The 115,343-nt window shown below is 62.2% G+C and carries 97 protein-coding genes and 4 pseudogenes (2 of these 101 only partly in view); 49 read left to right on the forward strand and 52 right to left on the reverse strand.

Going from position 1 to position 115,343, the window contains the following annotated elements; all coding sequences use genetic code 11:
- The 8 genes from PQR27_RS27485 to PQR27_RS27520 all read right to left on the reverse strand — a co-directional run.
- Positions 1 to 1,049: the 5' portion of a class I SAM-dependent methyltransferase gene (locus PQR27_RS27485; protein WP_408526750.1), read on the reverse strand. The gene continues 43 nt to the left of window position 1, outside the view; 1,049 of the gene's 1,092 nt are visible here — the first part of the coding sequence; it begins with the start codon at positions 1,047 to 1,049; the stop codon falls past the left edge of the window.
- Positions 1,050 to 1,453: 404 nt separating this feature from the next.
- On the reverse strand, positions 1,454 to 2,323 hold the full coding sequence (locus PQR27_RS27490; RefSeq protein WP_408526751.1) for an alpha/beta fold hydrolase: 870 nt from the start codon (positions 2,321 to 2,323) through the stop codon (positions 1,454 to 1,456).
- 82 nt (positions 2,324 to 2,405) lie between these two features.
- A complete protein-coding gene (gene mhpT, locus PQR27_RS27495; RefSeq protein ID WP_408526752.1) occupies positions 2,406 to 3,641 on the reverse strand; it encodes a 3-(3-hydroxy-phenyl)propionate transporter MhpT in 1,236 nt (411 codons plus the stop codon).
- 69 nt (positions 3,642 to 3,710) lie between these two features.
- On the reverse strand, positions 3,711 to 4,733 hold the full coding sequence (gene dmpG, locus PQR27_RS27500; protein ID WP_408526753.1) for a 4-hydroxy-2-oxovalerate aldolase: 1,023 nt from the start codon (positions 4,731 to 4,733) through the stop codon (positions 3,711 to 3,713).
- A gap of 12 nt (positions 4,734 to 4,745) precedes the next feature.
- A complete protein-coding gene (locus PQR27_RS27505; RefSeq protein WP_408526754.1) occupies positions 4,746 to 5,687 on the reverse strand; it encodes an acetaldehyde dehydrogenase (acetylating) in 942 nt (313 codons plus the stop codon).
- An 8-nt stretch (positions 5,688 to 5,695) separates the two neighbouring features.
- Complete coding sequence (gene mhpD, locus PQR27_RS27510) at positions 5,696 to 6,484, reverse strand: 2-keto-4-pentenoate hydratase (protein WP_408526755.1); 789 nt, start codon at positions 6,482 to 6,484, stop codon at positions 5,696 to 5,698.
- Positions 6,474 to 7,436, reverse strand: coding sequence for a 3-carboxyethylcatechol 2,3-dioxygenase (locus tag PQR27_RS27515; protein ID WP_408526756.1), 963 nt, complete (start codon positions 7,434 to 7,436; stop codon positions 6,474 to 6,476). The genes mhpD and PQR27_RS27515 overlap by 11 nt, the downstream gene beginning before the upstream one ends.
- A gap of 1 nt (position 7,437) precedes the next feature.
- On the reverse strand, positions 7,438 to 9,276 hold the full coding sequence (locus PQR27_RS27520) for a bifunctional 3-(3-hydroxy-phenyl)propionate/3-hydroxycinnamic acid hydroxylase (protein ID WP_408526757.1): 1,839 nt from the start codon (positions 9,274 to 9,276) through the stop codon (positions 7,438 to 7,440).
- 213 nt (positions 9,277 to 9,489) lie between these two features.
- Between PQR27_RS27520 and PQR27_RS27525 the strand changes: the two genes are divergently transcribed.
- A complete protein-coding gene (locus PQR27_RS27525) occupies positions 9,490 to 10,308 on the forward strand; it encodes a DNA-binding transcriptional regulator (RefSeq protein ID WP_408528318.1) in 819 nt (272 codons plus the stop codon).
- 1,344 nt (positions 10,309 to 11,652) lie between these two features.
- On the opposite strand, the gene phaC is transcribed toward PQR27_RS27525, so the two are convergent.
- Positions 11,653 to 13,383, reverse strand: coding sequence for a class I poly(R)-hydroxyalkanoic acid synthase (phaC, locus tag PQR27_RS27530; RefSeq protein WP_408526758.1), 1,731 nt, complete (start codon positions 13,381 to 13,383; stop codon positions 11,653 to 11,655).
- A gap of 86 nt (positions 13,384 to 13,469) precedes the next feature.
- Positions 13,470 to 13,871, reverse strand: coding sequence for a phasin family protein (locus tag PQR27_RS27535; RefSeq protein ID WP_408526759.1), 402 nt, complete (start codon positions 13,869 to 13,871; stop codon positions 13,470 to 13,472).
- A 938-nt stretch (positions 13,872 to 14,809) separates the two neighbouring features.
- Here PQR27_RS27535 and PQR27_RS27540 point away from each other — a divergent pair.
- From PQR27_RS27540 to PQR27_RS27550, 3 genes are all read left to right on the forward strand, one after another.
- Positions 14,810 to 16,522: a thiamine pyrophosphate-dependent enzyme gene (locus PQR27_RS27540; RefSeq protein WP_408526760.1), complete on the forward strand. Its 1,713-nt coding sequence runs from the start codon at positions 14,810 to 14,812 to the stop codon at positions 16,520 to 16,522.
- Between the two features lie 175 nt (positions 16,523 to 16,697).
- Positions 16,698 to 17,123 (forward strand): organic hydroperoxide resistance protein, encoded by a 426-nt coding sequence (locus PQR27_RS27545; RefSeq protein ID WP_408526761.1) that lies wholly within the window; start codon positions 16,698 to 16,700, stop codon positions 17,121 to 17,123.
- Positions 17,124 to 17,921: 798 nt separating this feature from the next.
- On the forward strand, positions 17,922 to 18,071 hold the full coding sequence (locus tag PQR27_RS27550) for a hypothetical protein (protein WP_408526762.1): 150 nt from the start codon (positions 17,922 to 17,924) through the stop codon (positions 18,069 to 18,071).
- A gap of 96 nt (positions 18,072 to 18,167) precedes the next feature.
- On the opposite strand, the pseudogene PQR27_RS27555 reads toward PQR27_RS27550, so the two are convergent.
- Together PQR27_RS27555 and PQR27_RS27560 are read right to left on the reverse strand one after the other, a co-directional pair.
- A pseudogene (locus tag PQR27_RS27555) lies at positions 18,168 to 18,422 on the reverse strand (molybdopterin cofactor-binding domain-containing protein); the annotation flags it as partial.
- Between the two features lie 238 nt (positions 18,423 to 18,660).
- A complete protein-coding gene (locus PQR27_RS27560) occupies positions 18,661 to 19,416 on the reverse strand; it encodes a DeoR/GlpR family DNA-binding transcription regulator (protein ID WP_408526763.1) in 756 nt (251 codons plus the stop codon).
- A gap of 139 nt (positions 19,417 to 19,555) precedes the next feature.
- Between PQR27_RS27560 and PQR27_RS27565 the strand changes: the two genes are divergently transcribed.
- Positions 19,556 to 20,143 (forward strand): NUDIX domain-containing protein, encoded by a 588-nt coding sequence (locus PQR27_RS27565; RefSeq protein ID WP_408526764.1) that lies wholly within the window; start codon positions 19,556 to 19,558, stop codon positions 20,141 to 20,143.
- 290 nt (positions 20,144 to 20,433) lie between these two features.
- Positions 20,434 to 20,733 carry a hypothetical protein gene (locus PQR27_RS27570; RefSeq protein ID WP_408526765.1) on the forward strand — a complete coding sequence of 100 codons (300 nt, stop codon included), beginning with the start codon at positions 20,434 to 20,436 and terminating at the stop codon, positions 20,731 to 20,733.
- Positions 20,734 to 20,755: 22 nt separating this feature from the next.
- On the opposite strand, the gene PQR27_RS27575 is transcribed toward PQR27_RS27570, so the two are convergent.
- The gene (locus PQR27_RS27575; RefSeq protein ID WP_408526766.1) at positions 20,756 to 21,916 is read right to left on the reverse strand and encodes a porin; all 1,161 of its coding nucleotides are present in this window, start codon (positions 21,914 to 21,916) and stop codon (positions 20,756 to 20,758) included.
- A 562-nt stretch (positions 21,917 to 22,478) separates the two neighbouring features.
- Here PQR27_RS27575 and PQR27_RS27580 point away from each other — a divergent pair.
- Entirely contained in the window at positions 22,479 to 23,588 is a 1,110-nt protein-coding gene (locus tag PQR27_RS27580; protein WP_408526767.1) for an OpgC domain-containing protein, read from the forward strand.
- 135 nt (positions 23,589 to 23,723) lie between these two features.
- The gene (locus PQR27_RS27585) at positions 23,724 to 24,584 is read left to right on the forward strand and encodes an alpha/beta hydrolase (protein ID WP_408526768.1); all 861 of its coding nucleotides are present in this window, start codon (positions 23,724 to 23,726) and stop codon (positions 24,582 to 24,584) included.
- A 75-nt stretch (positions 24,585 to 24,659) separates the two neighbouring features.
- On the opposite strand, the gene PQR27_RS27590 is transcribed toward PQR27_RS27585, so the two are convergent.
- Positions 24,660 to 25,739, reverse strand: coding sequence for an AI-2E family transporter (locus tag PQR27_RS27590; RefSeq protein WP_408526769.1), 1,080 nt, complete (start codon positions 25,737 to 25,739; stop codon positions 24,660 to 24,662).
- A 338-nt stretch (positions 25,740 to 26,077) separates the two neighbouring features.
- On the opposite strand from PQR27_RS27590, the gene PQR27_RS27595 reads away from it, so the two are divergent.
- Positions 26,078 to 26,362: a DUF3331 domain-containing protein gene (locus tag PQR27_RS27595; protein ID WP_408528319.1), complete on the forward strand. Its 285-nt coding sequence runs from the start codon at positions 26,078 to 26,080 to the stop codon at positions 26,360 to 26,362.
- Between the two features lie 909 nt (positions 26,363 to 27,271).
- Complete coding sequence (locus PQR27_RS27600) at positions 27,272 to 29,830, forward strand: adenosylcobalamin-dependent ribonucleoside-diphosphate reductase (protein ID WP_408526770.1); 2,559 nt, start codon at positions 27,272 to 27,274, stop codon at positions 29,828 to 29,830.
- A gap of 71 nt (positions 29,831 to 29,901) precedes the next feature.
- On the opposite strand, the gene PQR27_RS27605 is transcribed toward PQR27_RS27600, so the two are convergent.
- The gene (locus PQR27_RS27605; protein ID WP_408526771.1) at positions 29,902 to 30,834 is read right to left on the reverse strand and encodes a 2-hydroxyacid dehydrogenase; all 933 of its coding nucleotides are present in this window, start codon (positions 30,832 to 30,834) and stop codon (positions 29,902 to 29,904) included.
- Positions 30,835 to 31,133: 299 nt separating this feature from the next.
- On the opposite strand from PQR27_RS27605, the gene PQR27_RS27610 reads away from it, so the two are divergent.
- Positions 31,134 to 32,636 (forward strand): sensor domain-containing diguanylate cyclase, encoded by a 1,503-nt coding sequence (locus tag PQR27_RS27610; RefSeq protein WP_408526772.1) that lies wholly within the window; start codon positions 31,134 to 31,136, stop codon positions 32,634 to 32,636.
- A gap of 58 nt (positions 32,637 to 32,694) precedes the next feature.
- On the opposite strand, the gene PQR27_RS27615 is transcribed toward PQR27_RS27610, so the two are convergent.
- The 5 genes from PQR27_RS27615 to PQR27_RS27635 all read right to left on the reverse strand — a co-directional run bounded on the left by PQR27_RS27615 (position 32,695) and on the right by PQR27_RS27635 (position 37,626).
- Entirely contained in the window at positions 32,695 to 32,997 is a 303-nt protein-coding gene (locus PQR27_RS27615; protein WP_408526773.1) for a putative quinol monooxygenase, read from the reverse strand.
- Between the two features lie 170 nt (positions 32,998 to 33,167).
- A complete protein-coding gene (locus PQR27_RS27620; RefSeq protein ID WP_408528320.1) occupies positions 33,168 to 33,491 on the reverse strand; it encodes a VOC family protein in 324 nt (107 codons plus the stop codon).
- 167 nt (positions 33,492 to 33,658) lie between these two features.
- Entirely contained in the window at positions 33,659 to 34,999 is a 1,341-nt protein-coding gene (locus tag PQR27_RS27625; protein WP_408526774.1) for a hypothetical protein, read from the reverse strand.
- A gap of 94 nt (positions 35,000 to 35,093) precedes the next feature.
- Complete coding sequence (locus PQR27_RS27630) at positions 35,094 to 36,413, reverse strand: DUF3326 domain-containing protein (RefSeq protein ID WP_408528321.1); 1,320 nt, start codon at positions 36,411 to 36,413, stop codon at positions 35,094 to 35,096.
- A complete protein-coding gene (locus PQR27_RS27635; protein ID WP_408526775.1) occupies positions 36,400 to 37,626 on the reverse strand; it encodes a type III PLP-dependent enzyme domain-containing protein in 1,227 nt (408 codons plus the stop codon). The genes PQR27_RS27630 and PQR27_RS27635 overlap by 14 nt, the downstream gene beginning before the upstream one ends.
- 248 nt (positions 37,627 to 37,874) lie before the next feature.
- On the opposite strand from PQR27_RS27635, the gene PQR27_RS27640 reads away from it, so the two are divergent.
- The gene (locus tag PQR27_RS27640) at positions 37,875 to 38,597 is read left to right on the forward strand and encodes an autoinducer binding domain-containing protein (RefSeq protein WP_408526776.1); all 723 of its coding nucleotides are present in this window, start codon (positions 37,875 to 37,877) and stop codon (positions 38,595 to 38,597) included.
- A gap of 15 nt (positions 38,598 to 38,612) precedes the next feature.
- Positions 38,613 to 39,212 carry an acyl-homoserine-lactone synthase gene (locus PQR27_RS27645; protein ID WP_408526777.1) on the forward strand — a complete coding sequence of 200 codons (600 nt, stop codon included), beginning with the start codon at positions 38,613 to 38,615 and terminating at the stop codon, positions 39,210 to 39,212.
- Here PQR27_RS27645 and PQR27_RS27650 read toward each other — a convergent pair.
- Together PQR27_RS27650 and PQR27_RS27655 are read right to left on the reverse strand one after the other, a co-directional pair.
- A complete protein-coding gene (locus PQR27_RS27650) occupies positions 39,203 to 40,603 on the reverse strand; it encodes a heavy metal sensor histidine kinase (RefSeq protein ID WP_408526778.1) in 1,401 nt (466 codons plus the stop codon). The two genes, PQR27_RS27645 and PQR27_RS27650, sit on opposite strands and share 10 nt — an antisense overlap.
- Positions 40,600 to 41,271 carry a heavy metal response regulator transcription factor gene (locus tag PQR27_RS27655; RefSeq protein WP_408526779.1) on the reverse strand — a complete coding sequence of 224 codons (672 nt, stop codon included), beginning with the start codon at positions 41,269 to 41,271 and terminating at the stop codon, positions 40,600 to 40,602. Before PQR27_RS27655 ends, PQR27_RS27650 begins: the two co-directional genes overlap by 4 nt.
- 163 nt (positions 41,272 to 41,434) lie before the next feature.
- On the opposite strand from PQR27_RS27655, the gene PQR27_RS27660 reads away from it, so the two are divergent.
- From PQR27_RS27660 to PQR27_RS27670, 3 genes are all read left to right on the forward strand, one after another.
- Positions 41,435 to 42,067: a hypothetical protein gene (locus tag PQR27_RS27660; protein WP_408526780.1), complete on the forward strand. Its 633-nt coding sequence runs from the start codon at positions 41,435 to 41,437 to the stop codon at positions 42,065 to 42,067.
- Between the two features lie 81 nt (positions 42,068 to 42,148).
- A complete protein-coding gene (locus tag PQR27_RS27665; RefSeq protein WP_408526781.1) occupies positions 42,149 to 42,781 on the forward strand; it encodes a cytochrome b/b6 domain-containing protein in 633 nt (210 codons plus the stop codon).
- Positions 42,778 to 43,560 carry a molybdopterin-dependent oxidoreductase gene (locus PQR27_RS27670; RefSeq protein WP_408526782.1) on the forward strand — a complete coding sequence of 261 codons (783 nt, stop codon included), beginning with the start codon at positions 42,778 to 42,780 and terminating at the stop codon, positions 43,558 to 43,560. Before PQR27_RS27665 ends, PQR27_RS27670 begins: the two co-directional genes overlap by 4 nt.
- Before the next feature lie 40 nt (positions 43,561 to 43,600).
- Here the strand turns inward: PQR27_RS27670 and PQR27_RS27675 are convergent, their stop codons facing one another.
- The gene (locus tag PQR27_RS27675) at positions 43,601 to 44,569 is read right to left on the reverse strand and encodes an AraC family transcriptional regulator (RefSeq protein ID WP_408526783.1); all 969 of its coding nucleotides are present in this window, start codon (positions 44,567 to 44,569) and stop codon (positions 43,601 to 43,603) included.
- 328 nt (positions 44,570 to 44,897) lie between these two features.
- Between PQR27_RS27675 and PQR27_RS27680 the strand changes: the two genes are divergently transcribed.
- Positions 44,898 to 45,950: an NAD(P)-dependent alcohol dehydrogenase gene (locus tag PQR27_RS27680; RefSeq protein WP_408526784.1), complete on the forward strand. Its 1,053-nt coding sequence runs from the start codon at positions 44,898 to 44,900 to the stop codon at positions 45,948 to 45,950.
- A gap of 718 nt (positions 45,951 to 46,668) precedes the next feature.
- Positions 46,669 to 47,625 (forward strand): LysR family transcriptional regulator, encoded by a 957-nt coding sequence (locus tag PQR27_RS27685; protein WP_408526785.1) that lies wholly within the window; start codon positions 46,669 to 46,671, stop codon positions 47,623 to 47,625.
- Between the two features lie 96 nt (positions 47,626 to 47,721).
- Here the strand turns inward: PQR27_RS27685 and PQR27_RS27690 are convergent, their stop codons facing one another.
- Positions 47,722 to 48,780 carry an SDR family oxidoreductase gene (locus tag PQR27_RS27690; RefSeq protein ID WP_408526786.1) on the reverse strand — a complete coding sequence of 353 codons (1,059 nt, stop codon included), beginning with the start codon at positions 48,778 to 48,780 and terminating at the stop codon, positions 47,722 to 47,724.
- 123 nt (positions 48,781 to 48,903) lie between these two features.
- Here PQR27_RS27690 and PQR27_RS27695 point away from each other — a divergent pair, with 123 nt between their 5' ends.
- A complete protein-coding gene (locus PQR27_RS27695) occupies positions 48,904 to 49,812 on the forward strand; it encodes a LysR family transcriptional regulator (RefSeq protein WP_408526787.1) in 909 nt (302 codons plus the stop codon).
- Positions 49,813 to 49,834: 22 nt separating this feature from the next.
- On the opposite strand, the gene zwf is transcribed toward PQR27_RS27695, so the two are convergent.
- The 5 genes from zwf to PQR27_RS27720 form a co-directional block, all read right to left on the reverse strand.
- Positions 49,835 to 51,316 (reverse strand): glucose-6-phosphate dehydrogenase, encoded by a 1,482-nt coding sequence (gene zwf / locus PQR27_RS27700; protein ID WP_408526788.1) that lies wholly within the window; start codon positions 51,314 to 51,316, stop codon positions 49,835 to 49,837.
- A gap of 213 nt (positions 51,317 to 51,529) precedes the next feature.
- Entirely contained in the window at positions 51,530 to 52,459 is a 930-nt protein-coding gene (gene lhpI / locus PQR27_RS27705; RefSeq protein WP_408526789.1) for a bifunctional Delta(1)-pyrroline-2-carboxylate/Delta(1)-piperideine-2-carboxylate reductase, read from the reverse strand.
- A 49-nt stretch (positions 52,460 to 52,508) separates the two neighbouring features.
- Positions 52,509 to 53,516: a trans-3-hydroxy-L-proline dehydratase gene (gene lhpH / locus PQR27_RS27710; RefSeq protein ID WP_408526790.1), complete on the reverse strand. Its 1,008-nt coding sequence runs from the start codon at positions 53,514 to 53,516 to the stop codon at positions 52,509 to 52,511.
- 72 nt (positions 53,517 to 53,588) lie between these two features.
- Complete coding sequence (locus PQR27_RS27715) at positions 53,589 to 54,692, reverse strand: potassium channel family protein (protein WP_408526791.1); 1,104 nt, start codon at positions 54,690 to 54,692, stop codon at positions 53,589 to 53,591.
- A gap of 95 nt (positions 54,693 to 54,787) precedes the next feature.
- Positions 54,788 to 55,075, reverse strand: a complete 288-nt coding sequence (locus tag PQR27_RS27720; protein WP_408526792.1) for a hypothetical protein — start codon at positions 55,073 to 55,075, stop codon at positions 54,788 to 54,790.
- A 351-nt stretch (positions 55,076 to 55,426) separates the two neighbouring features.
- Between PQR27_RS27720 and relB the strand changes: the two genes are divergently transcribed.
- The 3 genes and pseudogenes from relB to PQR27_RS27735 all read left to right on the forward strand — a co-directional run bounded on the left by relB (position 55,427) and on the right by PQR27_RS27735 (position 57,260).
- The gene (gene relB, locus PQR27_RS27725) at positions 55,427 to 55,681 is read left to right on the forward strand and encodes a type II toxin-antitoxin system RelB family anti-toxin (RefSeq protein ID WP_408526793.1); all 255 of its coding nucleotides are present in this window, start codon (positions 55,427 to 55,429) and stop codon (positions 55,679 to 55,681) included.
- 6 nt (positions 55,682 to 55,687) lie between these two features.
- Positions 55,688 to 56,032 (forward strand): annotated as a pseudogene (locus tag PQR27_RS27730) (HipA domain-containing protein); the annotation flags it as partial.
- Positions 56,033 to 56,405: 373 nt separating this feature from the next.
- Entirely contained in the window at positions 56,406 to 57,260 is an 855-nt protein-coding gene (locus tag PQR27_RS27735) for a helix-turn-helix domain-containing protein (protein WP_408526794.1), read from the forward strand.
- 87 nt (positions 57,261 to 57,347) lie between these two features.
- On the opposite strand, the gene PQR27_RS27740 is transcribed toward PQR27_RS27735, so the two are convergent.
- The gene (locus PQR27_RS27740; protein WP_408526795.1) at positions 57,348 to 59,195 is read right to left on the reverse strand and encodes an ATP-binding response regulator; all 1,848 of its coding nucleotides are present in this window, start codon (positions 59,193 to 59,195) and stop codon (positions 57,348 to 57,350) included.
- Positions 59,165 to 59,701 (reverse strand): putative pterin-binding protein, encoded by a 537-nt coding sequence (locus PQR27_RS27745; RefSeq protein ID WP_408526796.1) that lies wholly within the window; start codon positions 59,699 to 59,701, stop codon positions 59,165 to 59,167. The genes PQR27_RS27740 and PQR27_RS27745 overlap by 31 nt, the downstream gene beginning before the upstream one ends.
- A 293-nt stretch (positions 59,702 to 59,994) precedes the next feature.
- Here PQR27_RS27745 and PQR27_RS27750 point away from each other — a divergent pair, with 293 nt between their 5' ends.
- Positions 59,995 to 60,975 (forward strand): phosphoribosyltransferase, encoded by a 981-nt coding sequence (locus PQR27_RS27750; protein ID WP_408526797.1) that lies wholly within the window; start codon positions 59,995 to 59,997, stop codon positions 60,973 to 60,975.
- On the opposite strand, the gene PQR27_RS27755 is transcribed toward PQR27_RS27750, so the two are convergent.
- Positions 60,972 to 62,657 (reverse strand): ATP-binding domain-containing protein, encoded by a 1,686-nt coding sequence (locus tag PQR27_RS27755; protein WP_408526798.1) that lies wholly within the window; start codon positions 62,655 to 62,657, stop codon positions 60,972 to 60,974. The two genes, PQR27_RS27750 and PQR27_RS27755, sit on opposite strands and share 4 nt — an antisense overlap.
- Positions 62,658 to 62,861: 204 nt before the next feature.
- Between PQR27_RS27755 and PQR27_RS27760 the strand changes: the two genes are divergently transcribed.
- Together PQR27_RS27760 and PQR27_RS27765 are read left to right on the forward strand one after the other, a co-directional pair.
- Positions 62,862 to 63,488, forward strand: a complete 627-nt coding sequence (locus PQR27_RS27760) for a glutathione S-transferase family protein (protein WP_408526799.1) — start codon at positions 62,862 to 62,864, stop codon at positions 63,486 to 63,488.
- 87 nt (positions 63,489 to 63,575) lie between these two features.
- Positions 63,576 to 64,151: a Fur family transcriptional regulator gene (locus tag PQR27_RS27765; RefSeq protein WP_408526800.1), complete on the forward strand. Its 576-nt coding sequence runs from the start codon at positions 63,576 to 63,578 to the stop codon at positions 64,149 to 64,151.
- Positions 64,152 to 64,288: 137 nt separating this feature from the next.
- Here PQR27_RS27765 and PQR27_RS27770 read toward each other — a convergent pair whose 3' ends face one another.
- Both PQR27_RS27770 and PQR27_RS27775 read right to left on the reverse strand, forming a co-directional pair.
- Positions 64,289 to 64,801: a response regulator gene (locus PQR27_RS27770; protein ID WP_408526801.1), complete on the reverse strand. Its 513-nt coding sequence runs from the start codon at positions 64,799 to 64,801 to the stop codon at positions 64,289 to 64,291.
- A gap of 315 nt (positions 64,802 to 65,116) precedes the next feature.
- On the reverse strand, positions 65,117 to 65,899 hold the full coding sequence (locus PQR27_RS27775) for a TetR/AcrR family transcriptional regulator (protein ID WP_408526802.1): 783 nt from the start codon (positions 65,897 to 65,899) through the stop codon (positions 65,117 to 65,119).
- A gap of 75 nt (positions 65,900 to 65,974) precedes the next feature.
- Here PQR27_RS27775 and PQR27_RS27780 point away from each other — a divergent pair, with 75 nt between their 5' ends.
- The 3 genes from PQR27_RS27780 (at position 65,975) to PQR27_RS27790 (ending at position 70,439) form a co-directional block, all read left to right on the forward strand.
- Positions 65,975 to 67,498, forward strand: a complete 1,524-nt coding sequence (locus tag PQR27_RS27780; RefSeq protein ID WP_408526803.1) for an MDR family MFS transporter — start codon at positions 65,975 to 65,977, stop codon at positions 67,496 to 67,498.
- Between the two features lie 392 nt (positions 67,499 to 67,890).
- Entirely contained in the window at positions 67,891 to 69,168 is a 1,278-nt protein-coding gene (locus tag PQR27_RS27785) for a hypothetical protein (RefSeq protein WP_408526804.1), read from the forward strand.
- Positions 69,169 to 69,359: 191 nt separating this feature from the next.
- Positions 69,360 to 70,439, forward strand: a complete 1,080-nt coding sequence (locus PQR27_RS27790) for a TAXI family TRAP transporter solute-binding subunit (protein WP_408526805.1) — start codon at positions 69,360 to 69,362, stop codon at positions 70,437 to 70,439.
- Between the two features lie 27 nt (positions 70,440 to 70,466).
- Here PQR27_RS27790 and PQR27_RS27795 read toward each other — a convergent pair whose 3' ends face one another.
- Complete coding sequence (locus PQR27_RS27795; protein WP_408526806.1) at positions 70,467 to 71,894, reverse strand: aminotransferase-like domain-containing protein; 1,428 nt, start codon at positions 71,892 to 71,894, stop codon at positions 70,467 to 70,469.
- A gap of 112 nt (positions 71,895 to 72,006) precedes the next feature.
- Between PQR27_RS27795 and PQR27_RS27800 the strand changes: the two genes are divergently transcribed.
- The 3 genes from PQR27_RS27800 to PQR27_RS27810 all read left to right on the forward strand — a co-directional run bounded on the left by PQR27_RS27800 (position 72,007) and on the right by PQR27_RS27810 (position 74,847).
- Complete coding sequence (locus PQR27_RS27800; protein ID WP_408526807.1) at positions 72,007 to 72,894, forward strand: DMT family transporter; 888 nt, start codon at positions 72,007 to 72,009, stop codon at positions 72,892 to 72,894.
- 196 nt (positions 72,895 to 73,090) lie between these two features.
- Positions 73,091 to 73,669, forward strand: a complete 579-nt coding sequence (locus PQR27_RS27805) for a GNAT family N-acetyltransferase (protein ID WP_408526808.1) — start codon at positions 73,091 to 73,093, stop codon at positions 73,667 to 73,669.
- A gap of 188 nt (positions 73,670 to 73,857) precedes the next feature.
- The gene (locus PQR27_RS27810; RefSeq protein ID WP_408526809.1) at positions 73,858 to 74,847 is read left to right on the forward strand and encodes a sulfonate ABC transporter substrate-binding protein; all 990 of its coding nucleotides are present in this window, start codon (positions 73,858 to 73,860) and stop codon (positions 74,845 to 74,847) included.
- Positions 74,848 to 74,870: 23 nt separating this feature from the next.
- Here PQR27_RS27810 and PQR27_RS27815 read toward each other — a convergent pair whose 3' ends face one another.
- A complete protein-coding gene (locus PQR27_RS27815) occupies positions 74,871 to 75,425 on the reverse strand; it encodes a putative glycolipid-binding domain-containing protein (protein WP_408526810.1) in 555 nt (184 codons plus the stop codon).
- A 250-nt stretch (positions 75,426 to 75,675) separates the two neighbouring features.
- Here PQR27_RS27815 and PQR27_RS27820 point away from each other — a divergent pair, with 250 nt between their 5' ends.
- The 3 genes from PQR27_RS27820 to PQR27_RS27830 are packed head-to-tail and all read left to right on the forward strand — an operon-like array spanning position 75,676 to position 77,669.
- Positions 75,676 to 76,620, forward strand: a complete 945-nt coding sequence (locus tag PQR27_RS27820; protein ID WP_408526811.1) for an urea transporter — start codon at positions 75,676 to 75,678, stop codon at positions 76,618 to 76,620.
- 52 nt (positions 76,621 to 76,672) lie between these two features.
- Positions 76,673 to 77,449 (forward strand): class II aldolase/adducin family protein, encoded by a 777-nt coding sequence (locus PQR27_RS27825; protein ID WP_408526812.1) that lies wholly within the window; start codon positions 76,673 to 76,675, stop codon positions 77,447 to 77,449.
- Positions 77,450 to 77,486: 37 nt separating this feature from the next.
- Positions 77,487 to 77,669, forward strand: coding sequence for a 4-oxalocrotonate tautomerase (locus PQR27_RS27830; RefSeq protein WP_408526813.1), 183 nt, complete (start codon positions 77,487 to 77,489; stop codon positions 77,667 to 77,669).
- Between the two features lie 152 nt (positions 77,670 to 77,821).
- Here the strand turns inward: PQR27_RS27830 and PQR27_RS27835 are convergent, their stop codons facing one another.
- From PQR27_RS27835 to PQR27_RS27845, 3 genes are read right to left on the reverse strand one after another with little or no spacing between them, the layout of a single operon-like run.
- The gene (locus PQR27_RS27835; protein ID WP_408526814.1) at positions 77,822 to 79,021 is read right to left on the reverse strand and encodes a porin; all 1,200 of its coding nucleotides are present in this window, start codon (positions 79,019 to 79,021) and stop codon (positions 77,822 to 77,824) included.
- Between the two features lie 49 nt (positions 79,022 to 79,070).
- Positions 79,071 to 80,423 carry a TRAP transporter large permease gene (locus tag PQR27_RS27840; RefSeq protein WP_408526815.1) on the reverse strand — a complete coding sequence of 451 codons (1,353 nt, stop codon included), beginning with the start codon at positions 80,421 to 80,423 and terminating at the stop codon, positions 79,071 to 79,073.
- A gap of 7 nt (positions 80,424 to 80,430) precedes the next feature.
- On the reverse strand, positions 80,431 to 80,910 hold the full coding sequence (locus PQR27_RS27845; RefSeq protein ID WP_408526816.1) for a TRAP transporter small permease: 480 nt from the start codon (positions 80,908 to 80,910) through the stop codon (positions 80,431 to 80,433).
- On the opposite strand from PQR27_RS27845, the gene PQR27_RS27850 reads away from it, so the two are divergent.
- Positions 80,900 to 81,058, forward strand: coding sequence for a hypothetical protein (locus PQR27_RS27850; protein ID WP_408526817.1), 159 nt, complete (start codon positions 80,900 to 80,902; stop codon positions 81,056 to 81,058). The genes PQR27_RS27845 and PQR27_RS27850 overlap by 11 nt on opposite strands.
- Here the strand turns inward: PQR27_RS27850 and PQR27_RS27855 are convergent.
- The 4 genes from PQR27_RS27855 to garD form a co-directional block, all read right to left on the reverse strand.
- Complete coding sequence (locus PQR27_RS27855) at positions 81,051 to 82,043, reverse strand: TRAP transporter substrate-binding protein (protein WP_408526818.1); 993 nt, start codon at positions 82,041 to 82,043, stop codon at positions 81,051 to 81,053. The two genes, PQR27_RS27850 and PQR27_RS27855, sit on opposite strands and share 8 nt — an antisense overlap.
- Before the next feature lie 640 nt (positions 82,044 to 82,683).
- Positions 82,684 to 83,607, reverse strand: coding sequence for an SMP-30/gluconolactonase/LRE family protein (locus PQR27_RS27860; protein ID WP_408526819.1), 924 nt, complete (start codon positions 83,605 to 83,607; stop codon positions 82,684 to 82,686).
- A complete protein-coding gene (locus tag PQR27_RS27865; RefSeq protein ID WP_408526820.1) occupies positions 83,604 to 84,446 on the reverse strand; it encodes an NAD-dependent epimerase/dehydratase family protein in 843 nt (280 codons plus the stop codon). The genes PQR27_RS27860 and PQR27_RS27865 overlap by 4 nt, the downstream gene beginning before the upstream one ends.
- Before the next feature lie 129 nt (positions 84,447 to 84,575).
- The gene (gene garD, locus PQR27_RS27870; protein WP_408526821.1) at positions 84,576 to 86,165 is read right to left on the reverse strand and encodes a galactarate dehydratase; all 1,590 of its coding nucleotides are present in this window, start codon (positions 86,163 to 86,165) and stop codon (positions 84,576 to 84,578) included.
- A 206-nt stretch (positions 86,166 to 86,371) separates the two neighbouring features.
- Here garD and kdgD point away from each other — a divergent pair, with 206 nt between their 5' ends.
- From kdgD to PQR27_RS27885, 3 genes are all read left to right on the forward strand, one after another.
- Positions 86,372 to 87,289, forward strand: a complete 918-nt coding sequence (gene kdgD / locus PQR27_RS27875) for a 5-dehydro-4-deoxyglucarate dehydratase (protein ID WP_408526822.1) — start codon at positions 86,372 to 86,374, stop codon at positions 87,287 to 87,289.
- A gap of 222 nt (positions 87,290 to 87,511) precedes the next feature.
- Positions 87,512 to 88,861, forward strand: a complete 1,350-nt coding sequence (locus tag PQR27_RS27880) for an MFS transporter (RefSeq protein ID WP_408526823.1) — start codon at positions 87,512 to 87,514, stop codon at positions 88,859 to 88,861.
- Between the two features lie 209 nt (positions 88,862 to 89,070).
- Positions 89,071 to 89,814 carry a FadR/GntR family transcriptional regulator gene (locus PQR27_RS27885; RefSeq protein WP_408526824.1) on the forward strand — a complete coding sequence of 248 codons (744 nt, stop codon included), beginning with the start codon at positions 89,071 to 89,073 and terminating at the stop codon, positions 89,812 to 89,814.
- 89 nt (positions 89,815 to 89,903) lie between these two features.
- On the opposite strand, the gene PQR27_RS27890 is transcribed toward PQR27_RS27885, so the two are convergent.
- The gene (locus tag PQR27_RS27890; RefSeq protein WP_408526825.1) at positions 89,904 to 91,487 is read right to left on the reverse strand and encodes an aldehyde dehydrogenase (NADP(+)); all 1,584 of its coding nucleotides are present in this window, start codon (positions 91,485 to 91,487) and stop codon (positions 89,904 to 89,906) included.
- Between the two features lie 225 nt (positions 91,488 to 91,712).
- Between PQR27_RS27890 and garL the strand changes: the two genes are divergently transcribed.
- The 3 genes from garL to PQR27_RS27905 all read left to right on the forward strand — a co-directional run bounded on the left by garL (position 91,713) and on the right by PQR27_RS27905 (position 95,905).
- Entirely contained in the window at positions 91,713 to 92,498 is a 786-nt protein-coding gene (gene garL / locus PQR27_RS27895) for a 2-dehydro-3-deoxyglucarate aldolase (RefSeq protein WP_408526826.1), read from the forward strand.
- Positions 92,499 to 92,524: 26 nt separating this feature from the next.
- Positions 92,525 to 93,439 carry a 2-hydroxy-3-oxopropionate reductase gene (locus PQR27_RS27900; protein ID WP_408526827.1) on the forward strand — a complete coding sequence of 305 codons (915 nt, stop codon included), beginning with the start codon at positions 92,525 to 92,527 and terminating at the stop codon, positions 93,437 to 93,439.
- A gap of 372 nt (positions 93,440 to 93,811) precedes the next feature.
- A complete protein-coding gene (locus tag PQR27_RS27905; protein WP_408526828.1) occupies positions 93,812 to 95,905 on the forward strand; it encodes a glycoside hydrolase family 28 protein in 2,094 nt (697 codons plus the stop codon).
- Positions 95,906 to 96,075: 170 nt separating this feature from the next.
- Here the strand turns inward: PQR27_RS27905 and PQR27_RS27910 are convergent, their stop codons facing one another.
- From PQR27_RS27910 to PQR27_RS27930, 5 genes and pseudogenes are all read right to left on the reverse strand, one after another.
- Positions 96,076 to 97,368, reverse strand: a complete 1,293-nt coding sequence (locus PQR27_RS27910) for an MFS transporter (RefSeq protein WP_408526829.1) — start codon at positions 97,366 to 97,368, stop codon at positions 96,076 to 96,078.
- Between the two features lie 29 nt (positions 97,369 to 97,397).
- A complete protein-coding gene (locus tag PQR27_RS27915) occupies positions 97,398 to 98,234 on the reverse strand; it encodes an NAD-dependent epimerase/dehydratase family protein (RefSeq protein ID WP_408526830.1) in 837 nt (278 codons plus the stop codon).
- A 457-nt stretch (positions 98,235 to 98,691) separates the two neighbouring features.
- Positions 98,692 to 99,513, reverse strand: coding sequence for an alpha/beta fold hydrolase (locus PQR27_RS27920; protein ID WP_408526831.1), 822 nt, complete (start codon positions 99,511 to 99,513; stop codon positions 98,692 to 98,694).
- A gap of 631 nt (positions 99,514 to 100,144) precedes the next feature.
- A pseudogene (locus PQR27_RS27925) lies at positions 100,145 to 100,276 on the reverse strand (IclR family transcriptional regulator); the annotation flags it as partial.
- A 16-nt stretch (positions 100,277 to 100,292) separates the two neighbouring features.
- Positions 100,293 to 100,433, reverse strand: a pseudogene (locus PQR27_RS27930) (citrate transporter); the annotation flags it as partial.
- A 503-nt stretch (positions 100,434 to 100,936) separates the two neighbouring features.
- Here PQR27_RS27930 and PQR27_RS27935 point away from each other — a divergent pair.
- From PQR27_RS27935 to PQR27_RS27955, 5 genes are all read left to right on the forward strand, one after another.
- On the forward strand, positions 100,937 to 102,259 hold the full coding sequence (locus PQR27_RS27935) for a S41 family peptidase (protein WP_408526832.1): 1,323 nt from the start codon (positions 100,937 to 100,939) through the stop codon (positions 102,257 to 102,259).
- Positions 102,260 to 102,736: 477 nt separating this feature from the next.
- The gene (locus PQR27_RS27940; protein ID WP_408526833.1) at positions 102,737 to 104,149 is read left to right on the forward strand and encodes a cytochrome ubiquinol oxidase subunit I; all 1,413 of its coding nucleotides are present in this window, start codon (positions 102,737 to 102,739) and stop codon (positions 104,147 to 104,149) included.
- Positions 104,150 to 104,186: 37 nt separating this feature from the next.
- On the forward strand, positions 104,187 to 105,191 hold the full coding sequence (cydB, locus tag PQR27_RS27945) for a cytochrome d ubiquinol oxidase subunit II (RefSeq protein WP_408526834.1): 1,005 nt from the start codon (positions 104,187 to 104,189) through the stop codon (positions 105,189 to 105,191).
- Positions 105,166 to 105,345, forward strand: a complete 180-nt coding sequence (locus tag PQR27_RS27950) for a hypothetical protein (protein ID WP_408526835.1) — start codon at positions 105,166 to 105,168, stop codon at positions 105,343 to 105,345. Before cydB ends, PQR27_RS27950 begins: the two co-directional genes overlap by 26 nt.
- 295 nt (positions 105,346 to 105,640) lie before the next feature.
- A complete protein-coding gene (locus PQR27_RS27955) occupies positions 105,641 to 106,387 on the forward strand; it encodes a response regulator transcription factor (RefSeq protein ID WP_408526836.1) in 747 nt (248 codons plus the stop codon).
- 36 nt (positions 106,388 to 106,423) lie between these two features.
- Here PQR27_RS27955 and PQR27_RS27960 read toward each other — a convergent pair whose 3' ends face one another.
- A complete protein-coding gene (locus tag PQR27_RS27960; RefSeq protein WP_408526837.1) occupies positions 106,424 to 108,286 on the reverse strand; it encodes an ATP-binding response regulator in 1,863 nt (620 codons plus the stop codon).
- Positions 108,287 to 108,559: 273 nt separating this feature from the next.
- On the opposite strand from PQR27_RS27960, the gene PQR27_RS27965 reads away from it, so the two are divergent.
- From PQR27_RS27965 to PQR27_RS27975, 3 genes are all read left to right on the forward strand, one after another.
- Positions 108,560 to 109,351, forward strand: a complete 792-nt coding sequence (locus PQR27_RS27965) for a hypothetical protein (RefSeq protein ID WP_408526838.1) — start codon at positions 108,560 to 108,562, stop codon at positions 109,349 to 109,351.
- Positions 109,352 to 109,562: 211 nt separating this feature from the next.
- Complete coding sequence (locus PQR27_RS27970) at positions 109,563 to 112,976, forward strand: alpha/beta fold hydrolase (protein ID WP_408526839.1); 3,414 nt, start codon at positions 109,563 to 109,565, stop codon at positions 112,974 to 112,976.
- Between the two features lie 85 nt (positions 112,977 to 113,061).
- The gene (locus tag PQR27_RS27975) at positions 113,062 to 113,847 is read left to right on the forward strand and encodes a hypothetical protein (protein ID WP_408526840.1); all 786 of its coding nucleotides are present in this window, start codon (positions 113,062 to 113,064) and stop codon (positions 113,845 to 113,847) included.
- 19 nt (positions 113,848 to 113,866) lie between these two features.
- Here the strand turns inward: PQR27_RS27975 and PQR27_RS27980 are convergent, their stop codons facing one another.
- Together PQR27_RS27980 and PQR27_RS27985 are read right to left on the reverse strand one after the other, a co-directional pair.
- On the reverse strand, positions 113,867 to 115,279 hold the full coding sequence (locus tag PQR27_RS27980; protein ID WP_408526841.1) for an FAD-binding oxidoreductase: 1,413 nt from the start codon (positions 115,277 to 115,279) through the stop codon (positions 113,867 to 113,869).
- Positions 115,276 to 115,343, reverse strand: partial view of an isopenicillin N synthase family dioxygenase gene (locus tag PQR27_RS27985; protein ID WP_408526842.1) — the final stretch only. It continues 910 nt past the right edge of the window; 68 of the gene's 978 nt are visible here — the last part of the coding sequence; its start codon lies beyond the right edge, outside the window — the gene reads right to left on this strand; it ends in the stop codon at positions 115,276 to 115,278. The genes PQR27_RS27980 and PQR27_RS27985 overlap by 4 nt, the downstream gene beginning before the upstream one ends.

Here is a 115,343-nt window from a genome sequence, read left to right on the forward strand (position 1 = left end):
ATCTGGACCTGCGAACGGATTGGCTCCCTGCGAGCTCCGAGCCGTTCCTTCAGCAGATGCTCGAACCGGTCACTCAGTTCGCCTTTCCTTTGCGCGTCGTCCGGTTGCGCAAGCGCGAGGAACAACGACGGCACAAAAGTGCAGCGAAAAAACGAAGCATACCGGCTCACCATCCGCTCGCCGTCCCCATCTTGCAGAAAATCGTCCCAGACGGCGTCGGGCAAGGGAAGCCGCTCACAATGCTCGACGGATAACGCGCAAAACCGGCCGCCTATCGCGAATGCAGTGAGCAGTTCGTGCAAAGGTCGACCGAACGTGGCCAGCACCATATGCGCCCGTTCATCTTCTGTAAGGGCACCCTCGTCTGCCATCTGCGTCAACACATCGTTCGCGTCGTTCATGAGCGGTTCAAAACCCGTGCGCCCGTCGTCGTCCGCTCCTGGGAGCACAACGACGAGACGTCCGCCTGGCCGCAACTCGGCGGCGCGCAACGACAGGAACTTCTGCCAGTCTCTTTTGCCCTGTTCGCGGAACGCAACGCTCGCGGCCCCCTTCATACAGGGCACGTAGATATGGTCGGCGACTGGCGTAGGGATGCGGCTTAACCACATCGCTGCGTACGAACTCCATCCGAGATGCACGTAGGCCGGCGGAAGAACGCTCTCGTAAAACGACCGGCCGATCGCGCAAGGGTACACGTGCGGGTCGTCGCGGACATATCGGTCCGGGTCCGAGTCCAGCACCTCGAAAAGCGAGCCGAAATCGTTGATTGGCAGATCTTCGTGATAGACAAGAATAGGACGATCCGGGCCGACCCTGGAACGCAACCCGGTAATCGCAACGCGCATCGGAAGTTGCGAATTTCTGCCCTGCGACGCTCCGTATTCGGCAATGACGATCGGCTGGTCCGCCGTCTCCAGCACGACGCTTGCAGCCGCCTGCTTTAAAGCGTTCAACGCGAGCGCGCCGCCGGCAGCCTGTAACCCCGCATGGCGGTTGTATGCGCCACGACCCTCCATGGCGCCTGACCTGGTCTTTGCCTCGGGCATGATGGCATCCTCCAGCCGGAAACGGTGGCAACGCACTGAAGACCGCCTGCGTTGTCGAATTGTCGGGATAGCGCTGCATCATGGCGCCGCCACTCGCGCAGTCTCGGACAGCGCCCGTGTCGTCACCACGAGGAGCGTACGCATTGAGATACGCTGGAATATGGACGACTACACAGAATCGGCAGAAGCGTAATTCAGTATAGGACCTGGTGAATTGCAGTTAGCCGCTTAAAGCGATCTGGACGACCGCTGCCGAACGCTCCTTTGCTCCTTTCCGACCCCTTGCGGCCCCTCAAATACCGTTCGTGACGGTCCGTTGTCTGAGGAGCCGACGATCGCCGCACGGCTGCGCTTCGTCCTTTGATCTTGCACCGACCTCACGCGCCTCCTTATCGTGAAGCTTCTCACCGCCCCAGGAACTCAAGCACCATTTGATTGAACTTAGCGGCATGCTCCCACTGCACCCAGTGGCCGCATCTGCCGAAGACGTGGAGGTCTGCGTTGGGCATGCCCCAGACGAGACGCAGACCGACATCCATCGGCACAAAGCGGTCGTCGCGACCCCAGATGACAAGTGCTGGAGCTGCAATCTCAGAAAGACGATGACCAACGTCCGGGAACTGCTTCGGGTTTGCCGCAAGGCTCTTCACGAAGTTCTCGAGGTGATCGCGCCGCGCCAGCATGTTCGCGAGACGCGTCTGCATCAGTTCCTCGGTCAGTGTGCTGGTATCAAACACGAAGACGTTCAGCATCCGCTTCAGGTTATCGAGCGTCGGCTCGCGATAGAGCGCCTGAAGCAGCTTGATGCCCTCCGTGGGCATCGGCACGAACTGGCTGGGGCCGCCCGTGCCGCCGCCCATCAGCACCAGCTTGCCGACACGCTCGGGATTCGCCAGAGCAAAGGCGACCGCGCTATGCCCGCCCATCGAATTGCCGACGATATGCACGCGTGCAACGCCGATCGCGTCCAGCAATCCCTTGAGCATGCGCGCATTCAGATCGGAACGCGAGCCGCTGCATACGACGGAGTCGCTCTTGCCCCAGCCGGGGCAGTCCAGCAAAATCACCCGGTAGCCGGCATCGACGAACGCGTCGACGTTGCGGTTGAAGTTCGCCCATCCGCTCGCGCCCGGGCCCGACCCGTGGAGCATCACGACCGTCTCATCACCGTGGCCGGCATCGTTGTAATGCAGGCGCAGTTCGGCATCGCCTTCGCCGATGCTTACGAATTTGCTGGTTGCCGTTTCGCTTTGAAGCTTCGTCGCTGCTGTCATTTCAGGTTACCTCGTTTCAGTGTTCGTACCGGGAGCGGGCGCTAGGTGACGAAGGCCCGCGTGTGTGTCTAGCAGGCGCGCGCTAGTGCGCGACAGCCATGAATTGCCCGCGCGGAAACCGGGCCACTACGAGCAGCGCCGCGACGGCCGCCACCGCGATCAGCGGAATGCTCGCGGCCACCAGCACCGACGCACTCTGCCCGATCGCGAGCAACTGGCCCGCGATCAATGGCCCGAGGATCGAGCCCATGCGGCCCGCCGCGACGGCGGCACCCACGCCCGTGCCGCGAACCTGCGTCGGATAGATGCTGCTGGCAAGCGCATACAGCACCGACTGCCCGCCGACGAGGAAGAGACCCGCCAGCAGCCCGCCGAACGCCATCGTGGCGCCGGTGCTCGCGCTGGCGAGCACCGCAAGCGCCCCGGCTATACCCACGTACATACCCATGACCGTGGGCCGCCGGCCGATTCTGTCCATCAGACCCGCGATGACGATCGCGCCGATACCGCCGCCGACGTTGAACATCATCTGCACGACGCCCGACTGCGTACGCGTGAGCCCCCGGCTTAGCACCATCGACGGAAGCCAGTTGATCAGGAAGTACAACACGATCAGCGTGCCGAGAAAGCTGACCCACAGCGCGAGCGTCGTGCCGGCGCGACCTTCCTTCCACAGCGCCTGCGTGACCCCCGGTGCCGCCTCATGATGCGCAGCTTCGCCGGACCTGGTCGCGATGAATTGCGCGGATTCCTTCAGGAAGAGCGCGAGCAACGGCAGGGTCAGTAACGGTCCGATGCCGCCGACGTAGAAGATATGCCGCCATCCTTCATCGCCCGGGCTCACGATGCCGATCACCGCCGCGATTGCCGCGCCGAACGGCATGCCGCAATACATCGCGCCCACCGCCGTGCTGCGCTGCTGCGGCGGCACGGCCTCCGAACAGAGCGCGATCAGATTGGGCATCGCGGCGCCGAGCCCGAGACCCGTCATGAAGCGGGCGGCGAGCAGACTCTCGAAGTTCCAGACCTGCGTCGTCGCGATGGAGAAGAGGCCGAAGAGCGCAACCGACAAAATCAGCACGCGCTTGCGGCCCATCCGGTCGGCGAGGCGTCCTCCGATCGCGGCCCCCGGCAGGAGCCCCAGCGCACCGATGCTGAAGGCCCAGCCCATCTGCGCGACGGCAAGGTGAAATTCGCGTGCCATGCGCGGGGCGGCGACGCCGGTCGATTGAAGATCGAGTCCTTCGAGCAGCGCGACCACGAGGCACAGTCCGATGGTGATGGCGCCGCTTGCGCGGCGCGGTGCTGAGGTGTTCATAAAAAGTCTCCGATGTAGGTTCGGCATCGCTCTTGGTGGCGATCCTGCAGTGGGTATGGCTGTGTTCGTTCAGACGCGCGTTTCGAGTTCGCGCTTCAGGTCCAGTGCGACATCGACGATCATGTCCTCCTGCCCGCCCACCATGCGGCGACGGCCAAGCTCGACGAGAATGTCGACAGTCTTCAGGCCGTACTTCTCCGCCGCGACTTCCGAATGGCGCAGGAAGCTCGAATAGACCCCCGCGTAACCAAGCGCCAGCGTCTCGCGATCCACGCGAACCGCGCGATCCTGCAACGGCCGCACGAGATCGTCTGCGGCGTCGAGCAGCGTGTAGAGATCGGTGCCATGATTCCAGCCGAGGCGCTCGGCTGCCGCGATGAAGACTTCAAGCGGCGCGTTGCCCGCTCCCGCGCCCATGCCCGCCAAGCTCGCGTCGATGCGGTCGCACCCTTCCTCCACCGCGACAATCGAATTTGCGACGCCGAGGCTCAGGTTGTGATGCGCGTGCATGCCCGTTTGCGTGGCGGGATCGAGCACGTCCTTGAATGCGCGAAAGCGTGCGCGGATGTCGTTCATGTTCATTGCGCCGCCCGAGTCGACCACATAGATGCACGTCGCGCCGTAGGTCTCCATCTTCTTCGCTTCAGCGGCGAGCTTCTCGGGCGTCGTCATGTGGCTCATCATCAGGAAGCCGACGGTGTCCATGCCGAGTTCGCGCGCGTATTCGATATGCTGCTTCGAGATGTCGGCTTCGGTGCAATGGGTCGCGACGCGCACGACGCGCGCGCCCGCGTCGTAAGCCGCCTTGAGATCGTGAATGGTGCCAATGCCCGGCAAAAGCAGCGTCGCAATTTTTGCGTGGCTCACGACATCCGCCGCTGCTTCGATCCATTCGAGATCGCTGTGCGCGCCGAAGCCATAGTTGAAGCTGGAGCCTTGCAGACCGTCGCCGTGCGCGACCTCGATGCTGTCGACTTTCGCCCGGTCCAGTGCGCGGGCGATGTCCTGCACGTTCGCGATCGAATACTGATGACGGATCGCGTGCATGCCGTCGCGCAGCGTGACGTCCGAGATGTAGAGTTTCTTGCTCATGTTGATGCTCCCTTATGCGTTCGCGAGAGATTGCGCCATGCGTTCCGCAGTGGCGAGCGCGGCCGATGTCATGATGTCGAGATTGCCGGCGTACGCTGGCAGATAGTGCGCAGCGCCTTCCACTTCGACGAACACGGAAGTTTTCAAGCCGCTAAAGCGGCCAAGGCCCGGAAGGTTGAGTGGCGCATCGGCGGTGATCTCGTCGAACTGCACCTTCTGCTTGAGGCGATAGCCCGGCACGTAGGCCTGCACTGCTGCGGCCATGGCCTCAATCGATGCCTCGATCTTCGCGCGGTCCGCGAGTTCGGAGAGAACATAGACGGTGTCGCGCATCATGAGCGGCGGCTCGGCCGGGTTGAGCACGATGATGGCCTTGCCCTTCGCCGCACCGCCCACGGCTTCGATCGCCTTGGAGGTGGTCTCGGTGAACTCGTCGATGTTGGCGCGCGTGCCCGGCCCCGCAGACTTGCTGCTGATCGACGCGACGATTTCCGCGTAGTGCACTTTCGCCACGCGCGACACGGCCGCTACCATCGGAATGGTCGCCTGGCCGCCGCAGGTCACCATGTTGACGTTGCGGCTCTCGATATGCGCCTCGAGGTTGACGACCGGCACGCAGTACGGGCCGATGGCCGCAGGCGTGAGGTCGATCAAACGGATGCCGGGCTTGAGCGCGCGCAGGAACGCGTCGTTCTTTACGTGAGCGCCCGCGGAGGTCGCATCGAAGACGAATTCGATCTCGTCGAATACGGGCAGGCGCGCGAGTCCCTGGACGCCTTCGTGGGTCGTCGCGACGCCGAGGCGCGTGGCGCGTGCGAGGCCGTCGGATGCCGCGTCGATGCCCACCATCGCGGCGACTTCCAGATGCTTGCTGTGGCGCATGATCTTGATCATCAGATCGGTGCCGATGTTGCCGGAGCCGATGATCGCGGCCTTGAGTTTGTCGGTGGTCATGGAGGTTCCTAGTCGGTGAAAGTGGCGCGGACGCTGCCCAGTCCGTCGATTTGCGCGGTGAACGTGCCGGGTCCGGTGACAGCCACCATCGGGCCGAGCGCACCCGTCAGCACGATGTCGCCGGCACGAAGCGGCGTGCCGAGTTGCGCCATGCGATCGGCGAGCCACACGGCTGCGTTGAGGGGATTGCCGAGGCATGCCGAGCCGTTGCCGCGAGAAAGCACCTCGCCGTCCTGCGAGAGCGTCATCGCGCAGGCTGCGAGATCGAGTTCCGCGAGCGGCACGGGACGGCTACCGAGCACGAACATTGCGCTCGATGCGTTGTCGGCGACCGTGTCCACGAAACGGATGTCCCAGTCCCGGATCCTGCTGTCGACCACTTCGATCGCGGCAAGCGCGTAAGCGATCGCGTCGATCAGGTCGGCGAACGTGTGCTTCTCCAGCACGAGGTCGCGCTGCAGCACGAGCGCGATCTCCGCTTCGACCTTCGGCTGGATCAGGCGCGGGAGCGGCATCGGGGCGTTGTCGCCGTAGGCCATCGATGCGAAGAGCGTGCCGAAGTCCGGCTGGTCCACGCCAAGCTGGCGTTGCACCGCGACCGACGTGAGACCGATCTTGCGGCCGACCACGCGCTCGCCCTCGGCGCATCGCGCACCGACGCGGGCGTGCTGCACGGCATACGCGAGCGTGGCATCGCCGGTGGGAATCTCGTCGCGTACGGGTGCGACGGGTTGTCTTGCGTATTCGGCATCGCGAAGGCGCGCGGCCAGTGCAAGCACGGTTTGCTCATTGGACATGAAAGTCTCCTTGGGTCTCGGGTTGTGCATGCATCGCGCCGAAGCCCGCAATCCATTCGGGAATAGGCCGGTAGTAATCGAGCGACGCCCGATAAGAGCCGTACGCGGCAAGCGCGCCAAACGCGGCGATCCAGGTGCGAATCTCGTGAGCGGACTTGCCGCCGTCGCGGGTGATCGCCGAGTTGGTCATGCCATCGACGGCGGTGATGTCGCCGGCGGCGAGCAGATCCAGAAATGCGCGGTCCCAATCAGGATTGAGTGGATGCAGATGGCTGTCGCCAGCGGTAAAAGACTTCGCCGCCGCCACCGTGCGCGCCTGCCGCGCCTCGCGCGATTCGGCAGACGGATTGCGCCCGGCGATCAGCCGCTCGGCGACCTCGGCGTTCGCACCGGCGATCTCCGGCACGGGAGGTTCGTGCGAGATGCCACCGGAACCGATCACGAGCACACGCTTGGCAGTGCGCGAGAGAAAGCGGCCGATCGCATCGCCGAGCAGGCGCGAGCGGCGGGACGATGCCATCGGCGATGCCACCGAATTGATGAACACCGGCACGACCGGGTAGCGATCAAGACCGCCGGTCAGCACGTCCAGGGCTTGCGCGCAACCGTGATCCACCTGCATGCGGTACGACACGGACACATCGACTTCGCTCGCAAGCACGGCCTCCGCGAGCGCGAGCGCGGTCTGCTCAGGCACGTTGAGCGGGCCGGCAAGACTGTTGAAGTCGCCGATGGCCGTCGCCGCAATACCGATGCAGAACTGCGGCATCACGTCGTAGAAGAATCCGTTGTAGTGGTCGGGTGCGAATGCGATGACCAACTCGGGTTCGAAGGCTTCGACGCGCGCACGCGCTTCGTGCTGCACGCGTTCCACTTCCGCCACAATCTCGGGCGCGGGATCGTGGTAACCGTGCAACGGGGTATGAGACAGGCATTCGAGAAGGATCGGCATATCAGGCTCCTGCTTCGATCGCGACGGCCGCTTCGCATGCAACGTCAACGGGATGCATGCTTGGCGAAGCGAGCGTTTGCGGACCCAGCTTGCCGGCGAGTTTCTCGATGCCTGATGACACTTGCTGAGGCGAGCACGTGCCCGCGACAAAGCGGTCCGGGCGCAGCAGCACGACCGATTCCGGCACGCGCGTAAACCAGTCCTTCAGCCGGCCGCTCACGTCGCCGATGGCGATCACGCCTGCGGGCACGTCATCGCGATAGATCAACTGCGTATCGGGCTTGGCTATCACGAAGCATCCGCCGATTCGCTTCCACGTTTCGCGTGCCTCCGGCGTCAGTCCGAAGGTCGGGTCCGAACCCCATCCGATGATCGCGAAGCGGTTGCCGATTACATCGTCGAGGCGCAAGTCGGCGCCATCGATTGAACGCACGCGCGGCTGGATGAACATACGGCCTACGGGTGACTGGGCCGCGGATTCGCGCCCGTGCACGAGACGTCCGAGCAACGACTCCCGTTTCTCGCTCATCAGCCCGAGCATCCGGCCAAGCGCCGTATGACCGGAACGTTCGAGCAGGCGCGCGAGGAAGCCGTCGCGCTGCTCGCGTTCGGGCGACAGCACCACGCCCGATTCATAACGCGGCATCGGCTTGAAACGCATCTCGACGAAATAGCGCTTGAGCGAAGGAACCATGCCGAGCGACCGGACGAAGCCGTCACGGCATTTCGTGCCGAGCCTGCTCGTCGGCGCGAAGATGTCGCCTGCCACCTCCGACAAGTGGATCATCGAACGCGCGTGCGCGCGCCGCTCCGTCGTGTACGTATCGAGCAGGCTGTCGCCGGCCAGACCCTTGACCACCATCGCCAGCTTCCAGCCGAGATTGTTCGCGTCGCGGATACCGCTGTTGTAGCCTTGTCCCTGCCACACCGGCATGATGTGTGCGGCATCGCCCGCGAGCAGCACGCGCTTCACGCGGAACGTGCTGGCAAGACGCGCGTTGTGCGTGTATACGCGCTTCCTGATGTAATCGACCTTGTCCGGATCGGCGACCACCTTGCGGATCAGCGCCGCCATGTTCTCCGGCTTCGAGAGTTCTTCTTCCGTTTCCCCCGGCATGACCATGAATTCGAAGCGCCGGATGCCGTGCGGCAACGCCGCCGACACATAGGGCCGCGCCGGGTCGCAATGCATGTAGACATGCGGTGAGCCGATTGGATCGTTGCGCACGTCGACGACAATCCACTGGTTCGGCTTGGTGCGCCCTTCGAACGGTACGTCGAGCACGCGGCGCACAAAGCTGTTGCCGCCGTCCGCGCCGACCATGTAGGCAGCGCGGATCGACTTGATAGCGCCGCTCGCATCCTGCGCGTCGATCGTCACGCCGGTGTCATCCTGTGCAAAGCCCGATACGGTATGTCCGAACAGCACCTGTACGTGCGGGAAGCGTTGCAGCCCCTGAAACAGGATGCGGTCGGCAAGCGGCTGAATGAACGCGTTGCGGCGCGACCAGCCGAATTCGTCAGTGCGTGGCTCGATTGAGGCGAAGCAGCGGCCCGTGCGCGTGACGAAGCGCATCCAGTGGTCCGGCGTCGTATGGGGCAGCAGTTCCTCCGCAAGACCGACCGACTGGAACACACGCAAGGCTTCATCGTCGAGGCCGATAGCGCGCGGGTAGTCGATGATCTGGTCGAGCTTTTCGATCAGCACGACGCGTACACCCTGCAGTCCCAGATAGTTGGCGATCATCAAGCCGACCGGTCCAGCGCCGATGATGGCGATGTCGGTTGACACAATCTCGGGGCGGCCGCTGACGGTCGCCGTGTCGATGGCGGGATGCATGTCTGTCTCCTAAGTTCGCAACCGGATGGGGTCCGTGGTCGCGTCCGATACTGTTTTGGTTCAGTCCAAGTCCGGAGCGCATGCGTGACATGCGTCACGCGTCTCCTTGAATAGTTGGTTTTAATGCAGTCTATGGAGCACGCCTGAACCGCTCAACAAAATTTGGAAAATGTGCATAGAATGCACATGACTGATTTAAAAGGATATTTCTGCGTGACGAAGTACACGAACGTTCGGGGGCTGGCGCGCGGCCTGCAGGTCCTGCGTGCACTGAATGCCATGGAGAGCGGCCGCGCCACCAGTCAGCAGCTCAGCGACGCAATTGGCTTGCACCGCACGACGGTGCGTCGTTTGCTGGAGACGTTGGTGGAAGAAGGGTTCGTTCGGCGTAGTGGGTCGGACGACAGCTTTCGCCTGACGCTCGACGTCCGTTCACTAAGCGAAGGCTTCACGGACGACGAACGCATCGCGACCATCGCACCGCCGATCATGGGTCGGTTGCTGCAGCGAGTCGCGTGGCCATCCGACCTGACGACGCCCGACGGCGACGCCATGATCATCCGCGAGACGACTCACCGGTTCAGTCAGCTATCGTTTCATCGGTCGATGGTCGGCCGGCGCTTGCCCATTCTGCTGACGGCTTCCGGCCGAGCCTATTTCGCGCTGTGCCCCGACGGCGAGCGAGAGGACATTCTCGATTTACTGCGTTCGGGTGCCGGCGGCGATGAACAAAAGGCGCTGGCCTCCAGCGATGCGCTCGTTCGCAATCTCGTTCGACGCGTGCGCGCTGATGGATTCGGTTCGAATCACGGGGATTGGACGGCTCAGAGCAAGATCGGCGCCGTTGCGGTTCCAATCGTGTCGTGCGAGCGCGTGCTCGCGAGCCTGAACGTGGTCTTTCTGTCGCGCGCAGTAACGCTTGCGGAAGCGAAGCGCCGGTATGTGCCCGAACTCAAACGGGCCGCGGACGAGATGGTGACGGCACTCGAAGCCGAGGAAGATGCATCCCGGTCCGGGAAAAAAACTTCGTGAGATAAGCGCGTTGGATGGCTACTTCGGGAGGCATTGCGGCCGTCGGTGGACGGTCGCGGAACGTCCGAAAGCGGCCGACCTCTCCCTGACGCGGTCGGCTCAGTACGACCCCGGAAGGGCCTGTCAGCATTCTCGAAAGGCGACGTTCGCAGCAAGCAGAGGCGGAATCCGGAACCGCCTCGCCTTCAGTCGGATAATCTACTGTGTAACGGTGACTAGTGCATGAGCCATTGAGTTGCAGGCGACTCGCCAAAGGAGCGCAGGAATCTTTTCACGCAAAGCGCACGCGGCGCGTGCCTTCTCGAAGCGAACGCAGGAGGGTTTGTGTTCACGTACTGGCAAGCGCGAGCGTGAATTCATTGGATGCTCGACACGCGTGTTGCGCCCTGCGGTCAAACCGCGTGTCCTTACTTGCCGTCGACGTCGAAATTGAAGTACGTCTTCCCGCGCGTAACGCGGCCGTCCGCGTTGCGCCGAGTCGAGTTCATTCAGCCGTAACGCGCTTGCCGCGTGGATCATCGACGGCGCACCCCCAATAGACCTGACGCCTCTTTTGGTCAGCAGATTTGGCACCGGGCCATGGCCAGACGACGAGTTGAAGAAGCAGGCATCGTGGCAGTACCGTCATTTCTACGGCGCGAGATAACCCCGTCATCGACGTATTCCCCAGCGCCGTTTCGCAGGCGAGCGATTGTATGAGCTCGAGCCGGATGGCCATTCCAGGCGACGACGCGACTGACATGATCCGCGCACGAAGGTCCGCGATCTGGCGCGGAGCCGACGTTCGAACGTCCGGGGTAAGGCGTGTGCCAACGTCCGTAGCTGGCCCGGTTTCTGCCTGATGCGGAACCAGCCGGAAGCGAACGTCATCGGCGAGACCAGGCAGCAACGAACGTCGAAAGCTCGCGATATTGCCGATTGCCAGGTCTGTAAGCGGCGCAGTCCCCCTGCCGCACAATCGGCGATGATGGTTAAGTATCGGCTTTGAGACCTGCAACTCCCACAACCTTCACAACGACTACTGCCCCGACATCGAAGCGCGACATCGGTCTGCTCCTGTTGAAACGTGTCGCGCGGTGTACACGTCGACGTCTGTCATGTCTGTCGTGTCGAAACTTCGCTGACTTTAATTGTGTAAAGTCAACTTCGCGGCGTCTTTCCGTTCGTGCGGCGTTTCCGACTGCGGCCGGCTCGCCCTAGGCGATGAGATGCTTTCGCAGCCACGTCGAGCGCAAAGCCATCAAAAGCCACGATCACGGGCCTGCACACTAGCCGTCGGCGTCAGTGCGCGAAGAGTTGCACTTTTAGACGTCCGTCGTCGAGGTTTGAAGCGCTCAGCGCCGCTCAGGCGCCCATGACTTCCGGGGGATGTTTTTTCACATAACGCCCAGGCGCAGGCTCGATCGGCTTGTACTTCGCGTTGCCCGGCTTCTTCGGCGCTGCGACCTGCTTGCCCGCATGCGCCTGCAGCCAGTTGTTCCAGTGTGTCCACCAGCTTCCGGGCTGCGATTTCGCCGACTCCAGCCACGCCTGCGGATCGTCGCCGAGCGTGCCGTCGCTCCAGTAGCTGCGCTTGTTCTTCGACGCCGGATTGATCACGCCCGCGATATGGCCGCTCGCGCCGAGCACGAATTGCGTGTCGCCGCCGACGAGTTGCGTCGATTGATAAGCGCCCTTCCACGGCACGATGTGATCTTCCTGCGTGCCGAAGATATAGCTCGGCATGTCGATCTTGCCAAGGTCGACCGGCGTGCCGCACATCGAAAGCCGGCCCACCTTGCAGAGGTTGTTCTCCAGATACATGTTGCGCAGATACCAGGCGTACATCGGCCCGGGCAAGTTGGTGCCGTCGGCGTTCCAGTAGAGCAGGTCGAACGCCTGCGGTGCGCCGCCCTTGAGATAGTTGTTCACCACATACGGCCAGATCAGGTCGTTCGCGCGCAGCGTCTGGAATACGAAACCGAGTTCGCCGCCGGAATAGATGCCGCCCTGCCCGATCGTCTGTTCGCGCTGCGACACGCCCTGCTCGTCGATGAACACGCCGAGATCACCGGGATCGCTGAAGTCGAGCATCGTGGTGAGCAGGGTCAAGCTCGCCACCGATTCATCGCCGCGCGCGCGCAGCACCGCGAGCGCCGACGACAGGATCGTGCCGCCCACGCACCAGCCGACCGCGTTGATTTTGTCTGCACCGCTGATCGTGCGGCCGACTTCGATCGCCTTGATCGCGCCGTTTTCCACATAGTCGTCCCATGTGATATGGCCGAGTTCCGCATCGGGGTTGCGCCATGACACGAGGAACACGGTCAGCCCCTGCTCGGCCGCGTAGCGCACGAACGAGTTCTCGGGCTGCAGATCGAGGATGTAGAACTTGTTGATGCAGGGCGGCACAATCACAAGCGGCCGCTCGGCGACTTTATCCGTGAGCGGCGCATACTGGATCAACTGGAAAAGCTCGTTCTCGAAGACCACAGATCCCTTCGATACCGCCACATTGCGCCCAACTTCGAACGCGCTTTCATCGGTGATGGAGATGCGTCCGCGCTTCAGGTCTCCGAGCAGGTTCGCAAAGCCCGCGCGCATGCTTTCGCCCTGCGTCTCGATCGCGGTCTTCATCGCTTCGGGATTGGTCGCGGCGAAGTTGGCGGGGCTCATCGAATCGATGAACTGGCGGGCGTAGAAACGCAGCTTGTGCTTGTCATTCTCGCCGACGCCCGCAGCCTCGACCATGTCGTTGAGCAGACGCGAGTTGAGCAGGTAAGTCTGCTTGAGCACGCTGTACCACGGATTCTCGCGCCAGGCATCGGCACTGAAGCGGCGGTCGCCGCGTTCGGGTTCGACGGCGGGCGTGGGCTTTTGCCCCATCGCGCTCGTCACCATGCCCATGTACAGCGCCATCTGCTGCTGCCAGTAATGCGCCTGTGCTTCTGCCAGTGCGAGCGCCGGCATCCTGGCGGGGGTCGAAGGCACTTCGCCGATCTTGCTAGCTACGCCGGTGTAGGCTTGCAGCAGCGTCTGCCCCGATTTAAAGAAGCCTTGGACGAACTCGTCCGGCATGTTGAATGGTGCGGCCATGCTGCCTCCTGAGAGTGATGATTAAACGTTGCTGCCCGTCCCGCGATGACAACGTACCAGTCGCGCGACGGGCCAAGGCGCGCCGGCTATTTGCGCTGCAGCATCTGCTTGATCTCTTCCGCATGTTCATTCGCGCGTTTGGTGAGGCTCGCCGTTGCCGCCAGTTGCGACTTGCGCGCGATTTCTGCCAGATCCTTTACATCTTCGACTGCCTTCAGCCACGCATTACGCGCCACCTCAGCGTGTTTGCCCGGGTCCGCCGCGCCCGCACTGGTGGCTGCCTGAATGTCCTGCATCGCCTGGGTCAACATCTCGGTCTGCTTGCGGGCAAACGCCTGCATCGCGTCGTAAGCGGACTTGTTCGCTTCCACGATCGCCTCAATGTCCTTCTTGCGCGACGCGACCAACGCGGACATATCGACGCCCGGCACCTTGAACTGTTCGAGCATCTTCGTCAGATCACCAAAGGGATTTGTTTGATCAGCCATGACTGTCTTCTCCTGGATTGTTCGGTAAGCTACGTATGGAGTTAGTTACCTACACTCACTCCGGGCGGGCACTCCCTGACGTGGGATCACGAGCGCATCGTCATCGATTGCCATCTTTTTTGCACTGCGCATACGGTCGTCGACACGCTGCCCGCTTTTGCGAATCAGTTCCTTCAGTGTCACCAAGGTGTGCATAGCATCGCCCCGTCGAACCTAGCGCTCTAGATATCGACGCAAACCTCCAAGGCGTACGGACCCCAGTATCCAGAGATGGTCATACCGCCATCAAGATAAGAATACCTATTGTGAGCCCTTCGTTGGGATCGTAAATGGTCGCTGCCGGGTAGGCGCGACCGCCTCTTGTCGCCCCTCTTCGGCCAGTGGGACTAGCCAGGTCTCAACGGCGCTTCCAGAGGTCAGGCGGTCGTTCGCGCTGACGCTACGGCGGGAAAGTGTCGGCCAAACCCGCCGGACGCGTGAGCTCGACCAGCTCCTCGTACACGGGGCGGACTACAGCTTCATGTAATAGCGGCCCTTCCCGCTGCTCACTATCATCGGGGCAAGATCGGCTTCTGAAGCAAACCCCAGTTCGGTGAGCGTTCAATGCTCCGGCCTGTTCGCGCGCTGTTGCCCGCGCATCGCGCGGCCGACACACGGCGGAGCCGGTTCGTGCCGCTTTCACGGACACGTCCGGTCGATTCCCTCGTTCGCAGTCGACGCGCCGGGACATGTGTCGCCACGCTGTTTACGCACGTTGATGCCGTCTGCTTCGAAGCTTCTTAAATGCGCGGCGCTCGCGTTCGATCATGCCGGACGCAGGCTCGCGCACGGTCGCCTGACGGCAGCCGCGGTGCAGGTAACCGTCCGCGGCGTGCCGACCAAAGCTGCTATCCCCAGGGCTTTTTCTCTCCCTATTACCTCACATCTCGGAGACGTACATGGGCATGAAAGTTGCAGAAATCATTGTCGAAGTTCTCGAACAGGCGGGAGTCAAGCGTTGCTACGGCATCGTGGGCGACACGTTAAATCTGTTTGCTGAGAACCTGGAGCGCAGCTCCATCGATTGGGTCAGCGTTCGCCACGAAGAAGCGGGTGCCTTTGCGGCGGGCACGGAGGCGCTGTACACGAACAACCTGACGGCATGTGCGGGTAGCTGCGGTCCAGGCAGCTTGCATTTCATCAACGGATTGTATGAAGCCAATCGCAATCGCGCTCCTGTCGTCCTGATCGCAAGTCAGGTGGCGATGAGGGAGATGGGGTTTGAGTTCATCCAGGAGGTGGACTTCAAGTCGATCTTCAAGGAATGCTCGGTATTCTGCGAAATGATCCTGACGCCCGAACAGGCCAGGAAAAAAGCGGTGATGGCTTGCCAGGCCGCCTTGGCCAGGCGAGGCGTCGCAGTGCTGATCGTGCCGGTCGACGTGTCGCATGGCGAAGTGAAAGAAGATTTTCCTTATCGTGTTCATCATAGTCGCCCGATCATCCGGCCGAGCGATGCGGAGATCGACGAGATCGCGCGAACTCTCAACGCCGGCAAAAAGATCGCAATTTATGCGGGGTCCGGCTGCGAGGGGGCACTCGACGAAATCATGGCGGTGGCTGACCGGCTCAAGGCACCAGTCGCCCACACCTCTCGGGGAAAGTGCTTTCTCGAGCCGGACAATCCCTACAACATTGGCATGACGGGCATCCTGGGGAACGAAGCCGGCTACAACGCCCTGCTCGAATGCGACACGCTGTTGCTGCTGGGCGCCGATTTTGCATGGCGTCAGTTCTACCCCGACGAGGCCAGGATTATTCAGATCGATATCGACCCGACGCATTTGGGGCGGCGACATCATGTCACCCTGGGTGCAGTCGGCGACATTCAACCTACGCTGCAGGCGTTGCTGCCGCACCTGGAGCAGAAGGACGACGCTTCGTTCCAGGAGAAATACGTCAAGCGATACGCCGAGACCATGGCATCGGCAAGAAAGCAACTCGTGCCCGGACACAACGACACCATCCCCGGCTCATATCTGGCGTCGGTGATCAACCAATATGCCGCCGACGATGCGCTCTTTTGCGCGGACGATGGCACGCCGGTGGTGTGGGCAATTCGCCTGCTTGAGGTCAATGGCAAACGCCAGATCTTCGGTAGCCTTCTGCACGGCACCATGGCGACCGCCCTCCCGAGTGCATTGGGACTACAAAAGGCGTGTCCCGAGCGTCAGGTGATCGCCATGTGCGGAGACGGTGGCCTTTCCATGCTCTTCGGCGAACTCCTCACCACGATCCAGGAAGACTTGCCGATCAAGATCGTCGTATTCGACAACAGCAAGCTGGGCTTTGTGGAAATCGAACAGAAGTCGGAGGGCATGCTCGACACTTTCACGCGCCTGAAGAATCCGGACTTCGGCAAAGTGGCTGCTGCGATTGGCCTTTGGGGGAAAACGGTTCGAAACGCCTCTGAGCTTCCAACGGCCGTGCAAGAGTGGCTGTCCCAACCCGGCCCCGCGCTTCTTAATGTCGTTGTCAACCCGCTGGAACTGGTCAAACCGCCTTTCTTTGAAGCAAAGCCCGCGATCGGCATGGCGCTGTACTCCGTTCGCGCGATACTCAACGGCCGTGGGGCGGATGTGCTGGAAATGGTGCGGGAAAACTTCGTTTGAACTGGCGCGATTTGCCTACGGAAAGTAAGCGTTGCGCCGACGCTGTCTTGACGGCGGGGCTGCTTTCCGCCCTGCCAATTTGATCCCATGCGTGGGGGAGTTGAGTTGCCACCCGGCAAATGCATGGATTAAAACGACTTCCCCGCGACCACCCTGATACGCGAAGGAATCCAGAATGACAATTGAAAAAGTCTTATACCGTGCGCATGCGCACGTCACCGGCGGGCGCGACGGACGTGCGACGGATCCCGCGAGCAACCTTGATCTCAAACTAACCATACCGAAGGAACTCGGCGGCGGAGGCGGCGACGGCACGAACCCCGAACAACTCTTCGCTGCGGGGTATAGCGCGTGCTTCATCGGTGCGCTGAAGACCGTCAGCTCTCGCGACAAGATCGCCTTGCCGAAGGATGTGGCCATCGCCGGAAGTGTTGGGATCGGACGGATCCCCAATGGGTTCGGCATTGAAGTCGAACTGAAAATCTCGCTGCCGGGCATGGACCGATCGCAGGCGCAAGCTCTGATCGACAAGGCGCATGTCGTCTGTCCTTACTCGAACGCGACGCGCAACAACATCGACGTCAAGCTAACGCTGGTCTGATCCGCGCGTCATCACACGCTGTTCAAGTGCAAGCAGCGGATGCAGTGTCGCCCGAAGCTGCGCATATCCGCCGCAATCCTTCTGTTTGCTGGCCTTTTGCAGGGATTGGCGGCGCAATGGTCGCGTTTCTCCCAAGTGGTTTGGTAACTAATATTGCCGGCTCCGGCGGCGTCCAGTCGGCAATACGACTCAATGCAGTTGCCCGAGCAGTGGAGTTTGCAATGGCCGGTTCGAAGGCGTTAGCGGACCATCAAACCGCATGCTCAACGTGGTGACGAACGGCCGCAACTGGCCGAAACCGAAAGTCACCGTCGATTCAACACGTCACATCGCACGTGGCCGAGCAACGACAAAAAAAGTACACGATCGCGCGATCGTTCGACGTTTTTTGGTCGCCCATGAGCCCGCGTGGCTTATCTCTGCGCCAGAAAATGAGCGCAAACCTGGGCGGATGTCACACAGGGTCGGCGAGCGGTAGTCAACATCCAGTTATCGAGGAACAGCGGCACCCGTGACCGCTACGTGTCGAGCTTGAATGCCGCGAGAACACCCGGGCCCAGTTGAGCCGCAGCACCCGCGATCGCGAGACGATCCCAGTCACACCGAGTTCCGTCTGCCCTCAGCCAGATCCGCGAAGATTCGACGAGGTGATCAGTACGCAGCCATCCACTGCTTCGTGCCATCGCGACGAGCTTGGCGATGACGAAGATAGCCTCGCGACCCGGCGCACAGGTGGCACTGCAACATAAAAAGAGAATTATTAGGGTATTCCCTTAGTCAATTACTCGGATGCCCGCTATGAAAACCATCGCTCAAACCTCAGTTATTGCCTCTTTTGGTTCGTGGCTGCGCAACGCAACGGTGGTCGCGCGTCGAGAATGGAATCGGGCGTTGGAACTGCACCTCCAGAACTGCGAGATCGTCGTCGAAGCTTATCGTCGCAAGTAATCAGCGATCTGTTTCGCCTATCTTCGACAATCAAGATCCGGCGCTCACGGCAAATACGGGACGTTATTCGCCATCGGTAACAATACCGGCAGGGGGCGCCGAACCGGCGTCGATCGCGCGCAACGCCACCGCCACGGCGGACAGATCGTTCTTTGGAAAGTAGTAGATCGACTGCGCAGCCGTTGCGCCGACCATCGCCACCGAGGGCGAGACGTTGCAGCGGCCGCCGCCGTTCGCTTCCATCTCGGCCTTGAACGACTGCAGCAGACCCGTGTTCTTATCCACCGCGATGCGGTAGTTCATTCTGAATGCGTGGCGTTTCAGCGAGGTCTGGAACTGTTCGTAGCGGGAGGTGTTCGGACCACGGGCGCCTGCGCCCGGGCATACCGGCGACGTGCGGCCATACCGGCTCTGCCGCAGTCGATCTGATTGACCTTGAACTACCGTGAGTTGCCCTTTTCCCTGCCCTACAGAGGGCAAGGGCCGCGATTGTCGCGCCGATTAAACGCAGGGTGCGTCAATTCTTGTCCACTATCTCGCGAATAACGGCTCGCATATGAAAGGCTATTGCGGCGTTTCATATACCGCGCTACGCGCGCAGGATGACGATGCCCAACGCCTCGAACGGTGCGGCGAGCGCCTCTGGGGTGTTACGTTCAACGACGAGCGTGCTCGCCGCCGTCACGTCCGCGATCCTGTATGCCGAGGCCGCATTGAGTTTTTCCGCCGACGCTAGCACCACGGTTTCCGCCGCGCGCTCAGCGAACGCGCGCTTCATGTAGGCCTCCTCCATATCGCCGGTGCTCAGGCCGGCTTGCGGATGCACGCCGGTCACGCCCATGAAATACAGATCGGCGCGAATGTGACTGAGTGCTTCGATCGCCGCTGCGCCGACGTTCACCATGGAATGCCTGAACAGGCGCCCGCCGATCATGATCACCTCGAGTTCCGTATGCCCCGCAAGTTCGACGACGACGCTCGGACTATGCGTGACGATCGTCGCCCGCAGATCGCGCGGCAGATGGCGCGCCAGTTGCACCGCGGTCGTGCCGCCGTCGACGAATACGATCTGACCAGGCGCGATCAAGCCCGCCGCCGCACGGCCGACCGCCACTTTCGACACCGATTCGATGCGCTCGCGCCCCGCAAAATCCACTGCCGCCGGCGACGACGGCAAGGCGCCGCCATGCACGCGCTGAAGCTGGCCTTCTGCGGCCAGTTCGCGCAGATCCCGGCGAATGGTGTCCTCCGACACCTCGAATTCGACGCTCAAAGTCCTGGCGATCACCTGCCCGTCACGTTCGAGTGCTTCGAGGATCAGCTGTTTTCTTTGCGAGGTGAGCACGGTCAAGGTCCCTGATGCGGCTTCACGATTGATTTAGCCGATTGCACGAAATTACTTGTTTTTGCACGATACTGCACGATACCATGAATCAAACGCGAGTCGGACCGCCTTTTTCAGTTTTAGCCACAGGACGCGAGCCATGAACGGAACCATCGAGCGGGTGCGAATTGTCGACGTACAGGTGCTGTCGGACGACTGGTATGTGCTGAAAAAAACCACCTTCGACTACCGTCGCGCGGACGGCAGCTGGCAACGCCAAAGCCGCGAGACCTACGACCGCGGCAATGGCGCGACGCTTCTGCTGTACGACCCGCGTCGGCGCACGGTCGTGCTGACACGGCAATTCCGTCTGCCGGCGTTCGTCAACGGCCATCACGGCATGCTGATCGAAGCGCCGGCCGGCCTGCTGGAAATGGCGTCGCCCGAGGCGAGGATTCGCGCCGAAGTCGAAGAGGAAACCGGCTATCGCGTGCACGACGTGCGTAAAGTCTTCGAAGCGTTCATGAGCCCCGGGTCGGTGACGGAAAAGCTGCATTTCTTTGTCGCGCAATACGATGCGGTGGCGAAAGTGGGCGCAGGCGGCGGCATCGCCGAAGAAGGCGAAGATATCGAGGTGCTGGAACTGCCGGTGGACGACGCGCTGGCGATGGTCGAGCGCGGCGAGATCGTCGACGGCAAGACGATCATGTTGTTGCAGTACGCCGCGCTGAAACTGTTTCGTGGGTAATCGCCAACCAGGCCATGGCTGTCTGAGACAAGCGGCTATCTGATATCTGCCGGCCGCGCTTCAGACTCATCCCACACGGCGTTCAGAAAAAGACGATATGTCGGCAAGCGCAAAAAAACTATGCTTGGCGCGGTCCATTTGAGGTCCGCCTGCATCGACATAATCGCACCGCTGGCCTTCACATGGAGAACGGATATCGATCGATATATTTATTACTTCGTTTAGCCCGATCCGGCTGACGAATGAAGTTGAGGTTTTAAGTGGATTCTCTTAATTCAGCGAACCGATTCATGAGTGGTTTTTTCTTTGGCACCCTGGTCGCTGCCGTCGTGATGCTGGGGCTGTGCAATGCAGGGCAATTCTCATCGTTTATGGCGACGCTTCACGCGCTGGAACAGGTGATCGCCACTGTCCTGATTTCCATCGTTATCGTGGATGCGAAACCATTGGCATATAAAACCATCTGGCGTGATCGCCGTGACAGCTTTTTACTCGACGAAGATCTGAACGCGACCCTTCGCGGCAGAACCTTCGGCATTCCAGCCGGCATAATCGCGGGCATTCTGGTTCAGAACTTTGTCATGAACTGAGATTAACAACGCGGCCACGCTGCTAGAACTTATGCCGGATCGCGGCGCGCACCACCACCTGCTTTGACGTCGATGAGGGCGCCTGCGTGCCTGGGATGAAAGCCTCGTCCAGAATCGAATAGGTCGGGTCGCCGGTCACCTGCTGATACTCGCCCTGAATATAGACGTCGGTGCGCTTGGAAAAGTTGTAATCCGCCATCAGGCCGAACGAGTGGATTTTCGGCTTCACGCCGCCACCCGACACGTCGTAGGTTTCCATCGTGTATACGTACTGCGCGCCGACGAACAGCATGGGCGAAATCTGATACTTGCCGTTCAGTTCGAAGTTCTGGTACTTCAGCGAGTTCAGCAATACGCCCGGTGGCACGAGCGGCGTCACGCCGAGATAGCCGTTGCCGGTCGGGTTCAGGTAGTTCGAGTTGGTGTACGTGAAGCCGGCGGTGGCCGGGCCGAAGGTATAGGTAATGCCGCCACCGAATACGCGCATGCGCGCGGCGACGAAGCTGGCGTCATTCGCGGTGATCGCCCCGTTCGCGCCGTTGCCGGGATTGTCGGCCTGCAGGTACGCGGCCGCCACGAGCAAGCCGCCGTAGGCATACTGGCCGCCGAAACTGTAAGCGCGGTTGTTGGCGAAGTTAGTGTCGTTGCTGAAGCTGTAGACGCCGCCGAACTGGAAGCCGGAGATCCACGGGCTCGTGTACTTGACCGCGTTGTCAAGGCGAAAGGTATTGTCGGTGTTGTCGTTATCGTAGGGGTGCGAGAACAGGGCGCCGGCCCAGGCGCCGTTCGCCGTGGTCTGTGCCAGATAGTCGACCACCGAGTCGTACTGCCGGCCGAAGGTCAGTGAACCATATTGATCCGCGCTCAGTCCGACGAACGCCTGGCGGCCGAACATCCGGCCGCCCTGGTTGAGCCGGCCGGTGTTGACGTCGAAGCCGTTTTCCAGCTGGAAGATCGCCTTCAGCCCGCCGCCCAGTTCCTCCGAGCCCTTCAGGCCCCAGCGGCTGCCTTGCGCATCGCCGCTCGCCAGTTCATAAACGTGGCCGCGGCCGACATTGTTGGTGTAGTTGATGCCTTCGTCGATGACGCCGTACAGCGTCACACTCGTCTGGGCGAAAGCAGGCGCGGCAAAAGTGGCACACAAGGCGGCGGATGCAGCCAGCGCGAACACTTGCTTGTCCATGAAGATCTCCCAGAACTCGAGTAATGGGACAACCCGAACCGACCGCTTTCCGATGACGCTCTAACAACGTTTTCATCAACCTCGATGCGCTCGAAGAAATCGTCACACGCCTTGGGCTGGCCGTCCATCGGGTCTAACTTCGATATCTCAAAACGTTGCGAAATCTCCACTGCGTGCGGCGCCCACTGTTTTCCCGGCGCGTAATCAGGTAAACGGCCCCGCGCAGGACGGACTTAAGGCCGATGCTGCTTGCGGCTGGCTTTTGCGGTCTTGCTTTGCGCCGCCGCAAGCGGATCTGTGACGTAAAGAAATATAATCGGACGCTTTCGCGGCGCTGCAGCGGAACTTCGCGCCGTCAAACTGGTCATTTTTTACTGCCGCCTGCGGCCGTGCATCGTCTGCCACGGTTCGTGGAGCTCCAGCGGAACGGCCCCTCGCGGGGCGGCCGTCCGCGGGGCGGCCAACCGCCGCATCACCTAATCCAATTTCAAAAGCCTTGTGAGACGCCTGCCGCGCTGGACTAGCGCGCGCCGTCGCACGGGGCTGCCTTTGGCACCACACAATGCACAAGTCGCCGTCACGCCTGATTGAGCTAGATTTTTTTCGCGGGCTGGTTCTTCTGATCATCGTCGTCGATCACATCGGCGGCAGCATCCTGTCGCGGGTGACGCTGCACGCCTACGCGTTGTGCGATGCCGCCGAGGTCTTCGTATTCCTCGGCGGCTTCGCCACCGCGACCGCTTACGCCGCGCTGGCCGAACGCCGCAACGAGGCGATTGCGCGCAGCCGCTTCCTGCGGCGCTCGCTCGAAATCTATCGCGCGTTCCTCGTCACCGCCGGCCTGATGCTACTGGTCAGCGCGGTGCTCAGCGCGTTCAGTATCGACGGGCCGAATCTCGCCACCACCGATCTCGACGATCTGATCGACACCCCCGTGGCCGCCCTGCGCGACATCCTGCTGTTTCGACGCCAGCCCTACCTCGCCTCGGTGTTGCCGATGTACGCCTTCTTCGCCTTACTGGTGCCGATGATTCTGCCGCTCGCGCGCAGCAAGCCCTGGTTGCTGCTGGCCGCCAGTGTCGCCCTGTGGGCAGGCGCGCCGGCTATCAACGCCTATCTGCCTGCCGCGCCGGACATGCATTGGGATTTCAACCCGTTCGCCTGGCAACTGCTGTTCGTGCTCGGCGTGCTGGCGCGTTGCCAGCCGGTCTATCAACGGGTCAGCGCGCATCGTCTCGGCTGGCTCGTCAGCCTGGCGGCACTCGCGGTGGTCGCGGCCGCCGCCTACTACAAGCTCTTTATCGAGCATGAACCGCTCGATGCCAGCCTCAAGCAAAACCTCTCGTACCTGCGCGCGGTGAATTTCCTCGCGATTGCCTGGCTCGTCGCCAATCTGATTCAGCTTGGCTGGGCGAAAAAGCTCGCGCAATGGCTACCGTGGGTCGGCATGATTGGCCGCAAGGGCCTGCTGTGCTTTATCGCCGGCGCCGTGATTTCACTGGTCGTCGATTCGGTGCTGTATGCGGCTACCGACGGTTATCTGAATTATCCCCTCGGCCTCGTCGCGGATGCCGTCGCGGTCGGCGCACTGTTCGCCGTGGCGCGCGCGTCGGAGCCGCTCAAGCGCTTCGCGGTGCGCGTCTGGGACTGGCGGCTCAGAACCTCGCCCTGAGCGGCGCGCGACCCGAGTGCCGGCTACGCTGTCGGCGTCGCGCGTCCGCCTGCTCCTTGATGCTCACGAATTCCGCTGTCGATACTGATAGCATGACGGCCGCGCGCAAACTGCGCGGCGCTCTCCTACCCTGACATGCGTCCATTCCTACTTTCCGTACTGCTTGCGCTGTGCGCCGCGATCGGCGTGCCGGCGCTCGCCAGCACTGTCCTCAGCCGAAGTTTCCATTCCGAAGCGCTCGGCCGCGACTGGGCTTACACGATCTACCTGCCGACCGGCTATCGTCACGATGCCGCGCGCATTCCCGTGCTCTATCTCCTGCACGGCAACAACGGCGACGCCAACGACTGGCTCACCCAGGGCCATCTGCAAACCACTGCGGACGCGCTGATCGAGCGCAAGGAAATGCCGCCCGTCGCGATCGTGATGCCGCAAGGCGGCACGGACTGGTATGTCGATCGCAAGGAGAAGATGGAGACCGCGTTCTTCGCCGATCTGCTGCCCGAGATCGAAACACGCTACGCGGTCGCGACGCAGCGCGGCGGCCGCATGATCGGCGGGGTATCGATGGGCGGCTTCGGCGCGCTGCGCTATGCGATGACGCAATCCGAGCTCTTTTGCGGCGCGCTGCTGCTGAGCCCTGCGATCTACACAAACGAACCGCCGCTCGCTTCGGCGGCACGGCGCGTGGGCGTGTTTGGCGACCGGCAATTCGATGCGCGTATCTGGCATGCGCTCAACTATCCGGCGCAGTGGGAGCACTATATGAGCCGGCCGTATCGCCTGCCGATGTTCATCGGCGCGGGCGACGACGACCTTGCGATTCAGGCCGATGCGTCGTCGCTCTACACGCACCTTCGGCTGGCGGGCAATCCGGCGGCGCTGCGCATCATCGACGGTGGTCACACGTGGGAGGTCTGGAGCGCGTTGCTGCCCGCCGCGCTGAAATACACGCTGGGCTGCGTGAAACAGACATCGCACGATCAGGAGAAGTAAGCGCGCGGAGCAGCGGTGCCGATTACGCCAATTGCGCCGATTACGCCGGTCACCCGCGCCGCAATGCTCGTGCGACTATCGCACGAGATCCGTCCACAGCACCATCAACACGGTCATGAGCGCGGGGCCGACAAAGAGCCCAAGCAGACCGAAGGTTTCGGCGCCGCCGAGAATCCCGAACAGGACCAGCAGGAACGGCAGACGCGTCGAGTTGCCGATCAGCAGCGGGCGCACGAAATGTTCGGCGATGAACACCACGACCGAACCGAAGACGGCGAGCCCAACGGCCGCGGCCACCGATCCCTGTGAGAACAGCCACAAGGCGGCGAGACCAAACGTGATCGGCGCACAGAACGGCAGCATGGCGGCGATTGCGGTGACGAGCGCGAGCAGCGCGACATGCGGCAAGCCCGTCACCAGATACGCCACGCCCATCAATGCGCCCTCGCCGATCCCCACCACCACGAGCCCCGATACTGTGCCGCGCACCGCGGCTGCCATGCGTTCGACGAGCTGCGCACCGTCGTCACCGAAGCTGCGCCGCACCCCTTTGATTATCGAGCCCGACAAACGCGGCCCTGCCTGAAAGATCACGAAGAGCGTCACCAGCATGAACGCAAACGTCATGACAGCGTGTACCGCGCGCGCCCCGAAATGGCGGCCGAACGTCATGAGCGTATTGCTGTGCAGTCCTTTCATCGCGGGCGACTCGCGCAACGGCTGAGCGAGATTGGCCTGCCACCAGGCAGAAACCTGCTGCACGCCGAACGGCAAATGCTCGATGAAGTCCGGCATGGCAATGCCGTTTTCCTGCACGCCCTTGAACCACTCGTTCAGGTCATGCGCCTCGCGCAGCGCTTGCGCAATGCCGATACCGACTGGCAACACCACCAGCAAGGCGATCGCCAGTGTCAAGGCTGCGGCGATCAGCGTCGTGCGGCCATTGAACGGACGGTTCCTCTCGACCCTGCGAAACAGCGGCCACAGCGCGATGGCGATCACACCGGCCCAGGCCACGACCGCGATGAAATCGCGCACGACCCACAGCGCCAGCAGCACGAGTCCGATGTAGAGCACGAGCGAAGCCGCTTTCTGTTTTTTCAGACGGTCGGACGTGGGCGGTTCGGGCGGAGCAGCCGGGGGGCGTGAAATCATGTGACCTCGTGAGATATGTGCACGAGCCGACCGGAAAAACGCAGACCCGCTACACTTGCGTTACCCGGTCGCTCATCAATAGCCACATCTTAAAGGAAGCGCCGGCGGCCCTTACAGACGACGCACGTTTGTCGCACGGGGTACAACACTGTGTTGCAAAAACCCGCCCTATCGCAAAATCGCATTCGACACGCCACGCGAAGCCCCGCCGCTGCGGATGGGCTCAAATGTCAAGTTTCATTGTTGCTATTTCGGGAACACTGTTTCAACCGCGGCACAATAGCTATCCGTCGCGCTCGGGACTACATTCGGCAGTCCACAATACGGAGCCGACGATGATGACCATCGAGTCCATCCCCCTTGACGGAGCCAATGGCTTGCGCGTCGAGATTCTTGAGCGCTCCGACACGACGCTGGTGATTCGCTGGGTCGAGCCGGGGCGATGTCACTATGGCGAGCAGCGGTGGCGGCGGAGGTCGGCACATACGTCGGGGACATGCGCGGTGTCGCGGCGTAAGATCCGCCGCGGAGATGCGGTGTTCAAGCCGGCTGAGCGGCCGGCGCCTTTGAATGCCTCGGCGATGATTTGTGCTGATTTGTTGGGTGTTATTGACGAGGGTTAGCGTTTTCTTTTTTGCCTTTGGCGGCGGCATTTCCTTGTGCCTGCGGCGTTGGCCTTTCCTTGTTTTGTTTCTGGTTTTATTAGCGTTCCCCCTGTGCGGGGCGGCACCTACTTTTCTTTGCCGCCGCAAAGAAAAGTAGGCAAAAGAAAGCGGCTCAAACCGCCAATTTTTAAGCGGATCCCCTGGCTTGGAGGGGATCGTGGCCCCGTAGAGATTGGGCCTGCGCACCTCCCCGCGTGAGTGACCAGGCCGTCATTCCTCCGGCGGCGCTGCGCGCGCCGGGGCGGTACTTCATCAAACCATCGGTTCTCTTCTGCGCCTCGCCGAGGCGAAGCCCCTCCCCGACTTTCTGGCGCCGGTGAATCGCTATGCGCGCCTTCAAATCGCTTCGTGCCGCTGTTCGCGCTTCTACGCGCTTCTCGGTTCAATCCGCAGATTGGCTTTCCCAATCCGTAAGCAGCCTCCCGAGTCACGAATCGTTTCCGGCGCTTCGCCGAAGCGAGGCAAAGCCGACGCCACCACGCGCACAAACGAAGCCACCGGTGTAGGGCAGACCGCCCTGGCGAGCACGTAGTGCGAGACGGGAGGTATGACAGCCTTGTCACTCATGCCAGAAGGTGCGGAGAGCCAATCTCTACGGAGCCACGATCCCCTCCAAGCCAGGGGACCCGCTTAGATGTTGGCGGTTTGAGCCGCTTTCTTTTGCCTACTTTTCTTTGCGGCGGCAAAGAAAAGTAGGTGCCCCGCCGCACAGGGGGAACGCTAATAAACCAATAAGCAAACAAGGAAAGGCCAAAGCAGCCAGAATCAGGAAAATGCCGCCGCCAAAGGCAAAAAAAACCCAACCCATCGCGCTATAGTGACCCTTCCCCCACCGCACTGCGGTTCCGCAACCGCAAGAGGCAGACCATGGCAGAAGACACCCGGGACCCCCGTGCCGCGGCAACGGCGGCAGAACAAATCGCACCGCAACAATTCTCCCTCGATGTCCTCGTCGAGAAATACGCAAAGGGCGACGAGCAATCCGCCGACGACATTTTCAAACGCGTCGCCCGCGGCGTGGCTCAAGCTGAGCCAGAAGCACTACGCGAATCCGTAGAAGCGCGCTTCATCGACAATCTGCGTCACGGTGCGCTCGGCGCGGGCCGCATCATGAGCGCGGCAGGCACAGGCATCGCCGCCACACTCATCAATTGCTTCGTCCAGCCAGTCGGCGATTCGATTCAGGACGTCGACGAACAAGGCCTCCCAGGCATCTACGTGGCCCTGCTGCAAGCGGCCGAGACCATGCGCCGCGGTGGCGGCGTCGGGTACAACTTCTCCGCGATCAGGCCCAAAGGCGCGCGCGTTCACACCACCAGTTCGGCCGCGTCGGGACCATGCAGTTATATGGACGTCTTCGACGCATCATGTCGCACGGTCGAAAGCGCCGGCTCCCGGCGGGGCGCGCAAATGGCGGTGCTCGACTGCAACCACCCCGACCTGCTCGAATTCATCGAGGCCAAACACTCGAAAGGCCGTTGGAATAACTTCAATGTGTCAGTCGCGGTCACCGACGAATTCATGCGCGCGGTCGAAGAAGATCAGCCCTGGCAACTGGTCCATCGCGCGGAGCCCTCGCCCGCATTGCGCGCGGCGGGCGACGTGCGGCAACGCGAAGACGGTCAGTGGGTCTATGGCGAACGTCCGGCACGCGAGATCTGGAATCGCATCATGCGCTCCACCTACGACGTCGCCGAACCCGGCATCGTGTTCATGTCGCGCATGAACGAGGACAACAATCTGCGCGCGCTCGAAACCATCCGCGCCACGAATCCGTGTGGCGAACAGCCGTTGCCGGCCTATGGCTGCTGCAACCTCGGGCCGCTAAATCTCACGCGCTTCGTGATCGATCCGTTCGCGCAGATGAAAGGCCGCAAGCCGTCGTTCGACTGGGACGGGCTCGCTCAACGCACCCGCACGCAAGTGCGCTTTCTTGACAACGTGCTCGACGTCACGCTGTGGCCGTTGCCGCAGCAATACGACGAGTCGCGCGCCAAGCGGCGCATCGGCGTGGGCTTCACGGGTCTCGGCAATACGCTGGTGATGCTCGGCTTGCGCTACAACTCGCCGGAAGGCCGCGACTTCGCGGTGCGGATCGCGCGGCTGATGCGCGACGAGGCGTATCGGGCCTCGGTGGAACTGGCGCGTGAACGCGGCGCGTTCCGGCTATTCGACGCCGCACGTTATCTGGAACCCGGCACATTCGCCTCACGCCTGCCAGACGACATCAAGGACGAAATCCGTCGCGACGGCATCCGCAATAGTCATCTGCTGTCCATCGCGCCGACCGGCACGGTCAGTCTTGCATTCGCCGACAACGCGTCCAACGGCATCGAACCGGCCTTCTCGTGGACCTACACACGCATGAAGGTCATGGCCGACGGCAGCCGCGAATCGTTCGATGTCGAAGACTACGCGTACCGCCTCTATCGCGAGTTCGGCGGCGACGTCAATCATCTGCCGGACTATTTCGTCAGCGCGCTGCAGATGTCGGCGCGCGACCATCTCGACATGATGGCCGCCGTCCAGCCCTACGTGGATACATCGATCTCGAAGACGGTGAACGTGCCGGCCGACTATCCGTTCGAAGCGTTCGAAAGCCTCTATTTCGACGCGTGGAAAGGCGGCCTCAAGGGCCTCGCCACGTACCGCCCCAATGAAACGCTCGGCGCGGTACTCAGCGTGAGTCCGCCGCAAGCGGACGACACGCTCTCCGAAGCCGATCTCGATCCGCTGCGTATCGCAATCGACCATCGTCCGAAAGGCGAATTGCCCGCGATCATCGAAAAGGTCGAGTATCTGACCCAGGCCGGCAAGAAGTCGCTTTACGTGGCGGCGTCGTTTATCGAGGTGACGGGACGCCTGGGCGGCGAAGACGTCACCATCGAACGCCCTATCGAGTTCTTCATTCCCACCGGTCAGCGCGACGAATCGCAGCAATGGATCACGGCGACCATGCGTTCGCTGTCACTCGCGGCACGCGGCGGCTTTGTCGCGCGCAACCTGCAGGACATGCGCAAGGTGTCATGGGACCGGGGGCAGGTCCGGCTCGGCGATGTTCAACGTATGGACGGGCATCGCGCGCCGCGCTGGCACGATTCGGAAGTGGCGGCGCTCGCCTTTGCGATCCAGCAGATTCTGCATCGGCGCGGCTTTCTCGATGCCGAAGGCAATCAGGTGCCCTCGCGCATGCTGGCGCGTTTGCCGCGTGGGCAGATGAAGGCCGAGACCGCGCTATCGGCGGATTTCGGCCTGCGTCCGCATCCAGGCGAGTCAGACGAGTCCTCCTTGGCGCAACCGGGCGGCATGCAAGGACTGCACACCATGCTGGGACGCAAGTGCGGCTCCTGCGGTGCAAACGCAGTGATCCGCAAGGACGGCTGCGATTTCTGTACCGCGTGCGGCGAAGTCGGCGCCTGCGGGTGAGGATTCAGGCAGGCGTTCCGGCAGGCATGTGCGTACGTGAGTTGGGGGCGCGGGCTCACATCCTCGCGCCGTCAGATCGGCGTCAATACCGCATCGCCTGCAAAGTGCCGGCTCGCGTTGGCCAGGAAATTATCGACCGAAGCCGTAATCGCCTCTGGCGAGCGTCCGCCCACATGCGGCGTCAACACGACGTTGCGCAACGCCAGCAAGGCCTCGGGCGGATGCGGCTCGCTCTCGTAGACATCGAGGGCCGCGCCGGCAATCACACCGGCGGCGAGCGCCTCGGCCAACGCGGCGGTATCCACCACGCTGCCGCGCGACACGTTGACCACGAAACCATCCGCCCCGAGCGCCTCCAGCACCGTCTTGCCGATCAGGTGACGGGTACCCGCCCCGCCCGGTGTCGCCACCACCAGAAAATCACACCAGCGCGCAAGCCCCTCCAGGCTGTCGAAATACCGCAGCGCTGAACCTTCACGCGGCTTGCGGTTGTGATAGCCGATTTCCATGTCGAAACCGGCGCCGCGCCGCGCGACCTTTTCGCCGATATTGCCGAGGCCGACGATGCCAAGCCGCTTGCCGGAGACGTTCGGGCGCATCGGCAAGGTGTCGCGCCAGGCGCCGGCGCGCGTGGCCTGATCGAGCTGCGGAACGTCGCGCACCACGGCGAGCAGCAACGCGAACGCGTGATCGGCCACGCAATGGTCGTTGGTGCCCGCGCCATTGACGAGCACGATATCGCGCGCGCGGGCGTGGTCGATTGCGAGGTTTTCAAAGCCGGCGCCCAGCGCGCTGACAAATTCGAGCTGCGGCATCCGGTCGATTTCAGCGGCCGTCAGACCGGTCGTCCCGTTGGTCAGAACGGCGCGGATCGCGTCGCCGCGCTGCGCGATCGCTGCGGCCCGCCCGGCGGCATCGGGCGCGTAGACAACCTCGAAAGCGGCCTCGACATTGGCGCGGCTCGCGTCGTTCAAAGGAATCAATACCAGCAGGGATGGTTTCATGACGTGGCGCTTTTTTGCTCGATGGGGTCGATAAGGGCGCATAGGCCGGCGACAGAACGAGTGTAACAAGGCGCCAGGTGGCTCGCAGGCGGGCTCCGCGAGCGTGGGAGCGGCGCAGCAAGGCCCCGCAAACCCGGTTAAAGTCCCTCCCAGCCGCGCCGTTAATGACCAGATGAGCGACCTGATGAGCCCTGCTTGAGCAGGCATGAGCCGGCGCAACTACGCCGCGTCACGCGTCACTCTTTTTCGCCACCCCCAAGCCGCCTTAGAATAGCCGGAACTTCGACCACGGGAACCTCATGCTGGATATCCTCCCGCGCGGCCTAGCGCCCGCCAACGACGCCCCGCAGGAAGTCCCCTCGGGGGACGATTCCGAAATGTTCGAGCTCGCGCCCGTCTCGCTCTGGCTCGAAGACTTTAGCGGCGTGCGCGCGTTATTCGACGCATGGCAGGCACAAGGGGTGACGGACCTGCGGGCGCATTTCGCCGAAGATCCGCTCCGCGTTGCCGAATGCGCGCACAGTATCCGCGTCATCAAGGTCAACCAGAAGACGCTCACGCAGTTCGAGGCAGCCGATTTCGAAGCGCTGACGGACAACCTCGCCTCGGTGTTCCGCGACGACATGCTCAAGACTCACCTCGAAGAGTTATGTCAGTTGTGGGCCGGCCAAACGCAGTTCACGAGTCAGACGGTCAATTACACGCTCGGTGGCCAGCGTCTGGACGTGCTGCTCAAGGGCGCCGTGCTGCCCGGCCACGAGCAGCGCTGGGACCGCGTGCTGGTGTCGGTGGAAAACATTACCGAACTGGAAGGCGCGCGGCATCGCGTAACGCTTGCCGAACAGTATGTGCGCGGCCTGTTTGAACATTCGCCCGTCTCGCTATGGGTCGAGGATTTCAGCGCGGTCAAGCGGCTACTCGACGAGGCACGCGCGGCCGGCATCAGCGATTTTCGTGTCTTCACGGACGTCCATCCCGAGTTCGTCGAGCGCTGCATGCAGGAGATTCACGTGATCGACGTGAACCAGCACACGCTCGACATGTTCGCCGCGAAAGACAAAAAAACGCTGCTGGCGCGCCTGCCCGACGTATTCCGCGACGATATGCGTCCGCACTTTCGCGAGCAGTTGATCGATCTGTGGGACGGCAAGCTGTTCCAGCAGCGCGAAGTGCTCAATTATTCGCTCGACGGCAACGAGGTGCATGTGCACCTGCAGTTCTCCGTGCTGCCCGGCCACGAGCGCGATTGGGACCTGGTGCTGGTCGCCCTCACCGACATCACGGCGCGCAAGAAGGCCGAAGCGTATCTGGAGTTCCTCGGCAAGCACGACGTGCTGACCAAGCTGCGCAACCGCTCCTTTTACGTGGACGAACTGAACCGGCTGGAGCGCAAAGGCCCATGGCCGGTGACGATCATCATGGCCGATCTGAACGGCCTGAAGCGGGTGAACGACCAGCTCGGCCACGCCGCCGGCGACGCGCTGCTACGGCGCGCCGGCGAAGTGCTCGCCAAGGCGATGGAAACGCCGTTCCACGCGGCGCGCATCGGCGGAGACGAGTTCGCGATCCTGATGCCGGACACCGACGAGCGCGGCGGCGTCGCGATGATCGATGCGATCCGCCAACTGGTTGATCTGAATAACCAGTTCTATCCGGGCTCGCTGTTGAGTTTTTCGATGGGCGCGGCGACCTGCGAACGCGGCGACCGGCTCGAAGCGGGCGTGCAGCGCGCCGATCTGCTGATGTATGAGGAAAAACGCTCGCACTATGCCAATCAGCAGGGTTCCGGCGAACCAAGCTGATGAAGGCGGCGGGCGCGCGGCATGCAGACCGCGCCCGCCCGGGCGACTTGAAGCAGCCTCAGCCCGGTAGTTTCGCGGCCAGTACGTCAAGCTTACCGATCGAGGGCGGCGAAGCGAACAGCTCGCCGGCTTTGGCCATCAACGCCGCTGCGACCTTGCCGGACAGATGCGCTTCACGGCCGGCTTCGTCCTCGAAAGCGTCGAAAATACCGAAGGTGGAAGGCCCCAGCCGCAAGCCGAACCACGCGGTCGTGGCGGGCTCGTCCTCGACCAGCGGCAGGCCGCTCAACAGAAAAGCCTCGACCTCCTTCTCCTTGCCGGGCTTGGCTTCCAGACGAACGAACAAAGCAAGTTTGACCATGGCGTGACTCCTGGTACGGTGTGAAAACGGCGAATTTGCTTTGCCCGGGTGCGCAAGGCACCGGGAAAGCGGTGGTTTAGCCGACTCTCAGCAAAGTATAGGCGGCGCCCGCTGTGCGAACAGGACGGCACATCGGCTTTGTTCATCGTGCATGCCGGCCGGCAAGCACGTCAGGCCGTGTCGGTGCGCACCGCCGCGCCGTATGTGCTCACGATGCGCCGATCCTGCTCCTGCGCCGAAAACAGCTCCCATTCGAGCCCGTTCACGTCCTTGCTGCTTGAATACGCCTGAACCCCGTCGTCCTCGAAGCCCACGTGGCGCAGCGCCCCGGCCTTCTCCGGCATTTCGTTGATCGAAAAATTGAGCAGATCGGTCCGCCACATCGCGTAACGCCCTGGCACCACGGCCGTGGGCGGTTGGCCGAGACGGTGGCTGTAGTCGTCGATCGAGGCCTCGAGACTGGCGACGGCCAAAGCAATATGGAAGCGTTTCATGCCGGTTTTCCTGACGTGTGGGATGAGGTATTCATCGTAGACGCCATGCACAAACCCAACCAGTTGCCCAATCATCCTGGTATCGTCATTACCGGTTTGCATCAGGAACCTCCCCGCCATCCTGCTGGTATGCGGGCAGGCGTGCTATGGAAACTCCGCTCCGGCCGTCATCGGTGTGGCGCCTCCAGCGAACTCAATACCGCCAACTTCCGTCGATCCGGCGCACTGTTGATTTTGCGTGCGTGGCTGACTCGCGATCCGTATCCAACGATCGCACCGCTGGCGATCATTACCCTCAGGTCCCTGGAGCAGGGCGCGCCGTCGACTTCATAGTCGGATTCGACATACTGTTGAACCAGGCAACCGAGCGACGAGGTTCTCCTTATCAGTTCCGACCATGCAGTCTGGTCATAGTCGCGGCCGATATGAACCGATGCACCGCGCGACCCATATGGATGCTTGATGACGAAGTCGTCCTTGCTTGCGATCACCTCACCTTGAGTCATGCCGTCACCGAGTTTCCGGCTCATCGGAATGATGGTGCGAATCGCCGCACGCTCGGCAACATCGAATAGATAGGAAAAGCGCGGATCGGACATGACTGCGGCACACAACTTGTTGACACCGATCCAACGCCCCGCCAGAGACGACGGGATCACGAGCCGCCCTTCCACCACACTCCGGCAAAACTGCTCCCATTGCCCGATACCCTCAATGGCGCGCTGCGGCCTATATTTCAGGTAGGCAAGCTGGAAAGAGTGATCGTCGCGCTGGTTGACCTGCTCGGGCGAGAGCATGACCGAGCGAAGGCCGCACGCCTCAATTCGCTTCTTCAGATGCGGCAATTCGAGCATATTTCCACCAGCCGGACGCAATAGTCCGATTCCTTCGATGTCTACTATGCCCCGCCCATGCGCAAGGCCTGACAGCCACCTGACAACCCAGTCCAACTGTTCGAACGGAGACGATGCGCCACCCCATGACGCAATGAGATCAGAAGTAAACGGCGCCTCGCGCCAGTACCGATTGATCATGCCCGTATACACAATTCCGCCAGGTGCATTGGCATTGAACTCGATGATTCTCAGCCCCGACAGCGTGCGACCCATCAGATCGAAGCGGCACAAATCGATCTTGTTGTTCAGCGGCTGGGTGTCTTGCCTGACCCATTGATTCAACTGCCACGGGATCTCGAGGAACTCCTGGAGATTGGCGTCGGCACGGTATGTGGATACGATCTTCTGTAAGGCGCCAAATACGGTGCCGATCCGCGCCGCCACGATTTCTTCAGTTTCGGCGTGAAGGGCGCATACCCCTGACATCAGCGGTTCGGGGCACGACCCGGTCGACCCCAGGCTCGTCGACAGATTGTCTTCAGCGGCGCGCTTCTGTACGTGGGAATAAGCCAGATTCAATCCCGCCCTGGAACGATCCTTTCCTGATGTTATCCAATCTTTCTCAGGATCAATCACGGGCAGATCGCGAATATTGCCATGCAAATCAAACATCTTCATTTCCTTTTGAATTACAAATTAGAATTGCTAACTATTATTCCAAAAAGGTATGATCAGATTGAATCGATCCGTACAAGCGCACCTGAGGCTACTGCCCCACTTCGCGCACAATATTCAGCGGCGGGAATGGCCGCCGCACCGATCCCGGAGACACGCCGGCCTTCAACGCCGCCATCACGCCAGCCGCCTCCCAATAGTTCTCGACCAGGTGCAGTTGTCCCGGTGCCCAAGGCAATGCGCTCAAATCGTTGCGCATGAGGGTACGGTTTTCGCGCACGGCGATCACCGGAATGCCCTGCGCCAACGCCGCGAGCAATGGAAGCCCAATACAGCCATCGGGCGTGACAAAACATGAGACATCCGCGGCCGTCATGACGCTTTGCGCACCAGACGCAGCCGGGTTGCGCACGATGCGCGGGCTGCGCATCAGCCCTTTGAGCACGCATTGCAGCGCGGTGACCGAAACAACCGCTGCTGCCTTGCGGGCATCGACGATACCGTAGTCGTAAAGGGCTAACTTCGCGTCCTCGTACATCGGCGCATGGGCGGATGAGACGTCAAACTGCGTGGAAATAGCATGCGTCAGCATGGCCTCGACACCTCCCCACGGGTTCGCCGCACCGAGGTTTCCCGAGAAGTAAGCGGCATGCCGTTCATCCTGCATATGAACGGGAGACGCAATAGCGATAGCGTCGAACTCTCCGGAATAGCGCGTGAGGCTCTCAAACAGGGTATCAATACGCTCGATGATCCCGGTCGCGCGGCCACTTGGCGCATAGACACTTTTCATGACGAGCCCCGGAGCCAGATGCAGGACGCCGGCACATTCAAGGCCGTATGCCGCCCGCGCCGCGTTAGCTGAATTAATCGTCGCGTTGACGAACATCTGGCTCTCGTTTGAACCGGTGACCAGTAGCAATCGGTTCGACCGCACCCGTTGGAGTCCGATCTGACCGAGCAGGAAGCGACAAATCACGCTTCCCTCTACGTACAGGCCGTTCTGCGGCAATTCGTTGATATCGGCCGCGTTGACGACATTCGGGTGAGTAATCAGGCAATCGCACATGGACGCCAGCAGCATCGCAACGGGACCGGCATCGCCATCGTGACCGCCGATTTCTGCATCGACACCAGTTGGAACAATCATTACGGCGTTAAATTCGTCGCCCCCAGAAGGAGCCCGGCGAGTGAAAGCGAACAGTGAGTCGCGCTGTATCCCGATGTGACCATCGACGCCAGCGAGGACAGCAATCTCGCAGACGAACTCGCCTGGCTCGCTGCGGGTAATGACGAAGCGCAGCGGCAATTCGCCAGGTCCAAGCTGTTGCTGCGTGAGTGCACGCAGCGCTCCAATGGACAGGGTCGATAACGGCTTCGTAACCTTGAACTCCTTCTCATACAGATGCATCATCGCAAACTCCATTGTGGTTGAGATAGTCTTCATAGGTGAACCGCTGCTCAATCTGAATGTCGCCGTTCTCACGAACGCAATAGATCGTTGGCAGGTTGATACCATTGAATCGATGCGACTTCACCAATGTGTAGGCACCGGCATTCGGCAGAATCAGACGGGTGCCAATCTCCAGCCGCCTGTCGAACCGGTACGTGCCGAACATGTCGCCGGCCAGACACGAACTGCCAGCCAGCAGATAGGCATGGGGATGCTCTGGCTGGTGGCCCACGACCTCCGGTTGGAACTGATACTCGAAGACCTCGGGAAGGTGGTTGACCGTCGTGTCGAGGACTGCCACTGTGACCCCTTCGCTTTCGAACAGATCCACAACCGTCGTGACGAATTGACCCGCGGCGCGCACGGTCGAAGCACCCGGTTCGATGAACACCTCCACGCCGAACCGCTTGCGTAACCGACCGACCGCAGAGCGAAAGCGGTCGACATGTTCTGCCTGTTCCGCGAGATAGCCGCCGCCCAGATTCACCCATTCAACGCTATCGAGCACGTGCTCCAACTTCCCTTCGACGTGCTCGATCGTGTCGGCAAGCACGCCAAAGTCTCCGCTGTCGCAGTTTGTGTGGAGATGCAGTCCGGCCAGGCCCTGCATGGAAAAGTCGCCGTGCGCTACACGCTCGGTCAGCGCATCCAGGGGCACACCGAGTTTTGAGTGGGCCCTGCACGGGTTATAGCGATCGTCGAGAACAACAGGGAGCTGCGGGTTTAAACGCAGACCGCAAGAGGCGTGTCTTTCAAACGCGTCGCGGAAGTGGTCCCATTGCGATAGTGAATTGAACGCCACGAAATCGCAGTTCGCAACCATGCCAGCCAGGTCGGCCGGACACATGCCAGGAGTCGTAAGATGCACCGTGCCGCGCTTGCCAAGAATCGTTCGTGCGAACGCCGCTTCGAACGCGGACGAAACAGAGAAGCCGTCGATATAAGGCCGCATGAAGCGTAGTCCATTCGCTCGCGAAAATGGCTTGAGCGGATACAGCAGGCGACAACCGCTATCGCCGATGACCGCGTGCATTGCAAGGAGCGCATCCCGAATAGCCGCCTCCTGATAGACAAATGCAGGGGTCTCGACTTGCTCGTGAACCATTACCGGCCTCAGCGAAGCCCCCTCAATACGACTGGCATATTTTGAACATTTCACATCAATCTGCATGAATTATCTCGCGGTCAATTCAGATAGCGCCGCTATATTCGTGCGTGCGATGAAGAAACTATCCCATACCGCCCTTCGCACCGCAGCCCCCTAAATTGGTAGGAATTTCGCCCATGAATCGAATGCACCGACAAAAAAAGAGAAGACGATATTACTGCGACAATTAGCCGACATCCGGTCGTTCCCGCGAATGTGCACAATGTGCCGGAAAGCAATAGAAATTAAGATTCACACAGTGGAGCCGAACGATGCCCCGGGACCTTTCCGAATGGTGGAGCGATTTATTTTTCGAGCTACAAACCTGCGAGCGGTTCGATTATGCGTTTTCCATCCTTTCACGCGCCTCGCAAAATCTTGGGTTTTCGCATTACGCGCTCGGTTACATCAACCGCACACCTTTCTGTTCCCGCAATATCTCTATCAATAGTTCTTATCCCGAGTCATGGGTAGCGAGATATCGCGAGAAAGGGTATCTGGAGATCGATCCCGTTGCCAGACTCGAATCCAGTGACCTGGGTGCCGCTGTATGGAGCGACGCTTTCTTCGCGAACGCGAAACCGTTGTGGGACGAGGCCAAATCGGCTGGACTGGCGATCGGCATTTCACAACCCTGCTGGAACACTCGCGGGCAGTTTGGAGTTTATTCGCTAGCTCGAGCTGACACGCCGCTGAACTCGCGCGAGATCACGGCGCTGCGGCCTTTTCTTTTTGCACTCGGCCATTTGTCCATGTCATGCATCTGCAGGATTTCCGATCTGCAGTGGCATACCACTGCCAGGATCAAACTCACCCGGCGCGAAATCGAAATTCTCCGGTGGACCGCCGATGGAAAGTCCGCCAAGGGAATCTCGAACGCCATCGGCATCTCAGTCGAAACGGTGAATTTTCACCTCAAAAACTGCAAGAGAAAGTTCAATGCCTCATCCAAGGCCGGCGCAATCGCGTACGCCATTGCTCACGGATATCTGTAGCTTCGGAGAAGATTCATGGAAGAAATCGTCGTCAGCACAACGGCTAATCTGAGCCAAGCCGCACGACAGCAGCTTGGCCTGTATCGGTATGCGGTGTTCGTCGAACAGATGCAATGGAACTTGCCGTCCATCAGTACCGGTACCTTGGAGGAATGGGACGAATTCGACCGCGAAGACACCATAAACGTCATCGCCTATACATCGGATCGATGCATCTGTGGATATGCCCGGCTGCTGCCGACCACGCGGCCCTATCTACTTGCAAAAATTTTTCCTGACCTGTGTTCCATTCCATTGATCAGCGATTCCTCAACCTGGGAGTTATCCAGATTCACCACATTCCATCATGATGGTGCGATCAACACGCAAAGAATGCGCAGACTCCTCCAGATCATTTTTTTTCACGCCGAATACTTAGGATTCCGTTATTTGATAGGCGTCGCTCCGCACAGCATCGAGCGACTCTATCGTCGGCTAGGACTGGTTCTGCGCCCTCTTGGTCCGGTACAGACTCGCAGAGACGGTCTCGCTGCATTTTCATTGCAGATCGACACTGCAGGGTTGAAGGCGTTAAGTAGTCAAAGCCCGAACCCGTCCCCCGCCCCTCATACGTGAGGAAACCGCAATTCGAAGCGCACCACGCCCGGCACCGGACACAGCACCCGCGCCGTACCGCCATGCAGATGCATGATCGCCTTGACAATCGCGAGCCCCAGGCCGCTCGATTCGGTGAACGCGCTACGCGCGGCATCGCCGCGATAGAAACGATCGAACAGGCGGTCCAGTTGCTCGCTCGGAATCGGCTCACCAGCGTTTTCCACCACCACTGTCGCGCCCGCCTCGTCCTGCGTGCCGCTCAAACGCACGACCGTATCGCAGGCGCCATATCTCACCGCGTTCACAACCAGATTGTTGATGGCCCGCCGGCATAACATTGGATTGACCGACGCCACGCCCTGGGCATCGACTTCGAAGCGCATGCCGCGTTCGTCGGCCGGCCCTTCGAAATAATCCGCGATCCGCACGAGTTCGCCGTGCAGATCGACCGCCTCGCGTTCGATGGAAAGCGCGGCATGGTCGGCGTGCGCGAGAAACAGGATGTTCTCCGCGATGTGGCTCAGGCGGTTCAGTTCTTCGAGATTCGATTCGAGCAACTGCTGGTATTCGTCGGCATCGCGCGGCTTGGCGAGCGTCACCTGGGTCTGGCCGATCAGCGCGCCCACAGGCGTGCGAATTTCATGCGCCAGGTCGGCGGAAAACTGCGACAAACGCTGATAGCCGTCGGCGAGGCGGTCGAGCATGGCGTTGAATGCGTGCGTGAGCTGGCGCAATTCGCGCGGCGCGGCTTCGCTGTCGAGCCGTACCGACAGGCTCGTGGGACTGATCTGCGCGGCCCGCATGGCGATCTCGCGAACCGGCCGCAGCCCGCGGCGCAGCACGTAATACGCGAGCAGCGTGGCGGCCAGCATGCCGATCAGCGTGGCCAGTAGGATGCGATTGCGATAGGCCGCCAGCATCCGCACTTCCTGTGTCATCGGATGCGCGGCGATCACTTCGACCTCGGTGCCATCCTCGCGTGCCTTGGCCGTGGCAATCGCCCAATGGACCGGTACGCCGTCGGGCAGCGTGGTCTGGCGAATATCCGCGAGCGTTGGCAAGCGCCCTTCCGCACTCGGCTGCAATGCGGGGACCGCTACGTTTGCCGGGTTGACGTCGATAAACGGCGCCTCACCCGGCTTGCGAAATAGCAGCACGTCCTGTTCCGCGCCGAGCATGGTTTCGAACAGCAAGGGCCGGCTCTTCAGTTCGCTGACGGAGTACAGATCACGCACGATCCGGCTGAAATGCTCGACGCGCCCCGTGAGCACCACGTCGGCGCGACGTTGCAAGGACACCTCAGCGGAATGGTAGAAATAGGCGCCGAGCGTGCCGATCACCACGCAGGCGATCGACGCGAACAGTACGGTAGTGCGCGCCGTCAGCGAGCGCTCGGCCCACAGCTTCATGAGCCGTCGCCGAAGGTGTAGCCGATGCTGCGCACCGTGTGAATCAGCTTCTTTTCAAACGGATGATCGATCTTGGCGCGCAGTCGTTTGATGGCGACGTCGACCACATTGGTATCGCTGTCGAAGTTCATGTCCCACACCTCCGAGGCGATCTGTGTGCGCGAGAGCGCCTCGCCCTGGCGCCGCACCAGCAGATGCAGCAGCATGAACTCCTTATTGGTCAGCGGAATCTCGACGCCTTCGCGCGTCACCTTGCGGCGCAGGACGTCGAGCTTGAGGTCGGCAATCTCGAACACGTCATGCTCGCGGATCACGCCGCGGCGCAGCAGCGTGCGGATGCGCAACACCAGTTCGGTGAACGAGAACGGCTTGACGAGGTAATCGTCCGCGCCGAGCTCGAGGCCGCGGATACGGTCGCTGACGTGGTCGCGCGCGGTCAGGAAAATCACCGGCAGATCGCGGCGGGCCCGCAACGCACGCATGATTTCCCAGCCGTCGATGCCCGGCAGCATCACGTCGAGCACTACCAGGTCATACGCGTGTTCGAGCGCCATATGCAAGCCGTCCGTGCCGGTGCGCGCGAGATCGACCGCATAGCCGCTTTCGCGCAGGCCTTTCTTCAGGTAGTCGCCGGTTTTTGGATCGTCTTCGATGACGAGGATGCTCATGGTGCGGGGCGCTTCTGGCGAGGAGCGTTGGACATGGGTATGCCGGCCATTCTACGTGGCTGCGGAGCGCGATTAATGACGTTTTTGTCATCCGTCTGTCACTCGCCGGAGCCGGGTGCACGCCTAATCTGTCCCTATCCTTCACCCACCCAAGAGCAGACTCATGAAGATTGTTTCCGCCAATGCGATGCGTGCCCTCGTCGCTCCAGTACTGGTTGCCGGTGCACTGTTCGCCATGGGACCCGCCGCGCAGGCCCAGACCGCGGCACCGACGGGCGTGCGTGGCACGGTCACGTCGCTTTCCGGCGACCTGCTCAAGGTCCATACCCGCGACGGCAAGGATGTCGACGTGAAGCTCGCCAAGGACACGCCGATTCGCGGTGTCACTCTCGCCAATGTGAACGACATCAAGCCGGACAGCTATGTCGGCACCGCCGCCATTCCGCAGCCCGACGGCACGCTCAAGGCGCTCGAAGTGCACGTGTTCCCCGCCAGCATGCGCGGCTCCGGCGAAGGTCATCGTCCGTGGGATCTGGGTTCGAACAGCACCATGACCAACGGCACGGTCGGCTCGCTCGTGGTCAGCAATGGCCGCACGATCACGGTCAAATACAAGGACGGTGAGAAGAAGATCGTGATTCCGCAAGACGTGCCTATTGTCAGCCTCGAACCGGGTGACCGCTCGTTGCTCGTGCCGGGCGCCAAGGTGGTGCTGTTCGCGCACAAGGACGCTGACGGCACGATGGCGGCGAACTTCATCTCGGCAGGCGAGCACGGCGTCACGCCGCCGATGTAAGCCGGCTCTCGCCGCTTGTTGAGATGCCGCGCCCGTCAGGGGCGCGGCTTTCCATTTCTTCCTTGCCGCGCCGCATCCGCTATGGCTGAATCTCCAGCGCGCTTCATCGTCCACCCGCTTGTCGTACGGATCACGCATTGGATCAATGCGTTTGCCATGGTCTGCATGGTGATGAGCGGCTGGGCAATTTACAACGCGTCGCCGTTTTTCCCGTTCCGGTTTCCCGTGTGGGCGACTGTCGGCGGCTGGCTCGGTGGCTCGATCGCCTGGCATTTCGCGGCGATGTGGCTGCTGTGCGCAAACGGCCTGCTGTATTTCGCCTATGGCGTCGGGCGCGGGCATTTCCGCCGCAAGCTGTTGCCGGTTTATCCGCGCGAGGTGATGCGCGATGCCGCGCTGGCGATGCGCTTCAGACTGCCGCACGATACCGGTAAATATAACGCGGTGCAGCGCGCGCTCTATCTGTTCGTATTGCTGCTTGGCGTATTGCTGGTGGCGTCGGGGCTCTCCATCTGGAAGCCGGTGCAATTCTCGTGGCTCACTGCGCTGTTCGGCGGCTTCGACTTTGCGCGACGTGTTCACTTTGTGGCGATGGCAGGCGTGGTCGGCTTTGTGGTCGTGCATCTCGCGCTGGTGCTGCTCGTGCCGCGCACGCTGCTGCCGATGCTGACGGGCCGGGCCCGGCACAGCGCGCATGAAGGAAGCAAGGCATGAGCGAATTCAAACCCAAAGATTCACGCAACGCGATAAGCCAGCGTATCGTGCTGGCCGACCACCGGCCGCAAATCGAACGCCTGCAACGCCGCCTGTTTCTGCGCTCGTCGCTATCGATCGGCGCGCTGGCGATGCTGTCGGGTTGCAACATGCAGGACGGCGATTCGGTCGACAAGGTATTGTGGGCCATGTCGCGCTGGAACGATCGCGTGCAGGGATGGCTCTTTGACCGCAACAAGCTGGCGCCCACCTATGCCGCGCGCGACATCACCAACCCGTTCCCTTTCAACGCGTTCTATCCGGAGTTCGACGCGCCGGATATCGACGGCTCGACGTATCAGCTGGAAGTCTCGGGATTGGTATCGGACAAGCGCAGCTGGAATCTCGATCAGCTGCGCGCGCTGCCGCAGGCTTCGCAGATTACGCGGCATATCTGTATTGAAGGGTGGAGCGCGATTGGGCAATGGCGCGGCGTGCCGTTTCGCACGTTTCTCGAACGGGTCGGCGCCGATCTGAGCGCGCGGTATGTCGGCTTCAAATGCGCGGACCGCTATTACTCGAGCCTCGACATGGCGACCGCATTGCATCCACAAACGCAACTGACGCTCGATTTCGGCGACGCGCCGCTGCCGGCCAAGTACGGCTATCCGTTGAAGCTGCGCGTGCCGACCAAACTGGGCTTCAAGAATCCGAAGCACATTGCCGCGATTTTCGTGACCAACACGAACCCTGGTGGCTATTGGGAAGACCAGGGGTACAACTGGTTCAGCGGTCTATAGCGGCTCATAGCAACCTAAAAACCGCGCGAGCACTCATCGCTCATACCGCGGTCACGTAGCGCGCAACGGGCTTCAGCACGCGCGGCGGCGGCGCATCGTACACGGTACGCATGCGTTTGACTTCATCGACCGGGCTGAGGCCGAATAGCCGCTTGAACTCGCGGCTAAACTGCGACGCGCTTTCGTAGCCGACGCGGGCCGCAGCCGCGCCCGCATTCAAACCGTCCTGCACCATCAGCAAACGCGCGTGATGCAAACGCGTGGTCTTCACGTATTGCATCGGCGAGGTGGACGTCACCACCTTGAACTGCGCATGAAACACGGCGAGGCTCATGCCGGCCTCCGAGGCGAGCGTATCGACGTCGAGCTGGCCCTGGTAGTCCGCATGAATCCGCCGCAGCGCCTTGGCGATGCGGCCGAAATGATGCTGATGCGTGAGCGCCGCGCGAATCGCGTCGCCCTGCTCGCCGGTCAGCACGCGATAGCAGATTTCGCGCACCACGCCTGGCGCCAGGACGCGCGCGTCGAGCGGCGACGCCAACGCGTCCATGAGACGGTGCACCGCGTTGCTCAGAGCCGGGTCGAGCGGCGTCGAATAGATGCCGAGCGGCTCGTTCTGCGCGACGCCCTGGGTCTCGTTCAGCGCCATCAGCAGCTCGGCCACCATGGTCAGATCCACGCGTACCGAGATCGCGAGAAAGGGCTCTTCCAGACTCGCTTCGGTTTCGCATTCGAACGGCAGCGGAACCGAGAGCACCAGATACTGCTGCGCGTCGTACTGGAACACCTGTTCGCCGAGATAACCGCGTTTGCGGCCCTGGCAGACGATCACGATGCTCGGCTCATACAGCACCGGCATACGCGGCATCGGACAATTTGCGCGCAGCAGGTTGACGCCTTCGAGGCTTGAGCGCGTAATGCCCGGGTTGGGAGCGAGCGTATCGAACAATTCGACCAGACGACGCTGGGCGGTATCGGCCGCGGCCGGTTCTGCGGAACGGGTTGACATGACGATATAGTGAAGCGCAAGAGAATAATGCTTGAAATTTAGCATCAAACGGCCTAACGCGCCGTTCGCCAGGAGTTTTAGGCAAATCTTCAAGACATTCAGGTATTCCCCGGCTCGCTCCCGGCTCCTATTATGGGAACCCTGCCGGATCATCCTTTTCAGCGCCGCGCCGGCCTGGTTAGCGATTTACCGCGTTGCACCTGTCGGGTGAATTCGTCCACCACCGCCGGCGCCGTGATTCTGGTTCATGACAAGGTTGGGCCGCATCGGCAACATGCGTTGCTATCGTCGGCGCCTTGCGACATTACCCTCTTAGCTGGAGCTACCCATGAGCACGACTTATGCCTATGCAGCGACCGACGCTACCGCGCCGCTCGCCCCGTTCGAACTACAGCGCCGCGAACTGCGCGCCCATGACGTGCAGATGGAAGTCCTGTTTTGCGGCGTGTGCCATTCCGATTTGCATCAGGCACGCAATGAATGGAAGAACACGGTTTTTCCGGTGGTGCCGGGCCACGAGATTGTCGGCCGGGTGACGGCGGTGGGTGCGGACGTGACGAAGTACAAGGCGGGCGATCTGGTTGGCGTGGGCTGTCTCGTCGATTCGTGCCGTACGTGCACGAGTTGCGAGGAAGGTCTCGAACAGTATTGCGAGAACGGTTTTGTCGGCACGTATAACGGCGTTGACCGGGTTGACGGACAGATCACTTACGGCGGGTATTCGACGCAACTCGTGGTGGACGAGGCTTTCACGCTGCGGGTGCCGGAGAACCTCGACCCGGCGGCTGTCGCGCCGTTGCTGTGCGCGGGGATTACGACGTATTCGCCGCTGCGTACGTGGGGTGCGGGCCCTGGCAAGAAAGTCGGCATTGTCGGCCTGGGTGGCCTGGGTCACATGGGCGTGAAGCTGGCGCGTGCGATGGGTGCACATGTTGTGTTGTTCACCACGTCGCCTTCGAAGATTGAAGATGCGAAGCGGCTTGGCGCGCATGAGGTGGTGATTTCGAAGAATCCGTCGGAGATGGAAGCGCATCTGAACAGCTTCGATTTCATTCTGAATACGGTTGCTGCGCAGCATGACCTGAATCCGTTTTTGAATCTGCTCAAGCGTGATGGGACCATGACCCTCGTCGGGGCGCCTGAGCATGATCACCCGTCGCCGCAAGTGTTCAACCTGATATTCAAGCGCCGCCGGCTGGCCGGGTCGTTGATTGGCGGCATTGCCGAGACGCAGGAGATGCTGGATTTTTGCGGCGAACATGGGATTACTTCGGATATTGAAATTATTCCTATGCAGAGCATTAATGAGGCTTATGAGCGGATGCTCAGGAGCGATGTGAAGTATCGGTTTGTTATTGATCTGGATTCAATGAGGAAGTGATCGCTTTTTGCCTTTGGCGGCGGCATTGTTTTGGTTCGCCTCTGGCATTTGGTGTTTCATTTCTTATTGGTTTATTAGCGTTCCCCCTGTGCGGGGGGGCACCTACTTTTCTTTGCCGCCGCAAAGAAAAGTAGGCAAAAGAAAGCGGCTCACACCGCTAACTTTTAAGCGGGTCCCCTGGCTTGGAGGGGATCGTGGCTCCGTAGAGAATGAGCCTGCGCACCTGCTGGCCTGAGTGACCAGGCCGTCATGCTTCCGGCGGCGCTGCGCGCGCCGGGGCGGTACTTCACAAAACCATCGGTATATTTCGGCGCCTCGCCGAGGCGAAGCCGATGGCCCCCACAAACACAAACCGAAGCCCCTGGTTTCCCAGGCAGACCCATCCGCGACGCACGCAGTGCGGAGTGGGAGCGGATGACGGCTGTGTCACAGACACTAATGGACCGAGGTGTGATCCGTTAATCGGACCACTAGCCCCTCCAAGCCAGGGGACCCACTTAAGAATTGGCGGTGTGAGCCGCTTTCTTTTGCCTACTTTTCTTTGCGGCGGCAAAGAAAAGTAGGTGCCCCCCGCACAGGGGGAACGCTAATAGACCAATAACAAAACAAGGAAAGGCCAAAGAGCCAGAGCAAGGAAAGGCAATCGCCATAGGCATACAGAACAAAAAAAACAACACCGCCGTAGGCAAAAACCCAACCCCTATTTATGGAGTACCCCGTGATCGACAGAATCACTGCCATGCGCACATTCATCCGTATCGTGGACACAAACAGCTTCACCCGCGCAGCGGAGTCATTAAACATCCCCAGGGCCACAGCAACCACCATCGTCCAGAATCTGGAATCCCTGCTAGGCACCGCCCTATTAGCCCGTACGACGCGCCGCCTGAGCGTCACCGCCGAAGGTGCGGCTTACTACGAGCGTTGTGCGCAAATCCTCGCCGACATCGACGACATGGAAGCCAGCATCCGTCACGCAACCGACAACCTCACCGGCCGCCTGCGTATCGAAATGCCCGGCGCGGTAGCCAGCACCATCGTCCTCCCCGCGTTGGACGACTTCCACGCCCGCTACCCCAATCTCGATCTGGCCATCGGCATCAGCAACCGCGCCGTGGACCTGATCGCCGAAGCAGTCGACTGCAGCATCCAGCTCGGCGAACTGCCCGATTCGAATCTGGTCGCGCGCCAGCTCGGCACGCTCGAACACGTGACCTGCGCCAGTCCGTCCTACCTGGCTCGCCACGGCACACCGCAGGATCTCGACGACCTGCGCGGACACGTCGCGGTCAATTGCATGTCGCCGCATAACGGCCGCGAAGTGGACTTCGACTTCGAAGTGGACGGCGAAGCGCACAACGTCAAAGTGAACGGCTTCGTCAAAGTCACCGACGAGCAAGCCTATCTCACCTGCGGGCTCCAGGGCCTCGGGCTGATCCAGCCGGCACGCATCGCCGCGCAAGCCTATCTCGACTCGGGACAGTTGCGTGAAGTGCTGCCGCAATGGAAACCCGTGCCGATGCCGGTCTCCGTCGCATACGTGAAAAACCGCCGTGTGTCGCCGCGCGTGCGTGCGTTCGTCGACTGGCTCGCCGAACGCTTCGAGCACGCGGAGCACGTCGATCAGGACCTGTCGCGCGTGCGTCAGTTGCTACGCGGTTTGCATCCCGCCTGAGGCGGGCTGGATGCAAACCCGCGGCGCCAACCTCAACGCATCAACTACACAGGCCGCGCGCGAAGCGAAACTAAATCACCACATTTAATGCGCAATTCATGGAATCAGCTTCTGTCGCCTGAGATCATCAAAAATGCCGATAAACATCGCTTCGGTATCGATGAATTCGTGAAACCCGAAGCGCCGGGCTTTTGAACCGTCGCCGAACATGTCGTAGTCCCACGAGAAAACGAAATCGGCAAAACGCCATGACGAAACGTCCTGGTAGGGAACGGCCCGCAGATCATGTTTCTCCGTCATCGCCTGCCACAAGGACTCTTTGTCCGCCATGCTCGTATCGAGCGACATCGGCAGCGGCGGCGCCACGTCGAGTTCGAAATAACGGGCAAGCTTCGGCCACATGGCGTTCCAGCGGAACAGATCGCCGTTGTTGATATTGAACGCCTGATTCGCGGCGCGCGGCTCGGTCGCGGCCCAGATGGTTGCGCGCGCAAGCAAACCGGCGTCGGTCATCTCGAGCAGCCTGTCGTACGCACCGGGCTTGCCGGGAAAGCGCAAAGGCAAGCCAAGTTCCTTCGACATCGACGCATATACAGCGATCGCGACCGCCAGATTCATCGGATTGCCAAGCGCAATACCACCCACCACCGCAGGCCGGATCGCCGACCAGTTCCAGCGCTTGCCCTTTTGCCGCGACTCGAGAAACGTCTGCTGGTCGAACATGAACTCGGGCGGCATGAAGTGCGCGTCGTCCTCGCGCGCCGGCGTCCTGAAGGGCCCGAGATGGCCGCCGTACACCTTGTAGCCCTGCATCAGGCTCACATGCTGCAAAGCGGTTGCGGCCGGTTCGACGGCATCCATCACATTGGCCAGCATCGCCAGATTGGGCGGCACCAGTTCTGCCCAGCTCGGGCGGTCCTGATACGCAGCGTAAAACACGTGCGTGACGTGATCGGGCGCACGCAGCTTCGTCCGCGTATCGACCGGATCGAGCAGATCGACCGCGACGTATTGCACCCGCTCTCTCGCAGCGCCGCCTCGACGCGCGAGGCCGATGACCTCCCAGTCGCCGAGCGTGGCCAGGTGATCGACCAGATTGCGGCCGATCACGCCCTGTGCGCCCACCACCAGCGCCACTTTCTTCGTTGCGTTCATTGTCATGCTCCCGGTCGATCATGCGTTGCGACGGCTAATGCCGTGCGGTGACTGAAAGATATCGACAGGACAGCGCTTTCGGTAGACTGCCAGGTGGCATATCACCTGTGAATTGAACTCACAATGGCACGTTTGGATGTGAACCGTTCCGGCGAACTCGAAGTGTTCGTGCGCGCGGTCGAACTCGGCGGCTTCTCGGCAGCGGCGCGCACGCTCGGCATGACGCCGTCCGCGGTCAGCAAACTGGTGGCGCGGCTCGAAGCCCGGCTCGGCGCGCGGCTGGTGAATCGCTCGACACGCAATCTGCAACTCACGCCCGAAGGCTGCGTGTTTTACGAACGCGGCGTGCGCGTGCTCGCGGAACTCGACGAAACCGAACGCGGCGCCGCCACTGGCGCGGCGCCGCGCGGCCGGCTGCGGGTCCATGCCAACGTGCCGCTCGGGCGGCACTATCTGCTGCCGCTGGTGCCGGCATTTCTTGCCATGCATCCCGAGATCACCCTCGATATCGTGTTGACGGACCAGGTCGTCGACTTGCTGGAGCAGCGCACCGATATCGCGTTGCGCAGCGGTCCGCTGAAGGATTCGCAACTGGTGGCGCGCAAGCTGGGGGAAGCGAAGATGGTGATTGCCGGCGCGCCTGCCTATCTGGCGAAGCACGGCACGCCGCAGACGCCCGCCGATTTAACCAAGCACAACCGGCTCGGCTTCGGTTTTGCGCGAGCGGTCACCGGCTGGCCCTTGCTCGATGGCGACGGACGCCGGATCGAGGTGCCAGTTGAAGGTAACGCCCAGGTCAGCGATGGCGAGACGCTCCGCCAACTGGCCTTGGCAGGGGTCGGGCTCGCGCGGCTCGCCGCCTTCCAGGTGCGCGAGGACGTGGCCGCCGGGCGCCTCGCCGTTGTACTCGAAGCGTTCGATCCCGGCGCTACCGAGCCAGTCAATGCGCTCTATCTCGGCCAGGGCGGCCATTTGCCCGCGCGCGTGCGCGCGCTGCTCGATTTCCTGGCAGAACGGATGCGTGTCGAGTGACACGCATCACAATCAGCCACGCTTACTGCGATTCCTCCGCCCATACGGCATTTTCCCGCGCCATCAGCGCCGTCGACGCTGCCGGACCGAACGTGCCCGCCGTATAGCCACGCGGCCGGTCGCCCGACTTCGCCCAGCCTTCCAGAATCGGCTCCGCCCATGTCCATGCCGCTTCGAGTTCGTCGCGGCGCATGAAGTGCGTCAGACGTCCGCGAATCACGTCGATCAGCAAACGCTCGTACGCTTCCGCGCGGCGCTCGGTGAAAGCCTGCTGCAGATCGAGATTCAGGTTCACTGGCAGCATGTGCATGCCGCTGCCCGGTTCCTTCGCGAGCATTTGCAACTGGATCGACTCCTCCGGCTGCAACTGGATCACGAGACGGTTGCCATAGTTGCGTCCGCCGCTCGGAATGATCGAAAACGGCAACTCGGAAAACTCGATGACGATCTCCGACACCTTCTTCTGCATCCGCTTGCCAGTACGCAGGTAAAACGGCACGTTGGCCCAGCGCCAGTTGTTGATATGCGCGCGCAACGAGACGAAAGTCTCGGCCCGGCTGCCGGCCGGCACGTTGTCTTCCTCGAGATAGCCCTTCACCGGCTCGCCGTTCACCGCACCGGCCGTGTACTGGCCACGCACCGTATCGCGCGCGATATCCTCCGGCGTCATGGGACGCAGCGAGCGCAGCACCTTGAGCTTTTCGTCGCGCACTGCGTCCGGATCGAGCGACACGGGCGGCTCCATCGCGACGATACACAGCAGTTGCAGCAAGTGGTTCTGCACCATGTCGCGCAGCGCACCGGTTTTATCGTAGAAGCCCGCGCGGCTGCCCACGCCAACCTCTTCGGCCACCGTGATCTGCACACGCTTGATGTACGGCGCCTGCCACAGCGGGCCAAAAATCGCGTTGCCGAAGCGCAGCACCATCAGGTTCTGCACCGTTTCCTTGCCGAGGTAATGGTCGATCCGATAGATCTGCGCTTCGTTGAAATGCTTGCCGACCGCCGTATTGATCTCCTGCGCCGACGCCAGATCGTGGCCCAGCGGTTTTTCCAGCACGACGCGCGAATTCGGATCGATCAGGTCCGCGCTCGCGAGGTTGTCGCAGATATGCGTGAACAGATCCGGCGACGTCGCGAGATAGAACACGCGCCGCGCGCCTTGCCGCGACGCCTGGCTCAGACGCTGGTAGTCCTCGGCCGAATCGACGTCCATGCGCACGTACTCGAACAGCGACAGGAATTTGTCCCAGGCAGCGGCGTCGAACGCCTTCTTTTCGATGAAGGGCTTGGCCTTCAATTCCATGAAGTCTTTGATGTATTCCTCGCACGACCATGGCTTGCGGCCGATCGTGAAGATGCGGGTATCCGGCGGCAGATTGCAGTGCAGATGCGCCATATAGAGCGCCGGCAGCAGCTTGCGAAACGACAGATCGCCGGTGCCGCCGAAAATGATCATGTCGAGCGGCAGGTCAGGTTGGGCAGAAGCGTGTTGGGTCGTCATAGCGCGGTCGCAGCGTCGTGATGGATAGGCGGGAGTGAAAACTTTGGGGACGAATGAAGCACAAGCGCCGGATAAACGGCACTTTTTTCTGGCAAACGCCTATGGTGCAACGTTTTGAGATTGTTTGCACGGCAACATGCGCCGCAGGTTGGCGCAATATGCCAACCTGCAGCCATCGGCCGGTGCCCGGCGGGCACTTCAAACGGCCCGCGATCAGGCGCCGGACAAGGCCTCGCGCGCCACGCGGCACGCCGCCAGATCCCACGCCGCGCAACCGACACTTTTGAAAACGATCGGTCTCGCGCGTGGCAAAGACGCGGCATTCTGGAGCACTGCGGCGATTCCGCCGACCTGCGGCCAGTCCACGCCGGCCTGGATGAAGTCACCGGCTTCGTGCTGCGCGCCCGCTTCGTCGTCGACGAAAAGCGCGCTGCCCGCGATGGTGCGCGCGCCGATTTCGACCATCTCAGGCGTAAATGCGCCCACGCCGATCACGAGCCGGTCCGCCCGCGCCGCTTCGTCATAGACGGCCTGTTTGCTGGTGGTGAGCGCGATCACGATGTCGACCGGATCGGGCACCTGCGTGTCCGCCAGCGCCCGCAGTTCGCGCGCCTTGCCACGCTGCGCGGCGCAAAAGGCCTCAGCCCGCTCGGGCGCACTGCCCTTCACCCACACCCGCGCCTCGGGAAACAGTTCGCCGATCGCCTCCAGATGGTTGGCCGCCTGCGTGCCGGTGCCGATCAGCAGGAATTCGCGCGGCGCGGCCGGTGCGAATGTCTGCACACCTAGCATCGACATCGCCGCCGTGCGCCGTCCGGTCACCGTCGGGCCGTCGAGGATAAAGAGCGTCTCGCCGGTATCGGCGTCGAATGCCATCACCTGGCCGTGGATGGTCGGCAATCCGCGTGGCCCATTGCTCGCGCACACGTTCACCAGCTTGTGGATCGCGAGATCGGGCGCGGTAGCCGGCATCGACAGCAGGATGCCGCCCGCGTTGAGCGGCACGACGAGCCGCTCGGGACTGGCGATGCGCTTGTGCGCGTAGTCGATGCTCGCGCGCTTTAACGCGTCGACGAGTGCCGCATACGGAATCAGGCGCGCGGTGGCGGCAGCGTCGAAAATCTGTGTGGTCGGGCGTGTCATGAACGTGTTTTTCAATTCCTGGCGATGGATGGCGATGGGTAGCGTCGGTTCAGCGTACGAGGAACCCGTAAGTCAGCGGATCGCGTTCGTCGACGATCCAGTTCGCGAAGCCATAAACATGCGCGTCACCCTCGATTTCGGGAATCACCGCGTCGAAGCGGTCGAGCCGGGTCTCCGATAACACGCGGCCGCGAAAAATCGTGCCGATCACCGATTCATTGACGAGCGTTTCGTCGCGGCCCAGCTCACCGCGCAGAAAGAGTTGCGCGACGCGTCCCGCCGTGCCGGACCCGGTCGGCGAGCGGTCCACTTCCCGGTCGGCGAACACGCAGCAGTTGGCCTGGGTCGAGCCGGGGTGACGCGGCGCATTGTCGATGATCGTGCCGTAGATGTGGTTGATTTCGGGGATCAGCGGGTGTTCGACCTTGAAGGCCGCATTCGCCGCGCGTTTGACTTCGTCGCCGAACTGGATGAGCCGTTCGACTTCAGCCTCGCGCACGCCCAGATTGAACGGCTTGCCGGACGTGTAGAAATAGAACGCGCCGCCGAAGGCGATATCGCCGCGCACTTCGCCGAAGCCCGGCGTCTGCACCGTCACATCGCGCTGCCAGATAAACGACGGCACATTCACAAAGCGCACGTGACCGGCGTGCTCGCCGTCCCATTGCACGAAGGCTTCGATGAAGCCGCACGGCGCGTCGATGCCCACGCGCGTTTCCGGTTCGCTGCGTTCGATCCAGCCAAGCGCGACAGCCGCGGTGGCGAGCGCGATCACGCCGTGGCCGCAGTGGTCGCTATAGCCTTCGTTGTGCACGAAGATGATGCCGAAGTCGGCGCCTTCGCTGACCGGTTCGGTCAGATAGCCGCCGTACATGTCGGCATGGCCGCGCGGCTCGAACATCAACGCGCGGCGCAGGTGATCCGCGTGCGTTTTGAGCCAGGCGCGCCGTTCGACGATGGTCTTGCCGGGAAATTTCGGCAAGCCGCTGGTGACGATACGAAACGGCTCACCGGCGGTGTGCACTTCAACCGTGCTGATCATGCGATTCAGTTTCATGCGTGCGGTCATCCTGCGTGTGGACAATGGAACGGGTCAGCAAACAAACCTGCCCGTGCGGTGTCGGCGGCGCTAGCCGACGGGCGCTTCGCTCGGCCGGCGCGACGATTGAATCACCATTAGCCGGTCGCCTGCTTCGATCGGGCACGGCTCCTCTTCGTAAAAGGACAGCATGCGTCCCGCGCGCACCAGTCCCACCACCACCGCACCCGGCAACGCGTTGCTCCAGCGGCCGATTTCGAGCGCCGTAGCAGGACGTTCGAGCAAGGTGACCCGTCCTCGCGTCGACAACAGGTCGTTGACGAACGGCACGAGATAGTCGCTCTCCACCGCATCGGCAAGCAGCAGCCCGCCGATCTTGGTGGACGACACGATCACATTCGCGCCTGCCTGGCGCAACTGTCGCTGAAAAGTCTGCTCCTGAATCCGCACGACAATTTTCGTGTCCGGCGCGACGCTACGCACTGTCAGCGTGAGCAGGATCGCGGTGGCGTCGTCGGTGACGGCGATGAGGACCGCTTTCGCGATCCGCACCTGCGCCTGCTGCAGCAGATCCTCGCGCGACGGATCACCGAGCAGGCCCACCACGCCGAGCGCCGTCGCCGCTTCGAGCGCGCTCTGCTGCGAATCGATCACGATAATCGACGCCGCGCTCAGGCCGCTTTCCAGCAACTCGCGCACCGCGACCGAACCGCTCAATCCGTAACCGCAGACCACGACGTGATCGCGCAGCTGTTTTTGCAGGCGTTTCATGCGGAATTCCTCGATGACGCGTTGAATGACGAACTGGTAGGCGGTGCCCAGGAACACAAACCAGATGACGATGCGGATCGGCACGATAAAAAACGCGTCGATCAGCCGCGCGCGGGCGGTGATCGGCACGATGTCGCCGTAACCGACCGTGGCGACGGTGACCATCGTGAAATACATCAGATCGACGATGCCGAGCACCTTGCGGTTGGCGTCGCGCAGGCCGTCGCGATCGAGATAAAGCACGGCGAAGGCGAGCACGCACAGGCCGAGCACGAGATAGATGCGGTGCAGCAGCATACGCTGCGGCGATGCGGCGGGTCGCGTGAATAGCGTGCGGGCGCGCGGCGCCTGCCAGGGCAGGCGGGCACGGCGCGGCAGGCGAAAGCGTGGCGGCCGGGGCTCCGGCTGAGACTGATCAGACACGCGACGGCTCCGGGAGTCGGGAACAAGCGATTCTACGACGCCCGGCGCGCCACGGGGCCGGATCGGGAATGCTTAAGGGCGTGGCGCCGCCACATTCATTGCGGATTGGCCTGGTTATCCTGGGTACCCTGGTTGCTCTGGTTACTTTGGGTATTGTCCTGCTTGTCGGTCTTGAACATTGCCCGGCACTTTGGACTCAGTTCATCGAGATGCTGCTTCATGCAGGCAATAATCTTCTCCCGGTTCGGGATGTGCACGGCGCAGAAATGCATCGCGTCGCCGCGACAGGCTTTGGACTGTTCGTCACGGCTCGCTGCGTGCGCGGAAGTGACGGCGCTTACGCTGATGAGACTGGCGGCTAGCAGGGCGTGGATTCGATTCATGGCGGGTTCCGCTATCGCAATGGTCGGTGTCAAGCTGACGAGCAGAAAACGGGCCCGATCGTTGCGGCTCGCGAACGACCGGCCGGCTACCGCGTTTGGCGCGCGTGCGCGGGTGATCAGAAGTTTTTATAGCATGCTGTGCAGCGCTGCATCGTGCGTCGAAACACGTTGCGAGCGGAACGCCGACAGATCGAGTCTTCGCGCGCGGACGAGGCAGCCGCTTTATCTGTATCACGAATATTCGTCGTTTATTCGCCTGACAGATATTTGCCAAATATGCGTCTGACGAATATGTGACAGATATCTGTGAGACGAATAAAGTACATTTATTCGTCTCGCGGATAATTCGCCATGCTCCACCTCATCGCCACGCCGGACCAGATGGCCCAGTTGCTCGCTGCCGGGCGGCATCAGGCCGGCCTCACCCAGGCGCAGGCCGCCGCGCGGATCGGGGTCAGCCAAAGCCGTATCTCAGCGCTGGAAACCAATGCTTCCGCCCTCACCCTCGCGCAATTGCTGGCGCTGTGCGGCGCCTACGGTCTGCAATTGCAGGTACGCGACAAGAACCAGCCGGCGCCTGAGCCCGCGCCTCTGGTCGAGTGGTGACCATGGGCGGTGGAAAATGAGTGGCTGTGCCTGCAAATTCTGCGCGCCTATGGGTTGCCGGTTGCGAATACCGAGATCATGACGTTCGGCAAACAGCGGGTGCTGAGCGTGGAACGCTTCGCCAGGCAATTGCATTCGAGCGGGCAATGGTTGCTGCGCCTGCCGCAGGAAGATTTTTGCCAGGTGTACGGCGTCCCCTCGCACCGCAAATATGAAAGCGATGGCGGTCCGGGTCTGCTGCAGCTCGCGCAAATTCTCCAGCAATCGGTGAGCGCGCAGCAGGACATCGAGACACTGCTGGCGAGCCAGATCCTGTTCTGGATGCTGGCCGCACCAGATGGCCACGCGAAGAAGCGGAACTCGGCGGCGAAGCTCGACGCGATGCCTGCCGCGTAAAGCGACGCGAACGACAGTTGGCTGCCGCACGCATGCACACCGGTCGAACGTATTTCTCCGGCAATGCAACATCGGTTTCATCGGTAAAATACCCTCAATGCTGAACACATCAATGAATCGCCCAATCTGTCCGGAATCTGCCCGTTTTGTACCCCGCGTTGACGGGTTTTCCGGCACGCATACAAAATCACAGACTGCGATATTTTTACGGTACATTGCTGTCCCCTGCGTTGCCGCGACGATGCACGTCGAACCTGCCTGGCAGCGCCGCGCATGCCGTATCGCGGTCCCTACAGCCACCCTTTAAGACGGCGGATTCTCACGCAGTATGGCCAACGAAACACACTCACCTGACTCCATCGCAGTCGCCGAGCGCGTGCGCGAGTTGATGAGCCGGCATGGCATCGGCAAACGCCAGCAGACCACAGAGCTGTGCCGCATTCTCGATCTGAGTTTCTCGCAGGGACATCGCAAGCTGCGAGGCAATAGCCCCTGGACCCTGTCGCAGATAAAGAAGGTTGCCGAGGTGTTCGGCGAGCCGGCTGCGCAGCTGTTTGGAGCGCAGTCGCTCGATCCAGGCATGGTCGGCGCCATCGCCCAGGAAGCGATCTTCAGCATCGGCGCGCTCGAGCTGGCCTGCACGGCCTGGGTCGGCGCGGCGCTCGAACCGGGCAGTCGGCCGGAATTTGTCGCGTACTCGAAGCTCGGCCAGTGGCGTGTCGCGCGTCACGACGGCACGCTCTACCAGAGCGCGTTCGAGGTCCACAAGATCGAGATCTATCCACGCCGCGCTGAAACCGACAAGCCGGCCATCGCCGTGGTCGACGACGACCAGGCCTCCGCCGACAACCTGCGCGACTATCTGGAGCGCAGCGGCTTCACCGCCGTGGCGTTCTATGGTCTCGCGGCATTCGTGGAACAACTGCAAACGCAGGTGTTCGACGGCGTCGTGATCGACTGGCTGTTCGGCTCGCAAACCTCGGCTGCGGCGATTCGCGCGGTGCGCGCGTCGGAAAATGCAGACGCGCCGATTTTCGTGCTGACGGGCGAATTGCTGACCGGCAAGGCCAGCGAATCGGAAATCAGCCAGGTGATCCGCAATTACGACGTTGCCTGCTATGAGAAGCCGGCGCGCATGGCGATTCTGGTCGCCGATCTGTCCAAGCGACTGAACCGGCCCTGACGCACCTGCCGCGCCTGACCCGTCCGCCGGCGGCTGGCGATGCGTGGCGCGTGACGCCCGCCTCCGGCTCCACGGCGCGACGCCGCATCAAACTGTATGCCGCGAAGCCAGCGCACGCTGCAGCGTGGTGCGCAACTCTTCGTAATGTACTGGCTTTAACAACGCCTCGAAGAATGGCTGCGAGCCGGTCTCGTCCCCTTCCGTACCTGCCGCACGCTCCGGCGCATACGCGCTGACCACGATCACCGGCACGCCTGCCGACGCACTGCCGCGCGCGGCGAAGTCCGCCAGAAACGCATAACCGTCGCGCTCCGGCATATGCAGATCGAGCAGGATCACGTCGCAACGCCGGACATCGAGCCACGCGAGCGCATCGTCGGCATTGGCGACGGCGTGTGCGTCAAAATCCATATGCGCGATCATTTCACTGAGCGACTCGCGAATCAGCCGGTTATCGTCGACGATCAGCACGCAGGGGCGCGCGCCGCCCGGCTCCGCCTGCGCCACGACGCCGGCCGGCTCGGCGGCCCCAACGGGCATGACCGGAATCGTCACCGTGAAGGTCGTCCCCGCACCCACCGTACTATCCACGTCGACGGTACCGCCGAATAGCCTCACCAGCCCCTGCACGATCGTCAGGCCCATCCCCGCGCCTTCGAAGCGGCGCGTGCGCGAAGCGTCCAGCTGCGTGAACTCCTGGAAAATCAGCGGGATCTGCGCGCGCGGTACACCCGGCCCCGTATCGCTGACGATAAAAACCAGCACCGCGGGCCGCTGCGTCAGTTCCACGCGCACCGTGCCGGTTTCGGTGTAACGGATTGCGTTGGTGACAAGGTTGTTGACGATCTGGCGGATGCGATGCGGATCGGAATCGACCAGGCCGCTCGCGCCGCTGACCTCGCTTTCGAGCGCGAGACCGCGCACCGCCGCCGCCATCGCGTGTTCGTCAATGATCGAGGCCAGCAGCTCGCGCGGCTCGAAATGCTCGTGGCGCAACTCGAGCTTGCCGGCGCCGAGCCGCGCATAGTCGGTCAGGTCTTTCATCTGCGCCTCAAGGTGGCGCGCGGCGGTTTCGAGCCGCTGGATCACCTTGCGGTCCGCCTCGGAATGAAAGTTGAAACCCAGCAATTCGATCGACGACACGATCGCGTGCAAGGGCGTGCGCAGTTCGTGGCTGATCATGCCGAGAAACGCGTCCTTCGCGAGACTGGCCTCGCGCGCGGCGCGGCTCGCCTGGTGCTCCGCTTCGAGCGCCGCGTGCTGCTGATGCATCAGGCGCGTACGGCGCCGGCCATTGAACACCAGCAGCGTGGTCGCGGCCGCCGATAGCAGCAGCAACAACAGGCCGCCGGCAAACAGCATGCGCCGCTTGTCGATGAAATCGCGGTTCATCGCTTCGCGGTCGGCGACGTCGGCGAAACGGCGGCTCAGCGCGAGATCGTTGACCTCGTTCCAATGCAGGCGCAACTGCGAAACGATTCCCCTGGCGCGACTGCGGTCTTTCGGCAACGCGTCGACCTCCGGCTCGATGCCGCCCAGCAGATGATCGAGTGACTGGATCTCATCCAGTTGGCGTTGCAGCAGCGCGAGCTGCGTGGTCAGCCGGCGCGTCGAACCGGCCATCACGTGCAACTTCGATTGCAGCAACTGGTAGCGCAGCATCAGCCGCGGGTAGTCGTCGTCGACGCCGGACTGATACAGCAGCAACTGATTCTCGAAACGCGCGTAGGCGATCTGCAGTTGCGCGGCGTCCCAATAGAAACCGTCGTACGAGCCGGTCAGTTGTTCAGTCGCGCGCGGGTTCAACAGGTTCGCGTACAGCAGATAGCCGATCGCGCCGGCCGGCGCGGCGAGCGCGGTCAGCCAGATCAGCACATAGAGCACACGGCGCCATGGACGGCGCGTTATTTGACGATGAGGGCCTTGATCTGCCATACGAATTTCGAGTCACCCTCGGCGCCCGCGAGTTCAGCGGGGAATGCGTCGCGCGGATAAATAAGGAATAGCGGCCCGAAGTCACTGATCTTCAGGCGCCGGCCGTTCATGCTGTATGCAACGACCACGCCATAGCGATCGCAGTCCGACACCGGAACGGTGTACGTATAGTCGTCGAGCGTATGGATCTCGACTGCGCTGCCGTGCGCGCCGACCTTCTTCAGGATATCCGCGAGCAGCGGTCCTGTGAAGGTGGAACGCGGGGTCCAGGTGGTCCCGGTGGTGATCGAATGAGCCGGCAGTGCGAGCAGTTGCGCCTCGGTGAAGTGATAGACCGTGTGCGCCGCATCGGTGGCTTTGCCGATCTTGCCCTTCACGTCGAGCGACAAGGACAGCGACTGCGCCTGCGCGCTCCATGCCGCCAAGGCGAGAATCATGCCCATCATCCAGCATGCGCCCCTGCATGCGTTTTTCCCGCCGTCCACCCCTGGGTTCAGCTTGATCATCTGCTTTCTTGTTCCGTTATGTGCTTTTCTCGCGCGGCTTTGCGCTGCGCTTCGTCCTGCGCGAACCACCTCTCCCCGAGGCCGGCGCCTTTCCGGCGACTGCGCCATCGTGCCTTGCGGCAGCCCCCGTCGGGCGTCGCATCATTTCAGCGCGCGACTTTAAAACGCATGCATAATATCGCCAAATTTCTTTGATCTCAAAAAATGAGGGCGTGTCACCGCGTCGCTGCTGCGCGCCCTTCGCCATTAGTGTGACGCCCGTCTCACCCTGGCCACGCCCAGCAACACGAGTCATGAACAAGCCCGTTTTGCCCCTGACTTACGAACAGCTCGATCACTGGATCGAATCGCTGCAACCGGCGTTGCTGGCGGAGCGCTTCACGCTGGCGATCGGTATTCTGCGTGGCGGCGCGCCGCTCGCGCTGATGGTTTCGCATGCGGCCGGCACGCCGGTGGCGTTCCTGCGCTACGATCGCCAGGCCCGCGAGGTCGCCTGGGATTCGACCCTGCCGATCCCGCCCGCGGGGTCCAGGGTGCTGCTGTGCGAGGATATCGCCGGGCGCGGTTTTACCCTGACCGACTGCATCGCGTTCCTGCAACAACATGGCCTCGAGGTCCGCACGCTGACCGGCGCGGTCGACGATCTGAGCCGCGTGCAACCTGATTACGCGATCGACGCGCGCGGCTACTTCGCTCTCTTTCCATGGGAGCGGCAGGCGTACACCGAGCGGTATCGCGAAGACTGGGCGCGCGTCGAAGCAGGCGCCGCGCCCACCATGGCCGACGACCACGAATACGCCACGTACGCGATCGACCTCGACGGCATTCTGCTGCCCGACGTGCCGCTCGCGCGCTACGACGAGGATCTGGCCGCCGCGCTGGCCGAACGCGACGCGCTGCTGCCCTTTGACGTCCTGCCCGCCATCGACCTGCAACGCGTTCGCACGATCATCACCGGCCGCCCGGAACTGGATCGCGCACGCACCATGGCGTGGCTCACGCGGCACGGCTTCGGTCATATGCAACTGGTGATGCGCACACCCGGCACGCATGACGAAAGTCCCGCCGGCGCCGCCGCTCACAAGGCGGCCGCGGCGCTGCGCGGCGGCGTCACGCATTTTCTCGAAAGCGATCCGGTGCAGGCGCTGCTGATCGCGCAGCAGGCGCCGCTATTGCGTGTGATCTGGTGGGACGCTCTTACTCATAGCGGCATGCTGGTCGGCGCGCGCGCCTGGCACCAGGCCAGCTCTGAGCCCGCGCCGGGCGGGCGCTAGACCTCTTTCTGCTCTCTCGCCTCTTTGCCGTCCCGTAGATGCAGATGACGCGCGGCCCGCTGCGACGCGACCACGATCAGCTTCATGGTCGCGCGCGTGGCGCCGACAAACAGCTTGCGCGCGCTGCGCTCGTCGAAGCTATCGAAGTCCACCTCGGTGAGAATCACGCACGGCGCCGCTTGCCCCTTGAAGCGGTAGATCGACTCGAACAGCACGTCGCCCTCACGATACTCCGGGTTGCCGAACAGATCGTACTTGCCGGTAAAGCTGCGCAGCTTGTGCGGCCCAAGATGATCCTGCGCGGTCATCGCCGAGCCTTCCCGGCCGCGAAACGACAGCACCGCGATGTCCTGTTTGCGAAACCCCAGCGAGAGCGCTTGAGTGATCGCACGCTTGGTGGCCTCGATACTGCCTTCGGCGGCATTCGCTTCGTCGTAGACGGATAGCGAAATGTCGGAGCCGTCGAACGGGCTGCCCGAGGCGAGACGCGCGGCCACCGGCACCGCTGCGCCGATCACCTCGCGCACGTAGTCGAGAATGTCGCGCGGACTGCGGTAGTTGGTGGTTTCCTTAAGCGTGGTCCAGCCGGGCAACGCAACCGGCTCGCGCATATACAGATTCTGCAACGGGTCTTCCAGCCACCACCACGCCGCGTCAGACCGCAACAGACGCTCGAGCGCGGCCACCCAGGGCTGCTGGAAATCCTGTCCTTCATCGACGATCAGCACGTCGAATTGCCAGCGCGCGGTGATCGGCGTTCCGGCAAAAATTGTTTCCAGCTGGTTGAATACGTCGCCGGCCTGGAAGTCCGGCTCACGGCCCGCGTCGCGCGCAATCCAGTCGCACAGCTGGTGATAGTTCGCCACCTTCGCCTCGGGCGGCGCAACTCGCGCGATGTGATCCGCGAGCGGCCGGTTGAAGCACACGTACAGCGGCCGCTGTCCACGCGCCACCGCGTCTTTCATCACCTGCACGGCCAGCTGGGTCTTGCCGGAACCCGCCGTGCCGATCACGCGCAGGCGAAACGGCGTGAATTCGAGCCGCCGCGCCCAGCTGGCGAGCCCGCCTGCGAGGCGCGTGACGAGCGTGCCCGCCTGGCCGACCAGCGCGCTGGTGTCGGGCGTGAGCGCGAGTTCGTCGGCGAGGAAGTGGTGAATTTTCGCTGCGCTGGCAAGCCGCGGTTCATCGGCCGGCAAGGCTTCACGAATGATCGACGCGAGCCGCCCCTTGCGCGTCGCGTCGACGATCCGCGCGGGATTCACGCCGGCAATCGCCGTGTCCCTCACCACGTGGTCAGGGCAATACAGCAGCTCTTCGATAAAGTACGTGCCCGCGCCGAACGCCGCGGTGAAGCGCCGGTGCAGACTCTCGATGGTGTGGGCAAGTGCGATCGCCACGTTGCGTTCCGTCTGAAGGTAGACCTTGACGAGTCCCTTGGGCGTTTCGCGCAGGAAACCGGTTTTCTGCTCGACGATCATCATCCGCCCCGACGGACTGACGATCACGAAGTCGGCCTCGCCGAACACCGAAAAGTTCTGGTTCAGGCGCGTCCAGTGCACGCCGTGATAGACGGTGTAGTCGTCAGGGAGCGTCTCTTCGAGCAGCGCCAGCGTTTCGCGTTCGCGTGCCGCCGCGCCAGTGGCGGCGAGGCTCTTCCAGTCGTCGGGGACAATGCGCGCCATGCGGTGCCTCGTCGTATTCGGGTGCGCTCATTGTACGCAACGCATGCGCCTCGCCAGCATGACGTTTGCGCAAGCGCCGCGCGCCCGTCCGCGCGGCCGACCGTGGGCACCTGGCGCGCAAAATTACGTGCTTCGTGTATCGTTACAGGTTGAACGCCGCGCGCCGTGCGCGGCTTGCCAACTGCCAAAAAAAGGATTGACCGGATGATTACGATCTGGGGACGCGCCAATTCCGTCAACGTTCAGAAAGTATTGTGGTGTTGCGACGAACTGGTGCTGCCATACGAGCGCATCGACGCCGGCCTGCATTTTGGCCGCAACAACGAACCCGACTATCTCGCGATGAACCCGACCGGCAAGATTCCAACGCTGGTCGACGGCGATTTCGTGCTGTGGGAATCGAACTCGATCCTGCGCTATCTGGTGCTGGAATACGGTCCGTCGAGCCTGCTGTATCCGCACGAACCGAAACTGCGCGCGAGCATCGACCGCTGGCTCGACTGGACGCTCACCACGCTGCAACCCGCCGAGCGTCCGGTATTCTGGGCGCTGGTGCGTACGCCGGCCGCCGAACGCGACACCGTCAAACTCGCTGCCGACATCAACTCGGTCGCCGTCCTGTGGCGTCAGCTCGACACGCATCTGCAAGGCCGCTTCTTCCTTGAAGGCGAGAAGTTTACGCTCGCCGATATCGTGATCGGCGCCTACGCGAAACGCTGGTTCGGGCTGGACGGTGTCGAGCGTCCGCCGCTGCCGAATCTGGAGCGCTGGTATTCGCGCATCGCGACGCGCTCCGGCTTCAAGAAATACATCGACTTCCCGCTGACCTGAGCCAGCCGGTCAGCCTGTTCGAATCCGGCGCGATCAGCGAGCTGTCGCGCCGGCACAGCAAAGCGCGATGGCCTTTATAATCGACGCATGAAAACCGCCAAGCCCGCCGCGACCGTCGACAAAACCCCACCCGCCGCCTCCGCTCATCACCATGAGCCGGGGCAGGTGCACGGCGACTCGCAGGAAGCCGCTCTCACGCTGGCGGAAGAATATTGCCGTGAACGTGGCGAAAAACTCACGCCGATCCGCCGTAAGGTGCTCGAATTGCTGCTGAATTCGGGGCGCGCCACCAAAGCCTATTCGCTGCTCGATGAGATGCGCCAGATTCATCCCGGCTCGGCGCCGCCCACGGTGTATCGCGCGCTGGATTTTCTGCTGACGGCAGGACTCGTGCACCGGATCGAATCGATCAATGCGTTCACCGTCTGCCACGATCTGACGCAATGCCAGCATGGCATCCTGGTGGTCTGTCAGCAATGCGGCAACGTCACCGAATTGCATCAGCCCAAGCTGCGTCAGGCACTCGTCACACAAATCGAAGACGCGGGCTATCGCCTTGCTAGCGATGAAATTGAACTGAAGGGATTGTGTTCCGCGTGTCAGGCAGCGGAAGCCGCGGCTGCAGCAGCAGCTTCCGCGGCACCGGTCGCCGCCGCCAAATAATTGCCGAAGGAAGGTCAGGCGCAGCGCACGCGGTGCGCAGTCTGCACGCCGCTGCCTGCCAGTGCGAAGCGCCCGGCAGAAGCCGGGCAACACGCACCCAACAAGCCGCAGCCAACAAACAGCCGGCAAGCGACTGATCAGCCCGCCGCGCGGGCGTTGATCGCGTCGTGCAGCAGGGTCACGAGATCTTCCGGCAAGGCCGGCTTGGTCATGAAATGCTGGAAGCCTTCGCCGATGCTGCGCAAGCGGTAAGCGTCGTCCGTATGCCCGGTGAGCGCCACCGCTACCGAGGGCCGATGATCGCCGCGAATCTCGTGGTCGCGCAACCGCTGGATCAGATAGAAACCGTCCATGGCGGGAAGTTCGAGGTCGCACACCACGGCGTCAGGCAACAGTCGCAGCGCCGCTTCGACCCCCTCTTCCGCATCCGCCACGGCGACGACATGCGCTCCTTCCGCTTCGAGTAACAAGGTCAGCGATTCCCGGCTACCCGGGTCGTCTTCGACGAGCACGATCGTGGCCTGATCGAGTCTCAATGCTCCGTTCATTTTCTCTTGTTGCTGTAAAAAACCGGTTAGGCCGTCAGATACGGCCAACGTATCGCCCTGCTGCTTGCCGCCGATTCGCGCGGCTGCGGTGTTGCTGTTCATGATTCCGACTCGATTTCATGCGTCGAGTTGCACCCAGGGCCGCAATTGTAAAACATAGCCCGAGCGCAACGCGTGCGCACAGTAACGCGCGAAATTGCACGCCATTGAAAAAACGGCCTCCGGCGCCCTTGCGGCAGCTGACCGATGCCGTCACCCGAAGCGCCGCAGCGGCTCGTGCAAACCACATTGCACGCGATTGCCCGTCCGGCGTCTTTCTGACATTTCGTGTTCTTCTGGGGATGCCGGCGATGCTCCGTTTTGCGCGCGGCCTCCGCAACCATTCATCAGGTAGCACGTAGTGTGCCGCGCCGGGCGTCAGACTGCTTTCTTCGGACCAATACCTTGCACCAGCAAGGCCACCGCATGTCGCGCGATCTCTTCGCCGCCGGGATTGCGCCGCCGCGGATCGCTGCGCCAGAGTTTGGACGTGGCGAGCGGCAGAATTGTCAGCCCGAGTAGCGTGACGAACACGAGCGATGGCTCCAGGTCCGGGTTCAGGCGCCCTTCTTTCTGCCAGCGGGTAATGCATGACAGCGACGCCTTCTGATGTGCATCGCCAAACCGCTCATGCATGCGCTGGCGCAGCAAGCCGCCGTCGCTAATGACTTCGCGCACCCATAGCGACGGAAACCATGGATAGTCGCTCGCTATCTGCACGAGCCGCCGCGCGAGCTGGGTGATCGCCGCCACCGGATCGTCGGGATTCTCCTGAAATGGAACGCCCAGGGCGGCGCGCAGCGGCGCGAAACGCTCGTCGATCAGCACGTCGAGCAGCTGATCGCGCGTCTTGAAGTAGTAATGCATCATCGCCGGCGTGAAACCCGCCTCGCGGGCAATCTCTCCGAGCGTGGTATCGACGATGCCCTGCCGCGCAAAGAGCGCCAGCGCCGCGTCGAGCAAGCGGCTGCGCTGCTGCTGGCCGCGGGCGGCGCCCGAAGGTCTGCCGGGCCGCCGGGCCGGCGCGATCTCGACAGCCTCGGATTCGCTCCCAGCGATACCCGCGCTCACCGCCGGTTGCGTCGCTCTGCGCGCCTTCACGGCGGCCGCGCCACGCGGGGCGCTTTTCACCGCTTGCTTATCTGACGGATTCCTTGCCATTGCATTCAATTTGACGACTGACGCGATGTCGCATATATTAATCTCCAAATTAATTAATTTCAACGCCGCGGTGCCATGGACCATTCGACAACGACTCAACCTGCCGACCTGACGCAGGCGAATCCGCAGGCCGCCAATCACCCGCCGATCCGCCTGCTGTTTCCGGCGCTGCTGCTGGTGATGCTGCTCGCCGCGCTCGATCAGACCATTGTCTCGACCGCGCTGCCGACCATCGTCGGCGAACTGGGTGGCCTGAACAATCTCTCATGGGTGGTCACCGCCTATCTGCTCAGCTCGACCATCGTCGTGCCGCTGTATGGCAAATTCGGCGACCTGTTCGGCCGCAAGATCGTGCTACAGACAGCGATCGTCGTCTTCCTGGTGGGTTCCGCGTTATGCGGTATCGCCCAGGACATGACGCAACTGGTCGTGCTGCGCGCGCTGCAGGGGCTCGGCGGCGGCGGTCTGCTGGTGGTGACGATGGCCGCGATCGCGGACGTGATCCCGCCGGCTGAACGCGGCCGCTTCCAGGGCGTGTTCGGCGGCGTGTTCGGTCTGGCAACGGTGATCGGCCCGCTGCTCGGCGGCTTCCTCGTCGAGCACCTTTCATGGCGCTGGATTTTCTACATCAATCTGCCGCTCGGCATCATCTCGCTGGCGGTGATCGGTGCGGTCTTCAAACCTCACGTGCGGCACGTGAAGCACACCATCGACTACATGGGCGCCGCATTCCTCGCCGGTGCGCTTACCTGCATCATCCTGTTCACGAGTCAGGGCGGCACGATTCTGCCGTGGTCATCGCCGCAATTGTGGTTCACGCTCGGCATCGGGCTGGTGTCGATCTGGGGCTTCATCCATGAAGAACGCACCGCGGTTGAACCGATCATGCCGCTCGAACTGTTCAGGCAACGCACGTTTCTGCTGAGCAGTCTGATCGGCTTCATCATTGGCGTGTCCCTGTTCGGTTCGGTGACGTTCCTGCCACTTTACTTACAGGTGGTCAAAGGCTCGACGCCGTCGGAAGCCGGCATGCAGATGCTGCCGATGATGGGCGGCCTGTTCGTGATGTCGATGGTGACCGGACGGGTGATCAGCAGGATCGGCAAGTACCGCATGTTTCCGATCGCCGGCACGCTGCTCGTGGCGGTGGCGATGCTGCTGCTCTCACGCCTGCAGATCACCAGCCCGATTCATGTGATGTATATCGACATGAGTATTCTTGGCTGCGGTCTAGGCATGGTGATGCAGGTGCTGATTCTTGCCGTGCAGAATACTGTCGAGTTCAGGCACATGGGCGTCGCCACATCGGGCGCGACATTGTTCCGTTCGATCGGCGGATCGATCGGTGTGGCCGGCTTCGGCGCGGTGTTTTCGAACGGCCTCGCCGCGCGCCTGGAAACACTGATTCCGCCCAACACCGAGTTGCCGCACGCGCTCGGACCCGCAGCGATTCATCAGTTGCCGCAGGTGTTGCACGACGATTATCTGCAAGCGTTCGCCGGTGCGTTGCATACCGTCTACCTGTGCGCCGCGTGCGTGGTATTGCTTGCTTTCGCGCTCGCATGGCTTCTCAAGGATCATCCGTTACGCAAGCATTAATCCAGCTTGCAGTTTCTGGAAGCGCTTCCTCCCAGCGCCTGATGACGAGATCGAGCGCCGCAAGCGTTGACCTCGTTCTGTTTTTTGCGCCTCGCGCGCATCATGTCCGCATCGGCGGGGTGAAAAATCCCGTCCAGCCGTTCGTTCTGCAAACGTGTGCAGTGTTTCGTCGTACCTACGAATGTGCGCTGGCGCACAGAACGTAGGTGAGAACGTCGATTGACGTCCTTATCGAAACACCACATATTGGAACCAGCGGCACCGCGAGCGAGCACTTGCGGCCCAACGCTCTTCAGCGCATGTGGATCGTGATTTCCGCGGACATGGTTCCTGCCTCAGCACGATCCCGAGCATGCCGTAACGGCATCGTTTCCCACAGGTGGGTCCACAGCATGTCCACCCAGCCAATACTCGGCCATAGCTTTCCGACGCCCTGCAAACGCTGTGGCGGTGCGCTCTACCGGCAAGTCGACTACTGTCCGTATTGCGGCGAGGTGCATCCGCTCGACCCGGCTCCGTATAAACGCGTCGGGACTCCCGGCAGTCGCACCAGCGCGACGAGCAAAGCGACGCCAAAAAGCAGCGCTGAACCGACACCGTCTGCCGAAAGCGATCTGACTGTTCGTGCCGAGCAGGCAAGCGAAGCCGCTCCTGCGAGAGAAGCAGTGCACACGCAGATGCTCGCATCAGCGGATATGCCAGTTGCGCCGGTCGCCGGTCACGCCGCGCACGGGCGCGGCCGTGGCAGCCTGTCCACGCGCAAAGTAGTCACGGGAATTGGCGCCATTGTCGTTATCGGACTAGCGTATGGCGTCTACACGCTAGTCAGCGACAACGGCGACTCGCAGTCGAGCAATAGCGACCAGAGCGCCGACACCGCGCAGGACACCCGCACGACGACCGGCACGGTCGCGCCGTACTCACCAGCACAACCGGCCACTCAAACTGCAACTGCAAATCCGGCCGCGCCGGCCCGCCCGGGCAATCCGGCGAAGGCCGCCGCTCCGGCTATTTCCGTCACACCCATCGCACCGCCTGCGAGCACCGCACCGTCGACGCCGGCAGCAGCGCCGCGGTTCCGCGATGCCGCGCAAGCCATGCAGGCAGCACGACTTGCGTTTCGCGTCAACGATCTGTCCACCGCGCAGGCAGCGCTCGGCGCGGCGCAGACGCTGCAACCAGGCAACGCCGACGCGCAAGCCCTGTCCGGCGACCTCAGACCGTTGGCCGCGCGCCGCGATAGCGCGTTGCAGGCGGCGCAAGCGTGCGTCGCGCAACAGTCCTGGACCTGCGCGCGTCAGCACGCGAACGACGCGCTCAGCATCGACACCGGCAACGCAACCGCGAAGACCATCCTCGAACGCGTGATTCGCGAAACCGGTTGGGCGCCGCTCAACTCGCACGCCGCGACAGGCAGCAATCCGGCGCAACCAAAATTACAGCCGCAAACGCAAACCACGCTGCAATCGCAGCAGGCTCAGTTGCAGCCGCCCCTGCCCAGCGGCCTGCCGGCGAATGGCGCCGCCATGGCCGCGGCACCGCACACCGTGCCGGCCGCCGGCGACCCCGCGAGCATCGAAGCGCGCGAACGGGCAATCAAGGATTCCGGCTGGACCCGCGCCCCGTCGAACCGCGCCAGGTCATCCGCGAGTGCGCCACCCGGCCAGTAGGCCATGATCCGGATCACGAATTGTTGAGCCGTACGCACGCACGACTGCATCACGGAATTCACCGCCATTGAGCGGCAGCACACGGACAAGGCGAGCTTTACGCGGAACATGACAGAGCAACCGACTCACCGGTGCTTCGCGCGCGCCGACGCGAGAGGCCTGTTCAAACCTGAGCGAAAGGTAGATAGACCATGCTGAAGAGACTGCTGGCGGGATGGCTGGGGCTGGTGCTGATGGTCATGTCTTCGTTTGCGCTCGCGGAGGCTGCCCACTACAAGATCGTCACCGGTCCGGAACGGGGCACCTATATTCAGATCGGCCAGGATCTGTCGAAATGGGTGGCGGCGCCAGTGGGCATCGACCTTGAAGTGATGGCGTCGAAGGGTTCGGCTGAAAATGTGCAGCGCATGCGCTTCGAGGCGGGCGTGAAGCTCGCGCTGGTGCAGTCCGATGTGTACCAGGCCTACATCGATATGGCAAACGCGGGCAATGCCGACGCCGGCACCGCGATCCGTCCGTTGCGACTCATCATGCCGCTCTACGACGAGGAAATTAACGTCGTGGTGCGCGCGGATTCGCCGCTGAAAACCTTTGCCGACATCAAGGACAAAACCATTAGCGTCGGCCTGATCGGCAGCGGTACGGCTCAATCCGCGACCACCCTGTATCACCTGATGTTCGGCCAGCCGATTCCCGAACAGAACATCCAGCATCTGAGCAACGAAGATGCGCTGGCCGCGTTGATCGTGAAGAAGGTGGACGTCGCGATCATCGTGGTCGGCCAGCCGGCCAAGCTGTTCAATGACATGAACCCCGAACTGCTGCAACAGATCCGCGTGCTGAAGGTCGATCCCGCCGCGCCCGAAACCGCCCGCGCGAAACAGACCTATTTCCCGGCGACGATCCGCGCCAGCAGCTACCCGGGCTGGCTGAAAGAAGACGTGCCCACGCTCACCGTGAAGGCCTTTCTCGTCACTTACGACTACGGTCTGCGCGACACGGTCGGCAATCTGAATCGTTTCGCCGACTCGCTGTGCGCCAACTTCGACAACCTGCAGGAACACGGCCATCCGAAGTGGAAGCAGGTGAAACTCGAATTGCCGACCCTGGTGCGCGGGTGGAAATACTACCCGCCGGTAGAGAAGCATTTACGCGCGTGTCTTGCAAACAGAAGCGCGGCCGTCAGCGCAACCGCTGCGCAGCCGCAAGCCGTGCAAAAGCCGCACGTGACCTGCACGGATCAGGAGCGTCTGCTACTGCTGTGCAAGTAGGTTTGCGCGCGAGAAGGTTGCGCATGTTCAGGCGCGCGGCCTTGCAGCGGCGGAAATCTCCATGGCCCGTTGCAGCGTGTCGTATACCTTCGGGCGGTTGCACTGCGAAACGTTAAAGCGCAGAAAACCAGTCGCCGATTGCGAGGTGCTGAACACATTGCCGGGTGCGAACACCACGCTTTCAGCCAATGCGTGCCGCGCGATATCGGCGGCGTCCAGCGCGTCTGGCAGGCGCGCCCATACGAACATGCCGGCCCGCGGCCGCGTCCATACTTCCAGACCCGCATAACCCAGCCGTCTGACGGTGTCGCCCATGGCGTCCGCGAGTTTCGCGCGCATCGATTCCAGATGACGCCGATACGTGCCGTCCACCAGCAGGCGATGCACGACACTCGCCGCGAGCTGACCATTGCCGAACGAGGTCGCCAGCTTCAGATCGATCAGCGATTCGATCCATTCGCCGCGCGCCGCGATGTAACCGCAACGCACCGCCGCCGACAGCGTCTTCGAAAAGCTGCCGATCGACACCACCCGCGCAAGGCCGTCGAACGCCGCCAGACGCGGCGCGGGCTCGTCCTCGAAATCGGCGAAGATATCGTCCTCGACAATTAGCAGATCGTGCTCGCCCGCCAGCTTCAGCAGCCGATGTGCCACGGCCGGTGCAAGCGTGGCGCCCGTGGGATTGTGGATCGCGGAATTGGTCACGTACAGCCGCGGGCGGTGTTCGATCAGCGCCCGTTCGAACGCCACCAGATCGGGGCCGGACGGCGTATAGGGCACGCCAACGATGCGCGCGCGATGCGCCCGCAGGAGCGCCTGAAAATTGAAATAGCACGGGTCGTCGATCAGGACCGTGTCGCCGGGTTCGAGGAGAAAGCGGCACACGAGATCGAGCGCGTGGGTGCCGCCGTCGGTCAGCACGATCTGTTCGGGCGGCGCTTCCACACCGTGCTGCGCGAGCCGCCACGCCAGTTGCTGACGCAGCGCGGGCAAACCGTGCGGGCTCGCGTACTCGGCGAGCGGCGACTGCGGATCGCGCGCCACGGTGCGCAACGCCCGGCGCACACCGTCTTCCGGCAGCCACGAAGCCGGCATCCAGCCGCAGCCCGGCTTGACCACTTTCGCGCCGCCCTCCAGCGATTGACGCGTGAGCCACAACGGATCGACCTCACGGTCCAGCCGTGGCCCGAGATCGGCGAGCGCCAGCGGCGGCGCATGGCCCGAGACGAAGAATCCCGAACCGCGCCGCGCCACGATCACGCCTTCCGCGACCAGCCGGTCGTACGCCTCCACCACCGTCGACTTCGACACGCCGAGCGTCTCGGTCATCGCGCGGATCGACGGCACGCGTGCGCCGGGCATCAGCGAGCGGCTCGCAATGCGCTCGCGCAGACTGCTCATCACCGTGCCGACGCGCGTGCCCGATGCCATGCCGGGGGTATCACTTTCCGCCATCTGTACTGCTCCATGTTCGGTACAGTTTGTACGAATTGTACTGATCCGTAGCTTACCCTTTACCAGGTTATGGTGGATGCTATGGCTTTTATTTCCCGCGCGGACGCTTCCGATGGACAAGACAACGAATGGCTGGCTCAGCGGCCTGATCGGCGTATTGATTTTCAGTGGCTCGCTGCCTGCCACGCGCATTGCCGTGCAGGGGCTCGACCCGGTATTTCTGACGATGGCCCGCGCGACGATCGCGGGCACGCTGGGACTTTTGCTGCTGCTCGTCTTTCGTGAGGCTCGGCCTGCCAGGCGCGATTTCATCCCGCTGGTCGTGGTCGCGCTTGGCGTGGTGGTCGGCTTTCCGCTGTTGACGGCGCTCGCGCTGCGCCACGTCAGCTCCGCGCATGCCGTGGTGTTCGTCGGACTGCTGCCGCTCGCCACCGCGATCTTCGGCGTGCTGCGTGGCGGCGAGCGACCCCAGCCGGCGTTCTGGCTGTTCTCGACGCTCGGCAGCGGCGCGGTGGTCGCCTTCGCGCTGCGGCACGGTCTCGATGCCTCGCCGATCGGCGACGCGCTGATGCTGGCGGCGATCGTCGTATGCGGGCTCGGCTATGCCGAAGGCGCGCGCCTGTCACGCCACCTCGGCGGCTGGCAGGTGATCTCGTGGGCGCTGGTGATCTCGCTGCCGGTGATGCTGCCGCTCGCGTTATGGGCGCGCCCGGCCTCGTTCGAAGGCGTCAGCCACGCGGCGCTGTGGGGCCTCGCGTACGTGTCGCTGTTCAGCATGCTGATCGGCTTCGTGTTCTGGTATCGCGGACTGGCGCTCGGCGGTATCGCGGGCGTTGGGCAACTGCAGTTGCTGCAGCCGTTTTTCGGGCTTCTGCTCGCCGGCCTGCTGTTGCACGAACAGGTGCCACCCGCGATGATCCTGGTCACCGTCGTGGTGGTGGCGTGCGTGGCGGGCGCGCGACGCTTCTCGCGGAGCGCACCGGCGCGCCCGGGCGTGTGAGCAGTCTTCCGCCGCTGTTCGCGCCGTGCCGGCTTTCAGGCGCACGCGGCCTGGCGAGCGGGTCGAATCGGTGCATGCGCAGAACCTGGCTGACACTGGCTGACGGGTCCGGCGAATTTTGACTCGCTTCTAATTCGCACGCACTGCGGGCATAGTGAAACGTATCCCTGACCCACTTGCCACGACGTCAACACGTATGAGCACTACCAGCCACCCAACCACTTCGGTCGACGCCTCACGCTGCGCACCGCTGATCCGCGACGCCACCGAAGCCGATCTGCCCGCGATTCAGACGATCTACGCGCACCACGTACTGACCGGCGTCGCCTCATTCGAGGAAACGCCGCCTTCGGTCGACGATCTGCGCGCGCGGCTTGCATCGGTACGCAGTCATGGGCTGCCGTATATGGTCGCCGAGATCGACGGCGAAGTGGCCGGGTACTGCTATGCAACGCCCTACCGGCCACGCGCCGCGTATCGCAACACCATTGAAGATTCGATCTACGTCAACGACGCGTTTCGCGGGCGAGGTCTCGGGCGCGTATTGCTCCAGGCATTGATCGAACGATGCGAGACCGGGCCGTGGCGTCAGATGGTCGCCGTGATTGCCGACGGCGGCAGTGGCGGCTCGCTGTCGCTGCATACGCAACTGGGATTCGAATTGACCGGCACGCTGAAAGCGGTCGGTTTCAAGCATGGCCGGTGGCTCGATACCACTTTGATGCAGCGTCCGTTGGGCGTGGGTGATTCGACCGTGCCGGACGACGTGGCGTAGGGACTCCGCCGCGTGGATTGCAGCATGACCGGGAAGCCACGTGCACGCGCGCGCACGCATATCGAAGCACGCGCCGCGCGTCATATTCAAATCTCCATTGCTTCGTTTGATTGGCAGGACGTCCGTGCGACGATCCTCGAACGCAGCTGTAATGCGCGAACCAATCGAACGCAACGGAGATTCGCCGGATGGCCCGTCACATCAAAACATCGCTTCACCTCGCCGCTGCCGTGCTGGCCGCGTTCACGACATGGAGCGCACTCGCGCAAGGCGCCGGCAGCGAACCGGCCAAGGTGTTGCGCGTCGGTTATCAGAAATCAGGACTGCTCGCGGTGCTCAAGGCGCAGGGCTCACTCGACGAAAAGCTCAAGCCGCTCGGCTACAGCATCAAGTGGTTCGAATTTCCGGCCGGGCCGCAACTGCTCGAAGCACTGAACGCCAATAGCATCGACTTCGGTTCTACCGGCGCGCCGCCGCCCGTGTTCGCGCAAGCCGGTGGCGTGCGCTTCGTGTATGTCGGCGCGGAACCGGCGGGGCGTCATAGCGAAGCGATCCTGGTCCGAAACGATTCGCCGCTGCATGGCGTGGCCGATCTGAAGGGCAAACGCATCGCACTGCAAAAAGGCTCGAGTTCCAACTATCTGCTGCTCGAAGCGCTGAAGAAGGCGGGCTTGCGTTACGAGGACATCCGCCCGGTGTATCTGCCGCCCGCCGATGCACGCGCTGCTTTCGAAAGCGGCGACGTCGACGCATGGGTGATCTGGGACCCGTACTACGCGTCGGCGCAACAGGCGCTGAAAGCGCGCACGCTGACCGACTATTCGGAGCTCAACAGTCCCTACAACTTCTATGAAGCGACGCGCGACTTCGCCCAGCAGCATCCCGATGTGGTCACCGCGATTCTTGGCCAGCTACGCACCGCCGGACTATGGGTCAACGATCACCCCGTGGAGACCGCCGCGCTGATCGCGCCGAAGGTTGGCCTCGATCAGAAACTGGTCGAAACCTGGGTACGCCGCTATCCATATGGCGCCACCGCCGTCACCGACGAAATCGTGCACTCGCAGCAGATCGTCGCCGATGCGTTCTACGGCGCGCATCTGATTCCGCAGAAAATCACCGTGAAGGACAACGTCTGGCAGAACCGCGAGGCGGCCGCCGCGTTGGCCGCGAAGTGAATCGATAGCGGGCGCCCCGCCGCTCAACGCGCGCGCGGCAGGCGTGTGAACAGTGTCGGGTAGTCGATGACGAGGCCGTCTTCGTCCACCTTCATATCCGCGGTGAAGTTGCGAAAGATGCCTTCGTAGCGGTACTCGCGATCTGGCTCGATACACGAATAGGCCTGCTCGGCACGTGTGACCTGCAAATCCGGTGTCGAAATATACGCGACCGAAATCGGCTGACGCTCACCTTCGGAGAGTTGCAGCCGGCGGATCGGCAGCGTGTTGGTAAAGGGCGTGGCGGCAATGTCGATGTCGATGCATCCTTCGACCGCGCTCAGCACGAGCCCGTGGCCATCGCGCCAATGTCCCACGCCGTCGCCGTGCAACTCCAGTTCGCCTCCGCCGACGATCTTCAGCCATGCGTACGTGGTGCGCCATTGCGTATCGCAGTACACCTTGTAGTGCAGGCCATATGTTTTTCCGTAGCGTTGCCCGACCACCACGCTTTCCGCCCTGAAACCGTCCTCGCGCGCCTCGAACGCCAGATGTTCGAGGCCCTCGCCCTCTTCGGATGCCCAGCGTAGCTCACGCATCAGCCTGTCTCCTTGTCGATTGGCGCGCCACGCGCGCCGGGCTTTTATCCTAACGCGAACTCTTTCGCTTCGCAGGAGCGCCATCCACGTCGCGCCCGTATCGCAAATAGCCACTATCAACGCGGCGCGCACCCGCGATGCGGCCGGTGGACTATGCTCGCGGTTCAACCCAGAAACCCGAAAACTGACCGCGCGCGCGATGATCTTCACGCGCGCATGTCGCGTCTCGTCGTCACGTCGACCTTCCATCATGCACGCCGCCGCAACCGAAGCCCAATCCGCCGCCCTGCGCACGCTGCTGCGCAGTCTCGGCCAGATCGTGCTGCAACCGAACGCCTTCACCGGCGCGTGCCTGCTCGCCGCGTGGCTCCTCTACGATCCGCGGCTCGCCTGCGCGGCGCTGATCGGCGCGATCGCGGCCAATGTCAGCGCGCTCCTCGCCGGCTATCGCGAGGACGAGACCCGCGCCGGTCTGCACGGCTTTAACGGCGCGCTGGCGGGCCTCGCCGCGTTCAGCTATATCGCCGACAACGCAACGGCTGCCGCCGTGGCAGTGCTGGCCGCGACGGCTACGGCGTGGCTGCTGACGCCGTGGTCGCGCTGGCTGCGCTCGCGTGAACTGGGTTTCTTTTCGAGCCCTTGCCTGATCGTCACGTGGCTGTGGCTGCCGCTCCTGACCAGTATCGCTCGACCAGCGAGCGTGGCGGCCACCCATCTGCCCAGCGCGGCGCAACTGGGCAGCGGTCTGCTGGCCGGCTTCGCGCAAACCGGTTTCGCTTCGGGCGCGTGGCCGGGTGTGCTCGTGTTGACCGGCATTGCCGTGTCGTCGTGGCGGCATGCGCTTTGGGGCATCGTAGGCGTGAGTCTCGCCAGTACCGCGCACCTGCTGCTCGGCGCCAGCGCCACCTCCTTCGATGCAGGCCTGTTAGGATTCAACGGTGCGTTGACCGCGATCGCGCTCGCCGATTGCGGCGTCGCGATGACGCTCGGCGGCGTTGCAATGTCGGTCGTTTTGCAAACCGCCGCCACGTATCACGCCTTGCCTGCCATGACGGCGCCTTTTGTCCTCGCGACGTGGAGCATGCAGCGGCTTAGCCGCCGTTTCACGCGCAATGCGGCAGCGCCCGAATCCGCGGAGCGAACGGAAACCGGGCGCCCCGCTATGTCGGCGGCATCGGTAGGGCGTGCGGGTTAGAACAGATCAGCGCGGCCTGGCGCGAGCCGCCACGCAATCTCAGGAGTTCGTCATGTCGTTTACCCATACTCCCGCCGGCCGTGTCGCCGAAGTCGGACCGCTGTCCGCAGCCGAACAGCAGACCCGCATCGATCTGGCCGCGGCCTATCGCCTCGCGGCGCTCAACGGCTGGGACGATCTGATCTATACGCATATCTCAGCAAGCGTCCCCGGCGAACCCGGCCACTTTCTGATCAATCCGTTCGGCCTCGCATTCGATGAAGTCCGCGCGTCGAATCTCGTGAAGATCGATATCGAAGGCAATATCGTCGGTATGAGCGAGTATCCGGTCAACGCGACCGGCTTCGCGATACACGCTGCTGTGCATGTCGCGCGCAGCGACGCTTTTTGCGTGATGCATCTGCACAATACGGCGGGCGTCGCAGTGTCCGCCCAACCGGCCGGCTTGCTGCCGGCTTCGCAACACGCATTGCGTTTTTACGGCCAGCTCGCGTATCACGACTACGAAGGCCTCGCCTTCTCGCCAGCCGAGGCCGAACGGCTGGTCGCGCATCTCGCCGACAAACCGGCCATGCTGTTGCGCAATCATGGCACGCTGAGCGCCGGCCGAACCGTCGCCGAAGCCTATGTGCTGATGGCGACACTGATCAAGGCATGCGAAATCCAGTTGCAGGCGCAGGCATGCGGCACGGAACTCATCGTGCCGAACGACGCGGTTGCGGCGCGCACGGCCGAACAACTGTACGACGGCGGCGCAATTGAAGGCGCGCTGGAATGGCCCGCTTTGCTACGTAAGCTCGATCGGCTCGACCGCAACTATCGCGATTGAATTCAACGCTTAACATTTCTGATGACGGAGTCACGCAATGCCCACGTTTCATATCGAACTCTTCGAAGGCCGCTCGCTGGAACAGAAACGCCAGTTCGTCGAAGCCATCACCAAAGCGACGTGCGAGTCGCTCGGTGTTGAACCGAACTCGGTGGACATCATCCTCACGGATGTAAAACGCGAAAACTGGGCGACGGGTGGGCGTTTGTGGTCCGACTGAACGCGCTGGCAGGATCTATGCCTGCGATGCTGGAAGGAGCGCACCGCCGAAAATGCTGCGCGCGTTGCGCGCGCAGCCTGTCGTTCTCAGCAACGCGTAACTGCAACGCGTCGCTGCGGCGGCGAACTGCAAACCGCCGCTACACTCGCCGATTAGAAGCGGTGAATGATACCCACGCCTGCAGCAAACTGGCTGCGTGACGAGGACGGCTGGCCGTTCTGGCCGTCGCCGATATCGGCAGTTGCGTTGATGATGCTCGTGCCGTTCGTGCCAATCGTGTTGCCGTTCGCACGCTGATAGGCTTCCAGCGCATACAGACCGGTGCGCTTGGAGAGGCTGTAGTACTGCGAGAGATTGAACTGCTGATAGCTAGCCGCGCTCGTAATGCCGTTCGACTCCGTTGCACGCGTATAGCTATAGCCAGCAGCCAGGTCCAGCACCGGCACCGGCTTGAAGTGCAGCACTGCGCCGCCGGTGTTGAACGTTGCCTGGTTGCGGAACTTCGAGTTCACACCCGGGATATATTGCACGTTCGAGTACGAAACGGACACGTCCCATTGCGCGTTGAACGTATAGCCACCGGTCACTGCAACACGCTGTTGTGCCTGGTTGGTTTGATAGCCGTTGTTGATGCCCGACACACCAGCCTGCGCGCCCGCATTCGACGTCGTGGAGTCCGGACCCCATGCGCCGCCGCCAGGCGTCGAGTTGTTGATGCGCTGGAAGCCCGCAGCGATACCAAACGGACCGTTGAGGTACTGCACCGCCGCGCTCCACGTCGAACCCGCGTTCGTGCTGCCCGCCACGCCGCCCAGCGAATACGATCCGCTCACGGTCAGGCCGTACATGCTCGGCGAGGTGTACACCAGCGAGTTATTCGCACGGTACAGCGTATCGAGCGAGTCGATATCGCCCGGGTGCGCACCGTAGGCGCCAGTCAGCCAGTTGGTCGGGCTATACGGCGCCAGCAGCGTGTAGTACGAGGTGTACTGGCGGCCTGCCGTGAACGTACCGTACGAGGCATTGGTCACGCCGACATAAGCCTGGCGGTTGAACGCGAGGCCCGTGACCGACTGCGCGCCGGTGGCGCTGTTAAAGCCTTCTTCCAACTGGAAGATCGCCTTCGTGCCGCCACCCAGATCTTCGCCACCCTTCAGGCCGAAGCGGCTGCCCGCCCAGATGCCGTTGACCATCTTGACGACCGAGCGGCCGCCGGACGTCGAACCCAACGACGTCTGGCTGCTCTGATAACCAATCCCCGTGTCCACAATCCCGTACAGCGTCACGCTGCTTTGGGCGTGTGCGCCGAGGGCGACCAGCCCAAGGGCCGAGGTTGCTAGTGCCTTTTTCATTTCTGCTCCTCTTAAAAAACTCGTTTTCTAATTCTTTCTAACCACGCGTTTAGAACACCGGGTGTCCATTGATCAGACTTGGCAGCCACGTCGAGAACATCGGCACGTAGGTCACGATGTTAATCGCACTGAAGATCGCTAGATAGTACGGCCAAGCAACTTTGGTAGTTTCACCGATTGACACATTACCAATCGCACAACCAATAAATTGCACCGAACCGATCGGCGGATGCACCAGACCTAGCGCACAGTTCAACAAAATCATGATGCCGAACTGCACCGGGCCCACGCCGCTGTGCATCGCCATCGGCAGGAACAGGGGCGTGGTGATCAGGATGTGCGCCGCCATATCCACGAACGTGCCGAGGAAAATCTGAATGATGTTGATATACAAAAGCATCAACCAGGGGATCGTCGTGGCGCCGTCGAGCAGGCGCTCGATCGCGTCGGGAATCTCCAGATACGCCATCTGATAGCGCAGCATGTTCGACACGCCGATCAGCAGCAGCACCACCCCGGTGGTTTTAGCCGCTTTGGAGAGTGCCACGAACAGCTTCTTCATTGTCATCGTGCGATACACGATGATGGTCAGCACCAGCGAGTACGCCACGGCAATGGCAGCCGCCTCGGTCGCCGTCGCAATGCCTTTGGCCACGCACACCAGGATAATCGCAATCACCATCAGCCCCGGCAACGCGCCGAGGAACGTGCGACCCACCGCGAACCAGCCGGGAAAGCGCTGCAGTTCGGTCGAGCCATCCGGACGGCGCGGATAGCCGTACTTGACCGCTTGCCAGTAGGCGGCGATGAGGACGAAACCCATCACCCACAGAACCGGCAGCAGACCGGAGAACAGCAGATCGCCGATCGACACGCCGCTCATCTGATGGCCGTTCAACGTGCCCGTAATACCCTGCGCAGCGAACGCATAGATGATCATGTTCGTCGACGTCGGCATCAGCGCGCCGGCCAGCGACGAGTGCGTGGTGACGTTGACTGCATAAGCCGCGCTATAACCTTCGCGCTTCATCAGCGGAATGACCACGCCGCCCATCGCGGAGGTGTCCGCCGTAGGCGAACCAGACACGCCGCCGAACAGCGTGCAGGCGACCACGTTGGCCATGCCGAGGCCGCCGCGGAAATGCCCCACCGTGGCCTGCGCGAAACGCAGAATGCGGTCAGCGATGCCGCCGTGCAGCATCAACTCACCGGAGAAGATAAAGAACGGAACCGCCAGAAACGAAAACGCGTTCATGCCCGAGATCATCGACTGCATCGCGGTCGCCGCCGGCAGACCTTCGTACAGATAAGTCAGGACACACGACAATCCCAACGCGAACGAAACCGGGACCCCGAGGACGAGGAAAACGATAAAACTAATAGCGAGGATGGAAAGTTCCATGATTGTTCTATTTGTGTTTCGGTGCGAAGAGCGCCAGCAGGTGCTCGAACGAGAACAGTGCAATGCAGGCGCTGGCAACGACCGGAATGCAGTAGCGCAGGGCTTCGGGCAAGCCCAGAATCGGAATCCGGTCGTCTATCGTGGTCTCCGCCATTTGCAGACAGCCGAAAAAAATCGCCACGGACAAAACGATCAGGCAAATATGCTGGAACGCCGTCGCGATGAGTTGACCTTTCGGCGACAGTTTCTTGACCAGCGAATCGAGTCCGATATGGCCGCCTTCGCGAACCTTGAGCGCGGCGCCGAACATGGCGATCACGATCACCAGCAAGAGGGCGATGGGTTCGACGAAATCAGGTGCGTCGCTAAAGACATAACGCATCACGACGCTGTAGATGACCAGCAGGCACAGCGCGGCCAGACTCACCGACGCGACGACAACCAGCACGCGAAAGAGAAAATCATTTGGGCGCTTCATGAATCTCATTGACCCCATCCTTGCAACAACCGACTTATCTTTAATCTTCAGGAATCCTGCTGACCATCACCAGCTCAGGAAACCGGGGCGGGCAAAAGCCCAGCAGTTTGGCCTGCTGGGCTTTTTTACCTCTGCCGAAACCGCGAACCTTACTTGACTGCCTGGATTTCGTCGACGAGCTGTTTCATTTGCGGAGTCTTTTCGTACTTCGCCCAGACCGGCTGCATGGCCTTGACGAAAGCAGCACGATCGATCTGCGACGAGGCGACGATCGATGCGCCGCCCTTGGTGACCGTCTTGCTTGCGTCGGCTTCGCGCGCGGTCCACAGCTTCTGGTAGTAAGGCACCGAGTCAGCCGCTGCCTTCTTGATGATCTCCTGCTCCTGCGGCGACAACGTATCCCAGACCTTCTTGGAGAACACCAGCACTTCCGGCGTCATCGAATGCTGGGTTTCGGAATAGACCGGCGCGACTTCGAAGTGCTTGGTCTCTTCGTACGACGGCAGGTTGTTTTCCGCTGCGTCGACCAGACCCGTCTTCAGGCCCGTATAGACTTCGGCGAACGGCATCGGGGTCGGCGTGCCGCCCATTGCCTTGATCTCGTCAACCATCAGGTCGGAAGGCTGCACGCGCACCTTGAGGCCCTTCATGTCGGCCGGCGAGTGAATCGGCTTCTTCGTGTAGATCGAACGCGCGCCGCTCTCATAGAACGTCAGCGCGATCATGCCCTTCGCCTTGAAGGCGTCGAGAATCTTCTGGCCTTCCGGGCCGTACATCACCTTGCGGAAATGGTCGATGTCACGGAACAGGAACGGCAGCGACGGAATCATCGATTCCGGAACGATTTCGTTGAACGCAGCACCGTTGGCGCGAGCCATGTCCAGTGCGCCGATGCGCACCTGATCGATCGTGTCGTTTTCGGAACCCAGCGCGCTGTTGCCGAAGACCTTCACGGTGTCCTTGCCAGCCGTTGCCTTGCTGATCTCTTCACCCATGTATTTCACGGCCATATTGGTCGGATAGGCGTCGCCATGCACGTCCGACACGCGGAACACACGCGCCTGTGCCGAGCCGGCGCCGAGTGCCAGCACGGCGGCCGCAATAATCATCGAAACCTGGGAAGAGGCGAACTTCTTTTTCATCGTGACATTCCTTGAAAATTAGACCATCCAATCGATTGCGGATGTTGCGACACGGTTTTAATGCGGGTATTACTGCGGGCTTTAATCCGTTCCCCGGCGTCGGAAATGTTCCACGCCTGTTTTCCCAGCCATGCAAGTGCCATCGTTTCCGAGGCAATCGCCGGCTGCGCTGACCTGTTCGACATCCCCGGAACAGACACTCAGCACTCCTCTTTGAAAACCTGACTTCCCTCACTCGACTGCATCCGCAGGACACCCCAGCAGGCGTTGCTCATGTACATGGAGCGCGCCCTATTCACCCTGCAGTCCCGAAACACCTAGAAAGCAAACTGTTTGCGCTCGTACGTTGTACGACGACATATGAAGTCTATAAAACGGTCTTTGCGTTGTACAGCCGGTATTTACCCGCACAGATACGCGGCGCACATGCTGATAGACGCTCTGTGTGCGGCCTCGCTATACACCACATGGGAAAGGGACTTGAGGGGAAAGGAACGAAGCGTCGCAGCCCTGTTTGACGTAGGGTCAATTGCGGTCAGCATGTGGTCTTAATGAGACAGTGTTGTACGACGAGTGACGATCGATTTGCAAGGCCGCAAGGACACTGAAGGCCACGCGGCTCGCTCAGACACTCGTCACTTCACAGTTCGCCTGCGTAGTCAGGCTCAGGCAGGCCGCTTACGCCTGGGCGCAGCGCGAACAGATGGCCGTCGTGTTCGCTGGCGTCCGCCGCGGGACGGATCGACGTCACGAACAACGTATCCAGATCCCGGCCGCCGAACGCGCACATCGACGGCTTGGTGGCCGGCACGGCAATCTGGCGGTCGAGCTTGCCTTGCGGCGTGAAGCGCAACAGCAGGCCGGCGTCGTTCGCGCAGATCCAGTAGCAGCCGTCGGCATCCACCGCGGCGCCATCCGGACGGCCGGCGTAGTCATGCAGATCCGCGAACACACGGCGGTTGCGCGGCTCGCCCGTGTTTGTATCGAAGTCGAACGCCCAGATCAGCCGGCGTGAAGGATGGGAATCGGACAGGTACATCGTCGCGCCATCCGGTGACCAGCCAAGACCGTTCTGGGTAATCAGCGCGTCGACCACCGGCGCCGACAGCACGCCGCTGGCGTCGAATCGATAGAGCACGCCGGCAGGATTCGCGGCCGCCATGTCCTGCACCATCGTGCCGGACCAGAAGCGCCCCTGGCGATCACAGCGGCCGTCGTTAAAACGCATGTCGGAAAATGGAAAGACCGGCGCGGCGAGCTTCCTGCCGCTCACCTTCACCGGCTCGCCGCCCGCTGCACCTTCAATCAGCGTGACCGCAAAAAGGCCCGTTTCGCAGCCGGCCAGCACCGTACCGCGATGGTCGAACGCAATACACGCGACCTTTTCCGGCAGCATCCACTCCGAGCGCTCGCCCGAGTCGACACGCAAGCGCACGATTTTTTGCGCCGGGATATCCACCCAGTACAAGGCCTGTTCCGCCGCACGCCAGACCGGACTTTCGCCGACCAGCGCAGGCGCCTGCCCCGCTGCCTCGACCCGCTCGACGTTGACCAGCGCGCTCATCGCTTCGGCTCCATCGGACCGGCCAGCACGAATGGGCCGCCCTGAAACTGCTGGGTCGGGTCGTCGAAGTTCGTATCGGGTGCGCCAACCGGAAAGAGGTGCTCGAACTCAGCCGAACTATCCTGCGGACGGAAGCCGAGAAACGCCGCCTTCGTGTTGTCCACCCACTTGATGCGGTTATCCGAGACGCCATAGGCGATCGTATGCCCCACGCGGTTGGTGAACAGCGAGCAGCGCACCAGTTCGATGAAGTCGCGAAAACTGAGGTACGTCACGAGCATGCGCGGATTTCTCGGTTGCTCGAACGACGAACCGATCCGCAGACACACCGTCTCCAGCCCGAAGCGGTCGAAGTAATAGCGCGACAGCGATTCGCCGAAACACTTCGTCACGCCATACAGGCTGTCCGGACGCAGCGGCGCGTCGACATCCACCACCGACGTCACCGGATGAAAACCCACCGCGTGATTCGAGCTGGCGTAGACAATGCGCTTCACGCCCTGCTTCTGCGCCGCGGAATAGAGGTTGTACAGGCCGCGGATATTCGCTTCGAGCAGATCCTCGAACGGCGCCTCGACGGAAATGCCGCCGAGATGCACCACCGCGTCGACGCCTTCAAGCAGCGTGTGCACGGCGGCTTCATCCGCGAGGTCGACGATCGAGGCTTCCTCATGTGCGGCCACTTCGCCGAGCGGCGCAATATCGGTCACCCGCACGATGTCGGCCCACGCGCCTAGCGCGTTGCGCGCCTGGCGGCCCAGATTGCCGGCGGCGCCGGTGAGCAGAAGGCGGCGGAAGGGTTTTTGCGTGGCGGGGCGTTCGGAGTTTGAGTCGGTCATGGTTCTATCTGTTGCGTCGTTATTCTTGCCGGCCGCCAATGTTCTTGCGCAGCCGGCGTGTTGCATTCTCGTGCTGCCTCAGGTGGCCAATTTGCATAGCCAATCCGGCCAGTCGTGGCCAGTCACCAATCAGGTCACCGGCGCCGGATTGAACAGCACCAATGCGTTGTGCAGTTTGAGCTTTTCGGCGCAAGTCTGCTTGCGCCCGCTGGCTACGTCGAGCATCAGGCGGAACAATTCCCAGCCCACATCTTCAATGCTCGCCTCGCCGGTGGCGATGGTGCCGGCGTTGATATCCATCAGATCGTGCCAGCGGCGCGCGAGATCGGAGCGCGTCGCCACCTTGATGACCGGCACTTCGGCGAGGCTGTACGGCGTGCCGCGGCCGGTGGTGAACACGTGCAGGTTGATACCCGCAGCGAGTTGCAGCGTGCCGCAGATGAAGTCGCTCGCCGGCGTTGCAGCGTAGATCAAACCCTTCTGCCGGACCTTCTCACCTGGCGAGAGCACGCCGGAAATGGCCGAGTTGCCGGACTTGATGATCGAACCCATCGCCTTTTCGACGATGTTCGACAAGCCGCCTTTCTTGTTGCCGGGCGTGGTGTTCGCGCTGCGGTCGGCGCCGCCGCGCTTCAGATAATCGTCGTACCACTGCATTTCGCGGATGATCGCCGCTGCCACGTCCGCATTCGCCGCGCGTGCCGTCAGTTGATCGACGCCGTCGCGCACTTCGGTGACTTCCGAGAACATGACCGTCGCGCCCGCGCGCACCAGCAGATCGGTGGCGAAGCCCACGGCGGGATTCGCGGTCAGGCCGGAGAAGGCGTCGCTGCCCCCGCATTGCACGCCGATCACCAGATCGGCGGCCGGGCAGGTTTCGCGACGGCGATTGTTCAGCCGCTTCAGATGACCTTCGGCCGTGCGCATGATCGACTCGATCATCGACTGGAAGCCGACGTGCGCATCATCCTGCAGCACGACCACGTCACCATTCAGCTCGCCCTCGATATCGCCAATATCGGCAACCTCAGCGACATTCGCCGCCGCCGCGATCGGAATCGTGCCCGGCGGCATCAGCCGTTCAGGCTGCAGCTTCTCGCAGCCGAGGCTGACCATCATGACCTCGCCGCCGAAATTCGGGTTCAGGCTGATATTGCGCACCGTGCGGATCGGCACCATGGCGTCCGGCGCGTCGATCGCGACGCCGCAACCGTAGGTATGGCCGAGGCCCACTACGTCATCGACATTGGGATAGCGCGGCAACAACTCGGCCTTGATGCGGGTAACCGCATGCTGAACCACGTCGGCCACGCATTGCACCGTGGTGGTGATCGCCAGAATGTTGCGCGAACCGACCGAGCCGTCCGCGTTGCGATACCCCTCGAACGTGAAGCCTTCGAGCGGCGGCATCTCCGGCGCCTTGATGGTGGCGATCGGCAGATCTTCCAGCCCGGGCGGGCTCGGCATGCGGATCACGTGCTCGTTGATCCAGCTTCCCTTCGGCAGCGACTTGAGCGCATAGCCGATCACCACGTTATAGCGGATGACCTCGTCGCCTTCCGCGAGATCGGCGAGCGCCACCTTGTGCCCTTGCGGCACACGCTCGCGCAGCGCGAGACCATCGGGAAATACCGCGCCCTCACCCAGACCGCCGTCATTGACGACGATTGCGACGTTGTCGTTGGGGTGAACGCGAATATAGAGCGGGGACAGTTCCATTGCATCGATCCTTATGGCGTTTTCACGCCTGCTACGCCGATAATTCATATGTCATCCTACAACATAGCCAGCGGCGCAGACGTTCCGTATTTACCCTGGTCGTCGATTATGCCGTGAAAACAGTGTTGAAGTCGCCAATTTCTTGTTGTACGATGACGTATAAGAATTGTCTATTCCCATAACTCGACGCCTGGATACTACTCATCATGACGACACCGCAGGAACTGAAGCAGATCGTTTCGGAAGGCCTTTTGTCTTTCCCCGTCACCGACTTCGACGAACAAGGCGACTTCCGCGCCGATACGTATGCTGAGCGCCTTGAATGGCTTGCTCCGTACGGCGCCTCGGCGCTGTTCGTCGCCGGCGGCACGGGTGAGTTCTTTTCCTTGACGCACAACGACTATTCGAACGTCGTGCGCACGGCAACGGAAGTCTGCAAGGGCAAGGTGCCGATCCTCGCCGGCGCGGGCGGCCCGACCCGCGTGGCGATCGCTTACGCTCAGGAAGCGCGCCGCCATGGTGCGAACGGCATTCTGCTGATGCCGCACTACCTGACCGAAGCCTGCCAGGAAGGCATCGCCGCGCACGCTGAAGAGGTCTGCAAGTCCGTGCCGGACATGGGCGTGATCATCTATAACCGCGCCAATTCGAAACTGAACGCCGACATGCTCGAAGGTCTGGCCGAGCGCTGCCCGAACCTGATCGGCTTCAAGGACGGCGTGGGCGAGATCGAGAACATGGTGTCGATCCGCCGCCGTCTGGGCGAGCGCTTCTCCTACCTCGGCGGCCTGCCGACCGCGGAAGTCTACGCGGCCGCATACAAGGCGCTGGGCGTGCCGGTGTACTCGTCGGCGGTGTTCAACTTCATTCCGAAGACGGCCATGGACTTCTACCGCGCGATTGCCGCGGACGACCACGCCACCGTCGGCAAGCTGATCGACGAATTCTTCCTGCCGTATCTGGCGATCCGCAATCGCCGTCAGGGCTACGCGGTCAGCATCGTGAAGGCCGGCGCGAAGCTCGTCGGCCATAGCGCCGGTCCGGTGCGCGCGCCGCTGACCGATCTGACCGAAGAAGAAATGGCTCAGCTCGACGTGCTGATCAAAAAGCTCGGCGCACAGTAAACGCCCTGCGGCCGTGCGAGTCTGGCCGCGCAGATGGCCTCGCACATAGCGCCCGGCACGGCAACGTCGCCGGGCGTTTTTTCACCGTATGAATCCGCCACGCGGGCACATTCCGGCACGCCCCTTACGGCAAACGCCGGTCGAGCGGAAAGCCGCCGCAGCCGATAGCGACATAAGCCTGGGAGCCCCTCCCTCGCGAAATCAGGAATTCAGGAGACGATCATGGAAGTGAGCCACACGGCGAGCCCCGCCGACATCGTGAAGCGCACGAGGGTCCGCTACACGATTCTGTTGCTGATCTTTCTCATCACGACATTCAACTACGCGGACCGCGCCACGCTCTCGGTCACCGGCACCGCGATGCGCGCCGAATTCGGCTTCGACGCGATCAGGATGGGCTACATCTTCTCCGCGTTCAGCTGGGCCTACGTGCTGTCGCAATTGCCCGCCGGCTGGCTGCTCGACCGGTTCGGCGCGCGGCGCGTGTACGCGGCAAGCATCTTCCTGTGGTCGCTCTTCACGCTGCTGCAAAGCTCGATCGGTTTGCTGGGGAGCGCGGCCGCCGCCGTCACCGCGCTATTCGTGCTGCGCTTTGCGATGGGCGCGGCGGAATCACCGGCGTTTCCTGCCAATGCGAAGGTAGTTGCCAGCTGGTTCCCGACGACCGAACGCGGCACGGCATCCGCCATTTTCAATTCGGCGCAGTATTTCGCGGCGGTCGTTTTCACGCCGCTCATGGCGTGGCTGACCCACGCGTTCGGCTGGCATGAGGTCTATCTCGTGATGGGCGTGGCCGGGCTCCTGCTCGCCCTGACGTGGCTCAAGGTGATGAAAAATCCCGCCGACCACCCACGGGTTTCACGCGCCGAACTCGACTACATCGAACAGGGTGGCGGCGTGGTGAATGGCCATACGCGCGCGCAGCCCGTTGACATCGCGCGGACCGGCGGCTGGTCTCTGGTGCGCCAACTGCTCAGCAACCGGATGCTGCTAGGCGTCTATCTGGCTCAGTACTGCATCAACGTGCTGACCTACTTCTTCCTGACCTGGTTTCCGATCTACCTCGTGCAGGCGCGCGGCATGACGATCCTGCAAGCGGGTCTGGTCGCATCGCTGCCGGCGATCTGCGGCTTCTCCGGCGGCGTGCTCGGCGGCATTCTCTCTGACACGCTGATCCGGCGCGGCCATTCGCTCACCGTCGCGCGCAAGGCGCCGATCGTTGGCGGCATGCTGCTGTCGGTCAGCATCATCGGCTGCAATTATGTGACGACCGACTGGCTGGTGGTCGCGCTCATGTCGCTCGCGTTCTTCGGCAAAGGGATTGGAGCGCTCGGCTGGGCCGTTGTCGCGGATACCTCGCCTAAAGAGGCGCTCGGTCTGTCCGGATCCATCTTCAATATGTTCGGCAATGTGGCGGGCATCGTGACGCCCATCGTGATCGGCTATCTGGTCGCGAAAACCGGCTCGTTCAACGGCGCGCTGGTTTTCGTCGGCCTGAATGCCTTGCTCACGGTATTCAGTTACCTCGTCATCGTCAAAGACATCAAACGGGTCGAGCTGCGCCGCTCATGAAGCACGCCATGCCGTGGAGTTATCGTACTTCCCGTTGCGCGCCGAAAAACCACGAAAAGTGACCCGTTTCGCAGCGAAAATTACAGTGTAAACGCCAAGTCTGGCGTTTATGCCGCGAATGGTTATGCACTTGTATAATCAGTCATCAGACGACGGTATAATGAAACGCAGGAAGTATCTGCAACTAATTGATTTGAGGGGCGTTTTCGATGGCTACACCACTGGCTTCCGCAGCTCCGCCACGCCGCGCTCGTAATCTGGCCGAGTTCGTCGTCAGCTACGTCACCGAGCAGATCGCATCCAATGCGTTAAAGCCCGGCGACAAACTGCCGACCGAATCACAGCTCATGGTCACGCTGAGTGTCAGCCGCACGGTGATCCGCGAAGCCATTTCGCGCCTGCAGGCGGGCAAAGTCATCGAGACGCGCCACGGCATCGGCAGCTTCGTGCTCGAGCCACAGCGCGAGAAACTGGGCATCGACATGGTGCCCGCCACCACGCTGCGCGACGTGCTGTCGATCCTGGAGTTGCGCATCAGCCTCGAAACGGAATGCGCCGGTCTGGCAGCTCAACGCGCCAAGCCGGACGACCTCGCGCGCATGCGCACCGCGCTCGACGCGATCGAGGCAACCCGCCACAACGGTCTGGACAGCGTCGACGCCGACCTCCAGTTCCACATCTCCGTGGCGCGCGCAACGGGCAACCGGTATTTCGTCGACATCCTCACGCAAATGGGCAGCGCGTTGATTCCGCGCAACCGGCTCGACTCGGCGGGAATCGCCCATGCCGAACCGGACGCCTACCTGTCGCTCGTCAATCTCGAACACGAAAGCATTCTCGAAGCGATCACGCGGCATGATGCGGACGGCGCGCGCGCGGCCATGCGCATGCACCTGTCCAATAGCCGGGAGCGGCTCAGGCGCGCCAACGAAACCGCTGACGCTAACGGCTGAACCGGTACGCGTTGACGCAAGAAAAATGGCCGGGAATTCCCGGCCATTTTTTTGGCTCACGCGCGGCACACGTGCCGCGCGCTTAGCACTTAGCTGCGCGTGATCTCGCCATCGCGACGACGCCACAGGTCCAGCGGATTGCTGTCGGCCAGCGACTCAGGCAGCAGATCGGCCGGGAAATCCTGGTAGCAGACCGGGCGCAGGAAGCGCTCGATCGACGTGGTTCCCACCGAGGTCGCCCGGCTATCGGACGTCGCCGGGAACGGGCCGCCGTGCACCATCGCGTGCGACACCTCGACACCCGTCGGGAACCCGTTGACCAGAATCCGCCCGACCTTGCGTTCGAGGATCGGCGCCAGCGTTTTCGCGGCCGACAGATCGGCGCTGTCCATCTGCACCGTGGCGGTCAATTGACCCTCAACGTGCTCGGCCACCGCGAGCATCTCCTGCTCGTCCTTGCAACGCACGATGGTCGACACCGGGCCGAACACCTCGTTCTCGAGCGCCGGCGTGGCCAGGAAGGTGGCGGCGTCGGTCACGAACAACGCCGCGCGCGCCTGCGTCGGGCCGGTCGCCTCAGCACCGCGCGCCACGGTCTCGACGCCCTTGGTGGCGGCCAGCTTGCACTCGCCGTCGCCATATGCCGCGTGGATGCCGGCGGTGAGCATGGTCTGGGCCGGCTTGGCGGTCAGCGCTTCGGACGCCGTTGCCACGAACTGCTTCAGGGCGTCGCTGTCGACGGCAATGGCGAGCCCCGGGTTGGTACAGAACTGCCCCGCGCCGAGCACCAGCGAATCGACGAAGCCGCGCGCAATGCTGTCGCCACGCTGCGAGAGCGCGTTTGACAGGAGAAACACCGGGTTGATGCTGCTCATCTCGGCGAAGACCGGGATCGGCTCGGCACGGGCGGCCGCGATCCGCATCAGCGCAAGGCCGCCTGCCCGCGAGCCGGTGAAACCAACCGCCTTGATCGCCGGATGCGCAACCAGCGCTTCCCCGACTGCATTGCCCGCGCCGAGGACCAGCGAAAACACGCCCTCGGGCAGATCCATTTCCTGCGCGACACGCTGAATCACCCGGCCGACCATCTCCGATGTGCCAAGGTGGGCGCCGTGAGCCTTGACCACCACCGGGCAACCCGCCGCGAGCGCCGCAGCCGTGTCACCGCCTGCCACCGAAAATGCGAGCGGGAAGTTGCTGGCACCGAACACTGCCACCGGGCCCAGCGGAATCTTTCGCATGCGCAGATCGGAGCGCGGCAGCGGCTTGCGCTCCGGCAACGGCGAATCCAACGTGGCGGCGAGCCATTGCCCCGCTCTGACGACTTGCGCGAACAGCTTGAGCTGCCCCGTCGTGCGACCGCGTTCGCCTTCGAGGCGCGCCTTCGGCAGGCCGGATTCTTCGTGCGCGCGTTGAATCAGCGCGTCACCCAGCGCCGTGATGCCGTCGGCGATACGCTCGAGAAACTCGGCGCGCACCGTGAGCGGCAGTTGGCGGTACGGGTCGAACGCCTTCTGCGCAAGCTCGCACGCCAGTCCGACATGCGCGGCCGTGCCGCCGCCGAAAACAGGCTCCGCGATGTCAGCTCCCGTGGCAGGATTGAACGCACGCAATGATTGTTCTTCGCCGCGCACCGCGTTGCGACCAATCAGCATTTCGCCGGTAATAGACATTTCGCTTTCTTTCCTTGGATAACCGTCTTTGATATCGGTCATCCTATAACATTAGGGGTGCCCCATGCAACCGGCCTGGCCCGTCCTGAGGAAAATTCGGGTTTACGTGGCAGTTACAACGGACCGGGCCAGTGCTAATCTGCAAATAGACGTACGACGACCTATAACATGCGAATCAGCAAACGTCGGAGCTTGCCCGATCAATCGCAGTTTGAGGATACCCCTATGCCAGCTGCCACGCCGTACCAGCCCTTACCCAATAGCTTTCGCCGCGCGGTATGCGGCGGCGAAACCCTGATCGGCTGCTGGGCCTCGCTCGCCAGTCCGATCGTCACGGAATTGCTCGGCATCGTCGGTTTCGACTGGATGCTGCTGGACGCCGAACACGCGCCTAACGACGTGCTCACGCTGATTCCCCAGCTGATGGCGCTGAAAGACAGCCCGAGCGCGCCGGTCGTGCGGCCGCCGGCCAATGACAGCGTATTCATCAAACGGCTGCTCGATAGCGGCTTCTCGAACTTTCTGGTGCCGTTTGTCGAGAGCGCCGACGACGCAGCGCGCGCCGTCGCGGCGACCCGCTATCCGCCGCAGGGAATTCGCGGCGTGTCGGTGAGTCATCGGGGCAATCGCTACTCGACCGTGCCCGACTACTTCGAGATCGCCAACGACAACGTCTGCGTCATCGTGCAGATTGAAAGCCGCAAAGGCGTCGACGCGATCGACGAGATTCTCGCCGTCGAGGGCATCGATGGCGTCTTCGTCGGACCGTCCGACCTTGCGGCGGCCTACGGCCATCTCGGCAATGCGGCCCATCCCGAGGTGCAGGAGGCCATTGCGCGTGTCTTCGAACGCGCGCAGGCCGCCGGCAAGCCGAGCGGCATCCTGGCGCCGGTTCAGGCCGACGCGGAGCGCTATATCTCGATGGGCTGCCGCGTCGTCGCGGTGTGCGCGGATATGGGGCTTCTGAAAGGCGCCGCGCAGGCGGTTCAAAAACACTTCATGCAGAAATAAGCGGGCCGGAATTACGCGCGTTCGCTATGACATCTCCGGAGAATTCCATGCAAAAGGCAGGTTTTATTGGACTCGGCATCATGGGCAAGCCCATGGCCGCCAACCTTCTCAAGAACGGCGTGGCACTCGCCGCTTTCACGCGCAGCGGTCTGCCTGACGATCTCAGGCAAGCCGGCGCGCTCGCGTGCGACAGCCCGGCAGCCGTTGCCGGCCAGGCTGATGTGATCTTCATCATGGTGCCGGACACCCCGGACGTGGAGCGCGTTCTGTTCGGCGAACAGGGGCTTGCCGAGGCGTTGCGCCCGGGCCAGACCGTCGTCGACATGAGCTCGATTTCGCCGATGGCCACCCGCGAGTTCGCGGCGCGCGTGCGTGAACGCGGCGCCGACTATCTGGACGCACCGGTTTCCGGCGGTGAAGTCGGCGCCAAAGCCGGTTCGCTGACCATCATGGTCGGCGGCGCAACCGCGACCTTCGACAACGTCAAGCCGCTGTTCGATATGATGGGCAAGAATGTCACGCTGATCGGCGACGTAGGCGCCGGGCAGGTTTGCAAGGTGGCCAATCAGGTGATCGTCGCGGCGACCATCGAGGCAGTCGGCGAGGCGCTGCTGCTCGCGTCGAAAGCCGGCGTGGATCCGGCGCGCGTGCGCGAAGCGCTGATGGGCGGCTTTGCCTCTTCCCGCATTCTTGAAGTGCACGGCGAACGCATGACCAAGCGCACTTTCGACCCGGGCTTCCGGATCGAGCTGCACCAGAAGGATCTGAACCTCGCGTTGTCGACCGCGCAAGCGCTCGGTGTTTCCTTGCCCAATACGGCTACCTGTCAGGCGCTTTTCAATGCCTGCGTGGCGCACGGCGGCAAAGCATGGGACCACTCCGCGATGGTGCGCGCGCTCGAAATACTCGCCAACCACGAAATCGGCCAGCAGCCCGCTTAAGTCGAACACCTTTCAATGCGCCGTTCCACCTGCTCTATGCGGATAGAGAAGATGGAGCGGCGCATTCGCGCGTTCGCGGCCTGAGCGAGCCTGAGCTAGCAAGTCTCACCGGCAACAGCTTCAGACTCACTCGCATCTTTTTATTACAAATATTAAGGATGACTTACAGAATGGGAGGCTGTTTCGATATCCACCGCCGGTTCAGGCAACGGATTGACGAACCGCTTCCCATCGAGTTCTTACGATCACTCACAACGCCCAAAGGGCAAGGAGACATCCGTGGCAACCCAGGATAAAAATAGCGGTAGGCAGGCAACGTCGAGAAACCGCGGTCAGGACGAACCGAATTCACCGAAACGCAGAGCGTTTATCATGCTTGCAGGAACCACCGCGGGCGCCACCCTGCTAGGGACCCTGCCCGGATGCAGCGGTAGCAGCGACTCTTTAAGCGCCTCGTCGACGGGAGCCGTCGCGGCCGCGGACCCGATCTGGGGACCGACCGGCCAGGCAACGGCGATCATCAACAAGCTCGCCGGCATCACGGCTTCGACGTTCCCGGCCGTTGATTTTCAGGTGACGAGCTACGGCGCACGGACGCTGCCGGCGTCCGCCTTGATCCAGGCAAACGCGTGGCCCGGTGGCCCGATTTCATGGGTGACGGGCGCGCAGGCTGCGACGTCGCCGCAAAGCCCCGGCTCGAACGTGATGGTGCCGTGGGATATGACGGACACGGCGTATGATTCGTGCTCCGCATTCAATGCCGCGATTCAGGCGGCGCACGCAACGGGCGGCGGCCGCGTGGTGGTGCCTGCCGGCAATTGGTATTGTGGCGGCCCGATCGCACTCCTGAGCAATGTGAATTTCCATCTGAGCTCCGGCTGCACGATCTATTTCAGCCCGAACCCTGCTGACTATGCGAAAAATGGTCCGTACCCGACGGCGAACGGCAATCTGTACTGGTCGCGCTGGCAGGCGAACGACTGTCTGAACTTCGGCGCACCGATCTATGCGTACCAGCAGAACAACATCGCGTTGACCGCCGACGACAACACTTGCGTGCTGAACGGTCAGGCGATGACGCCGATGCAGTTGAGCACCAAGCCGCCGACGTCGTGCTGGTGGACCTTCAAGGGCACGAGCAACGCGTACGGTTACGTGAAACCGGCTTCGGGAGGAGCGCCGGTTTCGCAAGCCGACGCAAACACGGGCGCCACCGCCTACGCGGCCAACGGCGCCTCCTACCCGGGCAATACCGCCCTGACGAGTCTGCCCGCTAGCCAGGTCACGAATCCGCAGGCCAACATGTCGTTCAGGAATCAGGACGGCACCACGGCGACGCTGATGCAATTGCTCACGGTTTCAGGCTGGAATCAGGATCAGAACTATCTGCCCGCGCTATCGGAACTCGGCGTGCCGGTCCTGCAGCGCGTTTTCGGCATGGGCCACTTTCTGCGGCCGTGCATGATCGAGTTCATCGGCTGCACCAATGTGCTGCTGCAGAACTACCACACGCAGAACACGCCGTTCTGGCAACACCACCCAACCGATTGCACGAACGTAGTGATCGACGGCGTGTTTGCGGACAGCATCGGTCCGAACAACGACGGCTTCGACCCGGATGCGTGTAATTACGTGCTGGTGCAGAACGTTCAGTTCAATACCGGCGACGACTGCATCGCAATCAAGTCCGGCAAGTGCCTCGACACGCAGTACGGCCCCATGCAGAACATCGTGGTGCAGAACTGCACGATGCAAAGCGGCCACGGCGGCCTCACGATCGGCAGCGAAATGAGTGCGGGCGTGCAAAACGTCTACGCGCGCGATCTGACCATGCAGAACGAGAATTGGGCAGCCAATCCGCTGAATATCGCGCTTCGCTTCAAGACCAACATGAACCGCGGCGGGTTCATCAACAACGTGTGGATCAATGGCGTGACGCTGCCCAACGGCGTGAACCTGACGGGCAAATACGGCGGCGGCGCGCTGGGCTCGAGCGTACCGGGTTCGGTCCCCGGTACGGGCACGGTCGGTCTCGCGGCAAACCCGTCTACGGGCCAGGGCGGGCTGATCACGTTCGACTGCGATTACAGCCCCTCGGGCGATTCGGTGCGCTGGAACCCGGCGACGATCAACAACGTCAACATCACGAACGTGAACGCGACCAACACGTCGGGTGCGGTGAACTACGCGCTGACTTCCGGCTTCTCCGCGACGTCGGGTTCGTGCTTCCAGGCGATTGTCGCGCAGGGTCCGGTGGCTGCGGACTACAACGGTCCGCTGCCCGTGCCTACGGTGCAGCCGATTACCGGCGTCACGATCTCGAACTGCAACCTGGGGACACCGATCTGCACGGGACCGGCAACGACGACTACGCCGGGGCCGGTCTTCGTGAACAACGTGAAGTCCATCACGCTCAGCAACGTGGTGATCGGCGGCGTCACGTATAACAGCGCGCTGGTAGGCTGATGGAATAACGCCGGTTCGACGGCCTGCAACACGACGGTCGTCGATCGGCGTCAAACGGAACGAAAAAAATGGCGGCGCCCGAGGGCGCCGCCATTTTTTACCATCCCGGCGCGATTCGCGACCGGCCCTGACTCTGACTGCTAGCTTTACTCAAGATTCCTGACGATCACTCACTTGACCACCGCACTCGCCGCCACCCAGCGCGGATCGGCTGTCTTGTCGTTGCTGCGGGCCAGCAGGCACACCACCACCGCCGCAATGATGTCGAACACCGCCAGCACGACAAACAGCGGGCTGTAGCCAATCTGCGTGACCAGCACGCCGAACAGCGCGGTAAATGCAGCGGCGCCCAGGTAGCCCGCCATGCCGCCCATGCCTGTGGCGGTCGCGACTTCGTTCTTGCCGAACATGTCCGATGTGATGGCGTACAGTGCGCCCGACAAGGTCTGGTGAGCAAAGCCGCCGACGCACAACAGTGCCACCGCGGCGTAAGGGCTGGCCACCAGGCCAACGCACGCCGGTCCGATCATGAAGAGCGCGCCGACAACGAAAACCATCTTCCGCGACGTGAACAACGAAACCTTCGCATACCTGGTGAACAACGGACTGAGGTAACCACCGAGCACGCAGCCGATATCCGCGGCCAGAAACGGCATCCACGCATACAGCGCGACTTCCTTCAGGTTCATGTGACGCTCGGTCATCATGTACAGCGGAATCCAGGCATTGAAGGTCTGCCATGCCGGCTCGGACAGAATGCGCGGAATACCGATCGCCCAGAACTCGCGGCTGCCGAGCATTTCAAACCACCGGCGCCTGACGCCGCCAGTATCGCTGTGCTTTGCCTCCTGTCCGCTCAGAATGTAATCGCGCTCGGCGTCGCCCAGCAGCTTCTGATCGCGCGGGTGCTTGTACAGCATCATCCACAGCGCGCTCCAGACGATGCCCGCCACGCCGACGATCACGAACGCCCATTGCCATTGCCCATGCAACAAGGCCCAGACGACCAGTGGCGGCGCAAGCAGCGCGCCGATCGACGAGCCGATATTGAACCAGCCGATCGCCACCGACCGTTCCTTGGCCGGGAACCACTCACTGGTCGCCTTCACGCCGGCCGGAATGCCCGCCGCTTCAGCGATGCCGAGCACGCCGCGAAAGAACGCCAGGCTTCGCCAGCCCGTGGACCAGGCCGCCGCGGCGCACGCCAGTGACCAGGCGAGCGCGAACACGGCAAAGCCGATCTTGGTGCCGACGGTGTCGAGCACGTAGCCCGCGACCGGTTGCATGAACGCATAGCACAGTTGCCACGCCACCACGACATGCGAATACTGCTCTGTGCTGATATTGAGGTCTTTCATCAGCGTCGGCGCCGCCACTGACAGCGTGTTCCGCGCGAGGTAATTGATGATCAGCCCGGCCGCGACCAGGCTGACCATCCACCAGCGGATGCCTTTGATTTTCATGCCGTGTCTCCTCGTAATCCTGTAACCAGTCAGACGGGCCGGTCTGCCGAAGCGCTCGAACCATCGGGCGCGGTGTCGTCGCGCGAATAATCGATGCCGACGAAACTACCGCCCTGGTAGCGCTGGCCCAATGCATCGAGCGGGTTTGGCCGCGCCAGAACTTCGGCCGCGTAGTCTTCCGCGTCCTGTGTCGGCTGATAGCCCAGCCGTTCGGCGCCGCTGTTGTCCCACCAGCTACGTTTGTTGGCGGAGACGCCCCACACGGTGATGAATCCGACGTCTTCGGCCTCGACGCAGCGATCGAGGAAATGCAGCAGGTCGCGGTGCCCAAACCAGGTGCTCAGGTGCCGTGGCTCGGTCGGCCGCTCAAGGCAGCTGCCGATGCGCACGCAAATGCTCTCGATGCCGTGCTTGTCCCAATACATTCTCGCCAGTGCTTCGCCCCATACCTTGCTCAGACCGTAGAAACCGTCCGGACGCAGCTCGCAGTCGAGGCTCAGGCGTTCGGTCACCGGGTACATGCCGATCGCGTGGTTCGAGCTGGCGAACACGATGCGCTTGACGCCGTGCCGGCGCGCGCCTTCGTACACCGCCACCAGTCCGCGCAGGTTGTTCTCGATGATTTCGGGCAGAGGACGCTCCACGCTCGTGCCGGCGAAATGGATCAGCACATCCACGCCCTCGAGCAACCGATCCACGACAGCGGCATCGCGCAGGTCGCCGTGCATCACGTCCTCGCCTTCCACCAGCGGCGTCAGGGCACGCGAGCCCGCAGCCGAGCGCAATGGGACGCCGCGCGCGATCAACGCGGTCCGAACTACCGAGCCGAGCTGGCCGCCGGCCCCACTCAGAGCAATCTTCTTCATAAGGTTCCTTTACTGCGCCGCGGACGATCCTGGCGCGTACTGCGCACGATGAAGCCAAGGGATATCGGACAGCGGATCGACCGCTTGTTGTACGATAACGTACTATCTCCGATGCCTGGATGAAATTCAATTAGGCATTTACCCGTATAAATTCGGTGCTCGATGACGTAATTTTCTTAAGAAACAATCACATACAACATCCTTATTTATGTGATGTCATACAACATTATCTATGGTCCAGGCCGAGTTGGGCGGCTGTTATGCGGCTGAACGGGCCGGCTTTGAAGGCGGGGATTGCTTGTCGTTGAATCTACACCCGCGGCGCGGATCGGCCGGTCGAGCGCATAAGGTCCGCCATGCGCGGGTGCGCGGGTGCGCGGGCAAGGGCGCACGACCGCCGTGCGCCCGCCCTGCTCGCTACTTCAGTGCCTGAAGCGCGTCAGGCGCGTCAGGAGCATCAGGAACCGATGAACGCCAGCAAATCGGCATTCACCTTGTCCGCTTCGACAGTGCACATGCCGTGCGCGCCGCCCGGATAAACCTTGAGGGTCGCGTTCTTCACGATCTGGGCGGTCAGGCGGCCCGCGGCGTCGATCGGCACGATCTGGTCGTCGTCGCCATGCAGCACCAGGGTCGGCACATCGATCTTCTTCAGGTCTTCCGTATAGTCGACTTCGGAAAACTGCTTGATGCAGTCGTACAGCCCCTTGATCGAGCCGACCATGCCCTGCGCCCAGAACGAATCGATCACGCCTTGCGATACCTTGGCGTTCGGACGGTTGTAGCCGTAAAACGGCAACGCCAGATCCTTGAAAAACTGCGAACGATCCGCGACGACACCCTGGCGGATGCCGTCGAACACGTCGATCGGCGTACCCTTGGGATTCCCCTCTGTCTTGAGCATCAAGGGCGGCACCGCGCCGATCAGCACAGCCTTCGCAACGCGCTTTGTACCGTGCCGGCCAATGTAATGCGCGACTTCGCCGCCGCCGGTCGAATGGCCGACCAGGGTGGCGTCCTTCAGATCGAGATGTTCGATCAGCGCGGCCAGATCGTCCGCGTAGGTATCCATGTCGTTGCCGTCCCACGGCTGGGCGGAACGGCCATGGCCGCGCCGGTCGTGCGCGATCACACGAAAGCCCTTGCTACCCAGGAACAGCATCTGCGCATCCCAGGCGTCCGCGGACAAGGGCCAGCCATGCGAGAAGACGACCGGGCGACCAGTACCCCAGTCTTTGTAGAAAATTTCCGTACCGTCTTTCGTGGTGATCGTGCTCATCTGCTGACTCCTTGTGGATGAAGTCTGCCGTTGCCGGCAGGTGGATGATGCGTGCCCTCTCAAACGATTCGGGCGGCACAGGCCGTGCCGCCTGACGAAACCCGCTCACAGCGAATGCAAGGCGAACGCGAAGCGCATGCAGGCGGGACATTGGAGAACAAGCGACCAGTCGATGCGCGGCGAGACGCTTACTCAAGCATGACACGGCCTGCACCACATTTTGATGACGGACTCACGAAGAACCGAATCGGTTCACGTGGTATTCGAAATGACTATCAGGAGTAAAAACTCGGATGGCGATGCGGCACTCATCCATTCCGAGCACGCGGCAACCCGATATGAGCCGCCGGTTAGCAGCTTGCATGGTAGAAGCAAACCAGCCTGTTGGCTAGCTAACAGGCTAATGGAAAGTCGGCGCGAACGGAGTTATTGTCGGTTGTCGACGAGTGGACCCTGGTGCGCTACTTCGATTCAGTCAGCCCGCGCAAAAGGAAACCTCCGCCGTGCCGCGCCCGATGTCGCGTCCTGCACGAATCAACCCCTCCGAACACCTTGCTGCGCCAACGCCGTCGTAACCGCTCACCGCGGTCCTGCTTTCGCCCTCTTCCCGCATTCGAGCCGCGTCTCACCAACGAGCGAGCACGAGACAACTCGACACCGGCACGTTCAGCAAACACGCGAAATCGGTGAGCGGCAGCGGCCGCTGCCCGGCGGCGAAAAATTCGCACCGGTCCAGCGTGCGGGCAACGAGTTTGACCTCCATGGCGGTCGGATGAAACGCTCAGTACGACTTCGGCAGGCTGAGGCCCCATCGCGGTCAACCCGCCAGTGCACATGATGCCGGTGAACGCGCCAGCCGCCAGCCGCACGCTCGCCATCATCAGCACGGCTTTGGCATGCACATCGATGCGCTCGCGCTGCCGGTAGTAAGCACAGCGACGCGATGGCAATTTGACACGCCATGCCTTTAAAGGGGACACGGTAATCTTGTGCACCGCGGAGTATTTTCCGTGCTTGCAACAATGCCTGCACCATATCAGCGGAAAAAACTGTGACAAAAAATTGCTTTTTAATTTCGCCAATTAACTGGACAAAATTCAACAATTTTCGCCACGATACTTCATTAAAATTTAAGTCGCTATTATTTTTGGATTCCAGATGAAATACCTTTATCTTAATTTTCTCGCTATTTTCTGATTGGCTCCTGCGCCGCAGTTCTGGCCGCATGTGGCAGCGATATCACCCCACCGAGTAGCCCTCCAAAGGCAGGCCAATACCTACCCTTTTACGTTGACCTTACGAACAACACATGGGCGAAAGCGTTTGTCGAAATGAATCAGTTGATGAAAAATGAGTATGCTCTTTCGGAGCATAAAAATATTGACTGGAATCAGCTTCAAGCTAAATATCTCCCACTTATTCCGTGTCAGAAAAAAACAGCGACAAAGACAGTTACTACCAGGCGCTGCGTAGCTATGTGCTGGAACTGCACGATTCCCACACGGTACTTCTCCCTGACCCTGATAATAAGGAAGCAATTAATTTTGCCACTGGCCTGGTAAATAAACATACCGCTGGCAGTTACGGCCTGGTCATAACAAAAACATCCGCCTCACAGTATGTCGTCAGTTACGTTGAACCGGGCAGTTCCGCCGACACGGCAGGAATACAGGCGGGAGATGAAATACTGACATGGAATAACAAGCCGATTATGCAGGCTGCAAGTGCGACGGACGTCGTGTGGAGCGATCAATATAATTTCGTCTGCCCCGGTTGCTCCTATGCGCCCCCTACTCAGGCTAACGTGGACTATGAACAACTGCGGATGATGGTGCGAGGTTCCGTCGGTACAACCGCCACCGTGAGCTGGAGGAGTTCCGTAAGCCACCAGACGAAATCTATCGCGCTGATCGCTAATGACGATCAAGGAAAAATCGCCAGGAAAACCAGCCTTTATAGCGTCCCCGCTTCCGCGAATTTATCTGCCGGTGATATTTCAGTTGTCAATCAGGGGAGTCCACCGGAAACACAGATTTCCGTCAATTGGTTACCGCACAATTACGCCCAGATCAAGATTTCGGGTTTCGACGACGGCGACTACGCCAGCTTCGATGAAAACGAAAAAGACAGCGTTTTCTACAAATATCTGGCGGCCACGGTTAACAAAGTCATTGCAGCAAGGCCTGCCGGCATCGTAATGGACGTAAGAGGAAACAGTGGCGGAGACGGGAGATTGGCCATGGATCTGGCCGGATTCTTCACTGCCGAGTCCCAGGCGCAGTTCAATATCAGGTTTCTTTTTTACAACACGCTGTTCACGAATTATCTGCCGATACCCGGCTGGGGCCCAGTCTATATCAATGGCCAAACACCTAACTATACTGGACCCACTGTTGTCCTGACCGACATTGGCACCGTAAGCGCCGGCGAGTGGGCTGCTTTGGCCTTTCAGAGAATCGGCAAGCCGGTCATGAGTTTATACGCTAACACTCAGGGCGCTTTCGCCGGCCCGGTTGGAGCCCCGTTCATCGGAATGCCGGGAAATTTCGTGATTAATTTTTCGTCCAGCAGGGCCTACGATGAAAACAATAATCTTCTGGTTGAATCCGACGGAAATCTGCAAGGTGGCGTCAAAACAGATGTCATGATTCCGCTTGATGCCAATGCCGCCATTGATATAAATACCAATGGCAAGGATATCGCCCTCGATTACGCGATAGCCTATTTGAAGCAACACGGTAATTAAAGCGGCGAAGCGGCGCTATAAGGTCGCCATGCCGCCGTAGTCCGGTCTTTCCGCGGTGTTTGTCGCAGAAAGACCGGTGGCAAATTCCAGCATCCGACGGATGCGCGCCTCGCATTCGTCAATTCGGAGGGGCGCCCGTCAACTTTGGCAGTTGAGAACTCGGGGCACCTAGGGGCGCCGTCCTTATGCAGCGATACGCCTTCGATTCGCTACGCTGCAGCGCGGTGGATTGCCGCAGTTCTGCCCGCCCTACGCGAAACAGCAGCGAAGACGTGTCGAGAAAAAACTTGATACCTATCAAGGGTTTGCCATCTCAAAAACTAAAAAGAGCATAAAACAACGCGGTTTTTTGACGCACATAGCGCCGCAGCAAAAAGTTTCGCCATCCCCTACTCTTGCGCCATCTGCCCAGCGCAGTGCGCACCGACAACGGTCGACGCGCGTAGTCCGCCTTCGGGCCTCACGCACTTCACGCTCATGAACTCCGCACTATCGGCATTCGATCTCGCCCGCATCCAGTTTGCGTTCACCGTTTCGTTTCACATCGTTTTTCCGGCGCTCAGCATCGGCCTCGCCAGCTTCATTGCCGTACTCGAATGGCGCTGGCTGAAAACCGGCAAGGCGTACTACAAAGATCTTTGTCTGTTCTGGTCAAAGATCTTCGCAGTTGCCTTCGGGATGGGCGTCGTGTCCGGTGTCGTGATGAGCTATCAGTTCGGCACCAACTGGTCGGGCTTCTCCAGCTTCGCCGGGCCCGTCACGGGTCCGCTGCTCATGTACGAGGTGATGACCGCGTTCTTCCTCGAAGCGGGCTTCCTCGGCATCATGCTGTTCGGCTGGCAGCGCGTGAGTCCGCGCGCTCACTTCGGCGCCACGCTGATGGTGGCGGTCGGCACACTGATCTCGACCTTCTGGATTCTCGCCTCCAATAGCTGGATGCAAACGCCGCAAGGCTTCGAGGTCGTCAACGGCCGGGTCGTGCCGCTCGACTGGTTCAAGATCATTTTCAATCCGTCGTTCCCATACCGGTTGGCGCACATGGCGCTGGCGGCGTTCATCGTCGCGGGACTGGTGGTGTCGGCAGTCGGTGCATGGCATCTGCTGCGCGGACGGCGCGATCCGGCGGTCAGGAAGATGTTCTCGATGGCGCTCTGGCTGTTGCTGATCCTCACGCCGATTCAGGCGGTCGTCGGCGATCAGCATGGTCTGAACACGCGCAAGTATCAGCCCGCCAAGATCGCGGCAATTGAAGGCCTGTGGGAAACCGAGAAAGGCGGCACGGCACTGAACCTGTTCGGCATCCCCGACATGCAGGCGGAGACCACGCGCTATGCGGTGTCGATCCCGCACCTCGGCAGCCTGATCCTCACGCATAGCTGGGACGGCGAGATTCGCGGCCTGAAGGAATTCGCGCCGCAGGACCGCCCGAACTCGACGGTGGTGTTCTGGAGCTTCCGGATCATGGCCGGACTCGGCGTGCTGATGATCGTCATGTCGGTGGCCGCGTGGGTCCTGCGCCGCCGCGAACGGTTGTTCGAGGCGAAGTGGTTTCAACGGATCGCCGTGGTGATGGGCCCGAGCGGCTTCATCACGCTGCTGGCCGGTTGGGTCACCACGGAAGCCGGGCGTCAGCCGTGGGTGGTGTATGGCGTGATGCGCACCTCGCAGGCGGTGTCACCGCTGACCACCCAGCAGGTCGGCATCTCGTTGATGGCGTTCGTGCTCGTCTACTTCCTCGTGTTCGGCACCGGCGTCTATTACATGCTCAAGCTCATGCGCTCGGGCCCGGCGCTGCCAGGTCACACGGCGCACGGCGTGCCGGAACACACGCCGGGTCAGACCGCGCGCCGCCCGCTATCCGCTGCCGATCAGCTGATCGACGCCGCCTGACCTTACTCCGCATCAATCACCTCTTACGAGAAAGACAATGGACGTAACCGTAGTGTGGGCCGCGATCATCGCACTGGGCCTCTTCATGTATGTGGTGCTCGACGGCTTCGATCTGGGCATCGGCATCATCTTCCCGTTCTTCCCCGATGAAAAGGAACGCGACCTGATGATGAACACCGTCGCACCCGTTTGGGACGGCAATGAAACCTGGCTGGTGCTCGGCGGCGCCGGTCTGTTCGCGGTGTTCCCGGTGGTGTATTCGACCGTACTCTCCGCGCTGTATCTGCCGTTGATCTTCATGCTCGCGTGCCTGATCTTTCGCGGCGTGTCGTTCGAGATTCGCGCCAAGGCCAACCGCACGAAACATATGTGGGATCTGGCGTTCATCGGCGGCTCGGCGGGCGCGGCCTTCTTTCAGGGCATCGTGTTAGGCGCGTTTCTGCAAGGCATTCCGCTGGCGGACGGCGCCTACGCCGGCGACGCCTTTGGCTGGCTCACGCCATTCAGTCTGCTGACGGGTCTTGGCCTCGTGGTGACCTACGCGCTGCTCGGCTGCTGCTGGCTGGTCGCGAAGACCGAGGGCGATCTGCAACGCCGCCTGCATCGCGTGGTGTGGCCGCTCACGATCGTGCTGCTCGGGTTTATTGCGATCGTCAGCCTGTGGACGCCGCTGCAAGACCCGGCCATCTCCCAGCGCTGGTTCAACGACGGCATCTTCTACCGTCTGCTGCCGGTGCCGTTGCTGGTGGCGGCCTGTGCGTTCTTCATGCATCGCGCGGTACGCGAACGGCATCACAACACGCCGTTCGTGCTGGCACTGACGCTGGTCCTGCTCGGCTATGCCGGATTGCTGGTGAGCCTGTGGCCCTATGCGATTCCATCGAGCATGACGCTCTGGGAAGCGGCCGCGCCTCGTTCGAGCCAGATGTTCACGCTAGTCGGCGCGGCGGTGATTCTGCCCGTTATCATCGCCTATACGACTCTGGGTTATTGGGTATTTCGCGGCAAGGTGCGACATGGCGACCAACATCACTATCATTGAGCACACGGGCGCCGGCGCGGCCCGCCGGACGAGGCGCAAACTGCCCGGCTGGCTCTGGTTCATCGCGCTGTGGTGCTTCGGCGTGGCCTCGGCGATGTCGCTCGGTTTCGCGTTCAGGCTCCTGATGAATGCAACGCTATTTGCAGTCAGATAGAACCTGCTTTTGTGTGATTTGATCCGCCGTGCATAACCTTCGGAATCCTGCATGGGCGGCTTCAAAAACGGTGTGTGAAACTCGTCTACGTAGCAAGCCGGAACCTATGCGCGGGAGACCTGCCTTAATCAGAAGACCGGTGCGGGGGCTTACGCCACCCGCACCGGCATCGGCGCAGATACGGTCACAGCGAGAACGGCCTGAAAAGAAGCAGGACGGGAAGCAAAACGAGAAGTAAAAAGAGCAGTGCAGCGGTGGTAGTCCCCAACGCGCAGGCCCGATTCGCGGAGTCATCATGAAGTTTCTAGTGGCCGACGACCATGAACTGATCCGGCAAGGCGTCAAAGGCCTGCTGCGCGGGCTCGATCCAGACGCCCAATTCGACGAAGCCGACACCTGGGAGACGCTTGCCGCCGCCGCGCGGCCCGACGCCGATCACGATCTCGCGATCGTCGATCTGCATATGCCGGGCATGAGCGGCGCTTCGTCGCTCGAAGTGCTGTTGAAGGCAAACCCCGCGTTGCCGGTGGTGGTCTTGTCCGCCGAAGAATCGCCCGACGAAATGCGCGCCGTACTGGCCGCCGGCGCGCTCGGTTTCGTGCCGAAGCGCCAGCCCGCCAGTGTGATGCTCAAGGCGATCGAACTGGTGTTGTCAGGCGGCGCCTACGTGCCCATGGAAGCGCTCAGCCTGCTAGGTTCGCGTGCGACGCAAGCAGCGCCTGCGCCCGCCGAAACGGGCGCCACGGCACCCTCTCAGGCGTCCGGCCAGGGCGGCGCCGTGCTGACCGAACCCATCACGCAAATCCAGGCGTTGCAGCCGCACCAGCAGCATTTGCTGGAGAACCTGTCGCCAAGACAGCAGGACATCATGCGGCTCGTGCATCGCGGCTGGACCAACAAGATGATCGCGCGTGAACTCGGCGTGGCGGAAGGCACCGTCAAAGTGCATCTGTCGGTGATATTCCGCGCGCTTGGCGTGCATAACCGGTCGACCGCGATCGCCGTGATCAACGGCTGGCTCGAAGCGGGGAAAACCCTTTAGCAACGGAATGGTTCGCAAGCAGGCGGCGCGCGCCGCCTACTTTTGCGACTCGCTTTGCGACTGGCTCTGAAATTGGGTCCACGGCGGGTCCCGCGCGTCACCGGCGCGCAATGCCACCGTCGCCGCCCGCCCCTTATCCAGTTCCGCCTGCTGCCACAGCATTTCCAGCGTGCGCCGCAAACGCGCCGGCGTGACCGGTTTATGCAGCACCGGAATCCCCTGCAAGGCGAGCGCGGCCAGTTCCGCCGACGCCATATCGCCGGTAATCAGCAGCGTTACCACGCCGTCATGCCCCGCCCGCGCGAGCACATTGCGCACGGCCGTCAGCGCCTGCACGCCGGTCCGATGATTCGCCAACTGGTAGTCGCAGAGCACGGCATCCGGCATGAAGCCGTCTTCGAGCGCCTTGAGCGCGGCGGCCTCGTCGCGCGCACCGCGCACGCTGCAACCCCAGCGCGCCAGCAGACTCGCCAGGCCTTCGAGAATCGACGGTTCGTCGTCGATACATAGCACGCGGCGCCCCTGTGCCGATGGGCCGCCCGGCACCGCGTCGTTCAGGCCAGCAATAATCCCGGTCGGGTCGCCCGCCTGCACGGCGAAGCGGAACACCGAGCCGAGCCCCGGCGACGAGCGCACCTGCAACTCCCCGCCGAGCATACCGACCAGCCGCTTGACCGTCGGCAGGCCCAGCCCGTGGCCCTGGCGCGCGTCGCGCTGCGGATTGGCCACCTGATAAAACTCTTCGAAGATGCGCTCGTGCTCCTCGACCGGAATGCCGATGCCGGAATCGCGCACTTCGATATAACCGCCCGACTGGCGCCCCGCGCGGCGAAAGCCCAGCCAGATCGCGCCTTCCTCGGTATAGCGCACGGCGTTCGAAAGCAGGTTGCTCAATACGCGCTCGAGCAGCACCGGATCATCGTGGACGACCACCGTGGTCGGCGCGATCCGCAGCGCCAGGCCTTTGGCCGCAGCCTGCGGCCGGTACTGGCTGCCAACCCGTTCGAATAGTTCGGACAGCCGGAAATGCAGCCGGATCACCTGGGTCACGCCGCTTTCGAGCCGCGCCAGATCGAGCACCTGGTTGAACAGCTGATTCAGCGCCTCGACGTTATAGACGATGTGCTCGGCGGTCTTCGCATGCTGCACCGGCGTGGCCGCCGGATCGTTCAGCGACGCCGCCAGCAGCCCGATCGCGTGCAACGGCTGGCGCAAATCGTGGCTCGCGGCAGCAAAAAAACGTGTTTTGGCGAGACTGGCCTCTTCGGCGACACGCTTTTGCGCAGCCAGCGATTCCGCCAGGTACTGCTGATCGACCCGTGCGTGCACGACCTGCTGGAACAGCTTGCGATAGCTCAGCGCGTACACGTTGATCGCGCAAAAGAAAAAGGCGAGGACGATCGCGAGAATCGTCCGGTCGAACGTATGCGTGCCGAAATGCAGCACGATCGCAGGAAACAGCAGGAACGGGATGGCAGTGGAAAAATTCAGCAGATCGAAGCCGTTGGACATGAACACGCCGGCTGCCAGCGTGACGAGCATCACCGTGTGCAGGAGCGGCAGATCGGTTTGCGGGCTCTGGAACGCGAACCACACCGCGATGCCCGGCGCGCAGTACAGCAGCACGCCGCGCACGGCGTGCAGGTTGATCCAACCGCGCGGCGAAACCAGCTGCGGGTAGCGGCGATTGCAGATCCACAGCGCGAGGCCCCCGCAATTGGCCGCCGCATAGAACCCGAAGCACGCGATGAACAGCGACGGCGACGGTATCCGCGGCCAGTAAATGGCCACCAGCACGGCAATCGAGAACCAGTGCGAAAAGAAGGCGATGGGATCCTGCGCGTACAGCACGCGCACCAGGTCTTCGTCGATCGCACGCTGAATAGGGTCAGCCCGCATCGTGCGGTCTCCTTTGTCGACCGGGGCAGTGTTGTGCCGGGCGAACGCTGCGCCCGGTGCAGCATCTATTTGTTCAGACGAAAAACAGGCAAATATTCAGATGGTTTACCCAGCAGTTTACCCATCAGCTACCACTTAATCCATATAGGCGAAGCCGCCAGCGGAAACCATACTGGCTTCACATTCCAGCGCGGCTTTAAGTCTTCACCACGCCACTCCGCCTGCACTTCGAGGCTCACCGCGCTCCACGCCTGACCTGCTATGGAGGTTTTCATGGGCGCAGTTCCGAGCCACGCGTTCGTCCGCACTCTCGACGATGCCATCCTGCCTGACCTGTGGCGCCGGCGTACCCAGTTGTCCAACGACGAAATGGTGTCGATGGTCGATCTGGTCAAACGCGCGCTGCGAACCTATCACCCGCTCGAACTGCAGGCGCTCGGCGAGGACAAGGAAGAACTGGTCGCGCAGTTCATCTACTCGAAGGTGCTGCGCCTCGCGCCGGGCCACACCGAAACCAACGCCTGCGCCGACAGCGCGCCGTCCAACAGCTACGCACTGTGCGCGTACTTTCGCCGCTATCTGATCGACTGCCTGCGCAGCGCCGGCCATCAGCGCAATGTGTCGATGGAAAACGAAGGCATGGCGCAGGAGATCGACCTGCACGCGCAGGCGCTGGAAGACCCGGTAGAAAGCGTGCTGATGCAATATGGCCTCGACGAGCAACGCGTGCGGTTCGCGGCGCGCGCCTTCATAGAAAGCCTCGATGAGCCAGAACGTATCGTGCTGGCCGGCAGCCTCGGCTGGTGCTCGGAAGGAAAAGGCGGACTGTCGGCGGTCGCAGCTCAGCATCGTGTGCCCTCGTATCACTATCGCGCCGTCAAACTCGGCGTCACCATGAAAAAGACGGCCAGCACCGAAGATTTTTCCAATACCAAGATCGGCCGCTGGCTGACGGACGTACTCGGCATCGAGATCGAACTCGACAATCGCGCGGCGATTCTGCTCGCGTTGAACCTGCTCGCCGCCGAATCGAGCGACAGCGAAATGAATGAAGTGGCCGCCTAACAGCGCATTCACACAGACGCAGCCGGCGGCGCCCGTCGTGCACACCACGCGCGCAACGTGTTGGCTCGGGGCACGCCAACGCGCCCCGTACGATGCGCCTTTTTTTGTGATTGCGCACCGCCTACGATAAAAAGGCCGTTGCCGCACACCGTCTTCCTTCCGAAGTCCGGGTTCCCCTACCCGGCGCCCCATTCCTGACGAGGTGGTCCTGATGAACCGCTTATCCAGCGCCATGACGGCGATGCAATCGCATTACGAGGTGGTGGTGGTGGGTTCCGGTTATGGTGGTGCGATCGCGGCAAGCCGTATGGCGCGTGCCGGCCGCACGGTGTGCGTGCTGGAACGGGGACGCGAATTCATGGCCGGCGAATTTCCCCGCACACCGCTCGAAGGCGCCACACAGATCCAGTACAACACCGCGTTCGCCCAGATCGGCTCGCCGCTCGCCTTGCTCGAAGTGCACGTGAATGACGACGTGAATGCGGTGGTCGGCTGCGGTCTCGGCGGCACCTCGCTGATCAACGCGAATGTCGCGCTCGAAGCCGAGCCCCGCCTGTGGGACGATCCGCGCTGGCCTGCGGCATTGCGCGCCGACAAGGCGGGGCGCGACGCGGGTTATGAACGGGCCCGCGCGATGCTGCAACCGTCGCCCGTGCCCGATGATTTCCCGACGCTGCCGAAATTGCAGGCGCTCGAACAATCGGCGCACGCGCCGGGCGTCGAAGGCCGCTTCTACCGGCCACCGATCACCGTCACCTTCGAAGACGGCCCGAACGCGGCCGGCGTCGAGCAGAAGCGCTGTGTCGGTTGCGGCGATTGCAACTCGGGGTGCAATTACGACGCCAAGAACTCGACGCACATGAACTATCTGCCCGATGCCGTTGCGCACGGCGCGCAGATTTTCACCGGCGCAGCCGTGCATTCCGTGCTGCGCGACACGGCCACGCAAAAATGGACCGTTGGATTTCAGCTGGTTCACCTCGGCCGCGAGAGCTATGACGCGCCCGATCTGTTCGTGAGCGCCGACATCGTGATCGTGTCGGCCGGCACCATCGGCTCCACCGCGCTCCTGCTGCGTTCGGGCAAGCAGGGATTGAGCATGTCGCCGATGCTCGGCCAGCACTTCACCGGTAACGGCGATGTTCTCGCCTTCGCCTACAACACCGATCAGGTGATCAACGGCGTCGGCTGGGGCGCGCACACAGTTGGCGAGATTCCGCCGGTCGGGCCCACCATTACCGGCATCATCGATCATCGCGACACCGCCAACGTGAAGGACGGCTTCGTGATCGAGGAAGGCTCGCTCGCCGGGCCGGTCGGCGCGGGCCTGGTCGGGCTGCTCGGCGCCGCCGCGCCGCTCGAAGGCGTGGACGTGCCCGGGCCGCGCCCGGCCGGTGAACGGCTCGGCTACGACGCACGCGTGATCGAGAGCATCCTGCGCGGTCCGTATCACGGCGCGCTCAACCATACGCAAAGCTATCTTGTGATGGCGCATGACGACGAAAGCGGCCAGATCAGCGTGAATGACAGCGGCAGGCCGCGCATCGAATGGAAGAACGCCGGCAGGCAGCCGGTCTTCCAGACGGTTGAAGCGATGCTCGAAAAGGCGACCGTGCCGCTCGGCGGCAAATACCTGCGCAATCCGATTTCCACCGACCTGCACGGCGACCGGACCGTCACCGTGCATCCGCTCGGCGGCTGCGCAATGGGCGAGGACGCCGGGCACGGCGTGGTGGATCAGACCGGCTGCGTGTTCAGCGGCGCAACGGGCAATGCGGTTCACGAGGGTCTGTACGTGATGGACGGCGCCGTGATGCCGATGTCGCTCGGCGTCAATCCGCTATTGACGATTTCCGCGCTGGCCGAACGCAATTGCGCGCTGCTTGCCGCCTCACGCGGCTGGACGATCGATTACACGTCCAAAGGCAGCCACGCCACGCCGCCACCGCAGAAGATCGGCCTGCGCTTCACTGAAACGATGGTCGGCACCTATCATGCGGTCGCCGCCGGTAACGCGGGCGTCGGTACAGCGATCGAATTCACGCTCACCGTGGAGTCGGACGATCTGGCAGCCATGCTGGACGATCCACAACATCTCGCGCACACGGCAGGCACGCTCACCTGCGCCGCGCTTTCCGCCCAACCGCTGACGATCACCAACGGCACGTTCAATCTTTTCGTGGTCGATCAAGCGGATGTGGACCAGCGCGACATGAATTACCGGATGACGCTTAATTCCGCTGAAGGCAAAACGTACTCTCTGAGCGGGCAAAAGATCATCACGCGCACGTCGCCGGTCAACCTCTGGGAACAGACCAACACGCTCTACGCGGAGATTCGCGAGTCGTCGCAAGCCGACTCGCCGGCGATCGGCAAAGCCACGCTGATCATCACGCCGGAAAATTTCCTCAAGCAGCAACGCACGCTGGAGGTGACCAACGCGCCCGATCTGAAAACCCGCCTTGAATGGACGCTGAAATTCGGCAAGTTTTTTGCGGGCGTGCTGTTCACCGAATACGGCGGCGTGGCCGCGCCCCTGCAATTCTTTGATCCGCAGATGGCACCGCGCCTGAAGCGCGCATTGCGCGCGCCCGCACCACAGGTGTTCTTTTTCGACACGCCCGACCAGACGAAACTGCGGCTCACGCGCTATGTCGACAGCGCCAACAAAGCGGCGCGCCCACTGTTGCTGATTCACGGTTCCGGCGTGTCGAGCCGGATCTTCTCCACCGATCTGATCGCGACGAACCTGGTGGAATATCTCTGCGCGGCCGGCTACGACGTATGGCTCGTCGATCTGCGCGTCAGCATCGAAATGCCGAGCGTGCTGGTGCCGACCAATGTCGACAAGGTCGCGCGCGAGGACATTCCCGCAGCGGTCGCCAAAGTGCGGGAGCTGACCGGCGCGCCCAACATTCAGGTGCTGGGCCACTGTCTTGGCGGCCTGACGTTGAGCATGTCGCTGCTAAACGGTCTCGAAGGCGTGCGCTCGGCCGTCATTTCGCAGGTGTCGGCGCACCCGGTGCCGGGCACGCTGGAGCGAATCAAGTGCGGGCTGCACATTCCGGACATCATGGAACATCTCGGCGTGCTCGACCTGACGGCATACACGCAGCGCGAGAAGTGGCCGCACAACCTGCTCGACGAAGCCTTGCGCCTCTACCCGCTCAATCATGCGCAGGGTTGCGGCAATCCGATCTGCCATCGCGCGACATTCCTTTATGGTCTGCTGTACGAACACGAGCAACTGAACGACACGCTTCATTCGAATCTGCAGGAACTGCTCGGCGTGCATGACGTGGAGGTATTCAAGCATCTGGCTGCGATGGTCCGGGCCGGCAAGGTGGTCGATGCCGCGGGCAAGGACGTCTACCTGAGCGGGGCGAATGGCATGAAGGGACTCGAGGGGATGCGCCTGCCGATCGGATTTATCCACGGCGAGAAGAACGAGACCTATCTGCCAAAAAGCACCCTGCTCACCTATGACATGCTGGTCGAGCACTTCCCTGAGCAGCCCTATGAGCGGCATCTGATTCCTGGCTATGGGCACATCGATTGCATTTTCGGCAAGAACGCGGCGGTGGATGTCTATCCGGTGATTGGGCGGTATCTGGATGCACATTGATCCAGCAGGTGGCGGCTTTTCCATAGCATGAGAGAATCCGGCAGACGCCTGCGCGTCGAGCCGATCAACCACTAGAAAAATTGCTATGAAACAGTTGACCTTCGGGGCCTGCGTCAAGAAAGGATGGATCAGTTCGTGGCAAGCCGTGACGCACATGCCCTGGCTTTTCCTGGGCGTTTGCGTGGTGCTCGCCTGTACATCAATATTATCCGGGCCTCATCCCTCGGGGGCCCCGGTAGCCGAAGACATCGGCACCATGGGCCGGGTCGGCCACGGGCTGCTTTCAATGGCCTGGTTCGCGTTGCAACTGGTGGTGTGTGGCACGCTGACCATCAAGGTGCATCGCTTCGTGCTGCTAGGCGAAGGCGTGCAGCCGCTCATGCCGCTGAACGGCAAGCCGCTTGGCCGCTATGCGCTGGTGTGGCTGGGCATCACGCTGGCCATCCTGGTGCTTGCCGCTCTGACCTATTTGGCCACGCGCGCGCTCAGGATGAGTTTTCTGGTCTACGTGCCGCTGCTCGTGATCTACGTGTTCGTGCTGATCCGGCTGAGCCTGCTTTATCCCGCCATCGCACTCGGCAGCCGGCTGACGCTGCGCGCCGCCTGGCAAGATAGCCGGGGGCACGTGTGGAGCATCCTCGGCGTCGGTTTCGTCACGTATTTGCCGCTCTTCGTGGTCACGGGCGTATTCTTTTTCGCCGTGGGTGCAAAGCTGCTGGACGCGCATCAGACGCAAGGCGTGGCCGTCATCGCGATTGGCCAGGCGTTGCTCAACGCGGTGTTCATCGTGTTTGCCGCAGCGTCGCTGTCGTGGCTATATCGGCGTTACGCCCGCGAGCTGCTCAAGCATACCGAGGACGCGCCGCAGTAAGCCGGGCGTCCCGCCGCGCTCAGAACAGCTTGCCGGGATTCAGAATCCCGTGCGGGTCCAGCGCGTGTTTGATGGCGGCCATGGCCGCCAGTTCGGCAAGCGAGCGCGAGATCGGCAGGAACTCGCGCTTGAGCAGGCCAATCCCGTGTTCCGCTGACACCGAGCCGTTCAGCGGTCCGAGCATTGCATAAACGAACGCGTATACCGCGTGATGATCGACGCCAGGTATCGAATGGCCGTCGACCGTCACGTGCAGATTCGAATCGCCGATATGGCCGAAAAAATACGACGCGTTGCCCGGCCAGCGCTGATCGAGCGCCGCACGGCAACGGTCGACGAACGCGCCGATTTCGCCGATCGGCAAGCTCACGTCGAAGTTGATCGCGTCCAGCCGCACCGGAAACTCCGCGGTGCATTCACGGATTGCCCATAACGCCCGCACGTCGGCCACCGATTGCGCGATCACCGCATCGCGGATCGCATTCGCGTCGAGCGCGTCAGTCAGCGCGGCGGAGAAGCGCTCGCCGTCGTCGCTCGCATCGAAGCTCGCGTGTTCGATCAGCGCGTACAGCGGGTGTGACTCAGCGAATGGCGAACGCGTGCCCGTCAGCTTGACGCCGAAATCGTAGAAGTCCGGCCACATGATCTCGAAGGCGCCGATGTCGTTGCCAAAGCGCGTCGAGAGACGCCGCAGCAGGTTCACGGCGGCGTCGTAGCCGTCGAGTGCGACCAGCGCCGTGTGCCGCGCCGCGCGCGGTGGATGCAGGCGCAATACCGCGCGGGTAATCACGCCGAGCGTGCCTTCCGAGCCGATGAACCAGTGCTTCAGGTCGTAGCCGGTATTGTTCTTGACCATCTTGCCGAGCGAGGTCAGCACGTCGCCGTTCGCCAGCACGACTTCGAGTCCGAGCACCTGATCGCGCGCGGTGCCTGACTGGATCACCCGATTGCCGCCTGCGTTGGTCGCCAGATTGCCGCCGATCTGACACGAGCCGCGCGCGCCGAGATCGAGCGCGAGTTCGAAGCCCGCTTCAGCAGCGGCCTCCTGCGCGGTTTGCAAGGTGGTGCCGGCGCGCACGGTCAGCGTGGCCGAGGCGGCGTCGATTTCCTCGACGCCCGTGAGCCGTTCGAGCGACAGCGCGATATCGGCCGCGCGCGCAATCGCGCCACCGGCTAGGCCGGTCATGCCACCCTGCGGCACGACCGGTTGATGGGCCGCGTGGCAGATGGCCAGCGCGCGTGAGACTTCTTCGGTGCTGCGCGGCAACAGCAGCGCCGCGGGACGCGTCGGCTCGTGACGCGTCCAGTCGGTCATCGCGCGTTCGCCGATCTGTTCGCCGACGCGCACCGCGTCGTCACCGAGTGCGGCGCGCAGTGCCGCGAGCGTCGTGGCAAGCGGGGCCGCGCCATGCGCCGTGGTGTCTTCCGTCATGCAGTTCCTTGTGCGGCGTGTTTCTTGCGGTAGCCCATCGAATCGTTGATGCGCCCGAGGATAT

The organism is Paraburkholderia fungorum (assembly GCF_046027215.1).
GTDB classification, from domain to species: domain Bacteria; phylum Pseudomonadota; class Gammaproteobacteria; order Burkholderiales; family Burkholderiaceae; genus Paraburkholderia; species Paraburkholderia fungorum_D.

Bases quoted from the DNA above. Each gene is read 5' to 3' on its own strand.
- PQR27_RS27490 (WP_408526751.1), bottom strand. From the start codon at position 2,323: ATGACAGCAGCGACGAAGCTTCAAAGCGAAACGGCAACCAGCAAATTC.
- mhpT (WP_408526752.1), bottom strand. From the start codon at position 3,641: ATGAACACCTCAGCACCGCGCCGCGCAAGCGGCGCCATCACCATCGGA.
- dmpG (WP_408526753.1), bottom strand. From the start codon at position 4,733: ATGAGCAAGAAACTCTACATCTCGGACGTCACGCTGCGCGACGGCATG.
- PQR27_RS27505 (WP_408526754.1), bottom strand. From the start codon at position 5,687: ATGACCACCGACAAACTCAAGGCCGCGATCATCGGCTCCGGCAACATC.
- mhpD (WP_408526755.1), bottom strand. From the start codon at position 6,484: ATGTCCAATGAGCAAACCGTGCTTGCACTGGCCGCGCGCCTTCGCGAT.
- PQR27_RS27515 (WP_408526756.1), bottom strand. From the start codon at position 7,436: ATGCCGATCCTTCTCGAATGCCTGTCTCATACCCCGTTGCACGGTTAC.
- PQR27_RS27520 (WP_408526757.1), bottom strand. From the start codon at position 9,276: ATGCATCCCGCCATCGACACGGCGACCGTCAGCGGCCGCCCCGAGATT.
- phaC (WP_408526758.1), bottom strand. From the start codon at position 13,383: ATGGCCGCACCATTCAACATGCCGGACGAGTTCGTCCAAGGCTTCTTT.
- PQR27_RS27535 (WP_408526759.1), bottom strand. From the start codon at position 13,871: ATGGCTGATCAAACAAATCCCTTTGGTGATCTGACGAAGATGCTCGAA.
- PQR27_RS27540 (WP_408526760.1), top strand. From the start codon at position 14,810: ATGGGCATGAAAGTTGCAGAAATCATTGTCGAAGTTCTCGAACAGGCG.
- PQR27_RS27545 (WP_408526761.1), top strand. From the start codon at position 16,698: ATGACAATTGAAAAAGTCTTATACCGTGCGCATGCGCACGTCACCGGC.
- PQR27_RS27550 (WP_408526762.1), top strand. From the start codon at position 17,922: ATGAAAACCATCGCTCAAACCTCAGTTATTGCCTCTTTTGGTTCGTGG.
- PQR27_RS27565 (WP_408526764.1), top strand. From the start codon at position 19,556: ATGAACGGAACCATCGAGCGGGTGCGAATTGTCGACGTACAGGTGCTG.
- PQR27_RS27570 (WP_408526765.1), top strand. From the start codon at position 20,434: ATGAGTGGTTTTTTCTTTGGCACCCTGGTCGCTGCCGTCGTGATGCTG.
- PQR27_RS27575 (WP_408526766.1), bottom strand. From the start codon at position 21,916: ATGGACAAGCAAGTGTTCGCGCTGGCTGCATCCGCCGCCTTGTGTGCC.
- PQR27_RS27580 (WP_408526767.1), top strand. From the start codon at position 22,479: ATGCACAAGTCGCCGTCACGCCTGATTGAGCTAGATTTTTTTCGCGGG.
- PQR27_RS27585 (WP_408526768.1), top strand. From the start codon at position 23,724: ATGCGTCCATTCCTACTTTCCGTACTGCTTGCGCTGTGCGCCGCGATC.
- PQR27_RS27590 (WP_408526769.1), bottom strand. From the start codon at position 25,739: ATGATTTCACGCCCCCCGGCTGCTCCGCCCGAACCGCCCACGTCCGAC.
- PQR27_RS27595 (WP_408528319.1), top strand. From the start codon at position 26,078: ATGACCATCGAGTCCATCCCCCTTGACGGAGCCAATGGCTTGCGCGTC.
- PQR27_RS27600 (WP_408526770.1), top strand. From the start codon at position 27,272: ATGGCAGAAGACACCCGGGACCCCCGTGCCGCGGCAACGGCGGCAGAA.
- PQR27_RS27605 (WP_408526771.1), bottom strand. From the start codon at position 30,834: ATGAAACCATCCCTGCTGGTATTGATTCCTTTGAACGACGCGAGCCGC.
- PQR27_RS27610 (WP_408526772.1), top strand. From the start codon at position 31,134: ATGCTGGATATCCTCCCGCGCGGCCTAGCGCCCGCCAACGACGCCCCG.
- PQR27_RS27615 (WP_408526773.1), bottom strand. From the start codon at position 32,997: ATGGTCAAACTTGCTTTGTTCGTTCGTCTGGAAGCCAAGCCCGGCAAG.
- PQR27_RS27620 (WP_408528320.1), bottom strand. From the start codon at position 33,491: ATGAAACGCTTCCATATTGCTTTGGCCGTCGCCAGTCTCGAGGCCTCG.
- PQR27_RS27625 (WP_408526774.1), bottom strand. From the start codon at position 34,999: ATGTTTGATTTGCATGGCAATATTCGCGATCTGCCCGTGATTGATCCT.
- PQR27_RS27630 (WP_408528321.1), bottom strand. From the start codon at position 36,413: ATGCATCTGTATGAGAAGGAGTTCAAGGTTACGAAGCCGTTATCGACC.
- PQR27_RS27635 (WP_408526775.1), bottom strand. From the start codon at position 37,626: ATGCAGATTGATGTGAAATGTTCAAAATATGCCAGTCGTATTGAGGGG.
- PQR27_RS27640 (WP_408526776.1), top strand. From the start codon at position 37,875: ATGCCCCGGGACCTTTCCGAATGGTGGAGCGATTTATTTTTCGAGCTA.
- PQR27_RS27645 (WP_408526777.1), top strand. From the start codon at position 38,613: ATGGAAGAAATCGTCGTCAGCACAACGGCTAATCTGAGCCAAGCCGCA.
- PQR27_RS27650 (WP_408526778.1), bottom strand. From the start codon at position 40,603: ATGAAGCTGTGGGCCGAGCGCTCGCTGACGGCGCGCACTACCGTACTG.
- PQR27_RS27655 (WP_408526779.1), bottom strand. From the start codon at position 41,271: ATGAGCATCCTCGTCATCGAAGACGATCCAAAAACCGGCGACTACCTG.
- PQR27_RS27660 (WP_408526780.1), top strand. From the start codon at position 41,435: ATGAAGATTGTTTCCGCCAATGCGATGCGTGCCCTCGTCGCTCCAGTA.
- PQR27_RS27665 (WP_408526781.1), top strand. From the start codon at position 42,149: ATGGCTGAATCTCCAGCGCGCTTCATCGTCCACCCGCTTGTCGTACGG.
- PQR27_RS27670 (WP_408526782.1), top strand. From the start codon at position 42,778: ATGAGCGAATTCAAACCCAAAGATTCACGCAACGCGATAAGCCAGCGT.
- PQR27_RS27675 (WP_408526783.1), bottom strand. From the start codon at position 44,569: ATGTCAACCCGTTCCGCAGAACCGGCCGCGGCCGATACCGCCCAGCGT.
- PQR27_RS27680 (WP_408526784.1), top strand. From the start codon at position 44,898: ATGAGCACGACTTATGCCTATGCAGCGACCGACGCTACCGCGCCGCTC.
- PQR27_RS27690 (WP_408526786.1), bottom strand. From the start codon at position 48,780: ATGAACGCAACGAAGAAAGTGGCGCTGGTGGTGGGCGCACAGGGCGTG.
- PQR27_RS27695 (WP_408526787.1), top strand. From the start codon at position 48,904: ATGGCACGTTTGGATGTGAACCGTTCCGGCGAACTCGAAGTGTTCGTG.
- zwf (WP_408526788.1), bottom strand. From the start codon at position 51,316: ATGACGACCCAACACGCTTCTGCCCAACCTGACCTGCCGCTCGACATG.
- lhpI (WP_408526789.1), bottom strand. From the start codon at position 52,459: ATGACACGCCCGACCACACAGATTTTCGACGCTGCCGCCACCGCGCGC.
- lhpH (WP_408526790.1), bottom strand. From the start codon at position 53,516: ATGAAACTGAATCGCATGATCAGCACGGTTGAAGTGCACACCGCCGGT.
- PQR27_RS27720 (WP_408526792.1), bottom strand. From the start codon at position 55,075: ATGAATCGAATCCACGCCCTGCTAGCCGCCAGTCTCATCAGCGTAAGC.
- relB (WP_408526793.1), top strand. From the start codon at position 55,427: ATGCTCCACCTCATCGCCACGCCGGACCAGATGGCCCAGTTGCTCGCT.
- PQR27_RS27735 (WP_408526794.1), top strand. From the start codon at position 56,406: ATGGCCAACGAAACACACTCACCTGACTCCATCGCAGTCGCCGAGCGC.
- PQR27_RS27740 (WP_408526795.1), bottom strand. From the start codon at position 59,195: ATGGCAGATCAAGGCCCTCATCGTCAAATAACGCGCCGTCCATGGCGC.
- PQR27_RS27745 (WP_408526796.1), bottom strand. From the start codon at position 59,701: ATGATCAAGCTGAACCCAGGGGTGGACGGCGGGAAAAACGCATGCAGG.
- PQR27_RS27750 (WP_408526797.1), top strand. From the start codon at position 59,995: ATGAACAAGCCCGTTTTGCCCCTGACTTACGAACAGCTCGATCACTGG.
- PQR27_RS27755 (WP_408526798.1), bottom strand. From the start codon at position 62,657: ATGGCGCGCATTGTCCCCGACGACTGGAAGAGCCTCGCCGCCACTGGC.
- PQR27_RS27760 (WP_408526799.1), top strand. From the start codon at position 62,862: ATGATTACGATCTGGGGACGCGCCAATTCCGTCAACGTTCAGAAAGTA.
- PQR27_RS27765 (WP_408526800.1), top strand. From the start codon at position 63,576: ATGAAAACCGCCAAGCCCGCCGCGACCGTCGACAAAACCCCACCCGCC.
- PQR27_RS27770 (WP_408526801.1), bottom strand. From the start codon at position 64,801: ATGAACAGCAACACCGCAGCCGCGCGAATCGGCGGCAAGCAGCAGGGC.
- PQR27_RS27775 (WP_408526802.1), bottom strand. From the start codon at position 65,899: ATGGCAAGGAATCCGTCAGATAAGCAAGCGGTGAAAAGCGCCCCGCGT.
- PQR27_RS27780 (WP_408526803.1), top strand. From the start codon at position 65,975: ATGGACCATTCGACAACGACTCAACCTGCCGACCTGACGCAGGCGAAT.
- PQR27_RS27785 (WP_408526804.1), top strand. From the start codon at position 67,891: ATGTCCACCCAGCCAATACTCGGCCATAGCTTTCCGACGCCCTGCAAA.
- PQR27_RS27790 (WP_408526805.1), top strand. From the start codon at position 69,360: ATGCTGAAGAGACTGCTGGCGGGATGGCTGGGGCTGGTGCTGATGGTC.
- PQR27_RS27795 (WP_408526806.1), bottom strand. From the start codon at position 71,894: ATGGCGGAAAGTGATACCCCCGGCATGGCATCGGGCACGCGCGTCGGC.
- PQR27_RS27800 (WP_408526807.1), top strand. From the start codon at position 72,007: ATGGACAAGACAACGAATGGCTGGCTCAGCGGCCTGATCGGCGTATTG.
- PQR27_RS27805 (WP_408526808.1), top strand. From the start codon at position 73,091: ATGAGCACTACCAGCCACCCAACCACTTCGGTCGACGCCTCACGCTGC.
- PQR27_RS27810 (WP_408526809.1), top strand. From the start codon at position 73,858: ATGGCCCGTCACATCAAAACATCGCTTCACCTCGCCGCTGCCGTGCTG.
- PQR27_RS27815 (WP_408526810.1), bottom strand. From the start codon at position 75,425: ATGCGTGAGCTACGCTGGGCATCCGAAGAGGGCGAGGGCCTCGAACAT.
- PQR27_RS27820 (WP_408526811.1), top strand. From the start codon at position 75,676: ATGCACGCCGCCGCAACCGAAGCCCAATCCGCCGCCCTGCGCACGCTG.
- PQR27_RS27825 (WP_408526812.1), top strand. From the start codon at position 76,673: ATGTCGTTTACCCATACTCCCGCCGGCCGTGTCGCCGAAGTCGGACCG.
- PQR27_RS27830 (WP_408526813.1), top strand. From the start codon at position 77,487: ATGCCCACGTTTCATATCGAACTCTTCGAAGGCCGCTCGCTGGAACAG.
- PQR27_RS27835 (WP_408526814.1), bottom strand. From the start codon at position 79,021: ATGAAAAAGGCACTAGCAACCTCGGCCCTTGGGCTGGTCGCCCTCGGC.
- PQR27_RS27840 (WP_408526815.1), bottom strand. From the start codon at position 80,423: ATGGAACTTTCCATCCTCGCTATTAGTTTTATCGTTTTCCTCGTCCTC.
- PQR27_RS27850 (WP_408526817.1), top strand. From the start codon at position 80,900: ATGAATCTCATTGACCCCATCCTTGCAACAACCGACTTATCTTTAATC.
- PQR27_RS27845 (WP_408526816.1), bottom strand. From the start codon at position 80,910: ATGAGATTCATGAAGCGCCCAAATGATTTTCTCTTTCGCGTGCTGGTT.
- PQR27_RS27855 (WP_408526818.1), bottom strand. From the start codon at position 82,043: ATGAAAAAGAAGTTCGCCTCTTCCCAGGTTTCGATGATTATTGCGGCC.
- PQR27_RS27860 (WP_408526819.1), bottom strand. From the start codon at position 83,607: ATGAGCGCGCTGGTCAACGTCGAGCGGGTCGAGGCAGCGGGGCAGGCG.
- PQR27_RS27865 (WP_408526820.1), bottom strand. From the start codon at position 84,446: ATGACCGACTCAAACTCCGAACGCCCCGCCACGCAAAAACCCTTCCGC.
- garD (WP_408526821.1), bottom strand. From the start codon at position 86,165: ATGGAACTGTCCCCGCTCTATATTCGCGTTCACCCCAACGACAACGTC.
- kdgD (WP_408526822.1), top strand. From the start codon at position 86,372: ATGACGACACCGCAGGAACTGAAGCAGATCGTTTCGGAAGGCCTTTTG.
- PQR27_RS27880 (WP_408526823.1), top strand. From the start codon at position 87,512: ATGGAAGTGAGCCACACGGCGAGCCCCGCCGACATCGTGAAGCGCACG.
- PQR27_RS27885 (WP_408526824.1), top strand. From the start codon at position 89,071: ATGGCTACACCACTGGCTTCCGCAGCTCCGCCACGCCGCGCTCGTAAT.
- PQR27_RS27890 (WP_408526825.1), bottom strand. From the start codon at position 91,487: ATGTCTATTACCGGCGAAATGCTGATTGGTCGCAACGCGGTGCGCGGC.
- garL (WP_408526826.1), top strand. From the start codon at position 91,713: ATGCCAGCTGCCACGCCGTACCAGCCCTTACCCAATAGCTTTCGCCGC.
- PQR27_RS27900 (WP_408526827.1), top strand. From the start codon at position 92,525: ATGACATCTCCGGAGAATTCCATGCAAAAGGCAGGTTTTATTGGACTC.
- PQR27_RS27905 (WP_408526828.1), top strand. From the start codon at position 93,812: ATGCTTGCAGGAACCACCGCGGGCGCCACCCTGCTAGGGACCCTGCCC.
- PQR27_RS27910 (WP_408526829.1), bottom strand. From the start codon at position 97,368: ATGAAAATCAAAGGCATCCGCTGGTGGATGGTCAGCCTGGTCGCGGCC.
- PQR27_RS27915 (WP_408526830.1), bottom strand. From the start codon at position 98,234: ATGAAGAAGATTGCTCTGAGTGGGGCCGGCGGCCAGCTCGGCTCGGTA.
- PQR27_RS27920 (WP_408526831.1), bottom strand. From the start codon at position 99,513: ATGAGCACGATCACCACGAAAGACGGTACGGAAATTTTCTACAAAGAC.
- PQR27_RS27940 (WP_408526833.1), top strand. From the start codon at position 102,737: ATGAACTCCGCACTATCGGCATTCGATCTCGCCCGCATCCAGTTTGCG.
- cydB (WP_408526834.1), top strand. From the start codon at position 104,187: ATGGACGTAACCGTAGTGTGGGCCGCGATCATCGCACTGGGCCTCTTC.
- PQR27_RS27950 (WP_408526835.1), top strand. From the start codon at position 105,166: ATGGCGACCAACATCACTATCATTGAGCACACGGGCGCCGGCGCGGCC.
- PQR27_RS27955 (WP_408526836.1), top strand. From the start codon at position 105,641: ATGAAGTTTCTAGTGGCCGACGACCATGAACTGATCCGGCAAGGCGTC.
- PQR27_RS27960 (WP_408526837.1), bottom strand. From the start codon at position 108,286: ATGCGGGCTGACCCTATTCAGCGTGCGATCGACGAAGACCTGGTGCGC.
- PQR27_RS27965 (WP_408526838.1), top strand. From the start codon at position 108,560: ATGGGCGCAGTTCCGAGCCACGCGTTCGTCCGCACTCTCGACGATGCC.
- PQR27_RS27970 (WP_408526839.1), top strand. From the start codon at position 109,563: ATGAACCGCTTATCCAGCGCCATGACGGCGATGCAATCGCATTACGAG.
- PQR27_RS27975 (WP_408526840.1), top strand. From the start codon at position 113,062: ATGAAACAGTTGACCTTCGGGGCCTGCGTCAAGAAAGGATGGATCAGT.
- PQR27_RS27980 (WP_408526841.1), bottom strand. From the start codon at position 115,279: ATGACGGAAGACACCACGGCGCATGGCGCGGCCCCGCTTGCCACGACG.